The 113,092-nt window shown below is 66.9% G+C and carries 106 protein-coding genes and 1 pseudogene (2 of these 107 running past the window's edge); 35 read left to right on the top strand and 72 right to left on the bottom strand.

The window, feature by feature from the left end; genetic code table 11:
• A protein-coding gene (locus AL755_RS07755) for a DNA-3-methyladenine glycosylase family protein (RefSeq protein WP_054010514.1) crosses the window boundary here: on the top strand, positions 1-214 show its final stretch. It extends 662 nt beyond the left edge of the window; only the last 214 of its 876 coding nucleotides appear in the window; its start codon lies off the left edge, out of view; its stop codon occupies positions 212-214.
• A gap of 28 nt (positions 215-242) precedes the next feature.
• On the opposite strand, the gene AL755_RS07750 is transcribed toward AL755_RS07755, so the two are convergent.
• Positions 243-734 carry a winged helix-turn-helix transcriptional regulator gene (locus tag AL755_RS07750; protein ID WP_054010513.1) on the bottom strand — a complete coding sequence of 164 codons (492 nt, stop codon included), beginning with the start codon at positions 732-734 and terminating at the stop codon, positions 243-245.
• Between the two features lie 87 nt (positions 735-821).
• On the opposite strand from AL755_RS07750, the gene AL755_RS07745 reads away from it, so the two are divergent.
• Positions 822-1,724: a DMT family transporter gene (locus AL755_RS07745; RefSeq protein WP_054010512.1), complete on the top strand. Its 903-nt coding sequence runs from the start codon at positions 822-824 to the stop codon at positions 1,722-1,724.
• A complete protein-coding gene (locus AL755_RS07740; protein ID WP_054010511.1) occupies positions 1,721-5,044 on the top strand; it encodes an ATP-binding protein in 3,324 nt (1,107 codons plus the stop codon). Before AL755_RS07745 ends, AL755_RS07740 begins: the two co-directional genes overlap by 4 nt.
• On the opposite strand, the gene AL755_RS07735 is transcribed toward AL755_RS07740, so the two are convergent.
• From AL755_RS07735 to argC, 11 genes are all read right to left on the bottom strand, one after another.
• Positions 5,041-5,859: an ABC transporter permease gene (locus tag AL755_RS07735; protein ID WP_082369005.1), complete on the bottom strand. Its 819-nt coding sequence runs from the start codon at positions 5,857-5,859 to the stop codon at positions 5,041-5,043. The two genes, AL755_RS07740 and AL755_RS07735, sit on opposite strands and share 4 nt — an antisense overlap.
• Entirely contained in the window at positions 5,856-6,860 is a 1,005-nt protein-coding gene (locus AL755_RS07730) for an ATP-binding cassette domain-containing protein (protein ID WP_054010509.1), read from the bottom strand. Before AL755_RS07730 ends, AL755_RS07735 begins: the two co-directional genes overlap by 4 nt.
• A 181-nt stretch (positions 6,861-7,041) precedes the next feature.
• Positions 7,042-7,773 carry a maleylpyruvate isomerase family mycothiol-dependent enzyme gene (locus AL755_RS07725; protein WP_054010508.1) on the bottom strand — a complete coding sequence of 244 codons (732 nt, stop codon included), beginning with the start codon at positions 7,771-7,773 and terminating at the stop codon, positions 7,042-7,044.
• Between the two features lie 89 nt (positions 7,774-7,862).
• Complete coding sequence (argH, locus tag AL755_RS07720; RefSeq protein ID WP_054010507.1) at positions 7,863-9,278, bottom strand: argininosuccinate lyase; 1,416 nt, start codon at positions 9,276-9,278, stop codon at positions 7,863-7,865.
• 2 nt (positions 9,279-9,280) lie between these two features.
• The gene (locus AL755_RS07715; protein ID WP_054010506.1) at positions 9,281-10,486 is read right to left on the bottom strand and encodes an argininosuccinate synthase; all 1,206 of its coding nucleotides are present in this window, start codon (positions 10,484-10,486) and stop codon (positions 9,281-9,283) included.
• Positions 10,487-10,607: 121 nt separating this feature from the next.
• Positions 10,608-11,144, bottom strand: coding sequence for an arginine repressor (locus AL755_RS07710; RefSeq protein WP_054010505.1), 537 nt, complete (start codon positions 11,142-11,144; stop codon positions 10,608-10,610).
• Entirely contained in the window at positions 11,141-12,112 is a 972-nt protein-coding gene (gene argF, locus AL755_RS07705) for an ornithine carbamoyltransferase (protein WP_054010504.1), read from the bottom strand. The genes AL755_RS07710 and argF overlap by 4 nt, the downstream gene beginning before the upstream one ends.
• The gene (locus AL755_RS07700) at positions 12,112-13,431 is read right to left on the bottom strand and encodes an acetylornithine transaminase (protein ID WP_082369004.1); all 1,320 of its coding nucleotides are present in this window, start codon (positions 13,429-13,431) and stop codon (positions 12,112-12,114) included. The genes argF and AL755_RS07700 overlap by 1 nt, the downstream gene beginning before the upstream one ends.
• The gene (argB, locus tag AL755_RS07695) at positions 13,428-14,327 is read right to left on the bottom strand and encodes an acetylglutamate kinase (RefSeq protein ID WP_054012933.1); all 900 of its coding nucleotides are present in this window, start codon (positions 14,325-14,327) and stop codon (positions 13,428-13,430) included. The genes AL755_RS07700 and argB overlap by 4 nt, the downstream gene beginning before the upstream one ends.
• Positions 14,328-14,658: 331 nt before the next feature.
• Positions 14,659-15,828, bottom strand: coding sequence for a bifunctional glutamate N-acetyltransferase/amino-acid acetyltransferase ArgJ (gene argJ / locus AL755_RS07690; RefSeq protein ID WP_054010503.1), 1,170 nt, complete (start codon positions 15,826-15,828; stop codon positions 14,659-14,661).
• A complete protein-coding gene (gene argC, locus AL755_RS07685; protein WP_054010502.1) occupies positions 15,825-16,871 on the bottom strand; it encodes an N-acetyl-gamma-glutamyl-phosphate reductase in 1,047 nt (348 codons plus the stop codon). Before argC ends, argJ begins: the two co-directional genes overlap by 4 nt.
• Positions 16,872-17,024: 153 nt before the next feature.
• Between argC and AL755_RS07680 the strand changes: the two genes are divergently transcribed.
• The 3 genes from AL755_RS07680 (at position 17,025) to AL755_RS07670 (ending at position 23,435) form a co-directional block, all read left to right on the top strand.
• Positions 17,025-17,999 (top strand): quinone oxidoreductase family protein, encoded by a 975-nt coding sequence (locus AL755_RS07680; protein WP_054010501.1) that lies wholly within the window; start codon positions 17,025-17,027, stop codon positions 17,997-17,999.
• Between the two features lie 77 nt (positions 18,000-18,076).
• Positions 18,077-22,009, top strand: coding sequence for a Pls/PosA family non-ribosomal peptide synthetase (locus tag AL755_RS07675; RefSeq protein WP_054010500.1), 3,933 nt, complete (start codon positions 18,077-18,079; stop codon positions 22,007-22,009).
• A 28-nt stretch (positions 22,010-22,037) separates the two neighbouring features.
• Positions 22,038-23,435, top strand: a complete 1,398-nt coding sequence (locus AL755_RS07670) for a M1 family metallopeptidase (RefSeq protein WP_082369003.1) — start codon at positions 22,038-22,040, stop codon at positions 23,433-23,435.
• Here AL755_RS07670 and AL755_RS07665 read toward each other — a convergent pair.
• On the bottom strand, positions 23,386-24,129 hold the full coding sequence (locus AL755_RS07665) for a 4'-phosphopantetheinyl transferase family protein (protein WP_107503823.1): 744 nt from the start codon (positions 24,127-24,129) through the stop codon (positions 23,386-23,388). The two genes, AL755_RS07670 and AL755_RS07665, sit on opposite strands and share 50 nt — an antisense overlap.
• A 41-nt stretch (positions 24,130-24,170) precedes the next feature.
• On the opposite strand from AL755_RS07665, the gene ppk2 reads away from it, so the two are divergent.
• Together ppk2 and AL755_RS07655 are read left to right on the top strand one after the other, a co-directional pair.
• Complete coding sequence (gene ppk2 / locus AL755_RS07660; protein ID WP_082369002.1) at positions 24,171-25,055, top strand: polyphosphate kinase 2; 885 nt, start codon at positions 24,171-24,173, stop codon at positions 25,053-25,055.
• A gap of 33 nt (positions 25,056-25,088) precedes the next feature.
• On the top strand, positions 25,089-25,709 hold the full coding sequence (locus tag AL755_RS07655) for an MBL fold metallo-hydrolase (protein WP_054010497.1): 621 nt from the start codon (positions 25,089-25,091) through the stop codon (positions 25,707-25,709).
• Positions 25,710-25,851: 142 nt separating this feature from the next.
• On the opposite strand, the gene pheT is transcribed toward AL755_RS07655, so the two are convergent.
• A complete protein-coding gene (gene pheT, locus AL755_RS07650; protein ID WP_054010496.1) occupies positions 25,852-28,395 on the bottom strand; it encodes a phenylalanine--tRNA ligase subunit beta in 2,544 nt (847 codons plus the stop codon).
• 4 nt (positions 28,396-28,399) lie between these two features.
• The gene (gene pheS, locus AL755_RS07645) at positions 28,400-29,494 is read right to left on the bottom strand and encodes a phenylalanine--tRNA ligase subunit alpha (protein WP_054010495.1); all 1,095 of its coding nucleotides are present in this window, start codon (positions 29,492-29,494) and stop codon (positions 28,400-28,402) included.
• A gap of 183 nt (positions 29,495-29,677) precedes the next feature.
• Here pheS and AL755_RS07640 point away from each other — a divergent pair, with 183 nt between their 5' ends.
• From AL755_RS07640 to AL755_RS07620, 5 genes are read left to right on the top strand one after another with little or no spacing between them, the layout of a single operon-like run.
• The gene (locus AL755_RS07640; protein ID WP_150117068.1) at positions 29,678-30,313 is read left to right on the top strand and encodes a hypothetical protein; all 636 of its coding nucleotides are present in this window, start codon (positions 29,678-29,680) and stop codon (positions 30,311-30,313) included.
• 59 nt (positions 30,314-30,372) lie between these two features.
• Positions 30,373-30,828 (top strand): hypothetical protein, encoded by a 456-nt coding sequence (locus AL755_RS07635; RefSeq protein ID WP_150117067.1) that lies wholly within the window; start codon positions 30,373-30,375, stop codon positions 30,826-30,828.
• A 32-nt stretch (positions 30,829-30,860) separates the two neighbouring features.
• The gene (locus AL755_RS07630) at positions 30,861-31,469 is read left to right on the top strand and encodes a hypothetical protein (protein WP_054010492.1); all 609 of its coding nucleotides are present in this window, start codon (positions 30,861-30,863) and stop codon (positions 31,467-31,469) included.
• Positions 31,466-31,966, top strand: coding sequence for a hypothetical protein (locus tag AL755_RS07625; protein WP_237762627.1), 501 nt, complete (start codon positions 31,466-31,468; stop codon positions 31,964-31,966). Before AL755_RS07630 ends, AL755_RS07625 begins: the two co-directional genes overlap by 4 nt.
• Positions 31,963-32,610 (top strand): SIMPL domain-containing protein, encoded by a 648-nt coding sequence (locus AL755_RS07620; RefSeq protein WP_054010491.1) that lies wholly within the window; start codon positions 31,963-31,965, stop codon positions 32,608-32,610. The genes AL755_RS07625 and AL755_RS07620 overlap by 4 nt, the downstream gene beginning before the upstream one ends.
• A 44-nt stretch (positions 32,611-32,654) precedes the next feature.
• Here AL755_RS07620 and AL755_RS07615 read toward each other — a convergent pair whose 3' ends face one another.
• On the bottom strand, positions 32,655-34,151 hold the full coding sequence (locus AL755_RS07615; protein ID WP_054010490.1) for a long-chain-fatty-acid--CoA ligase: 1,497 nt from the start codon (positions 34,149-34,151) through the stop codon (positions 32,655-32,657).
• 155 nt (positions 34,152-34,306) lie between these two features.
• On the opposite strand from AL755_RS07615, the gene AL755_RS07610 reads away from it, so the two are divergent.
• Positions 34,307-35,437: an Rv2578c family radical SAM protein gene (locus tag AL755_RS07610; protein WP_054010489.1), complete on the top strand. Its 1,131-nt coding sequence runs from the start codon at positions 34,307-34,309 to the stop codon at positions 35,435-35,437.
• A gap of 17 nt (positions 35,438-35,454) precedes the next feature.
• Here the strand turns inward: AL755_RS07610 and AL755_RS07605 are convergent, their stop codons facing one another.
• Both AL755_RS07605 and AL755_RS07600 read right to left on the bottom strand, forming a co-directional pair.
• Entirely contained in the window at positions 35,455-35,658 is a 204-nt protein-coding gene (locus tag AL755_RS07605) for a DUF5302 domain-containing protein (RefSeq protein ID WP_054010488.1), read from the bottom strand.
• Positions 35,659-35,713: 55 nt separating this feature from the next.
• Positions 35,714-36,151, bottom strand: coding sequence for a (deoxy)nucleoside triphosphate pyrophosphohydrolase (locus AL755_RS07600; RefSeq protein WP_054012931.1), 438 nt, complete (start codon positions 36,149-36,151; stop codon positions 35,714-35,716).
• A 152-nt stretch (positions 36,152-36,303) separates the two neighbouring features.
• On the opposite strand from AL755_RS07600, the gene AL755_RS07595 reads away from it, so the two are divergent.
• The 5 genes from AL755_RS07595 (at position 36,304) to AL755_RS07575 (ending at position 42,001) form a co-directional block, all read left to right on the top strand.
• Positions 36,304-37,518 (top strand): MFS transporter, encoded by a 1,215-nt coding sequence (locus tag AL755_RS07595; protein ID WP_054010487.1) that lies wholly within the window; start codon positions 36,304-36,306, stop codon positions 37,516-37,518.
• Positions 37,519-37,726: 208 nt separating this feature from the next.
• On the top strand, positions 37,727-39,145 hold the full coding sequence (locus AL755_RS07590; RefSeq protein ID WP_054010486.1) for an MFS transporter: 1,419 nt from the start codon (positions 37,727-37,729) through the stop codon (positions 39,143-39,145).
• Positions 39,146-39,216: 71 nt separating this feature from the next.
• Entirely contained in the window at positions 39,217-40,215 is a 999-nt protein-coding gene (locus AL755_RS07585) for a nucleoside hydrolase (protein WP_054010485.1), read from the top strand.
• Positions 40,216-40,290: 75 nt separating this feature from the next.
• Positions 40,291-41,106 carry a GntR family transcriptional regulator gene (locus tag AL755_RS07580; protein ID WP_054010484.1) on the top strand — a complete coding sequence of 272 codons (816 nt, stop codon included), beginning with the start codon at positions 40,291-40,293 and terminating at the stop codon, positions 41,104-41,106.
• A 25-nt stretch (positions 41,107-41,131) separates the two neighbouring features.
• A complete protein-coding gene (locus AL755_RS07575) occupies positions 41,132-42,001 on the top strand; it encodes a ribokinase (protein ID WP_054010483.1) in 870 nt (289 codons plus the stop codon).
• A 10-nt stretch (positions 42,002-42,011) separates the two neighbouring features.
• Here AL755_RS07575 and AL755_RS07570 read toward each other — a convergent pair whose 3' ends face one another.
• Positions 42,012-42,758 (bottom strand): helix-turn-helix transcriptional regulator, encoded by a 747-nt coding sequence (locus AL755_RS07570; RefSeq protein ID WP_054010482.1) that lies wholly within the window; start codon positions 42,756-42,758, stop codon positions 42,012-42,014.
• Positions 42,759-42,798: 40 nt separating this feature from the next.
• On the bottom strand, positions 42,799-44,028 hold the full coding sequence (locus AL755_RS07565; protein WP_054010481.1) for a metal-dependent hydrolase family protein: 1,230 nt from the start codon (positions 44,026-44,028) through the stop codon (positions 42,799-42,801).
• 324 nt (positions 44,029-44,352) lie between these two features.
• Here AL755_RS07565 and AL755_RS07560 point away from each other — a divergent pair, with 324 nt between their 5' ends.
• The 3 genes from AL755_RS07560 (at position 44,353) to AL755_RS07550 (ending at position 47,266) form a co-directional block, all read left to right on the top strand.
• Positions 44,353-45,660 carry an MFS transporter gene (locus AL755_RS07560; protein WP_054010480.1) on the top strand — a complete coding sequence of 436 codons (1,308 nt, stop codon included), beginning with the start codon at positions 44,353-44,355 and terminating at the stop codon, positions 45,658-45,660.
• 65 nt (positions 45,661-45,725) lie between these two features.
• On the top strand, positions 45,726-46,898 hold the full coding sequence (locus tag AL755_RS07555; protein WP_054010479.1) for a MalY/PatB family protein: 1,173 nt from the start codon (positions 45,726-45,728) through the stop codon (positions 46,896-46,898).
• A 14-nt stretch (positions 46,899-46,912) separates the two neighbouring features.
• Positions 46,913-47,266, top strand: coding sequence for a carboxymuconolactone decarboxylase family protein (locus AL755_RS07550; RefSeq protein WP_054010478.1), 354 nt, complete (start codon positions 46,913-46,915; stop codon positions 47,264-47,266).
• Between the two features lie 131 nt (positions 47,267-47,397).
• Here AL755_RS07550 and AL755_RS07545 read toward each other — a convergent pair whose 3' ends face one another.
• The 5 genes from AL755_RS07545 to infC form a co-directional block, all read right to left on the bottom strand.
• The gene (locus tag AL755_RS07545) at positions 47,398-48,330 is read right to left on the bottom strand and encodes a cation diffusion facilitator family transporter (protein ID WP_054010477.1); all 933 of its coding nucleotides are present in this window, start codon (positions 48,328-48,330) and stop codon (positions 47,398-47,400) included.
• 96 nt (positions 48,331-48,426) lie between these two features.
• Complete coding sequence (locus AL755_RS07540; RefSeq protein WP_054010476.1) at positions 48,427-49,338, bottom strand: TrmH family RNA methyltransferase; 912 nt, start codon at positions 49,336-49,338, stop codon at positions 48,427-48,429.
• 62 nt (positions 49,339-49,400) lie between these two features.
• Positions 49,401-49,784 carry a 50S ribosomal protein L20 gene (gene rplT / locus AL755_RS07535; RefSeq protein ID WP_054010475.1) on the bottom strand — a complete coding sequence of 128 codons (384 nt, stop codon included), beginning with the start codon at positions 49,782-49,784 and terminating at the stop codon, positions 49,401-49,403.
• A gap of 108 nt (positions 49,785-49,892) precedes the next feature.
• Positions 49,893-50,087 (bottom strand): 50S ribosomal protein L35, encoded by a 195-nt coding sequence (gene rpmI, locus AL755_RS07530; RefSeq protein ID WP_054010474.1) that lies wholly within the window; start codon positions 50,085-50,087, stop codon positions 49,893-49,895.
• 108 nt (positions 50,088-50,195) lie between these two features.
• On the bottom strand, positions 50,196-51,269 hold the full coding sequence (gene infC, locus AL755_RS07525) for a translation initiation factor IF-3 (RefSeq protein ID WP_054010473.1): 1,074 nt from the start codon (positions 51,267-51,269) through the stop codon (positions 50,196-50,198).
• A 328-nt stretch (positions 51,270-51,597) separates the two neighbouring features.
• On the opposite strand from infC, the gene AL755_RS07520 reads away from it, so the two are divergent.
• Positions 51,598-52,005, top strand: a complete 408-nt coding sequence (locus AL755_RS07520) for a DUF1844 domain-containing protein (RefSeq protein WP_054010472.1) — start codon at positions 51,598-51,600, stop codon at positions 52,003-52,005.
• Positions 52,006-52,107: 102 nt separating this feature from the next.
• Here the strand turns inward: AL755_RS07520 and AL755_RS07515 are convergent, their stop codons facing one another.
• The 8 genes from AL755_RS07515 to AL755_RS07485 form a co-directional block, all read right to left on the bottom strand.
• Complete coding sequence (locus tag AL755_RS07515) at positions 52,108-53,424, bottom strand: MFS transporter (RefSeq protein ID WP_054010471.1); 1,317 nt, start codon at positions 53,422-53,424, stop codon at positions 52,108-52,110.
• A gap of 59 nt (positions 53,425-53,483) precedes the next feature.
• On the bottom strand, positions 53,484-54,374 hold the full coding sequence (locus tag AL755_RS07510) for an SseB family protein (protein WP_054010470.1): 891 nt from the start codon (positions 54,372-54,374) through the stop codon (positions 53,484-53,486).
• Positions 54,375-54,379: 5 nt separating this feature from the next.
• The gene (priA, locus tag AL755_RS07505) at positions 54,380-55,120 is read right to left on the bottom strand and encodes a bifunctional 1-(5-phosphoribosyl)-5-((5-phosphoribosylamino)methylideneamino)imidazole-4-carboxamide isomerase/phosphoribosylanthranilate isomerase PriA (protein WP_054010469.1); all 741 of its coding nucleotides are present in this window, start codon (positions 55,118-55,120) and stop codon (positions 54,380-54,382) included.
• 46 nt (positions 55,121-55,166) lie between these two features.
• A complete protein-coding gene (locus AL755_RS23595) occupies positions 55,167-55,322 on the bottom strand; it encodes a hypothetical protein (RefSeq protein ID WP_192841657.1) in 156 nt (51 codons plus the stop codon).
• Entirely contained in the window at positions 55,323-56,003 is a 681-nt protein-coding gene (gene hisH, locus AL755_RS07500; protein ID WP_054010468.1) for an imidazole glycerol phosphate synthase subunit HisH, read from the bottom strand.
• Positions 56,000-56,626 (bottom strand): imidazoleglycerol-phosphate dehydratase HisB, encoded by a 627-nt coding sequence (hisB, locus tag AL755_RS07495; protein WP_054010467.1) that lies wholly within the window; start codon positions 56,624-56,626, stop codon positions 56,000-56,002. Before hisB ends, hisH begins: the two co-directional genes overlap by 4 nt.
• A gap of 146 nt (positions 56,627-56,772) precedes the next feature.
• Complete coding sequence (locus AL755_RS07490; RefSeq protein WP_054010466.1) at positions 56,773-57,870, bottom strand: histidinol-phosphate transaminase; 1,098 nt, start codon at positions 57,868-57,870, stop codon at positions 56,773-56,775.
• 76 nt (positions 57,871-57,946) lie between these two features.
• Positions 57,947-58,363 (bottom strand): LysM peptidoglycan-binding domain-containing protein, encoded by a 417-nt coding sequence (locus tag AL755_RS07485; protein WP_082368999.1) that lies wholly within the window; start codon positions 58,361-58,363, stop codon positions 57,947-57,949.
• A gap of 306 nt (positions 58,364-58,669) precedes the next feature.
• On the opposite strand from AL755_RS07485, the gene lexA reads away from it, so the two are divergent.
• Complete coding sequence (gene lexA / locus AL755_RS07480; RefSeq protein WP_054010465.1) at positions 58,670-59,413, top strand: transcriptional repressor LexA; 744 nt, start codon at positions 58,670-58,672, stop codon at positions 59,411-59,413.
• 110 nt (positions 59,414-59,523) lie between these two features.
• Here the strand turns inward: lexA and AL755_RS07475 are convergent, their stop codons facing one another.
• Together AL755_RS07475 and hflX are read right to left on the bottom strand one after the other, a co-directional pair.
• Positions 59,524-61,581 (bottom strand): ATP-dependent DNA helicase, encoded by a 2,058-nt coding sequence (locus tag AL755_RS07475; RefSeq protein WP_054010464.1) that lies wholly within the window; start codon positions 61,579-61,581, stop codon positions 59,524-59,526.
• Positions 61,574-63,217: a GTPase HflX gene (gene hflX, locus AL755_RS07470; RefSeq protein WP_054010463.1), complete on the bottom strand. Its 1,644-nt coding sequence runs from the start codon at positions 63,215-63,217 to the stop codon at positions 61,574-61,576. The genes AL755_RS07475 and hflX overlap by 8 nt, the downstream gene beginning before the upstream one ends.
• 153 nt (positions 63,218-63,370) lie before the next feature.
• Between hflX and AL755_RS07465 the strand changes: the two genes are divergently transcribed.
• A complete protein-coding gene (locus AL755_RS07465; protein ID WP_054010462.1) occupies positions 63,371-64,000 on the top strand; it encodes a class I SAM-dependent methyltransferase in 630 nt (209 codons plus the stop codon).
• Positions 64,001-64,088: 88 nt separating this feature from the next.
• Here the strand turns inward: AL755_RS07465 and dapF are convergent, their stop codons facing one another.
• The 7 genes from dapF to AL755_RS07430 all read right to left on the bottom strand — a co-directional run bounded on the left by dapF (position 64,089) and on the right by AL755_RS07430 (position 71,386).
• Complete coding sequence (dapF, locus tag AL755_RS07460; RefSeq protein ID WP_054010461.1) at positions 64,089-65,024, bottom strand: diaminopimelate epimerase; 936 nt, start codon at positions 65,022-65,024, stop codon at positions 64,089-64,091.
• Positions 65,025-65,033: 9 nt separating this feature from the next.
• A complete protein-coding gene (gene miaA, locus AL755_RS07455) occupies positions 65,034-65,981 on the bottom strand; it encodes a tRNA (adenosine(37)-N6)-dimethylallyltransferase MiaA (protein WP_054010460.1) in 948 nt (315 codons plus the stop codon).
• Positions 65,978-67,555: a tRNA (N6-isopentenyl adenosine(37)-C2)-methylthiotransferase MiaB gene (gene miaB, locus AL755_RS07450; protein ID WP_054010459.1), complete on the bottom strand. Its 1,578-nt coding sequence runs from the start codon at positions 67,553-67,555 to the stop codon at positions 65,978-65,980. Before miaB ends, miaA begins: the two co-directional genes overlap by 4 nt.
• Positions 67,556-67,821: 266 nt before the next feature.
• Positions 67,822-69,129, bottom strand: coding sequence for a coiled-coil domain-containing protein (locus AL755_RS07445; protein ID WP_054010458.1), 1,308 nt, complete (start codon positions 69,127-69,129; stop codon positions 67,822-67,824).
• 27 nt (positions 69,130-69,156) lie between these two features.
• A complete protein-coding gene (locus AL755_RS07440; RefSeq protein ID WP_054010457.1) occupies positions 69,157-69,696 on the bottom strand; it encodes a regulatory protein RecX in 540 nt (179 codons plus the stop codon).
• Positions 69,697-69,795: 99 nt separating this feature from the next.
• On the bottom strand, positions 69,796-70,848 hold the full coding sequence (recA, locus tag AL755_RS07435; protein ID WP_054010456.1) for a recombinase RecA: 1,053 nt from the start codon (positions 70,846-70,848) through the stop codon (positions 69,796-69,798).
• Positions 70,849-71,164: 316 nt separating this feature from the next.
• Positions 71,165-71,386: a DUF3046 domain-containing protein gene (locus tag AL755_RS07430; protein ID WP_054010455.1), complete on the bottom strand. Its 222-nt coding sequence runs from the start codon at positions 71,384-71,386 to the stop codon at positions 71,165-71,167.
• A gap of 59 nt (positions 71,387-71,445) precedes the next feature.
• Between AL755_RS07430 and AL755_RS07425 the strand changes: the two genes are divergently transcribed.
• Positions 71,446-71,946 (top strand): MarR family winged helix-turn-helix transcriptional regulator, encoded by a 501-nt coding sequence (locus AL755_RS07425; RefSeq protein ID WP_054010454.1) that lies wholly within the window; start codon positions 71,446-71,448, stop codon positions 71,944-71,946.
• A gap of 143 nt (positions 71,947-72,089) precedes the next feature.
• On the opposite strand, the gene AL755_RS07420 is transcribed toward AL755_RS07425, so the two are convergent.
• The 6 genes from AL755_RS07420 to dapA all read right to left on the bottom strand — a co-directional run bounded on the left by AL755_RS07420 (position 72,090) and on the right by dapA (position 79,457).
• Entirely contained in the window at positions 72,090-72,530 is a 441-nt protein-coding gene (locus AL755_RS07420; protein ID WP_054012929.1) for a helix-turn-helix domain-containing protein, read from the bottom strand.
• A 206-nt stretch (positions 72,531-72,736) separates the two neighbouring features.
• A complete protein-coding gene (locus tag AL755_RS07415; RefSeq protein ID WP_337589575.1) occupies positions 72,737-73,156 on the bottom strand; it encodes a CinA family protein in 420 nt (139 codons plus the stop codon).
• A 12-nt stretch (positions 73,157-73,168) separates the two neighbouring features.
• Positions 73,169-73,780 (bottom strand): CDP-diacylglycerol--glycerol-3-phosphate 3-phosphatidyltransferase, encoded by a 612-nt coding sequence (pgsA, locus tag AL755_RS07410; protein WP_054010453.1) that lies wholly within the window; start codon positions 73,778-73,780, stop codon positions 73,169-73,171.
• Positions 73,781-73,823: 43 nt separating this feature from the next.
• Entirely contained in the window at positions 73,824-76,694 is a 2,871-nt protein-coding gene (locus tag AL755_RS07405; RefSeq protein ID WP_054010452.1) for an FtsK/SpoIIIE family DNA translocase, read from the bottom strand.
• A gap of 163 nt (positions 76,695-76,857) precedes the next feature.
• Positions 76,858-78,549, bottom strand: a complete 1,692-nt coding sequence (locus AL755_RS07400; protein ID WP_054010451.1) for a ribonuclease J — start codon at positions 78,547-78,549, stop codon at positions 76,858-76,860.
• A gap of 2 nt (positions 78,550-78,551) precedes the next feature.
• Positions 78,552-79,457, bottom strand: coding sequence for a 4-hydroxy-tetrahydrodipicolinate synthase (dapA, locus tag AL755_RS07395; protein WP_054010450.1), 906 nt, complete (start codon positions 79,455-79,457; stop codon positions 78,552-78,554).
• Between the two features lie 83 nt (positions 79,458-79,540).
• Here dapA and AL755_RS07390 point away from each other — a divergent pair, with 83 nt between their 5' ends.
• On the top strand, positions 79,541-80,419 hold the full coding sequence (locus AL755_RS07390; protein WP_054010449.1) for an SGNH/GDSL hydrolase family protein: 879 nt from the start codon (positions 79,541-79,543) through the stop codon (positions 80,417-80,419).
• Between the two features lie 18 nt (positions 80,420-80,437).
• On the opposite strand, the gene AL755_RS07385 is transcribed toward AL755_RS07390, so the two are convergent.
• The 8 genes from AL755_RS07385 to AL755_RS07350 form a co-directional block, all read right to left on the bottom strand.
• Positions 80,438-81,241, bottom strand: a complete 804-nt coding sequence (locus AL755_RS07385) for an alpha/beta fold hydrolase (RefSeq protein ID WP_054010448.1) — start codon at positions 81,239-81,241, stop codon at positions 80,438-80,440.
• Positions 81,242-81,336: 95 nt separating this feature from the next.
• Positions 81,337-81,783, bottom strand: a complete 447-nt coding sequence (locus AL755_RS07380) for a hypothetical protein (protein WP_054010447.1) — start codon at positions 81,781-81,783, stop codon at positions 81,337-81,339.
• A 3-nt stretch (positions 81,784-81,786) separates the two neighbouring features.
• Positions 81,787-82,545, bottom strand: coding sequence for a 4-hydroxy-tetrahydrodipicolinate reductase (gene dapB / locus AL755_RS07375; RefSeq protein WP_054010446.1), 759 nt, complete (start codon positions 82,543-82,545; stop codon positions 81,787-81,789).
• Positions 82,546-82,564: 19 nt separating this feature from the next.
• Positions 82,565-83,020 (bottom strand): molybdenum cofactor biosynthesis protein MoaE, encoded by a 456-nt coding sequence (locus AL755_RS07370; protein ID WP_054010445.1) that lies wholly within the window; start codon positions 83,018-83,020, stop codon positions 82,565-82,567.
• Positions 83,010-83,510, bottom strand: a complete 501-nt coding sequence (locus AL755_RS07365) for a MogA/MoaB family molybdenum cofactor biosynthesis protein (RefSeq protein WP_054010444.1) — start codon at positions 83,508-83,510, stop codon at positions 83,010-83,012. The genes AL755_RS07370 and AL755_RS07365 overlap by 11 nt, the downstream gene beginning before the upstream one ends.
• Positions 83,507-84,034 carry a cyclic pyranopterin monophosphate synthase MoaC gene (gene moaC, locus AL755_RS07360; RefSeq protein WP_054010443.1) on the bottom strand — a complete coding sequence of 176 codons (528 nt, stop codon included), beginning with the start codon at positions 84,032-84,034 and terminating at the stop codon, positions 83,507-83,509. Before moaC ends, AL755_RS07365 begins: the two co-directional genes overlap by 4 nt.
• A complete protein-coding gene (locus AL755_RS07355; RefSeq protein ID WP_054010442.1) occupies positions 84,022-85,317 on the bottom strand; it encodes a molybdopterin molybdotransferase MoeA in 1,296 nt (431 codons plus the stop codon). Before AL755_RS07355 ends, moaC begins: the two co-directional genes overlap by 13 nt.
• A 111-nt stretch (positions 85,318-85,428) precedes the next feature.
• On the bottom strand, positions 85,429-87,009 hold the full coding sequence (locus AL755_RS07350; protein WP_107503822.1) for a molybdopterin-dependent oxidoreductase: 1,581 nt from the start codon (positions 87,007-87,009) through the stop codon (positions 85,429-85,431).
• A gap of 117 nt (positions 87,010-87,126) precedes the next feature.
• On the opposite strand from AL755_RS07350, the gene moaA reads away from it, so the two are divergent.
• Both moaA and AL755_RS07340 read left to right on the top strand, forming a co-directional pair.
• Positions 87,127-88,212 carry a GTP 3',8-cyclase MoaA gene (moaA, locus tag AL755_RS07345; protein ID WP_054010440.1) on the top strand — a complete coding sequence of 362 codons (1,086 nt, stop codon included), beginning with the start codon at positions 87,127-87,129 and terminating at the stop codon, positions 88,210-88,212.
• A gap of 3 nt (positions 88,213-88,215) precedes the next feature.
• Positions 88,216-88,488 carry a MoaD/ThiS family protein gene (locus tag AL755_RS07340; protein ID WP_054010439.1) on the top strand — a complete coding sequence of 91 codons (273 nt, stop codon included), beginning with the start codon at positions 88,216-88,218 and terminating at the stop codon, positions 88,486-88,488.
• Positions 88,489-88,790: 302 nt separating this feature from the next.
• Here AL755_RS07340 and AL755_RS07335 read toward each other — a convergent pair whose 3' ends face one another.
• The 8 genes and pseudogenes from AL755_RS07335 to truB form a co-directional block, all read right to left on the bottom strand.
• Positions 88,791-90,149 (bottom strand): M16 family metallopeptidase, encoded by a 1,359-nt coding sequence (locus AL755_RS07335; RefSeq protein WP_082368998.1) that lies wholly within the window; start codon positions 90,147-90,149, stop codon positions 88,791-88,793.
• Positions 90,150-90,152: 3 nt separating this feature from the next.
• Positions 90,153-92,390, bottom strand: coding sequence for a polyribonucleotide nucleotidyltransferase (locus tag AL755_RS07330; protein ID WP_054010437.1), 2,238 nt, complete (start codon positions 92,388-92,390; stop codon positions 90,153-90,155).
• A gap of 299 nt (positions 92,391-92,689) precedes the next feature.
• Positions 92,690-92,959, bottom strand: a complete 270-nt coding sequence (gene rpsO, locus AL755_RS07325) for a 30S ribosomal protein S15 (RefSeq protein ID WP_054010436.1) — start codon at positions 92,957-92,959, stop codon at positions 92,690-92,692.
• A gap of 127 nt (positions 92,960-93,086) precedes the next feature.
• The gene (locus tag AL755_RS07320; RefSeq protein ID WP_054010435.1) at positions 93,087-94,064 is read right to left on the bottom strand and encodes a bifunctional riboflavin kinase/FAD synthetase; all 978 of its coding nucleotides are present in this window, start codon (positions 94,062-94,064) and stop codon (positions 93,087-93,089) included.
• A gap of 56 nt (positions 94,065-94,120) precedes the next feature.
• Positions 94,121-95,359, bottom strand: coding sequence for a GNAT family N-acetyltransferase (locus AL755_RS22370; protein ID WP_150117066.1), 1,239 nt, complete (start codon positions 95,357-95,359; stop codon positions 94,121-94,123).
• A gap of 5 nt (positions 95,360-95,364) precedes the next feature.
• Positions 95,365-95,802: a hypothetical protein gene (locus tag AL755_RS23205; RefSeq protein ID WP_054010434.1), complete on the bottom strand. Its 438-nt coding sequence runs from the start codon at positions 95,800-95,802 to the stop codon at positions 95,365-95,367.
• Positions 95,799-96,206 carry a hypothetical protein gene (locus tag AL755_RS07305; RefSeq protein ID WP_107503821.1) on the bottom strand — a complete coding sequence of 136 codons (408 nt, stop codon included), beginning with the start codon at positions 96,204-96,206 and terminating at the stop codon, positions 95,799-95,801. The genes AL755_RS23205 and AL755_RS07305 overlap by 4 nt, the downstream gene beginning before the upstream one ends.
• Positions 96,203-97,161, bottom strand: a pseudogene (gene truB, locus AL755_RS22365) (tRNA pseudouridine(55) synthase TruB). The gene AL755_RS07305 and the pseudogene truB overlap by 4 nt, the downstream one beginning before the upstream one ends.
• Positions 97,162-97,547: 386 nt before the next feature.
• Between truB and AL755_RS07300 the strand changes: the two are divergent.
• Positions 97,548-97,940: a hypothetical protein gene (locus tag AL755_RS07300; RefSeq protein ID WP_150117065.1), complete on the top strand. Its 393-nt coding sequence runs from the start codon at positions 97,548-97,550 to the stop codon at positions 97,938-97,940.
• A gap of 142 nt (positions 97,941-98,082) precedes the next feature.
• On the opposite strand, the gene rbfA is transcribed toward AL755_RS07300, so the two are convergent.
• The 5 genes from rbfA to rimP form a co-directional block, all read right to left on the bottom strand.
• Complete coding sequence (rbfA, locus tag AL755_RS07295) at positions 98,083-98,514, bottom strand: 30S ribosome-binding factor RbfA (RefSeq protein ID WP_054010431.1); 432 nt, start codon at positions 98,512-98,514, stop codon at positions 98,083-98,085.
• 244 nt (positions 98,515-98,758) lie between these two features.
• Positions 98,759-101,674 (bottom strand): translation initiation factor IF-2, encoded by a 2,916-nt coding sequence (infB, locus tag AL755_RS07290; RefSeq protein WP_054010430.1) that lies wholly within the window; start codon positions 101,672-101,674, stop codon positions 98,759-98,761.
• Between the two features lie 160 nt (positions 101,675-101,834).
• Positions 101,835-102,077, bottom strand: a complete 243-nt coding sequence (locus AL755_RS22360) for a YlxR family protein (RefSeq protein ID WP_237762697.1) — start codon at positions 102,075-102,077, stop codon at positions 101,835-101,837.
• Positions 102,078-102,262: 185 nt separating this feature from the next.
• Positions 102,263-103,234 carry a transcription termination factor NusA gene (gene nusA / locus AL755_RS07285; RefSeq protein ID WP_054010429.1) on the bottom strand — a complete coding sequence of 324 codons (972 nt, stop codon included), beginning with the start codon at positions 103,232-103,234 and terminating at the stop codon, positions 102,263-102,265.
• Between the two features lie 2 nt (positions 103,235-103,236).
• Positions 103,237-103,866: a ribosome maturation factor RimP gene (rimP, locus tag AL755_RS07280; protein ID WP_054010428.1), complete on the bottom strand. Its 630-nt coding sequence runs from the start codon at positions 103,864-103,866 to the stop codon at positions 103,237-103,239.
• 168 nt (positions 103,867-104,034) lie between these two features.
• Between rimP and AL755_RS07275 the strand changes: the two genes are divergently transcribed.
• From AL755_RS07275 to AL755_RS07265, 3 genes are all read left to right on the top strand, one after another.
• A complete protein-coding gene (locus AL755_RS07275; RefSeq protein ID WP_054010427.1) occupies positions 104,035-106,326 on the top strand; it encodes a DUF4439 domain-containing protein in 2,292 nt (763 codons plus the stop codon).
• 78 nt (positions 106,327-106,404) lie between these two features.
• Complete coding sequence (locus tag AL755_RS07270; protein WP_054010426.1) at positions 106,405-107,136, top strand: VIT1/CCC1 transporter family protein; 732 nt, start codon at positions 106,405-106,407, stop codon at positions 107,134-107,136.
• A 16-nt stretch (positions 107,137-107,152) separates the two neighbouring features.
• Positions 107,153-108,145, top strand: a complete 993-nt coding sequence (locus tag AL755_RS07265) for an aminoglycoside phosphotransferase family protein (protein WP_054012927.1) — start codon at positions 107,153-107,155, stop codon at positions 108,143-108,145.
• Between the two features lie 42 nt (positions 108,146-108,187).
• Here AL755_RS07265 and AL755_RS07260 read toward each other — a convergent pair whose 3' ends face one another.
• From AL755_RS07260 to AL755_RS07250, 3 genes are all read right to left on the bottom strand, one after another.
• A complete protein-coding gene (locus AL755_RS07260) occupies positions 108,188-108,988 on the bottom strand; it encodes a sulfite exporter TauE/SafE family protein (protein WP_054010425.1) in 801 nt (266 codons plus the stop codon).
• A gap of 160 nt (positions 108,989-109,148) precedes the next feature.
• Positions 109,149-110,942 carry a proline--tRNA ligase gene (locus AL755_RS07255; RefSeq protein ID WP_054012926.1) on the bottom strand — a complete coding sequence of 598 codons (1,794 nt, stop codon included), beginning with the start codon at positions 110,940-110,942 and terminating at the stop codon, positions 109,149-109,151.
• Between the two features lie 248 nt (positions 110,943-111,190).
• Positions 111,191-111,403 carry a hypothetical protein gene (locus tag AL755_RS07250; RefSeq protein WP_237762624.1) on the bottom strand — a complete coding sequence of 71 codons (213 nt, stop codon included), beginning with the start codon at positions 111,401-111,403 and terminating at the stop codon, positions 111,191-111,193.
• A gap of 230 nt (positions 111,404-111,633) precedes the next feature.
• On the opposite strand from AL755_RS07250, the gene AL755_RS07245 reads away from it, so the two are divergent.
• Positions 111,634-112,467: an ABC transporter ATP-binding protein gene (locus tag AL755_RS07245; RefSeq protein WP_237762623.1), complete on the top strand. Its 834-nt coding sequence runs from the start codon at positions 111,634-111,636 to the stop codon at positions 112,465-112,467.
• Positions 112,464-113,092, top strand: partial view of an ABC transporter permease gene (locus AL755_RS07240; protein ID WP_192841656.1) — the 5' portion only. 127 nt of this gene lie beyond the right edge of the window; 629 of the gene's 756 nt are visible here — the first part of the coding sequence; the start codon lies at positions 112,464-112,466; its stop codon lies beyond the right edge, outside the window. The genes AL755_RS07245 and AL755_RS07240 overlap by 4 nt, the downstream gene beginning before the upstream one ends.

Genomic DNA, 113,092 nt, shown 5'->3' with positions numbered 1-113,092 from the left:
CGTGGGGTACGTGTGCATGCGCGTCCTGGGCAGCCCGGACGTGTTCCTGCCCACCGACGCCGCCGTCCGCAACGGCTATGGAAAGCTGCGCGGCGATTCACCGGCCGAGGCGCGCACCATCAAGGCCCCGGAGCTGGCCAGGATGGCCGAACCGCTGCGGCCCTGGCGTTCCTACGCCACCTTGCACTTTTGGCGTGTGGCCGGCGAGAAATAGTTCCGATGTGCCGCCCCGGGCGCCTTCCCTAGCGTGCCAGCTCGCCCAGCTCAAGCAGGGTTTCCGGGGCACGCGACCGGCGCCAACCCGTGGTCCGCGCCGTGAGCGGGCGGGCACAGTCCACGCACCAGTCGGCCTGCACCGATTCGTTGCCGCACACCAGGCAGTAAATGCGCAGGGTGGGCCCCTCCACAGGCGGCGCCGTGTGGTTGCGGCCCCACACTCCCAGGGCGTGGAGCACGGGCAGGGTGTCCAGCCCCTTCTCCGTCATCACATACTCCATGCGCGGGCGGGCCGTGCCGGCATAGGGCCTCTTGGTGAGCAGTCCGTGCTCCACCAGGGCAGCCAGGCGGGTGCTGAGCACCGTGTCGGCGATCCCCAGCTCCTGCTTCAACGGTTCAAAGCGCCGGTTGCCCGCGAACACCTCGCGCAGGATCAACACGACCCACGGGTCCCCCAGCACATCAAGGCTGCGCGCAATGGGGCAGGCCAGTCCCGTCCAGTCCGATCTCAGTGCCACGCTGGTCCCTTCGCGTCGATTCCTGCTGACCGTTCACCCACAATGTTACTATCTTCAAGATAGCTATTCGACGTTGAAGGAGTTCCCGTGGCAACAAACACCGGTTCCGCGGCACCCCTGCTCAGCGGATTGGCCGTCGTGGCACTCTGGGCCAGCGCCTTCCCGGCCATCCGGGTCGCCTCCCCCGAACTGGGCGTCATCGGCTTGTCCTTTGTGCGCCTGGTGGTTGCCGCGCTTGCCTTGCTGGCGCTGGCTCCCCTGATGAAGGTCCGGCTCCCGCAAGCCCGCGACCTCCCGCTCATCCTTGTCTGCGCGTTCTTTGGCATGACGGCCTACCAGCTGCTCCTGAACTGGGGTGAACTGTATGTGCCGGCCGGAACGTCGAGCATCATCGTGGCGTCGGCCCCGCTGGTCAGCGCCGGCATCGCCGCCTACTTCTTCAAGGAACGCCTCACGAGGGCCAAGGTGGCCGGCAGCGTCCTGGCCGTTGCCGGCGTCGCACTTGTCTGCCTGGCCAGGAGCGGGCTGAGCATGAGCGCCGCCGTCTGGATCGTCGTGGCGGCCATGGTGGTCCAGGGCATCTACCATCCGCTGACCAAGCCGCTGCTGCGCAAGTACACCGGCATGGAGGTGGCCACGTACGGCATGGTCTTCGGCACCGTCATGACGTTGCCGTTTGTCCCGTTTGGGGTGGACACGGTTTTTGCGGCCGACGCTCCGGCCTGGCTTGCGGCCATCTACCTTGGCTTGTTCCCGTCGGCTCTGGGGTTTGTGCTGTGGGGCTTTACCGTGGGCCGGCTGAGCGTCTCCGCGTCGACGTCCCTGCTCTACCTGGTTCCTCCCGTGGCCGTGTTGATCTCCTTTTTCTGGCTCGGCGAGATTCCCGTCATCAGCGAATTGGCCGGCGGTTGCGTGGTGGTTGCCGGCGTGGTCCTGATCAGCCAAGGCGACCGGTTCCGGGCCCGCCGGCGGGTAGCATCAATGGAGTGAATTCCGTTTGTGCACCCGAGCCCGGCCTGCGCCTTTTTGGCGGCGTGACGCTCGGACGCAATGCCCTCCCCGGGCCCCGCGCGAGGGCTTTGATCCTGGCACTGGCCCTGGCCCACGGGCGGCCCGTCAGCTCCGGCACCCTCATCGAGGAGGTGTGGGGCCTGGATGCGCCAGCCAGCGCCGCCACCGCCCTGCACACCATGATTTCGCGGATCCGCACGAGCCAGTGGCACGGCCTGATCATGTCCACGGATACTGGCTACGCCCTGGGCATTGAGCCGGCGGAGATCGATTTTTGGGCCGTTGACGCCCTCCTTGACGAGGCCCGCGCCGAATTGTCCACACCGGCCCGGGCCCTGGCGCTGCTGGCCACTGCCGGCGAGCTGAGCGCCGGCGATCCGGCCGCAGGGACGGCGGACTCGCCGGCCCTGGCGGACTTCCTGCAACGCGCCGGCCACCAACGCACCGCACTGAACCGCTTGCACGCCCAGGCCCTGGCCGGCACCGGCGACCATGCGGCGGCCGCCGAGCTGCTGGGGCGCCTGGCCGAGGCGACGCCGCTGGATGAACCGCTGCAGGTGGAGTATCTGGAGGCGTTGCGTGCAGGCGGCCAATCCAACGCAGCGTTGCTGGCATTCGACACCCTCCGCCGCAGGCTCCGGCGGGAGCTTGGCACCGATCCCTCCCCCGCCCTGGCCCAGCTCCACGCCCGCTTGTTGAAGGCCACCGACGACGCCGGATCCCCGGTCGCCGCCCACGCAACGGCGGCTTCCCCTCGCAACCCGTCGCCGTACTCCTTTGGCCTGCGCGCCGCACCCAACGAGCTCCTTGGCCGTGCGGGCGACATCGCCGGCGTCGAGGCGCTCATGGGCACCGGCCGGCTCACTACCATTCTGGGCGTTGGCGGTCTGGGCAAGACGCGCATGGCCCTTGAGCTGGCAAACCGGAAAGCCGGGGGTTCCCTGGCGTCCGTCATCGTGGTGGAGTTGGCGGGCATCCGCACCCCCGAGGACATGTGGCTGGCCCTGGCCGAGGGCGCAGGCATCCGGGAGGCCCGTACCATCCGGAACCTCCAGGGCACCCTGCAGATGCACGATCTGCGCGCCCGCACCCTGAACCGGCTCGCCGAATCGCCCGCATTGCTCGTCATGGACAATTGCGAGCACCTCGTGGAGCAGGCCGCGGCCGTCATCACCGAGATCCTCGGCGCCTGCGCCGTCGTTGACGTGCTGACCACCAGCCGGGCCCCGCTGAACATTGCCGGTGAACGCATTTTCCAGCTCCAGCCGCTGGCCACCGACGGCGAGGCATCGGCGGAACTGCCGGCCGCCGTCGCCCTTTTCCGGGAGAGGGCGCTCGCTGCTCGCGGCAGCGTCCATCTTGACGACGCCGTGGTGCGCCGGCTGTGCCGTCACCTGGACGGCTTGCCGCTGGCCCTGGAACTGGCCGCCGCAAAGGTGCGGCTCATGAGCGTTGAGGAGATTGAGCGCCGGCTCGCCAGCCGTTTTGACCTGCTGGTGAACACCGACAGGTCGGCGCCGGACAGGCACCGCACGCTGACGGCCGTGATCGAGTGGAGCTGGAACCTGCTGGCCGCCGACGAGCAGGCCGTCATGCGCCGGCTCTCCCGTTTCCCCAGCGGATTCTCCCTCGCCGCTGCACGGGACACGGCCGGGGCCATTCCCGGCGCCGATGGCGGCACGTTGTCCGCCGCGGCCGTCGAGGCGGCCGTGGAGGCGCTGATCAACCAGTCGCTGGTCCTGGCCGAGGACGATCCCGCCACGGGGTTTGTGCGTTTCCGGATGTTGGAGACGGTGCGTGAGTTCGCCGCGCTTCGGCTCGCGGCGGCGGACGAGGAAGCCGCCGTTGAACGGGCCATGACGGCCTGGGCGGTGGAATTTTCGCTGTGGGCGCTGGCGCACAATGCCGGGCCCACGCAGCTGGAGACGATCCGGATGATCACGGCCGAACAGGAAAACCTGCTCCACGTGCTGCGCCTCGCGATGGCCGTGGAGGGTGGTGGCCCGTCGAGCGCAGGAACGGTGTACGCGATCTTCGGTTCGCTCTCCAGCTACTGGTCCCAACGCGGCATGCATGGGGAGGTTTTCACCCTGGCCGAGCAGATCATTGCCGCCACCGCGGAGTACGAGCCCGAGCCGCGCACAATTGACGCCGCCGTGTTCTCGCTGGCCGTCATCGGTGTGACCACCATGATCTTCAACCTCCGCAAGGGCGCCGTCTCCCGCGCCCGCCTGCGCCGGATCCAACGCTCCGGGCTTGCGCTCTCCCCGCGGCTGGACGTCATGCTCCGGCTGATCCTCGTGGCCGGCAACGAACCGAAGGTCATGGCGCTGCTGGCGCAGCTGCGCCGGGATCCGGACGAGGAGGTGGCGGCCCTGGCCATGCTGTTCAGCGGGCTGTGGGCCGAGAACAGCGGCGAGCCGCTGCTGGCCATCGGCTTCGCCGAAAGCTCGTACGTGCTGTCCGAAAAATTGCAGGATACCTGGGCTGCGGGCTCGGCCGCCGACAACGCCGCGCAGCTGCACAGTCAGAGCGGGCATCCCGAAGCCGCCCTGCTCTGGGCGCAGCGGGCCATCGACCGCCTCGTGATGGTGGGCGCCGATCCCGACGTTCGCACCGCCACCCTGACGCTGGCACTGAACCACGCCACCCTGGGACAGGTGGCGCAGGCCCGGGCCGCCCTGGACGCCGTCAAGACCATGCCGCCCGTGGCCGAATTCCAGTCCGATCTGCTCATGATGGAAACCGCCGCCCTTGCCGAAACGGCCTTCGCCGCGGGCGACGCCGGCGAGGGGCTGCGGGTGTACCGTTCCCTCGGAAAGCCGACGCAAAGCCGCCTCAACGAAGGCCCCATGGGACTGATCGCCGCGGCCGCACAGATTTGTGCCGAGCTGTTGTTCAGCCCCGGGGCGCCCGCGGATGCCGGAGTGGCACGGGCCGCCAAACGGCTGCGCCACTCCGGCATCACCACCGTACGGATGGCGCCGACCATCGTGGACCGGCCCGTCCTGGGCACCTGCGCCCTGGCTGTCGGTGCGTGGCACACGCAGTTGGCCGGGCCCGGGACCCGGCGCGCCGTCGTCGGACTTGAACTTCTCGCGATGTCCGGAGTCCTGGCGAGCCGCCAGGACGAGGGCGTGCTGCTCCGACGCCGGCACGAGGACGCCGCCGCGGAACTCCACGGGGCAAACGCCCTGGCGGACGCAAAAAGTTCGGTGGCCGGCCTTGTCAGGGACAAGGCGCAAGCCACCGAACGATTGTTGATGCTCTTGAGCGACCCGGCGCTGCGGGGCCTTTAGGCCTTGCGCATGTAGGCGCGGACTGTCAGCGGGGCGAAGATGGCCACGATGACCACGGCGCCGACTACGGCCCAGACCGCCGCCATGCCGATCTGGCCGTTGTTGGCGAGGTCGCGCACGGCCGTCACCACGTGGGAGACGGGGTTGACGTTGGAGAAGGCGCGCAGCCAGGACGGCAGGCTGTCGGCCGGGACGAACGCGTTGGACAGGAACGTCAGCGGGAACAAGATGATCATGCTCATGCCCTGGACGCTGGAGGCGCTGCGGGCGATGACGCCGAAGAACGCCCAGATCCAGCTGACCGACCAGGCACAGAACATGACGAGCAGTCCGGCCAGGACCACGTTGCCGAAGCCGCCGGCAGGGTGGTAGCCCATGATCCAGCCGGTGGTGAAAGTCAGGGTGATCGCGATGGCGTAGCGGAGGGTGTCCGTTAGCAGGGCCCCGGCCAATGGGGCGATCCGGGCGATCGGCAGGGACTTGAACCTGTCGAAGACGCCCTTGTCCATGTCCTCGCGCAGCTGCACGCCGGTCACCATGGAGGTGGTGATGACGGTCTGGACCAGGATGCCCGGGATCATGAGCGGCAGGTATTGCGCGACGTTGCCGGAGATGGCGCCGCCGAAGATGTAGGCGAACATGAGCGTGAACAAGATGGGCTGGACGGTGACGTCGATGAGTTGTTCGGGGGTGCGCTTGATTTTCAGCAGGCCGCGCCACGCCATGGTGAGCGTGTTTTCGATGATCTGCCGGGGCCCCACGTAGTTGCGCAGGGAGCCGGTGTTGTTCAAGAGGGCTGGGGTTACTGTGCTCATCGCGCGGTCTCCAATTCGGGTGTGGCGGCATCGTTTTCGGCCGCACCGGTGTCGTGGCCGGTCAGGGTCAGGAACACCTCATCAAGGGTGGGTTGCTGGACGGAGATTTCCTGGACGGCAATCCCGTCGCGGCGCAGGGCCACGAGCAGGTCCGTGACGAGATCCGCGTGTTGCATGGGGGCGGTCAGCCGGGCGGCTTCGGGCGTGACTGCGGATTCCACGCCGAGCGTGGTCCGGATGAGTTCGCGGGCCGCCGGGATATCGGCGCCGTTGACGAGCCGCAGCTGCAGGGCGGCGGTGCCCACCGAGGACTTCAGCTCGTCGCTGGTGCCTTCGGCCACGACGCGGCCTTTGTCGATGACGGCCACGCGGTCCGCGAGCTGGTCCGCCTCGTCCAGGTACTGGGTGGTGAGCAGGACCGTTGAGCCGCCGGACACCAGGCGCCGGATGGTGTCCCACATCTGGCCGCGGGTGCGCGGATCCAGGCCCGTGGTGGGTTCGTCCAGGAAGATCAGCGGCGGCTGGGCGATCAGGCTCGCGGCCAGGTCCAGCCGCCGGCGCATGCCGCCGGAGAAGTTCTTCAATGGCCGCTTGGCAGCCTCCGTCAGGCCGAATTCCTCGAGGAGTTCGGCGGCCTTGCGCTTCGGTGCCGAGCCCTTCAAGCCCAACAGCTTCGAGAACAGCACAAGGTTTTCGGTGGCGCTCAGGTTTTCATCCACCGATGCGTACTGGCCGGTGACGCCGATGAGCTGGCGGACGATCTGCGCCTCGGAGCGGACGTCGAAGCCAAAGATCCTCGCGTCCCCGGCGTCCGGGCGCAGCAGGGTTGCCAGCATGGAGATTGTGGTGGTCTTGCCGGCGCCGTTGGGCCCCAGCACGCCGTAGACGGTGCCGGTCTTGACGGCGAGGTCAACGCCGTCGACGGCACGGTTGGTGCCAAAGAGTTTGACCAGACCGTGGGCCTCGATGGCCAGCTCGGTGGGTCGGGATGTCGATACCATGATCGGTTCCTTTGCTATACAAGGTTTCCGTGCTTCTTGGTATCAAGTCTTCCCGGCGCCGCTTACACCCGGCTTACACACGTCTTACGTGCGCTTACCTGTTGATCGAACGTACAGGAAGTGCGGTGGTCGAGCTTGTCGAGACCCCGCGCGGGTCTCGACAAGCTCGACCACCGGCGGACTATTTCGCCATGGCGGAGGGCCACGGCAGCAGGGTGGGCAGCGCCACCGAATCGGCGGCGGCCTCGGCCCGCAGGCTGCCCATGGTCGGTGTGCGACCGGCCAGCCAGGCGGCAATGTCGGTCAGCATGCCGGAGATCGACACGGCATTTTCGCCACCACCGACGGTCATGGGCGGCAGGGCCAGCGGCAGCAGCTTCAGCCGCGTGTTCGCCGGCACCCTGGCAGTCAGGAAGTCGATCAGGTAGAAGCAGAATTCCTTGGACCAGGTCTCCGGCCCGCGCCCCAGGTTCAAATCGGCCAGGTGGATGACCAGTTCACGCCACAGCGCCAGCGCACCGTCGCGCACCACGCCGTCGCGGTAGGAGATGGGCAGTTGCCACTGCTCCGCGGTCAGTCCGGAGAGGACCGTCAGCACGCGCGAAAGGGCGGCGTCGAGGTCTGCCCGGTGCTCGGCGGCGGAGTGGCCGGCGGCCATCTCGATCGCCTGGGTGCGCCCGCCCATGCCGCCGTCGTAGAACTCGACGGTTTCCCCGCGCAGGGTGTATTCAATCTGCCGGCCCATGGCATTGCAGACGTTGGTGACGTGCGCCAGCACGTGCCCGCGGGTCCAGCCCGGCAGTTCGGTGGCGGCGCGGACGTCGTCGTCGCTCAGGCCGGCAATCTTGTTGCTGAGCACGTCGGCGGCGGTGCCGAGGTTCTTCATCAGCGCCTCGTTGGTGATATCAGTCATGCACTCACAGTAGCCGCCCCGTAAACGCCGAGGGAACCAAAATGCCCACATCCGGGGAGGATGTGGGCATTTTGCCAGGCTCGACGGCGTCAGGGCCGGAAACCGCGAACCTGCTCGAGCTGCGTTTCAAGCGCTGCCAGCTGGGCCAGGACCGCGGACGGCGCGGTGCCGCCCTGGGCGTTGCGGCTGTTCAGCGAGCCGTTGGTGCTCAGCACGCTGCGGACCTCGGGGGTGAGGTGCGCGGAAATGCCCGCATACTCGGCATCCGTGAGGTCCCACAGCTCCACGCCGCGGGCCTCGGCCACCTTGACGGCGGCACCGGAGAGCTCGTGGGCGTCGCGGAACGGCACGCCCTGGCGGACCAGCCATTCGGCGATGTCCGTGGCCAGTGCGAAGCCCTGCGGGGCCAGCGCCTCCATGCGCTCGGTGTTGAAGACCAGCGTGGCCATCATGCCGGACACGGCCGGGAGCAGCAGTTCGAGGGTGTCGGCCGCGTCAAAGACGGGTTCCTTGTCCTCCTGCAGGTCACGGTTGTATGCCAGCGGCAGGCCCTTGAGCGTGGCCAGCAAACCGGTCAGGTCACCAATGAGGCGCCCGGCCTTGCCGCGGGCCAGCTCCGCCACGTCGGGGTTCTTCTTCTGCGGCATGATGGAGGAGCCCGTGGAGTAGGAATCGTGCAGGGTAACGAAGGAGAATTCCTTCGTGGCCCACAGGATGACCTCTTCGGAAATGCGGGACAGGTCCACGCCGATCATGGCCGAAACCCAGGCGAACTCGGCAAAGACATCGCGGGAGGCGGTGCCGTCGATCGAGTTCCACGCTGCCGAGTCGAAGCCGAGATCGGCGGCGACGGCGTTCGGGTCAAGGCCCAGCGAGGAACCCGCCAGGGCGCCGGAACCGTACGGCGAAACCGCCGCGCGCTTGTCCCAGTCGACCAGGCGCTGCACGTCGCGCAGCAACGCCCAGGCATGGGCCAGCAGGTGGTGGCTGAGCAGCACCGGCTGCGCATGCTGGAGGTGCGTGCGTCCCGGCATGGCCACGCCGTGGTGTGCCTTCGCCTGGGCCACGAGGGCGTCGACCACGGAGAGGACTCCGCCGGCGATGATCCGGGCGTGGTCGCGCAGATACATCCGGCCCAGGGTGGCGATCTGGTCGTTGCGGGACCGTCCGGCCCGCAGCTTGCCGCCCAGGGCGGTGCCGGCGCGCTCGATCAGGCCGCGCTCCAGCGAACCGTGCACGTCCTCGTCGGACTCGGCCGGGCCGTACGCGCCCGACTTCACGTCCGCCTCCAGCTCGTCCAGGGCCGCCAGCATGCCGGTGAGCTCGGCGGCGTCGAGCAGGCCGGCCGTGTTCAGCACGCGGGCGTGCGCCTTGGAACCGGCAATGTCGTACAGGGCCAGGCGCCAGTCAAAGTGCGTGGACTTGCTCAAGGCGGCCAGGGCGTCGGCGGGACCGCCCTGGAAACGGCCGCCCCAGAGCGCGCCCTCGTTGGTACCGTGCGTCATGGTTAGTTGCCTGCGGCGCGCTGGTCGCGGGTGGAGGCCACCTTGGAGGACATGCCCCACAGCTCGATGAAGCCCTTGGCCTGCGACTGGTCGAAGGTGTCGCCGGTGTCGTAGGTGGCGAGATCGAAGTCGTAGAGGGACGTCTCGGAGCGGCGGCCGTTGACGATGGCCGCACCACCGTGCAGGGTCATGCGGATGTCGCCGGAGACGTACTTCTGGGTGTCCTCGATGAACGCGTCGAGTGAACGCTTCAGCGGGGAGAACCACTGTCCGTCGTAGACCAGCTCGGCCCAGCGCTGGCTGACCGTGGCCTTGAAGCGGGCCTGCTCGCGCTCGACCGTGATGTCCTCGAGGTGCTTGTGGGCGGTAATCAGGGCCATGGCGCCCGGGGCTTCGTAGATTTCGCGGCTCTTGATGCCCACGAGGCGGTCCTCGACGACGTCGATCCGGCCCACGCCCTGCGCGCCGGCGCGGCGGTTCAGTTCCTGGATGGCCTGCAGCGGGGAAACCTTGACGCCGTCGATCGCGACGGGGACGCCCTGGTGGAAGGAGATGATGACCTCGTCCGGTGCCGGCGGGAATTCCGGGGTGGCCGTGTAGTCGTAGATGTCCTTGGTGGGGGCGTTCCAGATGTCTTCGAGGTAGCCGGTTTCCACGGCGCGGCCCCAGACGTTCTGGTCGATCGAGTACGGGTTCTTCTTGGTGGTCTCGATGGGCAGGCCCTTGGCCTCGGCGAAGGCGATGGCCTTGTCGCGGGTCAGTGCCAGGTCGCGGACCGGGGCGATGCACTTCAGGTCCGGGCCGAGGGTCTGGATGCCGACCTCGAAGCGGACCTGGTCGTTGCCCTTGCCGGTGCAGCCGTGGGCCACGGTGGTGGCGCCGAATTCGCGGGCGGCCTTCACCAGGTGCTTGACGATCACGGGGCGGGAGATGGCCGATACCAGCGGGTAGTGGCCCTGGTACAGCGCGTTGGCTTTCAGCGTGGGCATGGCGTATTCGTTGGCGAACTCGTCGCGGGCGTCGGCCACGTAGGCCTCGACGGCGCCGCAGGCGAGGGCGCGCTGGCGGATGTCCTCGAGGGACTCCCCGCCCTGTCCGACGTCGACGGCGACGGCGATCACTTCGGCACCGGTGGCTTCACCGATCCAGCCGATGGCGACGGAGGTGTCAAGGCCTCCGGAGTAGGCCAATACAATGCGTTCAGTCACGTTATTCTCCCTATTTTCACAGAACTCTTGTCGAGTGTCGTCCACGTTACTTCAAAGCATAATGCATGTTTATGCATTATTGCTAAATAATATTCACAACGCCCCGTGGGGGCGTTTTTACTCAGCCGGCCGAGCTCGACTCCGCTGCGAACTGCAGGAACCGTTCGGCCACCTCGGCACCGCCCAGGGGGTCCCGGGTGATGATCATGACGGTGTCGTCCCCGGCGATCGTACCCAGGATGCTGGGCATGACCGAGTGGTCAATTGCCAGGGCCAGGAAATTCGCCGCACCCGGCGGGGTCCGCAGCACCGCAATGTTCGCGGACGCCTCGGCCGTGACCAGCAGTTCCCCGCACAGGCGCACCAGCCGGGTGTCGAGCAATTCCTGCGACGACGGCGAGTGGACGCCGCGTTCGCCGCCCTCGCGCGGCACGGCGTAGATCAGGCCGCCGTCCTCGCCGCGCACCCGGAAGGCGCGCAGTTCCACCAGGTCGCGGGACAGCGTGGCCTGGCCCACCACGAGGCCGTCGTCGGCCAGCAGGGTGGCCAGCTCGGCCTGGGAACGGACGGCGCGGCTGGTCAGCAGCGCCGTCACGCGGGCCTGGCGGGCGGTCTTGGTGGTGGGCATGCCCGCCCCTGACCCGGTTGCCTTGCTCATGATCGGGCGCCGGCCGCTTCTGCGTTTTCCGAGAGCGACTTTTCCACGAGCCACACCATGAGCGCCTTCTGGGCGTGCAGGCGGTTCTCGGCCTCGTCCCAGACCACTGACTGCGGCCCGTCGATCACGGAGGCGGCAATCTCGTAGCCGCGGTAGGCCGGCAGGCAGTGCAGGACGATGGCGCCGTCGTCGGCCTTGGCCAGGGCGGCGTCGTCGAGGGCGTAGTCCTTGAACAGTTCCATGCGGGCGGCTTTCTCGTCCTCCTGGCCCATGGACACCCAGGTGTCGGTGACCAGCACGTCCGCGCCGGCAACCGCGGCGTCGGCGTCGGTGGTGACCAGCACGGATCCGCCCGTGAGCGCGGCACGTTCCTCGGCGGCGGCCACGACGGCGGCGGCCGGCAGGTAGCCCTCGGGGCCGGTGATGCGCACGTGCATGCCGGCCGTGACACCGGCCAGAAGGTAGGAGTTGGCCATATTGTTGGCCGAATCCCCCATGTAGGTCATGGTCAGCCCGGCCAGTTCACCCTTGTGCTCCTTGATGGTGAGCAGGTCCGCCAACAACTGGCACGGGTGGTAATCGTCGGAAAGCGCGTTGATGACGGGCACCGAAGAATTCGCGGCCATTTCCTCAAGCCCGGCCTGCCCGTAGGTGCGCCAGACAATCGTGGCGACCATGCGCTCCAGGACCTTGGCGGTGTCCGCCACGGATTCCTTGTGGCCGATCTGCGCCTCGCCGGGGTTGATGATCAGCGGGTTGCCGCCAAGATCGGCCACACCGGCGGCAAAGGAGACCCTGGTCCGGGTGGAGGTCTTGTCGAAGATGACGGCCACGGTTTTGCGGCCCGCACCGTCGCCGGCGAAGGTTGCCCTGGAGTAGGGCGCCTTTTTCAGTTCGGCGGCGAGGTCAAGCACCTCGGCCTGTTCGGCGGGGCTCAGGTCGGTGTCTACCAGGAAATGCCGGGTCATCAGGATGCTCCTTCTGCGGTGTGGGCGGCAACGGCCGTCGCGATGAGTGCCGGCAGGGCCGCCAGGAAGGTGGCGGCTTGTTCGGCCGTCAGGTTCAGCGGCGGGGCCAGGCGGATGGTGTTGGGGCGCGGGGCGTTGACGATGAATCCTGCTTCGAGGCCGGCGTTGACCACGCCGGCGGCCACGGGCTGGGCCAGGTCGAAGCCGATCAGCAGGCCGTGGGCGCGAACCTCGGTGACGCCCTCGGTCGCGGCAAGACCCTCGGCCAGGAAGGCACTGACGGCACGGACGTTGGCGAGCACGTCCTGGGCCTGAAGCACGTGCAGGGTGGCCAGTGCGGCGGCCGTGGCGACGGGGTTGCCGCCAAAGGTGGTGCCGTGCTGGCCCGCGGAGAGGAGCTGCGAGGGCCCCTCGCCAAAGGTGACCATGGCGCCGATGGGGAATCCGCCGCCCAGGCCCTTGGCCAGCGTCATGGCGTCCGGGGTGATGCCGGCAGCCGTACCGGCGAACCAGTCTCCCGTGCGGCCCACTCCCGTCTGGACCTCGTCCAGGATCAGCAGCGCCCCGGCCTGGGTGGCGAGCTCGCGGGCGGCCTTCAGGTATTCGGCGGAGAGCGGGCGGACGCCGGCCTCGCCCTGGATGGGTTCGATGACCAGGGCGGCAACGGTGTCGTCCATGGCGTCGCGGAGGGCATCGATGTCGTTGAACGGCAGGTGGCGCACGCCGGCGGGCATGGGCTCGAACGGTTCGCGGTAGGCCTGCTTGGCGGTCAGGGCCAGGGCTCCCATGGTGCGGCCATGGAAGGCGCCTTCGAGGGCCAGGATGGTGGTGCGGGCCCGGCCGCCGGTGCCGGGGTTGGCCTTGCCGTGGGCGCGGGCCAGCTTGAACGCGGCCTCGTTGGCTTCCGTGCCGGAGTTGGCGAAGAACACCTTGGAGCCGGCGGGTGCCTGGCTCAGTTCCAGCAGCTTTTCCGCCAAGGCAATCTGGGTGGGGCTCGTGAAGAAGTTGGAGACGTGGCCCAGGGTGGCCAGCTGGCTGGCGATCACTGAGGTGACGAACGGGTGGGCGTGGCCCAGTGCGTTGACGGCGATGCCGCCGAGCAGGTCAAGGTATTCCTTGCCGTCGGCGTCCCACACGAGTGCCCCGGCGCCGCGCACCAGGACGCGCTGCGGGTTGCCGAAGACGCCCATGAGGGAATCGCTGTAGCGTTCCAGCCACTGTGCGCCCGTGCCGGTGCCGGTGACGGCGGCCGCGTTGGCGTGTGCCAGGTCCGTGGAGTTGGCGGTTTCCGGGGTCTGCCCGGGAGTGTCAGTGCTCATGAGGCGTCCTCTTCGTCAGGGAAAATTTGGGTGCCGTTGCCGGCGGTGGTCATCAGTTCCAGCAATACCGAGTGTGCGCTGCGGCCGTCGACGACGGCGGCCCGGGCCACGCCGCCGTCGACCGCGGCCAGGCAGGCGCCCATCTTCGGGATCATGCCCGATTCCAGGGACGGGAGCATGGCGCGCAGCTGGCCGGCGCCCAGTTCGGTGAGCAGCGATGACTTGTCGGGCCAGTTGGCGTACAGGCCCTCGACGTCGGTCAGGATGACCAGGCGGGAGGCCTCCAGCGCGATGGCCAGCGCGGCGGCGGCGGTGTCGGCGTTGACGTTCAGGACCGTTGAGGCGTCCCCGACTTCGGGGGCCACGGTGGAGATGACGGGGATCCGGCCGGCCTCGAGCAGGTCGAGGATGGCGCCGGGGTTCACGCCGACAACCTCGCCCACCAGGCCGAGGTCCACGGGCAGGCCGTCCACGATGGTGCCGGTGCGTTCGGCCTGCAACAGGGCGCCGTCCTCGCCGGACAGGCCCACGGCGTAGGCTCCGTGGGAGTTGATCAGGCCCACGAGTTCACGCCCCACCTGGCCGGTCAGGACCATCCGGACCACGTCCATGGCCTCCGGCGTGGTGACGCGCAGCCCGCCCTTGAACTCGCTCTGGATGTCCAGGCGCTTGAGCATCGAGTTGATCTGCGGCCCGCCGCCGTGCACCACAACGGGCTTGATGCCCACATGGTGCATGAACACGATGTCCTCGGCGAAGGCGCGGCGCAGCTCGTCGTTGATCATGGCGTTGCCGCCGTATTTGACCACCACCACGGTGCCGGCAAATTGCTGGATCCACGGCAACGCCTCAATCAGCGACGCGGCCTTGTCCTGCGCGGTTTCCACCGAATTCATCATGTCTTCCTTCAGTTCGATTCTCGTTCGTGCTGGTGTCGCCTCCCGGCTGCGGACCGGGATTCCCTCGGCCGCTTTCCGGCCAATCGGCCGCGGGCGGCCTCGGCCTCCCTGACGCGGCCTACGGAAACCCCGGATCCTCCGCCGTCCGGCTCACCGAGGGAGGCGGCGGGGCCGGCATTTTTAGTAGTCGACGTAAAGGAGACGCCTAAGGCCGCCCGCGGCCGTGGCGTCGGATAGTCGACGGAAAAATGCCGGACCGGCGCCGGAGGTGAGCCGGCCACCTGGGTCTCGACAGGCTCGACCACCGGAGACAGGCTCGACCACCGCATTACGAGGAGTAGGCGCTGTTTTCTTCGACGTACGCGTGGGTGAGGTCGTTGGTCCAGATCGTCGCGGAGGCGTCGCCGGCGCGGAGGTCGATCTCGACGGTGACTTCGCGGCCCGTGAGGTCCACGAGGTCGCGGGAGTCGCCGATTCCGCCCTTGCGGCAGATCTGGACGCCGTTGATGCTGACGTTGATCTCGTTGGGGTCGAAAACGGCGTCGGTGGTGCCCACGGAGGAGAGCACCCGGCCCCAGTTGGGGTCGTTGCCGAAGATGGCGCACTTGAACAGGTTGGAGCGGGCCACGGAGCGGGAGACGATTTCGGCGTCGCGCTCACTGTCCGCGTTGACGGTGGTGATGGCGATGTCGTGGTTGGCACCTTCGGCGTCGGCGATCAGGCCGCGGGCCAGGGTTGCACAGACCTCGGTCAGTCCGGCAATGAACTCGTCCATGTCCGGGAACACGGAGGAGGCGCCGGAGGCGAGCAGCAGCACGGTGTCGTTGGTGGACATGCAACCGTCGGAGTCGGCCCGGTTGAAGGTGACCCGCACGGCGTCGCGCAGGGCGGCGTCGAGGCCTTCGGCTTCCACCTCGGCGTCGGTCGTGATGACCACCAGCATGGTGGCGAGCCCGGGGGCGAGCATGCCGGCACCCTTGGCCATGCCGCCGATCGTGTAAGTCGCGCCGTCGTTGTTGGGCGCCGACGTCCAGGACGCCTGCTTGGCGACGGTGTCGGTGGTCATGATGGCGGTAGCCGCACCAGCCCCGCCGTCGTGCGCCAAGGCTGCCGCGGCCGCCTCGATGCCGGGCAGGATCTTCTCCATGGGGAGCTGCTCACCGATCAGCCCGGTGGAGCAGACGGCGACGTCGGTGGCGGAGATCCCCAGGACGTCGGCCACCTTCTCGGCCGTGGTGTGCGTGTTTTGGAAGCCCTCGGGGCCCGTGCAGGCGTTGGCGCCGCCGGAGTTCAGGACGACGGCGTCGACCCGGCCGTCGCTGAGGACCTGGCGGGACCAGTGAACGGGGGCCGCGGCAACCCGGTTGCTGGTGAAAACGGCGGCGGCGCTGCGTTGCGGGCCGTCGTTGATGACCAGGGCCAGGTCCGGGTTGCCGGAGGCCTTCAACCCGGCGGTTACGCCGGAGGCCCGGAAGCCTTGTGCGGATGTCACGCTCATGGTGCTACTCCTTGGAAGGTCAGGCCTGCGGTTTCGGGCAGGCCCAGGGCGATGTTCATGGATTGGACGGCGCCGCCGGCGGTGCCTTTGGTGAGGTTGTCGATGGCCGCGCATACGATCACGCGGTTGACGTTGGGGTCGTACGCCAGTTGCAGGGCCGCATAGTTGGAGCCCACCACGGATTTGGTGGTCGGCCACTGACCCTCGGGGAGCACGTGGACAAACGGTTCATCCGCGTAGGCATCCACCCAGATCTGGCGCAGGGCCGCGCCGGGATCGGCCAGCGCGGCAATCTCCGCCGACACCTTGGCCGTGGCCGTGGCGAGGATGCCCCGGCTCATGGGGGCCAGCGTGGGCGTGAATGAGACACGCACGTCCAGGCCGGAGGCGTTGGAGAGCCCCTGCTGGATTTCGGGTGTGTGGCGGTGCCCGCCGCCCACCCCGTACGGGTTCATGGAGCCCATGACCTCGGAGCCGATCAGGTTGACCTTGGCGGCCTTGCCCGCCCCGGAGGTGCCGGACGCCGCGACGATGACGACGTCGTCGGGCAGCAGGGCACCGGCGCTGAAGCCGGGCTGCAGGGCCAGCAGCGAGCTGGTCGGGTAGCAGCCGGGCACGGCGATCCGCTTGGCGCCCTTCAACAGGGCACGCGCGCCGGGAAGTTCGGGCAGCCCGTAAGGCCAGGTGCCGGCGTGGGGTGAGCCGTAGAACTTTTCCCACGCGGCGGAGTCCTCCAGCCGGTGGTCGGCGCCGGCGTCGATCACGAGGGTGTCCGCCGGCAGCTGGGCGGCGATCTCGGCCGAGGCGCCGTGCGGCAGGGCCAGGAACACGACGTCGTGTCCGGCCAGGTTTTCCACCGTGGTCTCCTCGAGGATCCGGTCCGCCAACGCATGCAGGTGCGGCTGGAGGTCTCCCAGGCGGGAGCCGGCATTGCTGTGGGCCGTGATGGCCCCAATCGTCACATCCGGGTGGCTGGCCAGCAGGCGCAGCACCTCTCCCCCGGCATATCCACTGGCACCGGAGACGGCTACAGAAATTGTCATAGCACGACTATACAGCAGAAATATTCATTGTCACCGATATTTATTCAGACACCCTGTTTTCCCTATTATCCGGCCCTATGATGGAGGCAGACTCGGGCCGTTCCCAGCCCGGCGCCTGCGAACGTACGCATCGATCGAGAAGTGGAGAACACCATGAGCGAGCCAAGCCGAGCCATCGTCGCCGTTGCCCCCGGCGGGCCCGAGGTACTGGTGTTGCGCGAGGTTGAGCGGCCCGTTGCAGGGCGTGGTGAGCTGCTGGTCAAGGTGGCCGCCGTGGGCGTGAACTTCATTGAAACCTACCAGCGGGACGGCACGTACAAGGTCCCCTTCCCGTTCACGCCCGGCTCCGAGGCTGCGGGCACCGTGGTGGAGGTCGGCCCCGGAGTGCACGGCTTTGCCGTGGGAGACCAGGTTGCCACGGCCGAGGGTTCGGGTGCCTACGCCGAATACACGCTGATCCGGGCGGAGGTGGCGCTGCCGGTGCCGGCCGCCGTGCCGCTGGACATTGCCGCGGCGCTGCCGTTGCAGGGCATGACGGCCCATTACCTGATGAATTCGGCCTATCACGTGGAGCCCGGGCAAAACGTGCTGGTGCATGCGGGCGCCGGCGGCGTGGGCCTGCTGCTCACGCAAATGCTCAAGGATCGCGGCGCCCGGGTCATCACCACGGTGTCCACGGACGAGAAGGAAGAGCTGTCCCGCGTGGCCGGCGCGCATGACGTGCTGCGTTATGACGGCTTTGCCGACGCTGTCCGGGAGCTCACCGACGGCGACGGCGTGGATGTGGTGTTCGACGGCGTCGGGAAGGACACCTTTGACGGCTCCCTGGCGTCGCTGCGCATCCGGGGCACCCTGGTGCTCTTTGGCGGGGCGTCGGGACAGGTGCCGCCACTGGACCTGCAGCGCCTGAATTCCGGCGGTTCGCTGTTTGTCACCCGGCCCACCCTGGGCCACTACCTGCTCAACGCCAAGGAGCGCCGCTGGCGCTCGGCGGAGGTGTTCAACGCGGTGGCCGAGGGAAGGCTGGCCGCGCGCATCGGGGAGCGGTATTCGCTGGCCGACGCCGGGCAGGCCCACGCGGACCTGCAGGCTCGCAAAACCACCGGCAAGGTCATCCTGCTGCCGTAACGGCACGTAATTGTTTCACCACCGGACACCCATTGTTCATGTTGTACGGGAACAATCGTCCAGTGAGCCAACATTCAATGCACCACCCTGACTCAGTCGGCGCCGCACTGGCCACCTACTCCGCTCAATTGCCCGGCAGCGAGCTGGCTTCGCCACCGCGCACCCTGTGGGACATCGTCACGGCCACCGCGGAGCTCTTTCCGCAGGCCTCGGCCCTGGACGACGGCGTGCAATCCCTCAGCTATGAGGAGCTGTTGCGCGCAGTGAAGGGCAAGGCCCGCGAGCTGACCCTTGCCGGCCTGGGTGCCGGGGACAGGATCGGGGTGCGCATCCCGTCCGGCACCGCGGAACTCTACATTTCCATCCTGGCCATCCTCGCGATTGGCGCGGCATACGTGCCGGTCGACGCCGACGACCCAGCCGAACGGGCCGAGCTCGTCTTCGGTGAAGCGAAAGTTGCCGCGGTCCTCGGCGACCCCGCCGCCGGCAATGCCCTGCACCTCAGCGGCGACCGGCCGGTTCCGTTTCCGGCACCCCGCAATCCCGGACCGGGGGACGATGCCTGGGTCATCTTCACCTCCGGCTCCACCGGAACCCCCAAGGGCGTGGCCGTCAGCCACCGCTCGGCGGCGGCATTCGTGGACGCCGAGGCAAGGATCTTCCTGCAGGCAGAACCCATCGGAGCCGACGACAGGGTGCTGGCCGGACTGTCCGTGGCCTTCGACGCGTCGTGCGAGGAAATGTGGCTGGCATGGCGTCACGGCGCGGCCCTTGTTCCGGCGCCACGGTCCCTGGTCCGCTCCGGCATGGACCTGGGCCCCTGGCTGATCTCCCACGGCATCACGGTGGTCTCCACCGTGCCCACCCTGGCCGCCCTGTGGCCCGCGGACGCCCTCGCCTCGGTGCGGTTGCTGATCTTTGGCGGCGAGGCCTGCCCGCCGGAACTGGCAGCCCGGCTGGCGGTTCCGGGACGCGAAGTCTGGAACACTTATGGCCCCACCGAGGCGACCGTCGTGGCGTGTGCCGCACCCCTCGGCGGGCCCGGCCCCGTCCGGATCGGGCTGCCGCTGGATGGCTGGGATCTTGCCGTGGTCGATTCCGAGGGCGGTCCCGTTGCCGACGGCGAGGTTGGGGAGCTGATCATCGCCGGCGTTGGGCTGGCCCGCTACCTGGACCCGACCAAGGACGCGGAAAAGTATGCGCCCATGCCCGCATTTGGCTGGGAGCGGGCGTACCGCAGCGGTGACCTGGTGCGCCTGGAACGCGAGGGCCTGATCTTCATGGGCCGCGCCGACGACCAGGTGAAACTGGGCGGGCGTCGCATTGAGTTGGGCGAGGTCGACGCGGCGCTCCAGCTCCTGCCCGGAATCGTTGGTGCCGCGGCAGCCGTCCAGCCCACGGCCAACGGCGGCCAACTGTTGGTGGGGTACTTGGTTCCTGCGGCCGGGACGCAGCCGGATGCGGGCGCCTTGCGCACCCAGCTCGCCAAATCGCTGCCCGCCCCGCTGATTCCCATGCTGACCTTTACCGATTCGCTGCCCACCAAAACCAGCGGCAAGGTGGACCGCGCCGCCCTTCCCTGGCCACTGGACCAGGCAACTGCCGGCGCCGAGTCGTTTGCCGGCTCCCTGGACCCCGAGGCCGAATGGGTCCTCACGCAATGGAACGCGGTCCTGGGCGGCACGGCCTCTTCCCTTGACGCGGATTTCTTCGCCAGCGGCGGCGGCAGCCTGGCCGCCGCGCAACTCGTCTCGGCGCTGCGCCAGCGTTATCCGCGCATCACCGTGGCCGACGTCTACTCCCAGCCCCGGGTGGGCGCCCTGCTGGAACTGGCGTTGGGATCGGTCCCCAAGGGCGGCCCGACGGAGACCGTCCACCGCACGGTGGGCCGGACCCGGCAAAGCTCGCAGATCTTCCAGACCCTCATGGGCGTGCCGCTGCATGTGCTCGTGGGCATGCGCTGGCTGACCTACCTCATGGCCGTGAACAACGTTGCCGTCGGACTCGGGGCGCTCCCGGGCTCCCCCACCATTTCCTGGTGGTGGGTGCTGGCCTGCTGGGCGGTCTTCGTCTCGCCCTGGGGGCGGATGGCCATCTCGGTGGCGGCCGCCCGCCTGCTGCTCAACGGGGTCAGGCCGGGCAGCTACCCGCGCTCCGGCGGCGTCCACCTGCGGCTCTGGCTGGCCGAACAGATCGCCGACATGGCGGCGGCAGTCAGCCTGGCCAGCGCGCCCTGGGTCCCCTACTACGCACGGGCGCTCGGGGTGAAGATGGGCCGCAACGTGGACCTGCACTCGGTGCCGCCCGTCACCGGCTTCCTGCGGCTCGCCGAGGGCTGCTCGATCGAGCCCGAGGTGGACCTGTCCGGGTGGTGGATTGACGGCGACTGGATCCACATTGGCGAGATCTCCGTCGGCGCCGGGGCCGTCGTCGGCTCCCGCAGCACCCTGATGCCGGGCGCCCGCATCGGCGCCGGCGCCCACGTGGCGCCCGGCTCGGCGGTCCGCGGCAAGGTCAGGCCCGGCGTGACGGTCGCCGGCTCGCCCGCCGAGCGCATTGGCAAGGCCAAGCAGTCCTGGCCCGGGCAGCGTGCCGTCACCAGCTGGCGGCTGGAGTTGTTGTTCTCGGGCGCCTCCGCCGTCTTGTCGCTGCTGCCCTTCGCATCGGCCGCGGCGGCAGTCGCCGTGGTGCTCGCCACCCTCCGGGGGCAGGCGTCGCTGTCCGCGGCGGCGCCAACACTCCTGTGGGCCGTGCCCGTTGCCGCGCTGGTCTGGTTCGTGACCACTGTGCTGCTGGTTCTGGGCACCGTGCGCCTGCTGGGCCTGGGCCTGCGGGAGGGCCACTACCCGGTCCGCAGCCGGATCGGGTGGCAGGTGTGGGCCACCGAACGGGTCCTGGACCTTGCCCGGGACCTGCTGTTCCCGCTCTACGCCAGCCTGTTCACGCCCGTCTGGTTACGCCTGCTCGGCGCCAAGGTGGGTAAGAACGTTGAGGCGTCCACGGTGCTGCTGGTGCCCAAGATGACGACCATTGCCTCGGGAGCGTTCCTGGCCGATGACACCATGATCGCCTCCTACGAACTGGGCGGCGGCTACCTCCACATTGCCCCGGCCAAGGTGGGCAAGCGCTCCTTCCTGGGCAATTCGGGAATGACGGCGGCCGGCCGGACCATGCCGCGCAACTCCCTCGTCGCGGTGCTGTCGGCCACGCCGGCCAAGGCGAAGGCGGGCATGTCGTGGCTGGGCAGCCCCCCGGTCCGCCTGCGCCGCACCCACATGGACACCGACGAATCGCTCACGTTCGCCCCGTCGCGGCGCCTAAAGATTGCCCGCGGGCTCTGGGAAACCTGCCGGCTGGTGCCGATGGTCCTGACGGTGGCCGTGGCGGCCGGAGTCCTGGCCGTCCTGGACGCCGTAGCGCTCGCGTGGGGCTTCCTGCCGGCCGCCCTGCTCAGCGGAGTGGTCATGATGGCGGCCGGTGCGGTCGCCGCGGGCAGCGCGGTAGCTGCAAAGTGGCTGCTGGTGGGCCGCATCAAGCCCGGCGAGCACCCCCTGTGGAGCTCCTTCATCTGGCGCAACGAGGTGGTGGACTCGTTCATCGAACTCGTCAGCGCCCCCTGGTTTGCCCGGGCCGCGGTGGGCACACCCGCCATGGTGTGGTGGCTGCGCGCCCTGGGCGCAAAGATCGGCCACGGGACGTGGTGCGAAAGCTACTGGCTGCCAGAAGCCGACCTCGTCACGCTGGGCGAAAGTTCCACCGTCAACCGGGGCACCGTCATCCAGACCCACCTGTTCCATGACCGGGTCATGTCCATCGATACGGTTACGCTGGAGGCGGGGGCCACCATGGGTCCGCACGGGGTGATCCTGCCGGCGGCACGGATTGGCCGCAGCGGCACCGTGGGCCCGGCCTCCCTGGTGATGCGCGGGGAAACCGTGCCGGCCAGCAGCTACTGGATGGGCAACCCGGTGAGCCCGTGGAAGGGCCCCGAATTCTCCGACCGCGCCTGAGACCTACGAATCGGATGACACAAACCGCATGAAGTTCCTGCACCGCACCCGCCCCGAAGCCGCAGACACCCCATCCGTGGAGTCCGCGGAGTCCTGGGTACGTCCGGATCCCGCACCGTACATTCCGGGGCACGGCAGCCCGGACTACTCCGTGTCCCACTATGACCTGACGCTTGCCGTCCGGCTCGCCGGGAACCTGCTGGAGGGCCGGGCCGTCATCACCGCCCGGGCGCTGGTGCCGCTCACCGCCGTGGAACTTGACCTGACCGGGCTGGGCCTGGACAAGGCCGCCGTCGACGGCGTTCGGGCCGTCAAATACTCCCAACGTCCCGGGAAATTGACCCTGCAATTGCCCACCCCGCTCGACGCCGGCCGGGAGTTCACGCTCGATCTGCGGTACAGCGGGCTCCCGGAACCGGACGCGGGCGATTGGGGCGAGGTGGGGTGGGAGGAACTGGCCGACGGCGTGTTGGTGGCCGGGCAGCCCACGGGCGCCCCCACCTGGTTCCCCTGCAACGACCGCCCGGACGACAAGGCCTCGTATCGCTTCACGGTCACCACGGATGCCGGGTATACGGCCGTCTGCAACGGCCTGCCGGTCGCCCACAGCAGGAAGTCCAGCCGCGAAACCTGGGTGTATGAGCAGTTGGCCCCCATGGCCTCCTACCTGGCCACCCTGCAGATCGGCCGGTACAAGGTCCTGGCACTGCCATCTGGGCGCGGCGGCTCGCAGGTCCCCATCAACGTTGCCGTGCCCAAGGTCCTCCAACCCCAGGCGGCCGTGGCGCTGGCCCGGCAGCGGGAGATGATGGACGTCTTCACGGAGCGGTTTGGCCCCTACCCTTTCCCGGCTTACACCGTGGTGGTGACCGGCGACGAACTGGAAATTCCGCTGGAATCCCAATCCTTGTCCATCCTGGGCAGAAACCACCTCACCACGGCGTGGGAGGCCCAGCGGCTGATTGCCCATGAGCTGTCCCACCAGTGGTTCGGCAACTCGCTCACGCTTGCGGACTGGCACGACATTTGGCTGCACGAAGGATTCGCCTGCTACGCCGAGTGGCTGTGGTCCGAGGAGAGCGGCTCGCAGACCGTGGCCGAGAGGGCCGCGGCGGCGCACGCCATGCTCCGGACGGAAGCGGCCGACATCGTCATTGGCGACCCCGGTCCGCAGCGGATGTTCGACGACAGAGTCTACAAACGCGGCGCCTTGGCCCTGGAGGCCCTGCGGGCGGCCGTGGGCGATTCCGCCTTCTTTGGCCTGTTGCGCGAATGGGCGGCCCGGAACCGCCACGGCTCCGTCTCGACGGAGTGCTTCGTCCGGCTGGTCGATGAGCTCTGCGGAGGAGTTTCCGGTTTCTCCGCGATCGAGGTGCTCACCCCGTGGCTGTATCGGGAACCGCTCCCGCCACTCCCCCGGCGCTGACCGCCACGGCGGCCGCAAAGCCGCCCGGCAACGGCAGCTGCGAGGCCCGAACGTCCCACACCCCGACGCCGGATTCCGGCGCGGGGAAGGCCTCGATGTCCGCCGGTTCGGTTCGCAGCCCCCGGCCCGAGACCTTGGCCAGCGCCTCTTTCCGGGCCCACACGGACGCCCGCCAGGATGTCCGTTCCTGGGGCGGCACCCCCGCCAAGAGGACCTTTTCCGCCCGACTCAGCGCCACGTCGTCGAACCCGGCAAAGGCGACGTCGGCGGTGCGCTGCAGGTCTATGCCGAGCCGGACCCCGGCCGACGGCGTCATGGCGAGCAACACCCAGCCGCCGCTGCGCGAGAGGCTCATGGCCAGCGCCACGGGTTCGCCATCCGCGAGGTAGCCGGGGCGGCCGTGGGACGGCACGGGCGCCACACCGCAGTCGGGGCACCAATATTGCGCTTGCAGGGCTTCCGGCCGTCTTCCCAAAAGCTCCGCCGCCATCAAGCGCTGTGCCACGCGCCCGGCCACGAACTCGCGGCGGGCCGTCGCGCTGGCAAAAGCGTCGGCACGGGCACGTTCGGCCGGGTCCAGGAGGGAGTGCAGCGACTGGTCAACGGCGGCCAGCTCCACCAGGCGCAAGGTGGGCACGGGAACGCCGCGTGGAATCTGTTGGAGCGGTGCCGAGTTCACCTGGGCTTCACCCACCGTCCACCTCCGCTCTGCCGTGCACCAATAGTCTTTCGCTCATGACTGACTTGAACTCCGACTTTACCGGCTTCTCCGTGGTTGACACCGACGACGACGATCCGGTCCTGTTGGATGCCGACGGCACCCCGGTCGATACCTGGCGGGAAGGGTACCCCTACGATTCGCGGCTGGACCGGGAGATTTATGAACTCCAGAAACGGCTGCTGCAGATTGAGCTGCTGAAGCTCCAGCAATGGATCAAGGCCACGGGCCGCCGGGTGGTGATCCTCTTCGAGGGCCGGGACGCGGCGGGCAAGGGCGGCACCATCAAGCGGTTCACCGAGCACCTGAATCCGCGCGGCGCCCGGGTGGTGGCGTTGGAGAAGCCCAGCGAACGCGAATCCAGCCAATGGTACTTCCAGCGTTATGTGGCGCACCTGCCCAGTTCCGGTGAGATGGTCCTGTTCGACAGGTCCTGGTACAACCGGACCGGGGTGGAGCGCGTCATGGGTTTTTGCACGCAGGCACAGTACGAGGAGTTCGTGCGGCAGGCCCCCGTCTTTGAAAAGATGCTCGTCAACGACGGCATCACGGTCATCAAGTTCTGGTTTTCGGTTACCCAGGCCGAACAGCGGACCCGGTTCGTGATCCGGCAGGTGGATCCGGTCCGGCAGTGGAAGCTTTCGCCCATGGACCTGGCCTCCCTGGACAAGTGGGATGCGTACACCTCGGCGAAGGAGCGCATGTTCAAGCGCACCGACACCCGGCATGCGCCCTGGACCGTGGTGAAGTCCAATGACAAGAAGCGGGCCCGGCTGGCGGCAATGCGGCATGTATTGAGCTTGTTCGACTACACCGGCAAGGACCACGGGCTGGTGGGCGTGCCGGATTCCCTCGTGGTAGGCCCGGCCTCCGCCGTGGTGGGCGAAGGCGAGGAATTCTAAGCCGAGCCCGCGGCAGGGACGTAGGATGCGAGCATGCAGAAACTCTCGAACGGCGCATTCCAGCTCTCCAAGTCCCGCGGCGCGAACGGTTACGTGATCCCCCTCGGCGAGACGTACGCCGTGATCGATCCGGGCATGAAGTCCGGAGCGCAGGCGGTCATCGCCGAACTGACCGGGGCCGGCATGCTCGGCACGGTGAGCCACATCCTGCTGACGCACTACGACATCGACCATGCCGGCGCGGCCCTGGCGCTCGCCACTGAAACCGGCGCGCAGCTGTGGATCGGCCGGGCCGACGCCGACATCCTGACCGGCCGCAGGCCCGCCGGAACGTTTTCCCGGCGCATCACCTCATCCATCGGCCGGCCCAAGCTGCCCGAAACCGTTTACTACCTGGGTGAATCCCCCGGTTTTCCGGCGGACATCACGGCCCTGCCAACCCCGGGACACACGCCGGGGCACCATGCGTTTGTCTGGGGCAGCTCCGTTTTCTCCGGCGACGCCGTCATGGTGAACCCGGACGGGACACTCAAGCAGTTTCCGCGCCTGCTGATCACGGACAAGGCCCAGGCATTGGATTCCACAGCCGTCTTGGAGGCGCTGGACGTCCGCTGGGTCTGCCCGGGCCACGGAAAGGTCACCGCGCGCCGTTAACGCACAAGGGTCTCGTCCCCACGCCCTCCCAAATGGCGGCTCGCAAGCGAGCCGCCATTTGGGTCCCTCGGGCGCGTGGGCCCAGGCTCGACCACCGGTGGTCGAGCTTGCAGAGACCCTTGCTTTTGGGCGGGCGTGGGGATTAGCGCTGGGTGGCGCCGAACCGTTCCGCCGCAAGTGCCACGGCGTCGGCGCGGGCGGCCGATGCCTCGTCCGAGGTCAGCGTGCGGTCGGCTGCACGGAAGCGCAGGCCGAACGCGAGTGACTTGCTGCCCTCGGGGATGCCGGTGCCCTGGTACTCGTCGAACAGGGCGACGTCCTCGAGCAGCTCGCCGGCGCCTTCACGGAGGGTTTCCAGCACTGCCTGGGCGGGAATCTCCACCGGAACCACCAGGGCCACGTCCTGCGTGGCGACCGGGAACGTGGAGATCGGCTTGGCCACGATGACGTCGGCGGCGGCCTCAAACACCTTCTCGGCGTTGATTTCCATGGCGACGGTGCGGGCCGGCAGGTTGTGCTCGGCCAACAGCTTGGGGTGCAGTTCGCCGGCGTAGCCCACGATCTCCCCGGTGCGCAGCGAAAGCGCGGCGGCGCGGCCCGGGTGGAAGGCCTGGTGCGAGCCCTGCTCCACGACGAGTTCGACGCCGACCACGTCGGCCACGAGGCGGGCGGCGTCAATGGCGTCGGCCCAGTCCCAGTGGCGCGGCGTGTGCCCGGGGGCCGCCGGGCTGTCCTTGCCCGTGAAGATGGCGCCCAGGGTGAGCGGCTGGTACGGGATGCCGTCGTACAGGGCGTCCAGGACGTCGTCGGAGGGCTTGACGCCCAACGGCGGGATGGACGCGGTGCCCAGCGAATCCGACGGCAGGAACACGAGCCCGGATTCGAACAGCGCCAGGTCGTTGAAGCCGCGCGAGAGGTTGCGCTTGGCCGTGTCGATGAGCCCCGGCAGCATGGATGTACGCAGGTAGCCGAACTCCTCGCTCAACGGGTTGGCGAGCTTCACGGCGGGGCGTGCGGCACCGGCGTCGGCCACGCCAAAGGTGTCATTGGCCGCCTTGGAGACGAACGGGTAGGCCAGGATTTCGGTCAGGCCGGAGTCGGCCAGGGCCTGGACCGTGCGGCGGCGCTGCTGCTGGGCGCGCGAGTAGCCGCGTCCGGGAGGCGCCGTGGGGAGGGTCGACGGGATCAGGTCATAGCCCACCAGGCGGGCCACCTCCTCCGTCAGGTCCTCGGGGGTGAGAAGGTCATTGCGCCAACTCGGGGCCATGACGGAGTAGCCGGCGTCGACCGTCTCCACCGTGGCACCCAGGTCAACCAGCGAACCGGTGATCTGCCCGGGCGTGAAGTCGATGCCTATCCGGGCGGAGGCAAAGCCCGCGGGCAGGAACACGGTGACCGGGGCGGGGGCGTCCCCGACATCGGTGCCCGTGGTGTCCGCCGTGCCGCCGGCCAGTTCCACCAGCAGGTCCACGGCACGCTGGGCGGCCTTGTCTGCAACGTTCCAGTCGACGCCACGCTCGAAGCGCTTGGACGCCTCGGACGGCAGCTTGTGGCGGCGGCGGGAGCGGGCGATCGAGACTTCCTCGAAGTGCGCGGCCTCGATGAGGACGCTGACGGTGCCGTCGGTGACCTCGGTGGAGGCACCGCCCATGACACCGGCAACGCCGATGGGGCCGGAACCATCCGTGATCAGGAGGTCTTCGACGTCGAGCTTGCGCACCTTGCCGTCGAGGGTTTCCAGGGTCTCCCCCGCGGCGGCGCGGCGCACCACGATGTCGCCGCTGAGCTTGTCTGCGTCGTAGAAGTGCAGCGGCTGGCCCAGCTCGAGCATGACGTAGTTGGAGATGTCCACGGGCAGCGAAATGGAGCGGATGCCGGCCAGCCGGAGACGCGAGGACATCCACGTCGGTGTTGGCGCGGCCGGGTTAATTCCGCGCACGGTGCGGGCCACGAAGCGGTCGCAGCCGGGCAGGCCGTAGATCGGCGCGCCGTCCTCGAGGCGGACGGGGTATCCCGGGCCCGTTGCCGGGGCAACCGTGACCAGGGCGGCGGGGTCCGTGAAGGAGGTACCCGTGGCGTGGGCGTATTCGCGGGCCACACCACGGATGCTGAACGCGTAGCCGCGGTCCGGGGTGACGTTGATTTCGGCGGCTTCGTCGCGCAGGCCCAGGAGCTCCAGCGCGTCGGTGCCCAGCTCGGGGTCGAGCCCCAGGGTGGAGAGCACCAGGATGCCGTCGTGGTCGTCGCCAATGCCCAGTTCACGCACGGAGGCGATCATGCCGGCGGAGACGTGGCCGTAGGTTTTCCGCGGGGTGATGCGGAAGTCGCCGGGCAGCACGGCGCCGGGCAGGGTGACAACCACCTTGTCGCCCACCACGAAGTTGTGGGCGCCACAGACGATGCCCTGCACGCCGGAGGGGTCGATGCCGTCGATGTCCAGCGTCTGCGGCTGCCCCTCGGGGACCACGCGCACGGTGCACCAGTTGATGGTCTTGCCGTTGCTTTGCGGTTCCTTCTCCAGTGAGAGGACCTGGCCCACCACGATGGGGCCGCTGATTTGATCCAGCGGGCGGTGGACATCTTCTTCTTCAAAACCGACCTTGACAAGCTCGGTCATGACGTCTTCGGCAGTTGCTCCTGCCGGTACCTGCGCATACTCGCGCAGCCAAGTCAGTGGAATACGCACTTACTTAGATCTCCATCCCAAAGTGTTCGCTGAATCGTACGTCGCCCTCGATCATGTCGTGCATGTCGGCCACCTCATTGCGGAACATGAGGGTCCGCTCGATGCCCATGCCGAAGGCAAATCCCGAGTATTCGTCCGGGTCGATCCCGGCCGCGCGGAGCACGTTCGGGTTGACCATGCCGCAACCGCCCCACTCGATCCAGCCCGGGCCGCCCTTGGCACCGGGGTGCCAGATGTCCAGCTCGGCGGACGGTTCGGTGAACGGGAAGTAGTTCGGGCGCAGGCGGATGCTGGCTTCGTCGCCGAACATCTGCCGGGCAAAGTGCTCAAGGGTGCCGCGCAGGTCGGCCATGGACAGACCCTTGTCGATGGCCAGGCCCTCGAACTGGTGGAACACCGGAGTGTGCGTGGCGTCGAGCTCGTCGGTGCGGAACACCTTGCCGGGGCACAGCACGTAGACGGGCAGTTCGCGTTCCAGCAGAGACCGCACCTGGACGGGCGAGGTGTGGGTGCGCATGAGCAGGTGGGCCTCGGGCGGCTCCACGAAGAACGTGTCCTGCATTTCGCGGGCCGGGTGGTCCGGCTTGAAGTTCAGGGCATCGAAGTTGAACCACTCCGATTCCAGCTCCGGGCCCTCGGCAATTTCCCAGCCCATGCCCACGAAGATGTCACAGACGCGGTCCTGCAGGGTGGAGAGCGGGTGCCGGGCACCGGCACGACGGCGGCGCGGAGCGGCCGTGACGTCGACGGTTTCCTCGACCAGGATGCGGGCGGCGTCCTCGGCCTCGAGCACCTCGGTGCGGGCTGCGAGCGCCTTGGCAACGCGGCCGCGGGAGGCTCCCATGAGCTTGCCGGCGGCGGCCTTGAACTCCTTGGACAGCCCGCCGATTTCACGGTTGGCCAGGCTCAGCGGCGACTTTTCGCCGGTGTGTGCCAGGCGGGCGGTCTTCAGCTCATCGAGCGTGGACGCGGCGGCGATGGCTGCGAGCGCGGCCTCGACGGCGGAGCCAATGGCGGCCTCGTCCAAGGGGTCCGGGACTGCTGCGGGTTCGGTGGAAGATTGCGGCGCGACGGCCGTCTTCTGGGGAATGTCAGACATCTACAGTTTTTACCTAAGCTCGTGTGCGAGTAAGCGGCGGCGTAGCTCGGGCCGCCATAGACAGTCTAGTTGACGGTGCCGGGCAGTCTTGAACTGGCGGGACCCGGGTTTGGCGTCCCAATTGATGCCTCTTCTTTACCTGTTGGAGACCCAAACCGTTGTGCCCGTTGTTACGCTCGGGGCATGGTTGCTTCCCAACGCCCGAAATTGTCCGTTGGCCGCCTTCGAATGCGCACGACGCCGGCCGCCGGGATCGCCGCGCTGGCTGCCCTTGCGCTGGGGCTGGCGGGGTGCACGGCGTCCCCGTCTCCGGATCCCACCCCGACCGTCGGCGCCTCTTCGGATGCACTCACTCACTTCACGCCCGCACCGGCCGCCCTGCAGGATTCTGCCAATTGTCTGGCGAATGCGCCCTGGCTCTTGCATGGCGAGCAGCCCGCGGCCGCGGTGAAAGCCGGGATGGGTAGCGTGCCGAAGGGCTTTATCCCTGCCAGCGTGGTGCGCTGCACCTCGGGTGTGGTTGTGCCCCCGGCGAGCGCCGCCCCGGTGCAGCCTTCCATCCTGGAGGAACACCTCGCCGGTGATTACGGTCCCCTGCTGGCGGCCCTGGCCGAACCAAGCGACAGGCAGGACGGCGTGAATTGCACCTTGCAGCTGGAACTCACCCCGGATTTGTGGCTCGTCAACGCGGCCGGCAAGGCCATTCATGTGATGTGGCCCAAGGATGTTTGCGGTTTCTCCAAACCGGAGACCGCCAAGGCGTTGGAGGGGCTGACGGTTGCGTCCACGAAGCACGTGGCAGTTCCGGCGACACCATGAGGGGCGCGCGGGTGGCGTTCATGGCGTGTGCGGCGTTGTTCCTGTCCGGGTGTAACGGGGTGACACACTACTCCCCGGCCCCGGCCGCCCTGCAGGAGAAGGTGGACTGCCGTGCCGGCACCTTCGAACCCTCCCCCTTGGTCACACCTCCCCCGAGCGTCGTGGACGCAATGGGCAGCGTCCCGCAAGGCTTTGTCCCGGTGGACGTGGTCAAATGCGAACCCGGTGGCTCCGGAATCATCCCGCCCGGAACGAAGGTCGTTGAACGCCACCTCTCCGGGAGCTACGGACCCCTGTTGGCTGCGCTGGCCGAGACAAGCGACCACCAGGACGGCGGAGTCTGCCCGGCCATGGGGGTCTTGATTCCGGATTTGTGGCTGGTCAATGCTGACGGCAAGGCCATCCATGTCCGGTGGCCCACGGACTACTGCGGTTTCCCCAAGCCGGGAGTCGAAAAAGCCTTGGACGCATTGACGGTCTCCTCGACGAGGACCCTCACGGCGGTGGCACCGTGAAAATCCCAACTTTCAGAATAGGACCCTACCCAATGCGCCAAATCACAACATGGCTGGCCGTCGTGGCTTGCGTGGGCACGGCAGCGTTGAGCGGCTGCTCCAACGTTCCCCAAGCCGGTCCTGCGCAGGGACCCGTGTCCACTTACCTTCCCGCGCCGGCTGGCATCCTGACGGCGGTTGACTGCATGACGACGGCGCACTGGTACGACGTCAACGGCCTTGCGGACTCTTCCGCAGCCAGCATGGGCAGCATCCCGGCCGGCTTTGTTCCGGTTTCGGCCGTCGAGTGCATGGCCTTCGGCAACAACGTCACGGATTCCACGGGCGAGTGGCGGACCATCACCCAAAGGCAATTCTCCGGCGACCTCGGTCCCCTGGTAAAAGCGTTGAACGGTGCGAGCGACAAAGCCGACGGAGACTACATCTGCACGGCCGACCTGGAGATCATTCCGGATCTCTGGTTGGTGAATTCCGCGGGCAAGGCCGTCCATGTCCAGTGGCCGCAGACTGCCTGCCACAAGTCCAAGCCGGGCACCAAGGAAACCCTGGCATTGCTTACGCTCGAGAAGACAACCGTGCTCAAGGCGGTCCGGCAACAGCCGCCGGCGTCAAAATCCATCTCGACGACGGCGGCCCCATGAGGGCGGCCGCCCGCGTCCGTCAGGTGGCCAACGCGCTCAACGCCTCAACCGCCGTCGGGCTTCTGCTGGCGGCCCTGAGCCGCACGGCCGTTGAACCCGGACCCGAGGGTCTGCTCCTGGGCACCAATTACCGGCCCAAGCTGCCGCTGGCCGGCGCCTTCACGGTGGGCAACGTGATCTTCTACCGGGCGGAGCGGGACTTCATCGACTCCCGCCCGGACCTGCTCCGGCACGAGGCCGCCCACTCCACTCAATATGCCTGGTGCCTGGGCCTGCCGTTCCTGCCGCTCTACGCAGGGTGTGCAGTATTCTCACTGTGGCGCACGGGCGACCCCGGCAGCAGGAATTTCTTTGAACGCAACGCCGGGTTGGCCGACGGCGGCTACCGGGAACTTCCCACCATCGCCAGGCTGCCCGCGCTGCGGAACTTTTTGCGACACCTCACGTTATCCAAGGCAACAGGCACCACTCCCTTCGAAGGAAAGGTCCACCCATGAGTGAAATCACCGGCACCGCGAACACGATCACCGTCAGCGGCCACGGCACCGTCCAGGCCGCCCCTGACTTCTTCCACATCAACATCGGCATCGAAGCACAACGGGCCACCGTCAGGGAAGCCTATGCCGCCGCCGGCACGGCCATGAACGCCGTCCAGGCGCAGTTGCTGGCCCGCAACGTGGCCCGCGATGCCATCAGCTCGACAGCCCTGGATGTGCGGGTGGAATCCCGCTGGCAGGACGGCGTCGGGTCCATCGTCACCGGCTACACGGTCTCCAGCAACCTCAACGTGATGCTGCGCTATGACGAGGACGCCCAGGACACGATTGCCGCCGTCGTCGACACGGGCAACGACTCCGTGCGGTTGAACGGGCTCACACCCGCCATGTCCGATCCGGCCGCGGCCCAGGATGCGGCCCGGGCACTGGCCTGGGCCAACGCCCGCAGCGCCGCGGACCTCTATGCGCAGCTGGCCGGGAAAACGGTGGGTTCGGTTGTCAGCATCTCCGAGGGCCACGCCGCTACCCCCGGCCCGGCACCCATCATGGCCCGGGCCATGATGGCCACCGAGGCGTCGATGGCGATCGAGCCCGGACAAAGCGGTGTGAGCGCGGCCGTGACGGTGACCTGGACGCTGGTGTAACGCGACGCCGTCCGCGAGGGTACGGCTCGCGGACGGCAGCCCGGCTAGATGGTGATCTCGCGCTTGAGGATCTTGCCGGTGGGTCCCTTGGGCAGCGAATCCATGATGACCACGCGGCGCGGGAACTTGTAAGCTGCCACGCGTTCCTTGACGAACTCCACGATGCTGGCGGCGAGCGCCTCGGGATCGTCGGCGCCGTCGGCGCCGGGCTTGAGCGAAACCGCCGCGTACACCTCCTCGCCGTGGACGTCGTCGGGCCGGCCCACCACGGCGGCCTCGGCCACGGCCGGGTGCTCGTACAGGACCTCCTCCACCTCGCGCGGATAGACGTTGTAGCCGCCGCGCAGGATCATGTCCTTCTTGCGGTCCACGATGAAGAAGACGTCGTCCTCGTCCTTGCGGCCCAGGTCGCCCGTGCGAAACCAGCCGTCGGGGATCGCGGCGGCAGTGGCCTCAGGATTCTTCCAGTAGCCCTTCATGACGAAGGGGCCCGCCACGGCGATCTCCCCCACGGCGCCGGGTTCGACGTCGTTGCCTGCGTCATCGACCACCCGCAGTTGCGCCCCGGCCACCGCGGTGCCGACGGAGCCGGGCTTGCGGATTGCGTCCAACTGGTTGAAGGTGATCACCGGCGATGTCTCCGACAGTCCATAGCCTTCGAGCATGGTGGCGCCAAAGGTGTTCTCAAATTCGTGCAGGACCTCCAGGGGCAGCGGCGAGCCGCCGGATGCGGCAAGCCGCAGGCTGGACACGTCATAGTTTTCGCGCCCCGGAGCCCGCAGCAGGGCAATGTACATGGTGGGCACGCCCTCAAAGATCGTCACCTTGTCCCGTTGGATGATCTCCAACGCCTTGACGGGATCGAACTTGGGCAGGATGGTCACGGTTGCCCCCGCCATGACGGCCGAGTTCAACGCACAGGTTTGCCCGAACACATGGAAGAACGGCAGTCCGCCAAAGATCACGTCCCCGTGCTGGCTGTCGAACAGGCTGACGGAGACTTCGGCGTTGCTGCGCAGGTTTTCGTGCGTCAGCTCCGCACCCTTGGGCTTGCCCGTGGTGCCGGAGGTGTAAAGGATGACGGCGGTGTCGTCCTTCGCCGCCGCGGCCACCTCGGCTTGCGGTTCAAGCGGGGCCAGCAGCGCCATGAAGCCGGCGTTGATGGGGATGATGGTGGTGCCGGTGTCCGCGGCGCCCGCCTCGACCTCAGCCATGACCCCCTCCCAGGCAAAGGCCAGCTCGGCACCGGAATCCCGCAGGTGGTACTCCACCTCGCGGGCCTTCAGGAGCGGGTTCAGCGGAACCACCACGGCCCCGAAGCGCAGGATGCCATAGTAGATGGCCGGCATCTGGGGCAGGTTGGGCGAGATCAGGGCCACCCGGTCCCCGGGTTTGGTGCCGCGGGCGGCCAGCAGCGCGGCCACCTTGGCGCTGAGTACGTCGAGGGCGCCAAATGAAATTTCAAGGTCATCCATCTTGATGGCGATTGCACCCGGGTTGCGCGCCGCCGATGCGGTGACGATCGTGGCCAAATTGGTCATTGCCAGCTCCTTTGCTTCGCAGATGGGACCCTGACGCCCATGGCACCAGCCTAACGTGCCAGAACGTGATCTGGGGCACATTTTTACCGGCGGGTAACCCACCCGGGCAATGCCCGCCCTTTGCTTATAAATAGAATATATGTTCGAATTGACGCATGCGGTGGACCACCCAACAACTTGACCAGCCCCTCTTCCCCGAGCAGGGCGCCGCCGGCCCCGCCGCCACGGTGCCGTTGCTGCCCCTGGCCGGACTCGTCAAAAGCGTGCAAACCCCGGATTTTGCCGGCATCACCTTCCACGAAGTCCTTTCAAAGAGCGCCCTGAACAAGGTTCCGGCCACCTCCACCATGCCGTTTGAGTGGACGGTGAATCCCTACCGGGGCTGCTCCCACGCTTGCGTGTACTGTTTTGCCCGCAAGAGCCACACCTACCTGGATTTTGATTCCGGCGTCGACTTTGATTCGCAGGTGGTCGTGAAGATCAACGTGGCGAACGTGCTACGCAAGGAGTTGTTCAAGCCGTCCTGGCATCGTCCGCATGTGGCATTGGGCACCAACACCGATCCGTACCAACGCGCCGAGGGCCGGTACAAGCTCATGCCCGGCATCATTTCCGCCCTGGCCGATTCCGGCACCCCGTTTTCAATCCTGACCAAGGGAACGCTGCTGGCCCGGGACATCCCGCTGTTGCGCGAAGCGGGACGCCAGGTCAGTGTTGGCATGGGCATTTCCTTGGCCCTGCTGGACGAGGATCTGGCCGCGGCCATTGAACCGGGCACCCCGGCGCCCAGGGCCCGGCTTGCGCTGATCGGAAAACTGCGCGACGCCGGGCTGCCGTGCGGCGTGATGGCCATGCCCATCCTGCCGTGGCTCACCGATTCCGAAGAGGCCCTGGACGCCTTGTTTGGCGCACTGGCCGGTGCCGGTGCCACGGGGGTCAGCGCCGGCGCACTGTACCTGCGCCCGGGCACCCGCGAATGGTTCATGCAGTGGCTGGCACGGGAGTATCCGGCGTTGGTGGAGCGCTATCAGGGGCTCTATGGCCAGGGCGCCTACGCGTCCAAGGAGTACCGCCAATGGCTGGCCGCCCGCGTGAATGCGGCCAAGCGCCGCCACGGTTTTGCCGGCACGGACGGGTTCATCCACGACGCCCGCAAGGAGGAGGCGAACTATCCCGCGGGCAGCCTGCCGCTTGGGGAGTCCGGACACCGGCCCGCCGCACGCGAAAGGGCAGGGGCCGCCTTGCATGCCCCTGCCCTTGCCGAATCGACCCCCACCCTTTTCTAGGCGGGGGGATACATCAGTTATCCGCTCTTGCGGCGGAATTCACGCTTGTGCGATGCTGCCCCGTGTTGCGCATTGATCTTGGCCCCATTGGCAGCTTCCACGGTTCCGTGGTGCTGGTTCTTCTTGTTTTCCAGTGCCTGGCGAAACTTTTCCTTGGTTTCATCACTTGCACCGCCGGCTGCCGCCGGGGTTCCTTCGTTGTGGTTCTCGGACGATGTCACTGCACAACCTCCTAGGCTCTTTGGTAACCCCAGTGTGGCACAGGGCAAGGCAAATTCAACACCCTGCCCCGGGCGAGTCCAGTGCGGCCAGCGCCTTGACGATCGGCAGGTCCGCCGGAATCCACGGCAAGGAGAACAACTCGGCCCCGGCCAGGTCCACCCAGCGCAACTCGTCGTGGTCCTCCAACGGTTCCGGGCTGCCCTGTGTCACCTGGGCCAGCCACACGCGCATGGCGGCCGTCCCGTTCAGGGGCCAGCCCTGCGGCGTCGGACCCGGAACTTCCGCACCCAGGCGAACCTGCACCCCCAGTTCCTCCGCCAGCTCGCGGCGCAGGGCCTCAGGGCAGCCCTCACCGGGCTCAACCTTGCCGCCGGGAAATTCCCACATGCCGGCAAATTCGGGCGGCGCGGTCCGCCGGGCCGCCAGCAGCCGGGTGGGGCTGGCCAGGGAATCCACGAGGGCGCCGCCAACTATCTGCTTAACGTTAGTCACGTGCCAAGTGTAGGGCGGCATAGACTTGATGGGGACAGCGCCGTCATGTCCACCCTTTTCCACGGCCTGAATTTGCGCCGCCGACCCGCCAGCAACCTCGGCCTTGCCGAAGCTGCAGCGCTGGCCGGAATAGACCAGTGAGAGCATCCGCCATGACCACGTCCCAAACACTGCCCGCCGTCAAGCGCTTATCCCCCAACACCGCCGCCTGGGCCATTTTCGCGCTGGCCGTGGGCGGCTTCGGCATCGGCACCACGGAATTTGCCATGATGGGGCTGTTGCCCAACGTTGCCGCCGGACTGGGCGTATCCATTCCGGACGCCGGGCACGTCATCTCCGCCTACGCGCTCGGGGTGGTGATCGGCGCCCCCTTGCTGGTGGCCATCAGCGCCAAGTGGCCGCGCAAGGCATTGGCCCTGGCCCTGATGGGCCTGTTCACGCTGGGAAACCTCTCCTCCTTTTTTGCCCAGGACTACAGCACTCTGCTGGTGACCCGGTTTGTCGCCGGCCTGCCGCATGGCGCCTACTTTGGCGTGGCGGCCGTCCTTGCCGCGTCGATGGTGGCCCCCACCAAGCGCGGGCGGGCCATTGCCATGGTCATGATGGGACTGTCGGTGGCCAACGTGCTGGGCGTGCCGCTGGCGACCCTGGTGGGGCAGCAATTTGGCTGGCGCCTGATGTTCATCATGGTGGCGATCATCGGCATGGTGACCATGGCCGCGATCGCCAAGTTCATCCCCGCACAAAAGGCGCACCCCGACGCCAGCCTGCGCCGTGAGCTCAGCGCCCTGCGCCGCGGCCAGGTCTGGCTGACCCTGCTGGTGGGCGTGGTGGGCTTTGGCGGATTCTTCGCCGTCTACACGTACGTGGCCAACACCATGACCGACGTTGCCGGCTTCGCGGCGGACTTCCTGCCGGTGATCGTGGGCCTCTACGGCCTGGGCATGGTGGCCGGCGGCTTCGTGGGCGGCAAGCTGGCCGACTGGTCAGTCATGGGCAGCATCTACGCCGTCATGTCGTTCATCGCGGTCACGCTGGTCATCTACGCCTTGGGCGTCCACATCCAGTGGCTCGCGCTGGTCATGATCTTCATCATCGGCGCCTCCGGCTCAATGCTGGTCCCATCGCTGCAAACCAGACTGCTCGACGTCTCCCCCGGTGCACCCACCCTGGCGTCTTCGCTGAACCACTCGGCCCTGAACATGGCCAACGCCCTTGGCGCCTTCGTGGGCGGGCTGGTCATCACCTGGGGATGGGGCTTCACGGCACCGGCCCTGGTGGGCGCCGTGCTGGCAGTACTGGGCCTGCTCATCGCCCTGGGCAGCGGCCTGCTGGACAAGCGGAAGGCCGCCGCCGGCATCCAGTAACCGGGCGCCGCCGGCATTCGGCAACGGGGCGCTGCCTGCCCAGGCAGCCCCCTGTCGGACAGTACTCACCCGGACTCCTTCTTCTGCAGGCTCGCAACGCTACGTGTTGGCAATCACACGGACTAGGTATAACATCTTACTTCTAGGTACAACATCAGTCGTTGTTGATATTCCGTAGCCGCCAAGTTTCACAGACAAAGGAGTCCACGTGTCCCATTCCCCAGCGCAGGTGCAAGCCCCAAGACCAGCGGAGGAAACTCCTCTTCTCTCGGGCAAGCGCGCCGCCTCACTGGTTGCCGTCCTGGTGGTGGCCGTGCTGTCCTACCAGCTCAACGCCACCATGATCTCACCGGCCCTGCCGGATATTGCCAAGTCGCTGGGGGTATCCTCGGCCGCCGCATCCCAGGTTTCCTCACTGTTCTTCCTGGCCGGCGCCATCCTCGGCATCGCACTGGGCCGGTGGAGCGACTTCATTGGGCGCCGCCGCGTGCTGCTCATCGTCCTCACGGTCCTGGCGGTGGGAACGCTGTTGTGCATGTTCGCCCCCAATCTGGGCTTCCTCCTGGTCGGGCGGGTCCTGCAGGGCTCATCCAGCGCCGCTTTCCAACTTGCCTACATTGTGTTGAGCGAAACGCTCCCGGCCAAGCTTTTCGGCACCACCTTAGGCATCATCACGGCCGTCAACGGCGGTGTTGGCGGCGTCGACGGGTACATCGGCGGGCTGCTGACCGAGCACTTCGGATTCCGTTCCATCTTTGTGGTGGTCTTCGCCGTGGGCTTGATCGGTTTGGCCGGAGTCGCCCTGGTGGTCCCCAAGGGGAAACCGGCGTCGACCACGGGAAAGATGGACTGGGCAGGTGCCGCGACCCTGTCGATCGCGTTGATCTGCCTCACCTATTTTGTCTCACAAGGCTCCGAATCCGGCTGGCTTGCCCCGGTCACGCTCCTCTTCGCGCTGGGCGCCGTCGTCGCCTTCCTGGTCTTCGTCTGGGTGGAGAAGCACAACGCCACCCCGCTGATCGCTCTCCACCACCTGCGTTCACGCCAGGTGTGGCCCGTCCTGGCCACCACGGTGTTGACCCTGACCGGCGTCTTCGCAGTCATCAACTTCACGGTGGTCCTGCTCAGCCAGGGTGACAAGCCAGGATTTGGCATGAGTGCCTCCACCTCGGCGCTGCTCTTCCTCATGCCGGCCGCCTTGATCGGTGTTGGCGCCGCACCGCTCGCCGGATGGCTTGCCGGCAAGCACGGCTGGCTGCGGATCCTGCGCACCGGGCTGGTCCTGAGCATTCTCGCCCTGGCCGCCGTCGTCGTCTTCGCCTTCAACATCTGGGCCGTCGCCGCACTCATCGCATTCCTGGGCTTCGCCTACAACGGCCTGGTCCTGACCACGGTCAACGGGCTCGGCGTACTCCTCTCGCCCCGGGATGCCCCTGCGGCGCTGCCCGGACTCAACGGGGCATCCTTCGGCATCGGCGCCAGCCTGGGAATCGGCATCGTCGCCCCATTTGTCAGCCTCGGCACCTCCGAAGGGTATGTGACCGCGTTGTGGATCTCCGGCGCCATCACCTTGCTGGCACTGATCACCAGCATGTTCATCGCTCCCCGCGAGGGCCAGAGCATCTAGCCGCAGTCACTTGCATCATCGGGGTGCGGCTGCCTCCTGGCCGCACCCCGCATCTCGAAAAAAGGAATCACATGTCACCCCATGCCACCCAACCGCTCTACTTCGACTGCGACACCGGAGTCGACGATTCCCTGGCCTTGGGCCACCTCCTGGCATCGACCGCCATCGAGCTGGTGGGCGTGGGAACCGTCAGCGGAAACGTCGCTGCGGCACAGGGCGCCCGAAACACCCTTGACCTGCTCGCACTGGCCGGGGCCGACAACGTCCCGGTCGCCATTGGCGCGAACGATCCCCTGGCCAGGGCCTACCACGGCGGGGTTCCGCACATCCACGGAGCCAACGGGGTCGGTAACATTGACCTGCCACGCTCCCCCAAAAATCCCGTGGCTTCCAGCGCCTCGGAACTGCTCATCTCGCTCTCCCTGGAATACCCCGGCGAGCTGTCCATCCTGGCGGTCGGCCCCCTGACCAACCTTGCGCTTGCGCTGCGCTTGGACCCAAGCCTGCCCTCGCGAATCCGGGACGTGACCATCATGGGCGGCGCCGCCCTGGTTCCCGGCAACGTCAGCGCCGTGGCCGAGGCGAACATCGGCAACGATCCCGAAGCCGCCGCGGAGGTGCTCGCCGCCGGCTGGAACATCACCCTGGTCCCGCTGGACGTGACGCATGAGAACATCCTGGAGGAGTCGCAGCGGCAGGCACTGGAGGATGCGCCCCACCCCCTGGTGCACAACCTGGGCCGGATCCTTGATTTCTACTTCGACTTCCAGGACGGCTTCTACGGGCGCCGCGCCTCCTCGCTCCACGATCCGCTGGCCGCCGCCATCGCCACCGGAAGCATCACCCCCACCCTGGCACCGCGGGTGAACATCACCGTCGACACCACCGGCGGGCCCGGCCGCGGCCAGACCATCTGCGATCTGCGCGGGCAACGGCTGGGCCCCGTGGACCAGCCCGGCGCCAATACCCGCGTGGTCCTGGCCACCGACACCCCGCTGGGACCGGTGCTCGTGCAGCAGCTCCTGGCATTTCCCTCAGCTGCCGTCGCCACCGGGCAGCGTCAGCACTAATTTGGCCACCGCCAAGCACTAGGCTGAAAAGGCGCCCACCCGGCGCCTCAGCCGTTCGTCCCAGGAAGGACAATCATGTCCAGCGCAGCAGGGGATTTCTTGTCCCAACCCATCGTGGCACCGGCCGGCCAGCCGCTCCGGGTCGCCGTGTACTCACGTTTGGCGGACGGAATCCGCTCAACGATCCTGCCCCTAGGCTCGCTCCTGCCCAAGGAAGTGGACCTCGGCGTCCAGATGGGCGTGAGCCGCACGGTGGTCAGGGAAGCCCTGATGCTCCTGGAGGAGGACGGCCTGATCGTCACCAAGAGGGGCGTGGGGCGTTCGGTCACGGACGCGCTGCCGAACGTGGGACTGGAAGGTTTGCGCCCCTTCGAGGACATCTTGTCCACGGCGGGCAAGGCGGTGCGCGTCGGCACCAACATCTTCGACCTGCAACCCACCACCGACTTCATCTCCAAAGGGATCGAGGTGGACAGCACGGCCAACACCTGGTTCCGCGAATCCATCGCCTACCGCGGCGATGAACCCGTGGCGATCATCCAGGAACACATCCCCGCGGGCAAGTACCTCAGCGACATCAACCCGGACATCGCCCGGCTGGTTGACGAGCTCAGGGACGGATTCAAAAACCACGGCAACAACCGCGACGGGACCCTGTTGTCGCTGATCTACGCAAAATTCGGCCCCATCCTGGGCTCGGGGGAATGCGAGATCGCCCCCGGCATCGCCGGACCGAGCAACCGCGCACGCCTGCTCGGCCTGCGCTCCGCTGACCCCGTCCTCATCCTGACCCAACGCGCAAAATACGCCGGCACCCCGCTGTACCTGGCCAAATGCGTCATCTCCCCCAGCGCCGGACACCTCACCGTCGTCCAGTCATCACCGTCCTAGCGGCGGCCAACAAAGGAAAACACACATGCCCACCACCGCACTGCCCGCCCTCGTTGTCCTTGGCAGCATCAACCACGACATCATCGCCACCACGGCGCGGCTTCCCGAGCCCGGCGAGACAATCGGCGACGGCACACTCAGTGACTACCCGGGCGGCAAGGGGGCCAACCAGGCGGCCGCTGCGGCGCGGTTGGGTGCCCGGGTGGGGTTGGTGGGCGCCGTGGGCGACGACGACGCCGGCCGCCGCATTTGCCGGGACCTCCGCCTGGCGGGCGTGTCCACCGACTTGGTGAGCGTGGCCGCGGCCCCCACCGGAACCGCACTCATCGTGGTCGACGCCCACGGTGAAAACCAGATCGCCGTCTGCCCTGGCGCCAATGCGCACATCGACGTCGAATCCGCAGCCGCCGAACTTGCCGCCGCCGACGTCGTCCTGGCCCAGCTCGAGATCCCGCTGGCCGCAGTGCTCACGGCCGCCCGGACGGCCAAGGGATACTTCGCCGTGAATGCGGCCCCGGCACAGCCGCTCCCGGCGGAGCTGATCGAGCGCTGCGATCTGATCATTGTCAACGAGACCGAGTATGCCGAAATGCCCGAGCTGGCCGAGGCGAAACTGGTGGCCGTGACCTACGGTGGCGACGGCGCGGCCCTGCGCGAACACGGCAGGGAGACCCATCGCGTCCCTGCTGTGAAGGCCACCGTGGTCAACAGCGTGGGCGCCGGGGACTCCTTCTGCGCCGCGCTGGTCCTTGGCTTGGCCGCAAACATCCCGCCCCTGACGGCGTTGCGCGTCGCCGCCGCGGTTGGCGCCGACGCGGTGTCCCATGCAGCCTCCCAGCCGCCGCTTCTGCCGTGGTCCGCGTACGAGACCGCAACGCAGGAAAGCGTCAGCTAAGAGGGACATCCTAGCCCGACTTTTCGGCTCCCTCGTTGACTTCATTGAGGTAGTTGTAAATGGTGAAGCGGGAGACCTGCAATGCCGCCGCAATCGTCTCGATCGCGTCCTTGATCAGGAAGTAGCCCTTGGCTTCAAGGTCCTCCACGACCTGGACCTTGTGCTCTTTGCGCATCAATTCGACCGGCACGCCGACGTCGGCGACGGCCCGGTGAATCAGGAACCCTGCCAGCTCCTCGACATTGTGCGGGAAGTACTCGGTGGACCGGGGATCCTCCGACTCGGCGTTGGCTGCTTCGGTTACGAGCACCGACGCCGGCGTTGTGCCGAGCATGAACCCGTCGATGAAGGATCGGGCCGTCATCCACGCCGACACGTCCGAATTCAGGCACAGTGCTGCCGCGGGCAGGCCCCGGGAGTCCCTGAAGACGATCGTTGAACAGCGCAGCTGGCGCCCGTCCGGCAGATGGGATGCGTAGCCGATGTCGTTGTCCAGCGTGCCGTCGGCCAGCCGCTCCAGGAGGAAGTCCGTGGGCGGGTGGCCCACCTGGCGGCCCGTGACGTTGCCGGCAATGGCCCTGACCGTGTTGGGAACCCTGCGAAGATCGTGCAGCACCACCTCGGTGGGTTGCGTCATTGCGGACTGCAACGGAGCCACCAACAGTTCCAGGATCGAGTTGATTGTTTCGGCGTCATGCCCACTCAAGGCACCGGGCAGTGCGGCGAGATTCTTCAGGTCTTTAGACGAGGATTTCATCGTCTCTCCTAAGGTTCGAGCTCGTGGATGGTGTAAATCGTCAGGACATGGCTGCGGCGAGGTCCCGGGCCCAAGCCTGTTGTGGAACAAATTCCGGAACATAGGCGACTCCCCTGGCCAGAACCGTTCGGAGTTCTCTAAGGCTACCCAAATCTGCCAGCGGATCACCGTTCACCACCAGGAGATCGACGTCTTTTCCCGCTTCAAGGGTGCCCGTGACGTCGCCGAGCCCCAACGATTCGGCGGCCAGTGCGGTTGCGGAGTTGATGACCTCGGCGTTGGACATTCCATAGGCGGCCAGCCCCTCGAGCCCTACGACGTATTCAACGTGTGGCACGTTGTCGATGCCGGAGTCGGTCCCGGCAACCACCCGCAGGCCGTGGTCGAGCATATTGCGGATCATGGATTCCGGGACCCCGCCGTCTGGATTGGCGATCAGTCCCGCCCAAGCCAGGGTCAGGGTCTTGCACACATAGATACCCTTTTCCGCAGCCGCCGCGAAGAGGTCTTGTTCCTCGCGCAATAGACCGTCGGAGCCGGAGAAGCTGAAGTGCTCCAGGCTGTCGACGCCGGCGATGATGGAGCGCCGGATTCCTTCCACGCCGTGGGCATGGGAGGCGACCTTCATGCCGTATTTGTGTGCCTCGATGACGATGGCATTGAGCTCTTCCTGGCTGAACTGCGGTTCGGAGGGGCGCGTGCCTGCCGTCATGTTCCCGCCGGTCGACATGACCTTAATGGAATCGGCTCCGTTCTTGCGGGCTTTGCGCACTTCCCTCCGCACGTCCTCAACGCCGTCGCATTCGGCGCCGAAGAACCAGCAGTGTCCTCCCGTCACCGTCAAGGGTGCGTTGACGGTCACCATGCGCGGGCCGCGGGCCAACCCGTCATTGATCGCCTCCTTGACCACGATGTCCAGCAGGGCGGGCGCCCCCAAGTCGCGGGCTGTGGTGACCCCTGCACTGAGTAGTTCCCGGGCACTGCGGAACATGATTGCCAGTTGCCGCGCAGTGCTGCTTGAGCGAACCACGTCCACCGGGTTCGGGCCACCGTCAAAGACCAGGTGGACGTGCGTATCGATCAGGCCGGGGAGGATGGTGGCGTCCGGGCCGAAGTCCTTCCGCGTAGCAAGCGTTGCGGCCTCATGACTCTCAAAGTCCGCCGCCGGCCCCACCCAGAGGATCGTGTTGCCTTCGAAAAGGACACCCGAGTCCCTCAACGTTGTTCCGTCCCCGATGACGACCTGGCCGGCCGTGTAGAAGTCGCTCACTGAATTGCCTTTCGAGTACGAGCCCGAGAAGTCGGGCAATGACGTGAGCTGGCTCACATCCAAGCTTTGTTGAAATGACAGTACTCGCGGAACAATCTCAAGGTCAACAGATCATTGAAGGTTGACAAATCATGTAGAGCGATCAAAATTCGCAAAAACCCCGCAATTACCTGAAAAAATCAGCAATCTTGGCCGCGACTATCGATCACATGCTCGCCAAACTATGACGTGCGCCACAAAATGTTTACAAAAAACGTTGACACCCTCACATTCCGCTGCCAGCATTTAGAAATCGTGTTAGCAACATCTACAAGGAGTTGAAATATGGAAGCGAATGGTTCACTTCTGGCACCTGAGCAGTCCGCTCTTGCCCCAGCCGCCACCAAGGGCACCCTTCCCGTCCGCCAGCTCGTTGCGGCCGGCTTTGGAAACCTCATCGAATGGTTTGATTGGAACGCCTACGCGTTCCTCTCGGTCTTCTTTGCCGTGCAGTTCTTTCCCAAGGAGGCCTCCCCCACGGTGGCCCTGTTGGGGACGTTCGGCATCCTCGCGATCGGTTTCCTCGTCAGGCCCTTGGCCAGTTTGTTCCTTGGCAAGATTTCCGACGTCGTCGGCCGGCGCTTCACGATGTTGCTCACGGTTTACGGCATGGGCGCCTCAAGCCTTCTGATAGCACTCTCGCCAACCTATGTGCAGGTGGGGGTCCTGGCGCCCATCCTGTTGCTGCTGGCACGGGTAATCCAAGGCATCTGCATCGGTGGAGAATACGGAGCGATGGCGGCGTTCGCCATGGAAGTGGCCCCCGAGGGCAAACGCGGCAAGATGGCGGGCCTTATCTACGCGGGCGCAGTGGTCGGCCAATTGGTGGTGGTACTGCTGGTCCTTGGCGCCACCTGGCTCCTGCCGGACGCTGACATGCGTGCCTGGGGCTGGCGGATCATCTTCGGCATCGGCGCCCTGCTCTCGATCGCCGGCATCTGGATCCGACGCGGCATGGTGGAAACCGCCAAGTCCAATGACGGCACGAAAACCTCACTCTTCGCCGCATTCAAGCTCTTCCCGCGACAGGCCGTTCAGGTCATTGGCCTGACCATCGGCTTCACCGTCATGGTGTACGTCTGGAGCAGCTACCTGCCCACCTACGCCTACACCTACGGCGGCATCAACCCCAAGTACAGCCTCATCGCCACGGCACTGAGCCTGGTGGCCTCGCTGCTCGGTGCTCTAATCGCCGGGCCGTTGTCCGACAAGTACGGACGCAAAAAGACCATGCTGTTTGCCGGCGTCGTGCTGGCCGTCGGAACCATTCCCTCCATGGCCCTGCTGACCCAGTCCCTACTGGCCCTTATCATCATCCAGTGCGCGGCAATGATGGTGATCGCGATGCTGCAGGCGAGCTCCATGCCCCTGTACTCCGAGATGTTTCCCCGCAAGGTCCGCGCCTCGGGGATCGGCTTCCCGTACTCACTGACGGTGGCCCTGGCCGGCGGTACGGCACCCTTGATCGGCACGCAGATGGCATCGGCAAACATCGGCCACCTTTTCCCCTGGTACGTGGCCGGGCTCATGGTCATCTCGGTGATCTTCTACGCCACCATGAAGGAAACGGCTTTCAAGCCGCTTCCGGAGTAGGACAGCCTGCCGGAAAGGGACAAATCCAGAGACCAGTTTGAGCTCAACAAGAAGAGGCAAATGCAGTGACTAACAACAACTTTGACAGCCTGGACGTGGCGACCCTGCGTGCACGCAACACCCTGAAATGGAACTGGTATGGCGAAGACGTGTTGGCCATGTGGGTGGCCGAGATGGACTTCCCCACGGCGCCCGCCGTCATGGAAGGCGTTCGCGACTCGGTGACCGCCGAATCATTTGGTTATCCCATCTTTGACCACCCGGCACTTGGTGTTGCAACGGCTGCCTGGAGTGCCGAACACTACGGCTGGACCGTCAATCCGATGGCCGTGCATGCCATTGCCGACGTCCTCAAGGGCATTGAACTCGGCATTGACGAGTTCACCGCACCGGGCAGCCCCGTCGTCCTGCCCACCCCCGCCTACCCGCCCTTCTTCGACGTCATCAAGCTCTCCGGACGCAAAGTCGTTGAGTCGCCCCTGGTCCTCCGGGACGGCAAGTATGTCCTGGACCTCCAGTCCATCGACACGGCGTTCGCCAAGGGAGCCGGCTCCCTGATCCTGTGCAACCCCTACAACCCGGTGGGCCGCGCCTTTGACCGGGAGGAACTGCTCGCCTTGTCGGAGGTCGTGTCCAAGCACGGCGGACGGGTCATCTCCGATGAAATCCACGCGCCCCTGGTGTTCGGCCGCTCCCACATCCCGTATGCGTCCCTGACGGAGGAAACGGCAGGCCACACGCTCACGATCACGGCCGCATCCAAGGCGTGGAACCTTGCCGGGCTCAAGTGCGCCCAGGTCATCACGAGCAACAACGCCGACGAGGCCACCTGGCGCTCACTGAACCTGCTGCAAACCCTGGGAGCCTCGACCGTCGGCATTGCCGCATCCATTGCTGCCTATGAGCACGGCGGGCAGTGGCTCGAGGACGTCATGGAGTATCTGGAAGGGAACAGGGAACTGCTGCGCAGCGAGCTGGAGCGCCAGATCCCGGGCGCTCGGCTGATCTTCCCGGAGGCCACCTACATGGCATGGATCGATTTCAGTGCCCTGGAGCTGCCCGCCGAGCCTTACGAATTCTTCCTTGAACACGCGAAGGTGGCGCTCAAGCCCGGTCTGGAGTTCGGACTCGAGGGCAAGGGCCACGCCCGCATCAATTTCGCCACGACCAGAAAAATCTTGACCGAATCCGTTTCGGCCATGTCCTCGGCACTGGTGCCGGCAACCACAACCCGCTAGAAAGGTCTCCACCCATGGGCTACCAAGATCCCTCAGACAAGTCATACCTGCGCAATATCCGACAGGGCGCACCCGATGCCTTTGCCGCATTTGCGGCCTTCGACGAAGCGGCGCTGCGCTCCCCCAACAAGGTCATTCCGCGCAAGTACACGGAACTTATGGCCATCGCCGTCGCGCTGACCACCCAGTGTTCGTACTGCATTGACGCGCACGTGGCCTCCGCAAAATCCGAAGGTGCCACCGAGGCCGAGCTGGCCGAGGTGGTCATGACGGCCGCAGCGTTGCGCGCCGGGGCCGGCCTGGCTCACGGTTTCCTTGCCATGAAGCTGTACGACGACGATGCAAAGGTCCCGGTCCACAGCCACTAGGAACCGTCACGGCGCGCCGGTGGCCTTAGCCGCCGTCGTGCTTTAAACATCAGGCCCGCACCAGTGGTTGGAGAATCCGGGATATTCCGGTTCTCCAGCCACCAGTGCGGGCCGGTTGTGCGTTGGGGAGGTCAGGCTTGGGGCGCCTTCGCGGCCGAGTAGATGTCCGGCTCCAGATAGATGACCTTGGCAATCGGCACCGCACTGCGCACCCGCTTCTCGGCGGCGTCGATGGCCGCGGCAATTTGTGCGCCGGTCTCGGCCTCCTCGACGGCGATCTTGGCCGCGACCAGCAACTCCTCCGGCCCCAGGTGCAAGGTCTTCAGGTGGATGATCCGGCTGACGCCGGGGCCCACCAGGGCGGCCTCGATGGCGCGGACATCCTCCAGGGTGGCCGCTTCACCCAGAAGCAGCGACTTCGTCTCCAGCGCGAGCACAATGGCCACACAGACCAACAGGATACCGATGAGTCCGGTACCCAAGGCATCCCAGAGCCCGTTGCCGGTAATGATGGTCATGGACACGCCGAACAGCGCAAAGATCAGGCCGAGCAGCGCCGCGGAATCCTCCAGCAGGATCACGGGAAGTTCGGGGGCCTTGGCGGTCTTCACGAACTGGCCCCAGCTCTTGGAGCCGCGGGTCACGTTGGATTCCTTGATGGCCACGAAGAATGAGCGCCCCTCCATGATGATGGCGCCGACCAGGACCACCAGCGGCACCCATGCCCATTCCGGTTCCAAGCCGTGCGGGTGCTGCCACTTGGAGTATGCCTCGTAGAGGGCAAAGACGCCGCCCACGCTGAACAGGATGATCGAGACCAGGAACGCATACACATAGCGTTCGCGCCCGTAGCCAAAGGGGTGCTCGGGGCTGGCCTGGCGCTTGGAACGCTTGCCACCCACCAGCAGCAACAGCTGGTTGCCCGAGTCCGCCAGCGAGTGAATGGACTCGGCAAGCATCGACGACGACATCGTCAACAGGTAGGCCAGGAACTTCATGACCGCAATGGACAGGTTTGCTACCAGCGCGGCGATGATCGCCCTGCTGCCGCCTTCGTGAGACACGGTGGTTTCCCCTCAAGAATTGCGCGCCCGAAGGCCCGCGACATGGACAACTTGTCCTTCGAGAAGATAGTACCGTTCCGCGACGCCGGGACCGCCCTAGTTCGCGCGGCGCTGCGCCCTGGCGCTGGCATACAGGCACACCGTGGCGGCCGTGCCGAGGTTCAGGGATTCCGCCGAGCCATAGACGGGGACGGCCACTCGGTAGTCGGCCAATGCCTTTTCCTCGTGGTCGAGCCCGGCCGCCTCGTTGCCGAACAGCCACACGGTGGGCTCCTCCAGGGCGTACTGGGAATCGGGGATCTCCTGCTCGAAGGCGCGCGCGGCGCTTTCGTCCTGGAGCAGGTCAAGGTTGAGCTGGCCGTAGCCGTCCGCGGCCAGGACACCCAGCCCCGCTGCTTTGGCGGCAGCGACGACGTCGGCCGGCTCCACCCCGCGCACCACGGGCAGGTGGAACAGCGAACCCGCCGTGGAACGGACAGCCTTGGGGTTGTAGATGTCCACGCTGGAATTGGAGAAGATCACGGCGTCCGCACCGGCGGCGTCGGCGGCACGCAGCACTGTGCCGGCATTGCCGGGGTCCCGGACCTGGCACAGCATCGCAATGAGCTTGGGCTTGGCGGCGAGGACCTCCTCCAGGGGGACGTCCACGAAGTTGCACACGGCCACGATGCCTTGCGGCGTCACGGTGTCCGTCATGGCCGAGAGCACCATGTCGCTGGCCACCCGAATCTGGAGCCGGGAGGCGCGGTGCGAGGCCAGTTCAAGCATCTCCGGGTACCGCTTGAGGCATTCGACGGTGGCGTAGACGGACTCCACCACGGCGGTTCCGCCGGCGTCCATGCACTCCTTGTGGGCGGTCAGCGCCTCCCGGACCGCCTGGGGGCCCTCAACGAAGAACTGCCGGCGCTTTAAACGGCCCGAGCGCCCGGCCAGCTTCGCAACATCCCTCACTCGATCGGCTCGAGGATTGGTCATTGCATCTGCTGGCGGGCGCCCGGGTTCATTCATGCTTAGGACTTTAGCAGTCCGCCACCATGAACAAGGAACCAGTGGTTCCTCTCAAACTGGTGCTACTTGGCTACCGGTGCGGAGGTGTCCGCGGGCAGTGCAGCCTTGGCGATCTTCACCAGTGCGGCGAAGGCACCGGCGTCGTTGACGGCCAGGTCGGCCAGCATGCGACGGTCAACCTCGATCTCAGCGGCCTTCAGGCCCTGGATCAGACGGTTGTAGGTCAGGCCGTTGGCGCGGGATGCAGCGTTGATGCGCTGGATCCAGAGGCGACGGAAGTCACCCTTGCGCTTGCGGCGGTCACCGTAGCTGTACACAAACGAGTGCAGCAGCTGCTCTTTGGCCTTGCGGTACAGGCGCGAACGCTGTCCGCGGTAACCCTTTGCGCGCTCAAGAACAACCCGACGCTTCTTGTGGGCGTTTACCGCCCGCTTCACACGTGCCACGTGCGTACTCCTTCAAGTTTAAAGATCCCAAGCCAATCATGCCTGAGAAGGCTTTGATGAAATGGTCTTAGTCCCGGAACGGGAACGAAAACCGATTGACTTGCGAAATTAGATGCCGAGCATCTTTTTGATGTTGCGGACATCTGCCTTGGCAACCGTGAGGTCACCCTTCAGGCGGCGCTTCAAGCTGGAAGGCTTGTGCTCCAGGTAGTGGCGGCGGTTGGCCTGCTGGCGACGCAGCTTACCGGAACCGGTCAGCTTGAATCGCTTCTTTGCACCACTGTGTGTCTTCATTTTAGGCATGAGGACCTGTCTCCTTACGTATCCACCGGCGCTGCCTGTGGTTCTCTTGCAGCGACTGGTTGGGTCACTGTGGGGGTGTATATTCACCGCTGAAGAAGGAAGAATTCCTTATTCAGCTGAGTCTGTGGAATCGGCTGCGGGCGCGCTCTTTGCAGAGGCTGCCTTCACGGCCGGCTTCGGTGCTGCCTTGGCTGCAGGCTTGGGCGCGGGCTTTGCAACCGGCTTGGCCATGGGCTTGGGCATCGGGATCGGCTTGGCGGCAACCGGCTTGGGAGCAGCAACCGGCTTCGCGGCCACCACGGGCTTGGCTGCAGCGACCGGAGCCGCCTTGACGACGGGCTTTGCCGCGGCCGGAGCCTTGGCGGCGGCTGCCTTGGCCGGAGCCTTGACAGCTGCTTCCTTCACTACGGGCGCTGCAACCGGGGCCGGCGTGGCCTCCACGGCGGCCGGGGCTTCTACTGCCTCAACCGCTGCGGCCGGGGCCTCAACGACCTCGACGGCGGGAGCGGCCGGGGCTTCAACAACCTCGGCCGGAGCGGCGTCGTCGCTGGTCAGCTGCAGGCCGGCCGGAAGCAGGTCCGCCAGGGACTGCGTCATGGGGGCCTTGTTGTCGCGGTCCACGTCGACGCGGGCGGTGCCATTGGCAACGGCCTCGTTGTGGGCCTTGGCGTCGGCGCGCTGCTGCTGGCGGCGGGCCTCCGCCTTGGCTTCGGCCTTGTTCTTCAACGGGCCGATCACCATGACCATGTTGCGACCGTCGATGCGCGGGCTGGACTCGATCAGGCCAACCTCCGCGACATCCTCGGCGAACTTCTGGAGCAGGCGGATGCCCATCTCGGGACGCTGCTGCTCACGGCCGCGGAACTGGATCATGGCCTTGACCTTGTCACCGGCACCGAGGAAGCGCAGGGCGTGGCCGCGCTTGGTCTCGTAGTCATGCTTGTCAATCTTCAGGCGGAAGCGGATTTCCTTCAGAACAGTGTTCGTCTGGTTCTTCCGGGCTTCACGCGCCTTGACGGCGGCCTCGTACTTGTACTTACCGAAGTCCATCAGTTTGCACACCGGCGGCTTGGCCGTCGGCGCTACCTCAACCAGATCCAAGTCCGACTCAGCGGCAAGACGAAGGGCATCCTCAATGCGGACGATCCCAACTTGTTCGCCTGCTGGCCCAACCAACCGCACCTCGGGGACGCGGATACGATCATTGATGCGTGGCTCGCTAATGTGTAACTCCTGTTGACATGAGAAATGTGAACACCATCAGCAAATGAAGAAGGCCTCCCATTGCTGATGCAATCGGAGGCCTCAAAGGATTGGCGCCATCATGTCCCGTCAACGGGACCGCGGCCAGCCTTCACATGAAAGGCTCCAACCTGGACCAGACAACGCCATTGCTGGGTCGAAAGGTGGGAGAGGACTCCACTTGCAAACTGAACGCGTGCCTTCTTCACGGGGTTTTGGCCCCGGATGAAATAACAGCATCCAGTCGGTCTGTGACAAGCTTAGCAGTATGAGTACCTCAGATAATAATCCGGACACCCGCCACAGTTTTAGCAACGCCCCCGAGGAGGCACTCGGAGACGCCGAGGCCGCGTCCGTAGTTCGCGACATTGCCGAAGTTCCCGCCATCGAGGTCATCACCACGGCCGCCGTCCACCTCATGAGCGCCGCCGCCGTCAAGTGCGGCCTGGCCGCCGGCCCCGACGCCGAAGAGCTCAAGGACCTGGATGAGGCCCGCAAGCTGATCACCGCACTGGCAGGATTCGTCACCGCGGCCGCCCCCGAGATCGGCAGCCAGCACGCCGGACCGTTGCGCGACGGACTCCGCTCCCTGCAGCTCGCCTTCCGCGAAGCCTCCACCATCCCGGACGCCCCGGGCAAGGGCCCGGGCGAGAAGTACACCGGCGCCGTCAACTGATCCCCGCTTGCCGGCTCCTCCCTAAAATCGGGAATTGAGCTTAGAAAACGTTGAGGGGCAGACCACCCATTGGGTGATCTGCCCCTCTTTGCATTTTCGGGACTAAACCGGGTCCGGATCGCCAAGCAGGTCATCGAAGTCCGCGGCCACACCGGACGCCTTCCTCCTGCGGATGGCCCGCTGGGCCAGCAACCCGGCAATGGCCAGCACGCCGGCGATGACGCCAATGATCACGAAGCCCGCCCAGGGGCCGATCCGGTCAATCATGGCGCCGGCAAACGGTGCACCCATGGCGCTACCGATCGTCATGGAGGAGCCGTACCAGCCCATGGCCTCGCCGCGCCGGCGTTCCTCCACAAGGTCGGCGATGTGTTCGGCGCTCGAGGTCAGCACCGGCGCACAGAGCAGGCCCGGCAGGATGGAGAGCAAACCCAGGGTCCAGGCGTTGGTGGCAAATCCCATGGGGATGGTCAGCACGGCCATCGCACCCAGGAGCCACAGCGGGTTGATGGAGCGCTTGAGCGAACCGTAGATCAGCCCGCCCAGCAGCGAGGCGCCGCACCAGAAGAAGAACACGATGCCCAGTTCGCCCACCTGGTCGTTGAAGCGAAGCACCGCCACCATGCCAACATCGGTGCCCGAAAGCACCAGCCCGGCACCCAGGGAAGCGCCAAGGACGGCAAGCACGGCCAGGTTCACCCAGGAGAGGTTGTTGCGGGTACGTCCCCAGAAGCGGCCCAGCCGTCCGGCCGACGCGTGGGTGGCCCCGGAGCTGATCTTCAGCGTCGAAGTCTCGGCGGTTAGGCTCTCCGCCGTGAGGACGTAGGCGCCCTTTTGCCCGGTCCGGGTGGGCGGGTTGGTCAACATCAGCAGCAGGCCCGCCAACGCGGAGGATACGCCGATGATGATCAGGCCCACATAGGTGTGGATGGTGGTGGCGAGCATGACGCCGGCCGCCGGGCCGATCATGAACGTGATCTCGGCGCCCATTGAATCCAGGGCGTAGGCGGTGCGGCGTTGTTCCGCGGGAACCATGACGCCAAGCGCCTGGCGCACCACCGAGAAGATCGGCACGGCGAACAGGCCGCCGATGACGGCTGCAACGACCAGCAGCTGGTAGTTCAGGAACGGGGCCACCGACCACACGGTCACCTCGGCAATAACCGAGGGGATCAGGGCACGGCGCAAGCCGTGGATGTCGACCTGCCGCCCACGCCAGGGCGCGCCGACGGCCATGCCGATGGTGATGGCCGCGGCGACGCCGCCGGCTGCCGTATAAGACAGCTTCAGGGTCTGCACCACGTGCAATGTCAGCAGCACTCCTGCCGCGGCGTGCGGAATCCGGGCAATCATGGCGATGATGAGGAGCCGGCGCACGGGTGCGAGCGAGAGCAGTTGCCGATAGCTGGCAAAGTTCACGAAAGGACTTCCTTCTTGTGATCCATCACAAAAAGGCGGCTCGGCGACTTTGGGATGGGTTAGGGCGAGGGGCTTGGGTGACGCAGACGTATCTGAACGGAATCAACGGACTCGGCGAAGTGTTCATTCCCGGCCCAGTAGTTTTGCAAGGCGTGAAGCACACCTTCCACCGTGGCTTGGTCAAGCCCGGGTCGCAAGGTGATGGTGACGGTCAATTCGGGTCCGGCACCGCCGCCGGGCACTAACCGTCCAGACGGTTCAGTTTTTTGGTCCCACAGGGATTCTATGCCCTGACCGGCGGTTGCGGAAATACCCAAAATCGCCGGGTTGGCCGTTTCCGCCACGGAATCCTCCAACACGCGGGCCACCGCAGGGTCGAGGTAGCTGGGCAACCACTCCCGTTGCTGCGCCAGCGCCCACATGGCGGGCCGGCGCACCACGAACGGCCGCTGCGAGCCGGGGTCCAGGACCAGCATCTGGGCCTCCTCGGCAACCGCCGACAGGGCCGCCCGGGCCGCATACACAGCCACCGGCCTGGCCTCCGGGTGCCAACTGCCCAATGCCTCCGAGCTGGTAAAGACAGGCAGGGCGCGCCGGCCGTCCGGGGCCTGGACCGTCACCAGCGCCATGTCCGACTCCTTGTCGGACACCAGGCCGTTCTCCCCCACGGTCTGTTCGGCCAGCTGGGCCACGATGGGAATGAACACCCGGGCCTGCGCCAGCGACGCGACGACTTCTGCCTCCGAGCCGCTGCCGTCAAGCAGCCGCCCAAGCGCCGCGGCATAGCGGGCGTCGGTGGCGCCGTCGTCGGTGTCGAAGTTGTGGTATTTCTCCTCGGCGGGCAGGCTGCGCCCCTCCCACGGCTGCCCGGCCGAGTCCGTGGGTCCGCCGGCGCCGGCCAGGGCCGCGGCGATGTGTCCGGGCAACTGCTTCCTGGGCATCTCAGTCATGGTCTTTAGCGGCGTCCAGCCACGTCGAGGGCCTCGGGCAGGGTGAACTTGCCGGCGTAGAGGGCCTTGCCGACAATGGCGCCTTCGACGCCGTCTCCCACCAGCTCGCGCAGCACGCGCAGGTCCTCGAGGCTGGAAATTCCGCCGGAGGCCACCACGGGCTTGGCCGTGCGGGAGCACATTTCACGCAGCAGTTCCACGTTCGGTCCGCGCAGGGTGCCGTCCTTGGTGACGTCGGTGACCACGTAGCGGGCGCAGCCGGCGTCCTCCAGGCGGGCCAGCACCTCCCAGAGGTCCCCGCCTTCCTTGGTCCAGCCGCGGCCGGCAAGCGTGGTGCCACGCACGTCGAGGCCGACGGCGATCCTCTCGCCGAAGCGGTCGATGACCTTCGCGGTCCATTCCGGGTTCTCGAGGGCGGCCGTGCCGAGGTTCACCCGGGCTGCACCGAGTTCCAGGGCTGCTTCGAGCGAGGCGTCGTCGCGGATGCCGCCAGAGAGCTCCACCTTGACGTCCAGCGTGGAAACAAGCTCGCGCAGGAGCGCCTTGTTGTCACCCCGATCAAAGGCTGCGTCGAGGTCCACCAGGTGAACCCATTCGGCGCCGTCGTTCTGCCATTTCATGGCGGCGTCAAGCGGGGTGCCGTAGCTTGTTTCGGAACCGGCCTCGCCTTGGACGAGACGCACGGCCTGGCCGTTGACGATGTCAACGGCGGGCAGCAGTTCCAGAATGGGGGCGGTGGTGGTCATCGGGTCCTCAACATCTTTGATTGGTACATGGGGGCTGGGTGGCGATTTAGCCGGACAGCGTGAACAAGTAGGCCGCCAGTAGGGACACGACGGCCAGGAACGCGAAACTGATCGGGATCCAGCGGGGCGCTTTTTGCTGGTAGAACGTGTAGCAGCCGCCGATCAACAGACCGGCCAGGGCCATCAGGAGCAGTGACCACATTTAGGCGGCACCCTTGCGCAGCGAGTTGACCCAGTTGCGCAGCAGCCGGGCACCGGCGTCGCCGGACTTTTCCGGGTGGAACTGGGTGGCGCACAGCGGCCCGTTTTCGACGGCGGCGATGAACGGGGCGCCGTGCTCGGACCAGGTCACCATGGGCGGCTTCATCTTGGGCTGGATCACGTCGAAGTCCCAGCTTTGGACGCCATAGGAGTGCACGAAGTAGAAGCGCTCGTCGGAAACACCTTCGAACAGGACGGAATCGGCCGGGGCCTTGACCGTGTTCCAGCCCATGTGCGGGACGACCTCGGCGGGCAGCAGCTCCACCGTGCCGGGCCACTCCCCCATGCCGTTGGCGCGGACGCCGTGTTCCACGCCGGCGTCGAACAAGACCTGCAGTCCAACGCAGATGCCGAGCACGGGCCGGCCACCTGCCACGCGGCGGCCGATCATCCGGATGGCGTCAACACTCTTCAGCTCCGCCATGACGGAACCGAACGCGCCGACACCGGGAACCACCAGGCCGTCGGCGCCCAGGACGTCGTCGGGCTTGGCACTGAGCGTGACGGTTGCTCCGGCGCGCTCCAGGGCGCGGACGGCAGAGCGGATGTTGCCCGAGCCGTAGTCAAGGACGGTGACCGTGGGCTGGGCTTCCCCGGCAGGTGCCGGAATTTCCGCACTCACAGCAGGCCCTTGGTGGAGGGGATGCCGGTGACGCGCGGGTCCGGTTCCACGGCGGAGCGCAGCGCCCGGGCGAAGGCCTTGAACTGGGCCTCGACGATGTGGTGGGGGTCGCGGCCGGCAATCACGGTCATGTGCAGGCAGATCTGGGCGTGCAAGGTGATGGCTTCAAAAACGTGCCGGGTCAGCGAACCGGTGAAGTGGCCGCCGATGAGGTGGTATTCCTGCCCGGCGGGCTCGCCGCCGTGCACCAGGTAGGGGCGTCCGGAGACGTCGACCACGGCATTGGCAAGCGCCTCGTCGAGGGGCACGGTGGCCTCGCCGAAGCGGCGGATGCCCGCCTTGTTCCCGAGCGCCACCTTGAGCACCTCGCCGAGGGAGATGGCCACGTCCTCCACCGTGTGGTGGGCGTCGATGTGGGTGTCGCCGGTGGCCTTGATCGTCATGTCGATCAGGGAGTGCTTGGACAGCGCCGTGAGCATGTGGTCGTAGAACGGGACGGAGGTGTCGATGTTGGACACTCCGGTGCCGTCGAGGTTGATTTCGACGAGCACGCTGGATTCGCTGGTGGCGCGTTCGAGGCGCGCGGTCCGTCCCGGGCCTGCGGCCTGGCTGTTCTCGGTCATCTCAATTGATCCTTCACTGCAGGGGTGGCGCGCCGGGGCACGTGGCCGCGCAGGCGTGTGCGCGGCGGAGTTTGCATTTGATACCAGTTTAGAAGACAGGACTCGCTTCTTGCCAAAGCGGTCCGCGGCCCCGTGGTGGCGCTGTGCTAGCCGTTGAGGAAACGCCGCAGCCCGTCGAGGAACGCGGTGGTCTCCGCTTCGGTGCCTGCGGTGACTCGCAGGTGGCCGGGGATGCCGACGTCGCGGATGAGCACGCCGTCGGCCAGCAGGGCTTCCCACAGTGCATGGGGGTCGGCCACCCCGCCGAAGAACACGTAGTTCGAATCCGACGGCGCCGGGGCAAGCCCCATGGCGGAAAGCTCCGTGACGATGCGGTCGCGCTGGACCTTGATGGCCTCAACGTTGGCGAGCAGGGAATCGGAATTCCGCAGGGCCGCAACGGCCGTGGCCTGGGTGATGGCCGACAGGTGGTAGGGCAGGCGGACCAGCCGGATGGCGTCGGCGACCTCGGGCGCGGATGCCAGGTATCCGAGCCGGGCACCGGCCAGTGCGAACGCCTTGCTCATGGTGCGGGACACCACCAGCCGCGGGCGGCCCGGGAGCAGGGTCAGCGCACTCGACGTGCCGGTGTGGGCGAACTCCACGTAGGCCTCGTCCACGATCACGATCGCCTGGGACGCCTCGCCTGCTTCATAGACGGCCTCGACGACGTCAAGGCCGAGTGCCGTGCCCGTGGGGTTGTTCGGGGAGCAGAGGAAGATCACGTTGGGCGCGGATTCGCGCACCTGGGCGGCCGCCGATTCCGCGGTAAGGCTGTAGTCGTCCCCGCGGACACCGGGCACGTAAGCGGTGCCGGTGCCGCTGGCGAGCAGCGGGTACATCGAGTATGTGGGCGGGAAGCCCATGGCGCGTCGTCCCGGTCCGCCAAAGGCCTGCAGCAATTGCTGGAGGACCTCATTGGAGCCGTTGGCGGCCCAGATGTTCTCCTCCGTGAGACCGTGTCCCAGGTAGGCGGCCAGTGCCCGGCGGAGTTCGGTGAACTCCCTGTCGGGGTAGCGGTTCAAGCCATCAAGCTCATCGGCCACGGCCTTGAGGATGGCCTCCTTGGCGTCCAGTGGAACACCAAAGGTATTTTCATTGACGTTTAGCAGGATGGGAACGTCCAGTTGCGGTGCCCCGTAGGGATGCTGTCCGCGCAGATCGTCGCGGAGCGGTAACTGGTTGAGACGTTCAAACTGATCCATGGAATCAGCTTAAGTGGTGTTCGTGCCGGAACAGAACTTGTGACCGGCAATGTCCCACCATGTGATCTCCGTGGGCCTACTTCGGCAGGGGTACGTACAACTGCTGGCCGGCCTGCAACACCGAGGTGCCCAGGTCATTGAGGGCCACGATCTCGGCCACGACGTCGCGGACGTCGCGGTTGGGATCGCTCTTCGCCGCGATCGACCACAGGCTTTGCCCCTGGAGCACCGTCACGGAGGCCGCATAGTCCGTCATGTTGACGGGGGTGTACTTAGTGGCGGCGTTGGCCGGGCTGGCGACGACGCCCAACAGCACGGCCACTACGGACAGCATCAACACGGCCGCGACGACAAGGGCCGGAATTCCCAGGAAAACCATGCGGCCCCGCCGCGTCAATCGCAGGGGTCCGGCCGGGGTGGCACGGACAGTGCCGAACTTGCTTCCGGAGTACTGGACCGCCGGGCCTGCTGTGGAAATCACCAATGCGCTCATGAATTCATTCCTTTCACTCCGTGGAGGCCTGACCGCATGGGCCGAACCGGGCGAAACCCGGGACATTCAGCAGGATCAAACTTCCATACACAATATGTTCGATAGAACGTATGTTCTAACGCTGGTACTACAGTTTTAGCATCTATAGACGACTCTTGCCAAGACTCGATAGAACAAATGTTTGAAATTCGCTCTTTTCTGGCTTAATCTTGGAGGTAAGGATTCGCCGCTAAAAGCAGTCCACCAGAAGGCACTGACACTCTTGATTAACACTCTTGACGGCCTCCACGAAAGGACCGAAGGACCATGGCGCTACCAGAACCTCCGCACCGCATCCCGCAGGCCCCCAGCAGGGCCGGCATGAAGGGGCTGACGGTCCGGCAGAAGAAGATTCTCGAATGCATCCAGCGCTCCATTGCCGACAAAGGCTACCCGCCGTCGATGCGTGAGATCGGGGACGTGGTGGGCCTGGCCAGTCTCTCCAGCGTCACGCACCAGCTGACCCAGCTTGAGCGCCACGGCTACCTGCGCCGCGATCCGAAGCGGCCCCGCGCCATGGAGGTCCTCATTCCGCTGGTCCTGGACAACGGCGTAGTGGAGATTGAGGGCGTCAGCTCGCCCGACCAGGTGCGCAGTTCGAACGGCTTGAACTTCGCCCAACTGAGCAGCGCCTCCGACACCGCATTCGTGCCGCTGGTGGGCCGGATCGCCGCCGGCGGTCCCATCCTGGCCGACCAGGTGGTGGATGACATCATGCCGCTGCCGCGCCAGATCGTGGGCAACGGTGAATTGTTCATGCTGAAGGTCGCCGGGGATTCCATGATCGACGCCGCGATCTGCGACGGCGACTGGGTGGTGGTGCGCCGGCAGAACACGGCCAACAATGGCGAGATCGTTGCGGCCCTGCTCGAGGACGAGGCCACCGTGAAGACGTTCCGCCAGCGCGACGGTCACACGTGGCTGCTGCCGCAGAACACCCGTTATGAGCCCATCCTCGGTGACAGCGCCACCGTCATGGGCAAGGTCGTCTCGGTCCTGCGCAGCCTGTAGGCAAAACGAATGGAAGCGCCCCCGGTCTCCCGACCGGGGGCGCTTCCATGTTTCCAGACCAGGGCCCCGGATCCCGACAGGCTCGATCACCGGGCGGCTGCGCACCTGGGCTATTTGCCGGAGAGCCTTTGCAATGCCGCGAGGGCCACGTTCCGGTCCTTGGTGGACCAGAACGGCGGAAGGGCTGCACGCAGGAAGCCGCCGTAGCCGGCATTCGCCAGCCGGGAGTCCAGGACGGCCACCACTCCCCTGTCACTGCTCGAGCGGATAAGCCGCCCCACACCCTGCGCCAGCCTGATGGCGGCGTGGGTTGCCGAGATCGCGATGAATCCGTCGCCGCCGCTCTGCGCAACGGCGCGGGCGCGCGCCGTCACGAGGGGGTCGTCCGGGCGTGGGAACGGAATCCTGTCAATGACCACGAGCCGGCACGATGCACCCTGGACGTCCACCCCCTGCCAGAGGGACATGGTGCCGAACAGGCAGGTGTCGGGTTCGTCGGAGAACTCTTTGATGAGGCCCGCCATGGAGGACTCCCCCTGGCACAGGATCTTCACCGACAGCTTCTTGCGGAGCTTTTCCGCGGCGTCCTCGGCAGCCCTGCGGGAGGAGAACAACGCCAGTGTTCCGCCCCCGGCAGCCGTGATGAGTGCCTCAAGCTCCGCCAATTGCTCCGGCGAGTTGCCGAAACCCGGCTTTTGCAGGTGCGCGGCCACATACAGCATGCCCTGCTTGGGGTAGTCGAACGGGGATCCGACGTCGGCCCCGGTCCACGCCGGCGCGTTGGCGCCCAGCAGGCCCAAGCCCCCGGCCGTGGCCTGGAACGACTCGCCGATGGCCAGCGTTGCGGAGGTCAGCACCACCGTGTGGTCGGCAAAGAGCCCCTCCCGCAGTTTTCCGGCAACGCTGAGCGGGGCGATGTTGATGACGGGTGGTTCGCTGTCGTCGGCCTTTTGGTAGCCCTGCCCGGGCGTGAACGTGCCGGTGCGGGACGCCCAGACCACTTCGCGGGCGTCGGCGGCGGTGAGCAACCGTTCGCAGAGGTCGAAGATCAGGTTCAGCCGGGACCGTGCGATCGAGCGTCCGCCGTCGGCCGAAGCATTGCCGTCGGGCTTTGAATCGGACAGGGCCACCCGGACGGCGTCACGCAGTTGTTCAATGGCCGCCGACTGTTCCTCGTTCAAGCCGTTGGGCAGCAGCCCGGACGGTGTTCCGGCGAACGCCAGGTCCAGGGCCGTCGCGGCCCCGTGCAGGGCGTCGACCGATACGCCCGTGTGCTTGCGGGTGCTGGAGGCGGCCGCCTGGACCATTTGGACCGAGAGCTGGCCCGTGACGGCGCCGGTGACCCTGTCCTGGAGCTCGTGCGCCTCATCGACCACGACGACGTCGTAGTCGGGAAGGACGGCGATGCCCTCGAAGGCGCTGATGGCGAGCATGGCGTGGTTGGTGACCACGATGTCGGCCTCGGCACCCTTGGCCCGGGCCAGCTCGGAGAAGCAGGTCTCGGCCAGCGGGCATTTTTGCGCGCCCAGGCACTCCATGGACGTGACGGACACTTGGCGCCAGGCCTTGTCGGTGACGCCGGGGACAAGTTCGTCACGGTCACCGGTTTCGGTGTCCTCGGCCCATTCGCGCAGGCGCACCACTTCACGCCCCAGCGGTGAGGTGGGGCCGGTCTTGGCGCCGGGCAGGTGGACCACGCTGGAATCTTCACCGAGGCTAAACAGCGCACCCTCGGCGGAGTCCTCCGAGGGAAAACCCCCACCGAGCTTGTGCCGGCAAACGTAGTTGCTGCGGCCCTTGACGAGTGCGACGTCGATGGGCCGGGGCAGCAGCGGTTCCAGGGCGGCCAGCAACCGCGGCACGTCCCGTCCCACGATCTGGGCCTGCAGCGCCAAGGTGGCCGTCGCCACCACGGACGGTTTGTCGCTGCTGAGCGCGTGGACGATCAACGGGATCAGGTAGGCCAACGACTTTCCAGTCCCGGTACCGGCCTGCACCAGCAGGTGGTCGCCGGTCTCGATGGCCTCCACGACACGGCGGACCATGTCGTGCTGGCCGTCGCGGCGCTGGCCGCCCATCGCCTCGACGGCCGCGTCGAGCAGCTCAATGGCCTGCTCGCTCAGTTCACTCGCGCCATCCTTGCGGGCCACGGATGCTGTTTCACTCATGCTGGACAAACGGCTCCACCTCGGCGGCAAGGTCCCCGCGTACGCGGACCTTGGCGATGGTGCCGTGTTCGCCGTGCTCAATGCTGATGATCTCGGCGTCGCTGCGGTGCAGCCTGTTCAGGACGTCGCCGCGGTCATAGGGAATCAACAGGTCCAGGGCGATGCTGGGCCGCGGGATGGCCTCGCTGATGGCGGCAAGGAGCTCATCGATGCCGGCGCCCGTGCGGGCCGAAACCACCACGGTGCGCGGCTCGCGCTGGCGCAGGCGTTCCACCACGAACGGGTCGGCAATGTCGGCCTTGTTCAAGATGATGATCTCGGGGATCTTCAGCGCATCGACCTCGGAGAGCACGGTGCGGACGGCCGCGATTTGGCCTTCGGGGTCCGGGTGTGAGGCGTCCACGATGTGCAGGATGAGGTCGGCGTCGGCCACTTCCTCCAGGGTGGAGCGGAAGGCCTCAACGAGCTGGGTGGGCAGGGAGCGGACGAATCCGACCGTGTCCACCAGGGTGTAGCCGAGGCCGTCGGCGGTTTCGGTCTTGCGGACCGTGGGATCCAGGGTGGCGAACAGGGCGTTCTCCACCAGCACGCCGGCATCCGTGAGCCGGTTCAGCAGCGAGGACTTGCCGGCGTTGGTGTAGCCGGCAATGGCCACCGAGGGCACCGAGTTGCGTTTGCGGTTGGCCCGTTTGGTTTCCCGGGCCGGCTTCATGGCCGCAATCTCGCGGCGCAGCTTCGCCATGCGGGTGCGGATCTTGCGCCGGTCCAGTTCCATCTTCGTTTCACCGGGACCACGGGAGCCGATGCCGCCACCGGCGGCGCCCACCCGGCCACCGGCCTGGCGGGACATGGACTCGCCCCAACCACGCAGGCGCGGCAGCAGGTATTCCATCTGGGCCAGTTCCACCTGGGCCCGGCCTTCGCGGGACTGGGCGTGCTGGGCAAAGATGTCCAGGATCAGAGCGGTCCTGTCGATGACCTTGACCTTGACCACTTCCTCCAAGGTGCGGCGCTGGGAGGGTGCAAGGTCGCCGTCGATGATGACGGTGTCGGCACCCGTGGCGTGCACGATGTCCTTCAGCTCCTGGGCCTTGCCCTGGCCCAGGTAAGTGGCGGGGTCCGGTTTGGCCCGGCGCTGCACCAGCCCGTCCAGCACCTCCGAGCCGGCCGTCTCGGCCAAGGCGGCCAATTCGCGCAGCGAGTTTTCGGCGTCGGCCATGGTGCCGTTGCTCCAGAGCCCGGCCAGGACCACCCGTTCCAGCCGGAGCTGGCGGTATTCGACCTCGGTGACGTCTTCAAGTTCGGTGGACAGCCCGGCGGTGCGGCGCAAGGCGTTGCGCTCGGCGAGTTCGCTTTGGTCGCCGTCGAAGCGGCTGTGTTCCTGGGCCAGGTTCGAGAGGGCCTGGGCGCGGCCGATGATGGGGTGGCTCGCGGCGCTCTTGGACTGGGGGTCGGCGGCGTCGAGCTTGGCATCCTCACGGACTGCACGGGTCGCCGCGGCGTCCTTGGCCAGAATACGGTCAATCACGGCCTCAATCTCGGCCACTGACAGGTCCTGGCCGGCGTCCCCGCCGGCGGGAACTTCTGCGGGGCCGTGCGAGTCGGCGGAACCGTGGGGTGCGGATGGGTTGGACATGTTCTCCTTATTGGCTGTTACCTCAATCGTAGTCCCGGGCACGGACACGCACACCTTTGTGTGATCACGCCTGTGGAGAACATGCGGACGAATCGCACCCGCAGGCGGGCCCAGATTCCGATTGCGCCCAATTCGCACTAATCTGGCAGGACTATGGATGCAGATCATTACTTCAGTTCACAACCGTCAACGCCGCTGAAACGGCGGCCACTGCAGGTGGTGTTGGCCGGGGAGCGGCGGACCCTGCAAACCGGCGGCGGCATTTTCAGCCCCGACGGCGTGGACAAGGGCACCGCGATCCTGCTGGCCGACGCCCCGGCGCCGTCCCCCACGGGAAATTTGCTGGACATCGGCTGTGGCTGGGGTCCGATCGCCCTGACGCTTGCCCTGCGCTCCCCCGAAGCCACCGTCTACGCCGTGGACGTCAACGAACGCTCGATCGAGCTGACCGGCGACAATGCCAAGGCCCTGGGCCTTGGCAACGTGCGGGTTTCAATGCCCGACGACGTCGACCCCGAGGTGCGCTTCACCACCATCTGGTCCAACCCGCCCATCCGGGTCGGCAAGGCCGAACTCCACGCGATCCTGCTGACCTGGCTCCCCCGCCTGGCCGAAGGCGGCAACGCCTACCTGGTGGTGCAGAAGAACCTGGGCTCGGATTCGCTCCAGCGGTGGCTGGGCGTGGAACTTGCCGAGCGCTTCCCGGAGGCCGGTTTCGAGGTGTCCCGCGACTCCACGTCCAAGGCGTTCCGGATCCTGCGCGTCACCCGCACCAAACCGTAAGAGTTCACCCTTCGCGAATAGTTGGGCCCACGCGCCCGAGGGCCCCTGATTTGGCTCGCTCGCGAGCCAAATCAGGGAGGGCGTGGGGTCAGGCGAGGACGCCGTCGGCCACGATGACGGCGGGGCCGCTGAGTTCAACGTGCTCGCGTCCGTCGGGGCCGGGGAAGAAGCGTACGCGGACGGTGCCGCCGGGTACGTCCACGGCCCACACATCGGGGGCGTCGTCGCCGGCCCAGAAGCGGGTGGCGACGGCTGCCGCGCAGGCTCCCGTGCCGCAGGAGAGGGTCTCCCCCACGCCGCGTTCGTGCACGCGCATCGTGATGTACCCCACCCCGTCGCTGACCAGGGGTTCGGCGGGCACCGCGAACTCGACGTTGGTGCCGTGCGGGGGCAGCGGCGCCACTTCGGGTGCCGTGGTCAGGTTGGCGGCGGCCAGCTCGTCGAGGGTGGGCAGCGCCACGACGGTGTGCGGGTTGCCCATGCTGACGGACAGGCCGGGCCGGGCCACGTCGACGCCGGAGGTTTCGACGATCGAATCCATGCCGCGTTCGGCCGCCTGCTCGGGGAAGATGAACTCCCAGGGGCCCATGTCCACCATGTAGCCGTTGTCGGTGCGGGCCACGACCTTGACGCCGCCGCGGGTGCCGATGGTCAGTGAGTGCCCCGGGTGCAGGACCACCAGGCCCTGCTCGATCAGGAAGTGGACAAAGACGCGCACTCCGTTGCCGCACATTTCGGACAGGGAACCGTCACCGTTGCGGTAGTCCATGAACCATTCGGCGTCCGGGTGGTCCGCGAGCAGGGCGAGGCCCTCGGGCACATGCTGGGAGCGGACGGCGCGGATGAGGCCGTCGCCGCCGATGCCGCGATGGCGGTCGCACAGTCCGGCCACCTGCTCCGGGGTGATGATGTGGGCGCCGTCGGGATCGGCCACCAACACGAAGTCGTTGCCCGTGCCGTGGCCCTTGGAAAAGCGCAGTCCGGTCAGGGGCGTGCCGGCGGCAGGCAGGTGTGCATCAGTCATGGTTCAAGACTAAGGCAATCCGGGCGCCCGGTTTGCAGCCTCCATGGCGTCATGAACCAAACCGCCGGCGGCGTCGTAAAGGTCCGGCTGCGCCCAGTCGAGCCAGTGCACGCGCGGGTCGGCACGGAACCAGGTGATCTGGCGGCGGGCGAACTGCCTGGTGGCGGTGATGGTTTCCTCCGACGCAGCCGCCACGGTCGATTCGCCGTCAAGGACGCGCAGGAACTGTTGGTAGCCCAACGCCTTTTGGGCCGTGCGCCCCTCGCGGAGCCCCTCCGGGATGAGGGCGGCAACCTCCTCCTGCAGGCCGGATTCGACCATCCGGTGCACGCGGCCGGCCAGCCGCTCATGCAATTGTGCCCGGTCGCCGTTGAGGCCAATCTGCACGGTGGGCTGGACGTAGTCGCGCTCCGGCATGAAGGAGCTGAACGGCCGGCCCGTCAGTTCGTGCACCTCAAGGGCACGGACCACGCGTTTGCCGTCGTTGATGCGGGCGGCGGAAACCGGGTCCACCCGGGCAAGCCGGGCGGCCAGCGGTGTCAGGCCGCCGGCGTCGAGCTCGGCCTCAAGGCGGGAGCGGATGGCCGGGTCGGTGCCGGGGAATTCCAGCACGTCCACGGCGGCGCGGACATAGAGGCCGGAGCCACCCACCAGGATGGGCAGCTTGCCGCGGGCCTGGATGTCGGCGATGGCGGACCGTGCCAGCGCCTGGAACTGCGCCACCGTGGTGTCCTCGCGGACGCTGAGGAAGTCCATCAGGTGGTGCGGAATCCCGCGGCGTTCGGCCATGCTGAGCTTTGCCGTGCCGATGTCCATGCCATGGTAGAACTGCATCGAGTCGGCGTTGACCGCCTCTCCGCCGAACCGTTCAGCCAGGTGTAGGGCCAGTTCCGATTTCCCGGACCCCGTGGGTCCGACGACGGCGACAACGGGAAGCACCGGAGCGCCTGGGCTCATGCCGTGCGAACCGGCAGGGCCGGCATGCCCAGGGAAACGGCTTTCTTTTCCCCGGAGGCGGTGCCCACGCCGGGTGCCGGTACGCCGCACGATGCGGCCTGTGCCAGGTCCCAGGCGTCGCCCGCGCGGGAGCGGCGCAACTGGTAGTCGGCCGCAGTGGCGGGGTCGGCCACGAGGTGGAACGCTGCGGCCTCGGTGATGGTGACCGTGACCAGGTCGCCGGGGCGCGGGGTTTCGGCACCCTCGGGGACGCTGAAGTGGACCAGGCGCTGGTCCCGCGACCGGCCGGACAACCGGTGCGTTTCGGCGGCCTTGCGCCCGGACTGGGCGGTGGCCATGACCTCCACCGTGCGGCCCAGCTGCTTGGCGTTTTCCTCGGCCGCGATCCTGTCCTGCAGCGCGGTCAGGCGCAGGAAGCGTTCCTGGACCACTTCCTTGGGCAGCTGGTCCGGCAGGTCGGCGGCCGGCGTGCCGGGCCGCTTGGAGTATTGGAAGGTGAAGGCGGTGGCAAAGCGCGACTTCTCCACGACGTCGAGCGTGGCCTGGAAGTCCTCCTCGGTCTCCCCCGGGAAGCCGACAATCAGGTCGGTGGAGATGGCCGCGTCCGGCATGGCCTCGCGGACCTTGTCCAGGATGCCCAGGAACTTGCTGGACCGGTAGGAACGGCGCATGTCCTTGAGGACCTTGTCGGAGCCGGACTGGAGCGGCATGTGCAGCTGCGGCATGACGTTAGGGGTTTCGGCCATGGCGGCGATGACATCGTCCGTGAACGCGGCCGGGTGCGGGCTGGTGAAGCGCACCCGCTCCAACCCCTTGATTTCGCCACAGGCGCGCAGCAGCTTGCCGAACGCGAGCCGGTCGCCGAACTCGACGCCGTAGGAGTTCACGTTTTGGCCCAGCAGGGTCACCTCGATGGCGCCGTCGTCGACGAGGGCCTGGATTTCGGCCAGGATTTCCCCGGGGCGCCGGTCGCGTTCCTTGCCGCGCAGGGACGGCACGATGCAGAAGGTGCAGGTGTTGTTGCAGCCCACGGAGATGCTGACCCAGCCCGAGTAGACGGCGTCGCGGCGGGTGGGCAGGGTGGACGGGAAGACGTCCAGGGATTCGAGGATTTCCATTTGGGCGTCGGCGTTGTGCCGAGCGCGTTCGAGCAGCACCGGCAGGGCGCCCACGTTGTGCGTGCCAAACACCACGTCGACCCAGGGGGCGCGCTTTTGGATCGTGTCCCGGTCCTTTTGGGCCAGGCAGCCGCCCACGGCAATTTGCATGCCCGGGTTGGTTTCCTTGATGTGGGCCAGCATGCCGAGGTTGCCGTAGAGCTTGTTGTCCGCGTTCTCGCGGACCGCGCAGGTGTTGAAGACGACGACGTCGGGCACGGGTTCGCCGTTGGCGTCCAGGACGGGTGCCGGGCCGGCTTCCTCGACGGCGACCATGCCGGCGGATTCCAGCAGTCCGGCCATGCGCTCGGAGTCGTGGACGTTCATTTGGCAGCCGTACGTGCGCACCTGGTAGGTGCGGGGGCGGCTGGAAAGTGCGGGGGCGGAATTTTCAACGCCGTCTAGGGTCAGGCTCACCCCTTCAGCTTAAGACCTGCGCCGAATTTCGACTAAACCGGGACGGCTGCCTGAATCCTCGTGTGGCGCGGGGGTCTTAGTGGTCATGAGAGGCCGCTTCGGACCGATTCGGCCGGCGCGGGGGCTGTTGTGGTGATCCGCCCACGGCCCGCCGCGGTCGGATCACCACAACAGCCCCCGCGAGGATCATGGCCATTTTCACCCGGAATTGGACTCACCCGGCCGAGGGGTCCGGCCGAGGAACGAGGTTGGGGAGGCCGCGGGGCCTAGTACCAGTTGTTGGAGACTTCGTGGCTCCAGGCGCCGCAAGGCGAGCCGTAGCGGTTGCTGATGTAGCCCAGGCCCCAGTCGATTTGGGTCCGGTAGTTGGTGAGCCAGTCGCCGCCGGTATCGGAATATTTGCCGGGCGGCAGGGCCTGGGCGATCCCGTAGGCTCCGCTGCTTTGGTTGGTGGCGTTGGTCTGCCAACCCGATTCCTGTGTCCACAGCTGGAGCAGGCACTGGAACTGGCTTTGTGCCCAACCGTAGGAGCCCAGCCGGCTTGATGCGTAGGCCTGTGCTCCGCCGGGGTCGTTGACGGCGTTGCCGGGAATGTTCGGCAGGAGCACCTCGACCGGGATGAATCCGTCACCGGGGCTGGGGTTCGCGGGCGGGGCCGGGATGGCGGCCACAGGTCCCGGTGCGTTTGCCGCCGCCTGCGCTGCAGCTTGTGCGGCGGCTTGGGCCGCGGCCTCGGCTGCCGCTTGCTGGCGGGCGGCCTCGGCGGCCGCAGCTGCGCGTTTCGCAGCCTGTGCGGCCTCGTAGGCGGCCATCGCCTCCTGCCCCTGGCGGTACTTTGCCTCTACGGCAACCGTGGTGTTGTTCAGTGACGCGAGCTGAGCGGTGAGGGTGGCGCTTTGCTTCTTCTTGACGGCAAGCTGGTTGATCACGGCCTGTTGCGCAGCGACGGCGGCGTCAAGCTCGCTCTTGGCCTGGTCCGCAAGTTTGGCGCGCTCGGCCTCGGCGACTTGTTGTGCCTTGGCCAGTGATGCGGCAACACTTTGGGCGTCCTTGGCCTTGGTTTGTTGCATGGCCGCCTGCTCACCCACCAGGTGGAGCAGGTCGAGATTTTGGAGGCCGTCGGTGGAGTCAAGTGCGGAGAGGGTTCCGAAGATTCCCAGATTGGCCCCGCCGGACTTGTAGCTTTGGACGGCCGCGGCAGTGACGTCCTTTTGGTATTTGGCGGCGTCCTTGCCGGCACGGCTGGACTGGGCCTGGAGGACATTGACCTGCGCGGTGACGGTTTCCAGCTGGGATTGGGTGGTGGCATAGCTGATGCCCGCTTGCACGGCGGCGGTGCCCAGGGCATCGGATTCCGCGCTCAGCCCGTCCAGCAGGGAGTTGATCTTGCCAATTTCCGTTTGCGTGGCGGCCGCGTTTCCCTTGGCATTTTGCACGTCGGACCAGCTCGGATACCCGCTGGGCGGTGCGTCGTCGGCCACCACCGGACCGGCAGCGACCCCGGAAACCACCAAGCACCCGGCGGCGACTGTAGCGGCCAGGGTGCGAAGGGCACTTCGGGAAAAACTGCTCATAGTGAGGCCAGCCTAGCCGCTGGCCGGCTAGTCGCCGGGAGGCTCGCCCTCGAGCGATTCGTCGATGACCTGCCCCACAACGTGGAAAGCGGCCGAGGGGTTGTAGCCTTTCCGGGCCAGCATGGCGACCCAGCGCCGCGTGTATTTGTCGCGTTCGGCACGGTCGGCCAGGTTCATGGAACCGCGCAGCTTGCGCCGTACCAGGGTTTCGGCACTGCCGTGCTCGTCGTCGTCGGTGACCTGGGCCAGCGCCTCCTCGGCCAGTTCCGGCGCGATGCCCTTCTCGGCAAGTTCGCGTTTGAGTGCGCCGCGGGCCATCGACCTGTTGGCGGCCCGGCTGCGCACCCAAAGTTGGGCGAATTCGGCGTCGTCAATGAGTTTGACCTCTTCGAAGCGGTCCAACACGGCCTCGGCGACGTCCTCCGGGACGTTTCGCTCGGCAAGCTTCTGCGCCAGTTGGTGCCGGCTTTTGGGCGAGTTGGTCAGCTGCCGCAAGATGATGCCCCTGGCCACCGCTGCGGGATTGGCATCCGGGTCCAGCTCGGGTGCCGGTTTCCTGCCATTCATGAGTTCTCCTTCCCGCCACGGCATCCGTGGGCGCGGCGTCGCACGGGTGCGCCCAGGCGGTACCGGCCCGCCAAGGCAGGCCGGCACCGTGGGTGGCGACTAGAAGCCGTCGACTGCCTTGAGCTTGGGGGCCTTTTCTTCCTCGACCTCGGGCGCGGCGCCCACACCAAGCTTGATCTTGATGAGGCGTTCGAGTTCCTCGGCCAGCTCGGGGTTGTCCTTAAGGAAGCGGCGGGAGTTCTCCATGCCCTGTCCCAGCTGGTCACCGTCGTAGGTGTACCAGGAACCGGACTTCTTGATGATGCCGTGCTCCACGCCCATGTCGATGATTCCGCCTTCACGCGAAATGCCCTGGCCGTAGATGATGTCGAACTCGGCGATCTTGAACGGCGGCGCCATCTTGTTCTTGACGACCTTCGCCTTGGTGCGGTTTCCGACGGCGTCGGAGCCTTCCTTCAAGGTCTGGATCCGGCGGACATCGATGCGGATGGACGCATAGAACTTCAGCGCCTTACCACCGGTGGTGGTTTCGGGGCTGCCGAAGAAGACACCGATCTTTTCACGCAACTGGTTGATGAAGATGGCGGTGGTCTTGGTCTGGCTCAACCGGCCGGTGATCTTTCGCAGGGCCTGGCTCATGAGGCGGGCCTGCAGGCCGACGTGGCTGTCGCCCATGTCGCCCTCAATTTCGGCGCGCGGCACCAGGGCGGCGACGGAGTCGATGACGATGACGTCCAGCGAACCGGAGCCAATGAGCATGTCCATGATTTCCAGGGCCTGCTCACCGGTGTCCGGCTGGGAGACCAGCAGCGCATCCACGTCCACGCCCAGCTTGGCCGCGTAGTCCGGGTCGAGGGCGTGCTCGGCGTCGATGAACGCGGCAATGCCGCCACCCTTTTGGGCGTTGGCGACGGCGTGCAGGGCCACGGTGGTCTTACCGGAGGATTCCGGTCCGTAGATCTCCACGACGCGGCCGCGGGGCAGCCCGCCAATGCCCAGGGCAACGTCCAGGGCGATCGAACCGGTGGGGATCACTTCAATGGGCGCCCGGACGTCGTCGCCCAGGCGCATCACGGAGCCCTTGCCAAATTGCTTGTCAATCTGGGCAAGTGCTGCGGCTAGCGCCTTTTCACGGTCTGCGGGAGCGGCCATGGTTCACCTCGGTCTTTCATATGTGCCGTTATCCGGCCCCGTCCAGGAACACCGTTTTGCGTTGTGGACGGTTGGTGGTCTGTTGCATGTGCATACGTGGTGCGTTACTTCAATTTCTTTCCGGTGTGGCCCGGGGGCTTCTTCCGATACTTAAAACGCTAGTTCAAGGCTCCGACATTGTCTGTCCTGGTACGGCTCCGGGGCCAAAATTGTGGAGAACTTTTTGCACTCGCTTTAGGTGCCCTACGATTCAATGATAGATCGTTTCGAATAGGTATTCGAACCCGATTGCGGCGTGTCGTGCAAATCGCGGGCGCTACTGCTTCGGCGCAACGTCCCGGCCCAGGCGGCGCGACGGCGGAACGTCCTGGGCCTGGCACACCTCCAGCCAGATTTCGCGCGGGTCAAAGCCGGCGCGCAACGCAACGGCCGCCGTCGTCCCGCCTACACCGGCCAGGACCAGGTCCCGGGCCAGCACACGGGAATACGCCGGGCTGAATTCGTCATCCATCAATCGCCAAAACTCGCTCACTCGCACCTTCCCATTGTCGCATGGACGGATACGCGGGCCCGGCCGCTGCGCCATAGACTTATCCCATGAGCAGAGCAGCAACACCGGCGGGCGGCACTGCGCCGACCGCACCCCAGGACACGTCGGCGGCCATCGAGTCGCTGGAGATGCAGTTGAGCCTGCTGTGGCGCCGAACCCGGGCCATGAACCACTCGATGACGCGCAGTGTCCACCAGGATTTGGAACCCGCCGCGTATGGGCTGCTGTCCGTGCTCCTGCACCAGGGCGGAATGCGGTTGACCGAGCTGGCCAAATGCATTGGTGTGGGAAAGCCGTCGGTCAGCCGGCAAATCAGCTTCCTGGAAGGCGTGGGGCTGGTCCACAAAGAGGCCGATCCGAGCGACGGCCGCGCCCAGCTCATCGAATTGACGCCGGAGGGGCTGGCCAGGATGCGTACCGTGCACGCCGGCCGGCAGGAGGCGTTCCACAAATTGCTGGAGCACTGGGACACCGAGGAACTTATCACCCTGGCGACGCTGATTGCCAAGTTGAACAATGACGACCTCAGCAACTACGACGCCGGATAGGCGCACCAAAGTTCTCGTAACAAAAAGTGGATCCCCGCCATGAAGGCGGGGATCCACTGACCCGGTGCCACACACCGTGGCGGTCCGGGGAAGATCTTGGGCCGGAGCCGGCGTCGACCGGTCAGGCGAAAGGGAGCAACGGACTAGAAGGCGTTGGACATCAGGCCCTTGCTGAGTTCATCGGAGAGTTCCTCGTTCAAGTCACGGCCGTAACGCGCCGCAAATTCCTGGGGAACAGTGTCCGGGACAGCCACGCCTTCGGCAATGGCCAAACGATCGCTCACTTCGCGGAGCATGAGTGACAAGGGCACATCGAGAGCGGAACAAATCGAGGAAAGCAGCTCGGAAGAGGCTTCCTTTTGTCCACGCTCCACTTCACTCAAGTAGCCAAGCGAGACGCGTGCATTGTGTGAGACTTCGCGGAGTGTGCGGCCCTGACGTTGACGTACATCTCGCAGGACATCTCCAATTTCGTGGCGTAATACCACCATCTTGCGCTCCTTTGCCGGATGTTTAGCCTCGTCTGCCAAACCCACATCCCGCCAGCGAACTACGCCGTTTACGGATACGGGTTGTTTCACCATCGGTATCGCCTTACTCCTCATTCGATCGGTACTTCCTTTTCAGCGGCTCCGAAAAGGCTACGCCTGGTTGGTGTTCTCATACTAGGACGGATCACCGACCATTTGCGTTCACTATGACTAACTATCCGGTTACAACTTTTGTTCCCGGGTGGCCTTGACAACTTGTTGGAGCAGGGCCAGCGCCTCGTCGGCCGCTTGTTGGCGGATCATGGCACGGTCCCCGCCAAAGTGATATTCGTAGGCTTGGACCGCCCCGTCGAAGGCAACCCAATATACACCTGCCCCACGGGCTTTCCCTGATGGGGTTCCGGACCGGCAACGCCCGTTGTGGAAAGCCCCACCCGTGCCCCGGTGAGGCGGCAAGCGCCCAGGGCCATGGCGCAGGCGACGTCGGCGTCGACGGCTCCGCGCTCCTCTAGCAGTTCCGCGGAGACGCCCAGCGCCCGGACCTTGACCTCGTTCTGGTACGCGACGACGCCGCCGAACAGCATGCCCGACGCCCCCGGCACGTCCACGATGGTGGCCGCCAGCATGCCGCCGGTGAGCGATTCGGCCGTCGAGACGCTCAGGCCCGAGGCCACGGCGTCGGCCACGAGGGCCGCCAAGTCCATTCCGGGAACCGTCACTTGCTCCCCCGCCTACGCAGTTCCGGCGCGTCGGCCCGAGTTGCGCAGCGCTACGGCCTTGACCACATAGTCGACGCCGGTCACCACGGTGACGGCCAACGCGGCCAACATAACTATCAGTGCAACGACCGACAGCCACGGAGTAGCCGGGGTGACGGGCAGCAGGTAGACGAAGATCGCCACCGTCTGGAGCACGGTCTTGAGCTTTCCGCCCTTGGAGGCGGCCATGACGCCGTAGCGGATCACCACGAAGCGGAGCCCCGTAATGCCCAGTTCGCGCACCAGCATCACAATGGTGACCCACCACCACAGCTCATGCACGGCCGACAGCATGATCAGGGCCGAACCGATCAGCAGCTTGTCGGCGATGGGGTCCGCGATCTTGCCGAAGCTGGTGATCAGGCCCCGCGCCCGGGCGATGTCGCCGTCGAGCTTGTCGGTGTAGATGGCGACCACGAAGGCCAGGACGGCGGCCCAGCGCCACCAGCCGTAATGGCCGGAGTCGGCAAGGAAGAACCAGATGAAGAACGGCACCAGCACAATCCGCAGCATGGTCAGCGCGTTGGGCAGGTTCCAGTTGGAGGGCCCGGGCGTTGCGGGGCTTGTTGCTGCGGTATCAGTCACAGTGCAAGGCTATCGTCATTGGGCGCCGTCGGGTTAGCGGAGGCTACCGTCCCGTCAGTGACCATGCGTCCTCGCCGCCGTCCTCGTCGTCGTTGCCGTCGGCACCGTCGTAGTAGTTCACGGACTCGGTCCGGTTGGCCAGGTCCTCGGCCACGAGGTCCCCGCCCCAGCCGTGATTGGCGTTGGCGTTATCGGCCAGCGCCGCGGCCAGGGGGTCCTCCGCGGGAGCGGCGGCACCGTCCTCAACGGACACGGGACCGTCGCCGCGGATCGCGGCAAGGGTCGCGGCAAGGTCATCGGGCTTGACCAGGACGTCGCGCGCCTTGGAACCCTCGGAGGGGCCCACGACGCCGCGGGATTCGAGCAGGTCCATCAGGCGACCCGCCTTGGCGAAGCCCACGCGCAGCTTGCGCTGGAGCATGGAGGTGGAACCGAACTGCGTGGTGACCACCAGCTCGGTGGCCTGCAACAGCAGATCAAGGTCGTCTCCGATGTCGTCCTCGATCTGCTTCTTGGGCGCCTCGACGGCCACGTCTTCGCGGTAGGTGGCCTTCAGCTGGCCCTTGACGTGCTCCACGACACGCTTGATTTCCGCCTCGGTGACCCAGGCGCCCTGGACACGGATGGGCTTGGACTTGCCCATGGGCAGGAACAGTGCGTCACCCTGGCCCAGCAGCTTCTCGGCGCCGGGCTGATCGAGGACCACGCGGGAGTCGGTGACGGAGGAGGTGGCGAACGCCATGCGGGAGGGCACGTTGGCCTTGATCAGGCCCGTCACCACGTCCACGGACGGGCGCTGGGTGGCCAGCACCAGGTGGATGCCGGCGGCACGGGCCAGCTGGGTGATGCGCACGATGGAATCCTCCACATCGCGCGGGGCCACCATCATCAGGTCCGCGAGCTCGTCCACGATCACGAGCAGGTAGGGGTAGGCGCGCACGACCCGCTTGGAGCCCTCGGGCGGGTGCACCTTGCCGGCCTTGACGGCCTTGTTGAACTCGTCGATGTGCTTGAAGCCGTAGTTGGCGAGGTCGTCGTAGCGCTGATCCATCTCCCGCACCACCCACTGGAGTGCCTCGGCGGCCTTCTTCGGGTTGGTGATGATGGGGGTGATCAGGTGCGGCACGCCTTCGTACGCGGTCAGTTCCACGCGTTTGGGGTCCACCATGACCATGCGCACCTCATCGGGGGTGGAGCGCATCAGGATCGAGACGATCATGGAGTTCACGAACGAGGACTTGCCGGCACCCGTGGCACCGGCCACCAACAGGTGCGGCATCTTGGCCAGGTTCGCGACGACGAAGCCGCCCTCGACGTCCTTGCCGACGCCCATGACCATGGGGTGGTCGGTGCGGCGTGCGTTGGCGGAGCGCAGCACGTCGCCGAGCACCACGATTTCCTTGTCCGCGTTCGGGATTTCGATGCCGATGGCGCTCTTGCCCGGGATGGGGCTGAGGATGCGTACATCCGAGGAGGCCACGGCGTAGGAGATGTTCTTGCTCAATGCGGTGACGCGTTCGACCTTGGTGCCGGGCGCCAGTTCGATCTCGTACCGGGTCACGGTGGGGCCGCGGCTGAAGCCGGTCACCGCTGCGTCGACATTGAACTGGTTCAGGGTGTCGGTGAGGGCGGCGACGACGGCGTCGTTCGCCTCGGTGGCTTCCTTCGCGGGCGGGCCGGAGGGCAGGAAGTCGGATTCCGGCAGCGTGTAGGTGACGTCGCCGGACAGCTGCAGCTGCTCCGAGCGGGCCGGGATGGGGGCCGGCGCGGCCTGCGGCGGGGCGGGTATCGCGCGGGTGGCGGTGTCGTCACGGTTTCCCGTCGCGATCTGGTTGGCCGTGACGATCCCGATCGCCTCGGTGACGGGGGCGTCGTCGTCGGCGTCATAGAAGCTCTGTGAGGTGGGCAGCCCCTGGCGGGCCTTGATCTTGTCGGCGGCCAGCTCGTCACGGGTAGGGCGGCGCACGCCCGGCGGCAGCGACGGGGCGGCGGGTTCGACGTCGTCCTTGGGCTCCACGAGCGCGGTCTCGAAGGCGGTGTCGCCGTCATATTCAATATCGGCGGCGGCGTCCGCGGCTGCCTTCTTGCGCCCGCGCAGGCTGCGGGGCTTCTTTGGCTCGATGGCCACCCCGTCACGGTCGTACAGGTAGCTCTGGTCGTGGCCGTCGCCGGCGGGCTCCTGCGGCTGCGGGCCGGCCCCGACGAGCTGTTCGTACAGCCCCCGCAACCGGGCCGGGATGTGGCGGATGGGGGTGGCCGTGAGGATCAGGATGCTGAAGAAGGCCAGGATGGCGAAGACCGCCACGGCCAGCACGGGGCTGGCGGCGGCCACGAGGCCCCCGGCGATGAGGCCGACCATGCCGCCGGCCGCGCTGATCCCGGCAAAGCTGCCCGTGGCGCTGGGCATGCCGCCGGCCACGTGGGCCAGGGCGCAGCCGGAAAGGATCATGAGGCAAAAGCCGATTGCGACCCGGTTGTTGCTGCGGATGTTGGTGGGTTGGCGGAACACCAGGATCGAGAAGATCAGGAGCATGGGCGGGAGCATGGCGGCGAACCAGCCGAACGTGCCCTGGAAGACGCCGTGGACGGCGTTGGCCACCGGGCCGCTCAGGCCCCACCACTCGAAGGTGGCGATGACGGTGGCCAGGAGGATGAAGAACAGCCCGCTGCCGTCGCGGCGGTCCTCGGCCGGGAGGTCGCTGACGTCGGCGCCCATGCGCCGAATGGCGCCGCCCACCAGGTGCGCCAGGCCCTGCCAGAAGCCGACGGCCATGCGTACGGGCCAGATGAGCTGCTGGACGGGTTCGGGTTGTTTGCTGCGTGTGCTCGGCATTTTGGCGGTCTTCGCTGGGCGCGCCGAAGCGCCGCCTTGCTTGCCGGCGGACGCGCGAGCGGGGGAAGAACGAGTCGCCATACCCGTAACGGTACCCGCTTTGTCCCGGTTTTCCGCGAATTTGGGCTCGAGGGGACGGTTGGTGGCGCACGTCCGGCCCGCCGAAAAAACGAACGGGCAGTAGTGGTGGGTGTCGAACGCCGACACCCACCACTACTACCCGTTCGAACTGCTAAGGGAGCGGCTACGCCTCCAGGACCACCGGGATGATCATGGGGCGGCGGCGCAGCTTGCGGTTGACCCAGGTGCCGATCACCCGGCGCACCACCTGCTGGAGCTGGTGGGTGGTGTGGTCGGTGCTGGCCATGACCGCTTCCTCGAGCGCTGCGGCGATCTTGGGTTTGATCTCGTCAAAGACGGCGTCGTCCTCGGCCACGCCGCGGGCGTGGATGTCCGGTCCGGAGACGATCTTGCCCGTGGCCCGGTTGACCACCGTGATGATGGAGATGAAGCCCTCGTCGCCCAGCGTGCGGCGGTCCTTCAGATCGGCGTCGGTGATTTCGCCGACGCTCTGGCCGTCAACGTAGACAAAGCCGCACTCGACCTGGCCGACGATCCTGGCCACGCCGTTGGCGAGGTCGATGACGGAGCCGTCGTCGGTGAGCAGGATGTTCTCCGCCGCGATGCCCGAGGACTGGGCGATCTTGGCGTTCGCAATCAGGTGGCGGGTCTCCCCGTGCACCGGCATCACGTTCTTGGGCGTGAGGATGTTGTAGCAGTACAGCAGTTCGCCGGCGGCGGCGTGTCCGGAGACGTGGACCTTGGCGGTGCCCTTGTGGATGACGTCGGCGCCACGCTTCAAGAGCCCGTTGATGATGCGGAAGACGGCGTTTTCGTTGCCGGGGATCAGGGAGGACGCCAGGATCACGGTGTCGCCCTTGCCGACGGCGATCTTGTGGTCACCATTGGCCATCCGGGACAGGGCCGCCATGGGCTCACCCTGGGAACCGGTGGACATCAGGACCACCTTGTTGTCCGGCAGGGTTCCCACGTTCTTCAGATCGACCAGCACGTTGTCCGGGACGTTCAGGTAGCCCAGCTTGGCGGCAATGGCCATGTTGCGCACCATTGAGCGGCCCACGAACGCGACCTTGCGGTTGTGCAGCACGGCGGCGTTGAGCACCTGCTGGACGCGGTGGACGTGGGAGGAGAAGCTGGCCACGATGATGCGCTTGTCGGCCTTGCCGAACAAGGACTCCAGCGTGGGCCCGATCTCGGCCTCACTCGTGGTGAAGCCGGGGACGTCGGCGTTGGTGGAGTCCACCAGGAACAAATCCACGCCTTCCTCGCCCAGGCGGGCAAAGTGGCGCAGGTCGGTGGTGCGCCCGTCCAGCGGCAGCTGGTCCATCTTGAAGTCACCGGTGTGGAGCACGTTGCCGCCCGCGGTGCGGATGAAAACGGCCAGTGCGTCCGGGATGGAGTGGTTGACGGCGACGAATTCGCATTCGAACGGGCCGAACTTCTCGACCTGTTCCTCCTTGACCGTCAGCGTCCAGGGCTTGATGCGGTGTTCGGCCAGCTTGGCCTCGATGAACGCCAGCGTCAGCTGCGAGCCGATCAGCGGGATGTCGTTGCGCAACCGCAAAAGGTAGGGCACGGCGCCAATGTGGTCCTCGTGGCCGTGCGTGAGCACCACGCCCACCACGTCCTCGAGCCGGTCCTCGATGTAGGAGAAGTCGGGCAGGATCAAGTCAACGCCCGGCTGGTCCTCCTCGGGGAAGAGCACGCCGCAGTCCACAATGAGCAGCTTGCCGTCCATTTCAAAGACGGTCATGTTGCGCCCGATTTCACCAATGCCGCCCAGCGGCACGATCCGCAGCGTGTCCTTGGCCAGTTTCGGCGGGGTGCGCAGGCCGGGTTCAGTCATTTGGGTCATGGTTACACTTCCATTCCAGCTTCCGCAAGGTCAGCCTTGATCATGGCGATCTCGGCCTCGCCCGGTTCCACCAAGGGAAGCCGGACCACCGAGTTGGACAGGATTCCCTGCCACTTAAGAATTTGTTTGACGGCCACCGCGCCCTGCACGTGGCCCATGGCGGCCCGGATGACCGGATCCAGCTCGAAGTGGATGCGGCGGGCCGTGGCGAAGTCGCCGGCCGCGGCCGCGTCAATGAGTGCGCGGAACGCCTTGGTTGCCACATGCGCGGTGACGCTGACGAGTCCGACGGCGCCGGCGGCCATCAGCGGCAGCGTCAGTCCGTCGTCGCCCGAGTACACGTCGAGGTCGGTGTTGGCCAGCACGCGCGTTGTGGCGGAGAAGTCGGCCTTGGCGTCCTTGAGCGCAAGGATCCGCGGGTGGTCGGCCAGCTTGATGATGGTTTCGGTAGTGATGGGGACTCCGGCACGGCCGGGAATGTCGTACACCATGACGGGCAGCTCGGTGGAGTCGGCAATCGCCTCGAAGTGGGCCTGGATGCCGGCCTGGCTGGGCTTGTTGTAGTACGGGGTGACGATCAGCAGGCCGTGGACGCCCAGGGCGGCGGCACGCTTGGAGAGGCTGATGGAGTGGCGGGTGTCGTTGGTGCCGGTGCCGGCGATGACCCGGGCCCGGTCGCCCACGGCGTCCAGGACCGCGGCGAACATGCCAAGGTTTTCCTCGTCCGTCAGGGTGGAGGTTTCACCCGTGGTGCCGGTAACGACGAGGCCGTCGCAGCCATCGTCGACCAGCTTGTTGGCCAGTGCGGCCGCCTGCTTGTAGTCCACTTCGCCGTCGGCGGTGAAGGGGGTGACCATTGCAGGCACCAGAGTTCCGAAGGGGCGGTTGCTAGACACAGAGGCAGACATGGGTAAAACGTTACCTGCTCCGCCTTGATTTCGTTCAACGCCGGCCACGGGGCGGACAGGGCGGCGCAGCCTATACTTCCAGCATGGACCTCTCTTCGCTGCGCCGGGCCGGACTTGCCGGTGCCATCGTGGCCGGCAGCGTGGCGGCAACCGTGGGCGGAATCGCCCTGCTGTTCCGCACCGAGGGGCGCATGGCGGCGCAAACCGTGGGGCACCGCCTTGGTGATCGCGGCCCTGACGCGGACCGCGTGTACCGCCCCGCCTGGGGAAACCCGCTGCTGCTGGTGGTGGCCGGGGACTCCGTGGCGGACAGCCTGGGGGCGGCGACGGCGTCCGCGACCCTGGGCGCCAACCTGGCCGTGGCGCTCTCCGACCACGCACACCGGGCGGTGGAGTTGCGCACCGTGGCCGCGGTGGGGGCCCGCACCTCGACCCTTGACCACCAGATCGACACCCTGCCGGAGGGGAAAGTGCCGGACATTACCGTCATCGTGGTGGGCGGCAACGATCTGACGAACCACGTGCCGCTCGCCGATTCCGTCAAGGCGCTCGGCGCGGTGATCGGCAGGCTGCGGCTCGCGGGCGGCGAGGTGGTGGTGGGCACCTGCCCGGACTTTGACACGCTGCCGTCGCTGCCCTCCCCCCTGCGCGAATTTGGCGGCCAGATGTCCCGGCGGCTGGCCGCGGCCCAGTTCAAGGCGGCCCGGGCGGCCGGCGCGCACCCCGTGCTGCTGGGGCGGGCCGTGCGGCAGATCTTCCTGGAGGAGCCCCGCGACATGTTTTCCATTGACGGTTTCCACCCCTCGAGCCTGGGCTACCGGCGGGCCTCCGCCGCGATGATCCCCGCCGTGCTGGCCGCCTACGACGCCGGCCGGCCGGGTTCCGCCGGACCGGCCGCCGGCGGTCATGTTTCCGACGGGCCGGCGTCGGCGGTGCCGCCGCTGCGGCCCGGCAACGACTGAACGTTCAGGCGCCGCGTCTTAGCTGCTTGCGCCGACTCCGGCCAGGAACGGCAGCCATTCGTCGAGGATCGGCTGGGCGGGCACCAGTGTGCTGCCGTGGTTGCGGCCGGGGAGCTCAACGACGCGGGCGTTGGGCATGAGCTCGGCGGCGCGCCGCGAATCGACCAGTCGGTCCCGGTCGGCCGTGCCGGCCATCAACAGGGCCGGCAGCGCAATGGCGGCAATGGCGGATTCGGCGATGGCGGACTCGGCCTCGGTTTGCCGGAAGTAGGACCGCAGCGCCGTGGCGTCGTTGGCCAGGAACGCGGCCCTGGTCTGCGCGTCGAGGGGACCGCCGATCCGCCGTTCCCAGCCTTCCACAAAGCCGGGCATGCCGGCATTGCCGAGGGCGGCGTCGTAATCGGGGAAGAACAGCTTGCCCACGCTGCCGGGCTGGATTCGGAACGTCCCGCCAAGCGTGGTCAGCGAGAGAAGGCGCTCCGGCGCGGCAACCGCCAGGGAGAATCCGATCCGGGAGCCCACGGAGTAGCCGCCAAAGTGGGCCCGCGGGGCGCCGGCGGCGTCCAGCACGGCCAGCGCGTCGGAGACCAGCAGCTCCATGGCGTAGTCGGCCTGTCCGGTTGGCTTGCCGCTGCGCCCGTGGCCGCGCAGGTCCATGGTGATGACCTGGTGGTTTTCCCGCAGCGCCTTGGTGTAGCCGAATCCGCGCCAGATGGCACGGCTCAGCGCGCTGCCGTGGAGCAGCAGGATCGGTGCGCCCTCCCCCACCACGTCATAGGAAAGTTCGACGCCGTCAATCGGGTTGAGTGTGCTGCTTGCCATGGTCTTGCCTCTCGTGGATCTATGTTGCGGTTGTTTCACGCAATTCGACGGGATATCGCTTTCCACGTCCAACAAGTGCAACACAGACGGCAGTGTCAGCCGGCGCGGAACATCGTGATGGCGTCGCGCATGGACTTGCGGGCGCGCTTGCGGTCGCCGGCGGCGTCGTAGGCGCAGGAAAGCCGGAACCAGGACCGCCAGTCGTCGGGCGCAGATTCGGCCTCGGCCTTGTACTTTTCAAACTCGGCGTCGGCGGCGGCACGGACAATCCGGCCGGCCGGGGTGCGCGGCAGCGTGTCCTCGGGCAGGCCGCCCTCGGTCTCGAGGATCTTGGCCAGCTTTTCCGTGCGGGCGCCAAAGAGCACCTCGCTGATCAGCGCCCAGGCCGCGACGAACGGCACCAGGAAGTAGGCGGCGCCCAGGAGCTTGGCCTGCCATTCGGGCGAAACGAACATCAGCGTGAAGGATCGCTGCACCATGACCACCAGGTAGAACACCAGCAGCAGGCAAATGGCGCCAACCCATAGTTTTGTCTTTGACATGGCTCAGCCTTCCAGGTCCAGGTAGCCGTCGAGGCCCACCGTCAGCCCGGGGCGGGTTCCCACGGTGCGCACGCCGAGCAGCACGCCGGGCATGAACGAGGCGTGGTTGAAGGAGTCGTGGCGGATGGTCAGCTGCTCCCCGGCGCTGCCCAGCAGCACTTCCTGGTGGGCCACCAGGCCGGCCAGCCGGACGCTGTGCACGGGGATGCCCTCGATCGAGGCTCCGCGGGCGCCGTCGGGATCGGTTTCGGTGGCGTCGGGGGCGTCGGCGACGCCGGCTTCGGCGCGGGCGGCCGCGATGAGCTGCGCCGTACGCAGGGCCGTGCCGGAGGGCGCATCGACCTTGCGGGGGTGGTGGAGTTCGATGATCTCCACCGACTCAAAGTATTTGGCGGCCTGCGCGGCAAAGCGGGTGGCCAGCACGGAGCCCAGGGCGAAGTTCGGGGCGATCAGCACGCCGGTGTCCGGGTGCGCGGCGAGCAGTGCTTCCAGCGAGGCCAGCCGCTCGGCATTCCAGCCGGTGGTGCCGACCACGGCGTGGATGCCGTGTTCGACGGCGAAGCGGATGTTGGCTTCGGTGGAGTCAGGGACGGTCAAATCCACGATCACGTCGGCGCCGGCGTCGAGCAGGACGTCCAGGGAGTCGTTGCGGCCCAGGGCTGCCACCAGCTCCATGTCCGCGGCCCCGTCGATGGCCGCAACGGCGGCCGTTCCCATTCGTCCCTTGGCACCGAGCACGGCCACCTTCAGCAATTCACTCATGCGTTTAAGACTACTGGTTTTACGCAGCTCCTCCGGCGCCCACCCATTCGACCGTCCCGTCGGTGAAGAACTGTTCCTTCCAGATGGGCACCTCGGCCTTGATCCGCTCCACGAGGGCCGAGCACAGCTCAAAGGCCTCGGCCCGGTGCGAGGAGGCGACGGCGCACACGAGGGCCGGTTCGCCGATCTCCAGGGGTCCCACCCGGTGGGCCACCCAGACCCGCACGGGGTGGCCGTCGGGGTCCGCGGCGCCGGCCGCGACGGAGGTGACGACGTCGTCGAGGACCGTCTTGGCGAGCGGGTGGGCGCTGTAGCTCAGCCGGGCGACTTGTTTGCCGCCGTCGTGGTTGCGCACCACCCCGCTGAAGCTGACAACTGCCCCGGCGGCGTCGGATTCGACGGCGGCAATGGCGGCGTCGACGGAGATTGGCTGGTCGCTGAGCGAGGCGGCCACGACTTCGACGTTAGTGGCCATGGCCGCCGCCCACCTGCTCGCAGATGTGCCCGATGATGGGGTCCAGCACGGCCAAACCGTCCATGACGCCCGACGGCGAGCCGGGCAGGTTGACGATCAGCGTGCGCCCGGCCGTGCCCGCGTGTCCGCGGCTGAGCGCGGCCATGGGCGTCTTGGCCAGGCCGGCGGCCCGGATGGCCTCCATGATGCCCGGAATTTCGCGTTCCAGCACGGGCAGCGTCATTTCCGGGGTTTCGTCGGTGGGGCTCAGGCCCGTGCCGCCGCTGGTCAGGATCACGGCGGGTTGTTTTGTCAGCAGGGCCCGCAATGCCGCGCCCACGGCGGGGCCGTCCGGGACCACGATCACGGGGATGGTGTCGAAACCGTGCTCGGTGAGCCAGTCGGCGATGATGGGGCCGGTCTTGTCCTCGTAGACGCCGGTTGCGGCGCGGGTCGAGGCGATGACGACGCCGGCCGGGCCCAGGGAGGTGCCGGGTTCACAAGCGCTCATGGGGTTGCTTCCTTCTCCGCGGATTCGCTGCCGATTTTCCAGTCGCCGCTTTTGCCGCCGCTCTTGGCCAGGACCTGGATGCCGGAGATGACGGCATGCTTGTCCACGGCCTTGATCATGTCATAGACGCTCAGGGCGGCCACGGACACGGCGGTCAGCGCCTCCATCTCCACGCCCGTGACGCCGCGGGTTTTCACGAGGGCCTGGATGCGCACGCTTCCGGACCCGAGGTCAAAGTCGACCGTGACCTTGGAGATGGGCAGCGGGTGGCACAGCGGGATAAGTTCGGGGGTTTTCTTGGCGGCCATGATCCCGGCCACCCGGGCCACGGCCAGGGCGTCGCCCTTGGGCAGTTCGCCGGCGCCGAGCAAGGCCATGACCTCGGGGGTTGTGGTCACGGTGGCCGTGGCGGTGGCTTCGCGCACCGTGACGGCCTTGGCGGACACGTCGACCATCTGGGCGGTGCCGTCGTGGCGCAGGTGGGTTAATTCGGGGGCGGTGTTGGGATCAGTCACAACAGCCATACTTCCACTTTTGCCCCGGCCTGCAATTCCGTCACGCCGGCCGGGATGTGGATCAGGGCGTTGGCTTGTGCCAGCGCACCCAAAAGGTGCGACGACGGTCCGCCCACCTCCCGCACGGACGCGGCGGATTCGAAGGCGGGCCCCTCGTAGACGCCGCGTCGCACCTGGTGCTTTCCGGCCGGGGACGTCATGGGGTGGGCCAGGGTTGCCAAGGCCCGGTGGCGCGGCGCGGGTCCGCCCAGGAGTGCGGTCATGGCCGGGCGCAGGAACAGCTCAAAGGACACCACGCCGCTGACCGGGTTGCCCGGGAAGCCGATGAACGGCACACCCTTGTACGTGCCCAGCGCCTGCGGCCCGCCCGGCTGCAGCCCCACGGAGACAAAGTCCACGTCAAGTTCGGCCAGTGCCTGTTTGACCACTTCGAACGCGCCGGCGCTGATCCCGCCGGTGGACAGGATCAAATCGACCGCGGCGGCGCCGTCCGAGCCTGCACCGTCCACGAAGGAGTCAAGGGCCGCCAACAGCGCCCGCGGCTCATCCGAGACAACCGGCGCCAGCACCACCTCGGCACCGGCGTCGAGCAGGTTCGCGCGGAGCAACGCCATGTTGGCGTCGAAGATCTTCCCCTCGGGCAGGCCGTCGGCCGCACGAGGATCGCCGGGCAGCAACACCTCGTCCCCCGTGGTCACCAGCAGCACCCGCACGCGCCGGCGCACCACCAGGCCCGTGCAGCCAAGCGCGGAGGCCAACCCGACGTGGGCCGGGTTGAGCAGGGTGCCGGCGGCTATCGCAATACTGCCCCGCGGCAGGTCGCTGCCCCGGTCCCGGACAAAGATGCCGGGGGCCGTGCCCGGCAGGGTGACCGATTCACCCTCATCCGGAAAGTGTGCGGGCTGGGCGGCCTCGACGGGTACCACGGCGTTGGCCCCCTCGGGCAGCATGGCTCCCGTCATGATGGGGGCGGCCGTCCCGGCCACAAGAGGCGGGGCGAGGATTCCGGCCGGAATCGTGGCGCCGACCAGATAAGTGGTTGATTCGGCCAAATCAACCACTTTGGGCTGATTCTCCGGAACCTGGATGGCAAAGCCGTCCATTTGCGAGTTGGCAAACGGTGGCAGGTCGACGGGGGCCGCCAGATCGGCGGCCAGCACCCGTCCCGGGGCCTCGGTCAGCGGAATCCGCACTCCCGCGGTGTTGCGCACGGCGGCGCCGCCCGGGGCGTACCACGCCCTGGCCAGCACCTCGCGGACGGCAAGCTGGTGTTCCGCGACAGTTCTACGCATTTTGGTCCCTCCCGGCACGACGCCACGCGGCGTCCTGGCTGACCTCCATCCTAGGGCAGCCGCCGGGTGGGCCGGCGGCAGCCCGCCGGGCGGCAACCAAAACGCGAAGGGTCATCTCGTGGAGAAGTTCACGGTGTCGTAGCCGGTGGCGCCGTTGGGCTCCGGCGGTGCCGCGACTCCCGTCTGCACGGCACCCGTGCCGTCAATGGCCCGGACCTTCAGCTCGTGGTTTCCGCTGCTGAGGACCAGTGGCGCCTCCCACTGCACCCAGGTGTCCTTGTTCAACGCCACGGCGAGGGTGGCATTTTGCCAGCTGCCGCCGTCGAGCTGGACCTGCACCCCGGATATGCCGCGCTCGGGTGACCAGGCGAGGCCGGCCGCGGTGAACTTTCCGGCGGCGGTCTTTGCGCCGGCGCCGGGCACGTCGATGCGCGACGCCGTCTTGATGGGTCCCAGCGCGTCCCATCCCAGGGGCGTCCAATAGCCCTGGTCGGCCGCGAAGGTGGTGACCTTTAGTTCCTTGAGCCATTTGGTGCCGGAGACGTAGCCGTACAGGCCGGGCACGATCAGCCGCGCCGGGAAGCCGTGGACCAGGGGCAGCGGCTCGCCGTTCATGCCGACGGCGATGATGGCGTCCCGGGCGTCCGTCATGGCTTCCAGCGGGGTGCCCGCCGTGAAGCCGTCGGTGCTCGTGGACAGCACCATGTCCGCACCGGCCTTGACGCCTGCCTCGGCGAGCAGTTCCCGCACCGGCCAGCCCAGCCAGAGCGCGTTGCCCACCAGGTTTCCGCCCACCTCGTTGGAGACGCAGCCGATCGTCACGAACGTTTCGACCATGGGTTTGGCCAGCAGCTCGGCGAAATTCAAGCTCACTTCCCGCTCCACCATGCCCGTCACGCTCAGCGTCCAGGTGTCGGAGTTGACCGCCGGCACCACCAGGGCCGTGTCGATCCGGTAGAACGAGTCGGCGCTGGTGACCAGCGGCGTCAGCCCGTCGATGGGCAGTTCCGCGCCGGCCGGCACCGTGGGCGCGGCCTTGAGGGGCCGGGGCAGCTTGATCTTGGCGCGCAGGTCCGCCACCACCACTGCGGCCCGGCGCACCATGACCGCCGCGCCGCCTGCAATGACCGCCACGGCCGCGCCGGCGCCCATGTACGCCAGGAAGGTCCGCCGCGAGGTGTTCCCGGCGACCACGGCGGCCGGTTCCTCGCTGTGGGTGCCGTGGCCGGCGTCGAACTCGGCCTTAAGCTGGCGCCCCAGTGCCGGGCGCAGGAAGCGGTTCGCGACCCAGGCCAGCAGCGACATGCCCACCACGACGGCCGCGACGGGGGCGACGAAGGCGACGGCGGTGGTGTCGGCCAGGGAGGCGACGGCGAGGATTCCCACCACGCCGAAAGCCGCGATCAGGGCTTGGCCCAGCCCGCGGCGCCTGCGCTCAAGCACGCCCACCAGGCCCGCGAACACGGCCATGATGACGACCATCGAGTCGAGGAGGACGGTTTTGTCGTTGGTGCCAAAGAGGTGGATGGCCCATTCCTTCATGCCGCCCGGAAGCAGGCTGATGACGCTTTGGCCGACGGCGCTGACGGGCGACGCGGACGGGCTGATGAAGGCCGCGAGCAGTTCGCCGGCGGCAACTCCCACGCCAACACAGACCACTCCGGCCAGAATCCAATAGCGACGAGCTTCCATGGCGCCCTTCCGGCTCATTCGGCACGGCATCGATTTGCCTGGACCCAAGTCTAGTGACGAAGCCTGTGCAAAGACCCGGCCGATCCTCAAGCGGCCTGAATGGCGTAGCGTGGTGCCATGGACTTTGAACGGGTGGGACTTGGCATGCCGACGGTGGCCTCCGCCGCGCCCGGGGCCGGGCTGCGGGACCAGTTTGGCCGGGTTGCCACCGACATGCGCCTGTCCCTGACCGACAAGTGCAATCTTCGCTGCACCTATTGCATGCCGGAGGCCGGGCTTGACTGGTTGAAGAAGGACAAGCTGCTCACGGCCGCAGAAATCGTGCGCCTGGTGGGCCTGGGCGTCCGCAACCTAGGTGTCCGTGAATTGCGGCTGACCGGCGGCGAACCCCTGGTCCGGGCCGATCTGGTGGACATTGTGGCCGCGCTGCGCCGCAACCACCCCGAGCTGCCCATCTCCCTGACCACCAATGGCGTGGGACTCGCCAAGAAGGCGCGCGCCCTGGCCGACGCCGGCCTGACCCGCCTCAACGTCTCCATGGACACCCTGCACCATGATGCATTCCTGCAGCTGACCCGCAGGCCGTTCCTCGACCAGGTACTGGCCGGCATCGAGGCCGCCGACGCCGCCGGGCTCCGGCCCATCAAGATCAACGCGGTGCTGTTGCGCGGCGTCAACGAGGACCACGCCGCCGAGCTGTTGGCGTGGTGCCTGGACCGCGGCCACGAACTTCGTTTCATTGAGCAGATGCCGCTCGACGCCGACCATGGCTGGACGCGCGAGGGCATGGTGACGGCGGCGGAGATCCGTGCACTCCTGTCCACCGACTTTGCCCTGACCACGGATCCGCGCGCCCGCGACGGCGCCCCGGCCGAACGTTTTGAGGTGCGCCGGCACGGCTCCGAGCAGCTGCTGGGCACCGTGGGCATCATCGCCTCCGTCACCGAGCCGTTCTGCGCCGACTGCAGGCGCACCCGGATCACGGCCGAGGGCAAGGTCATGAGCTGCCTGTTCTCCCGCACCGAGGTGGATTTGTTGGAGCTATTGCGTGCCGGTGACTCCCCCGCCGATGACGACGCCGTGGCCGCGCGCTGGCAGGACGCCATGTGGGCCAAGCCCAAGGCGCACGGCATGGGGCATCCAGGGCTTGGCGACGCCGACTTCGTGCAGCCGGATCGCAGCATGAGCGCGATTGGTGGTTAAGGGATGAAGGTACGGTTCTTTGCAGCGGCCGCCGCCGCCACGGGCGTTGAGGAGCAGCAGCTGGATTTGGGTGCCACGGCGGTGTTCACCTTGGCGGAGCTGTCCGGTCTGCTGGCGGATTCGTTCCCGGCGTCCGCCTCATCGAGCACTCCCCCGCTGTCCGAGTTGCTCACGCGGTGCAGTTTCCTCATCAACGAGGTTGCCGCCCGTGATTTGGGTGCCGCGCTGGCGCCGGACGACGTCGTCGACGTCCTTCCGCCGTTCGCCGGCGGGTAGGAACCGCGACTTCTGCGCCGAGTTTGCCCTGAACTCGGCGCCACTTTCACAGTGGCGCCGAGTTCAGGGACAATTCCACGCAGGATTCACGGCGAATCGTGCGCATGAAAGGACCGGCGCAAAACCGAACCCGGGTTCTGCGCACAACGATGCAAGTCGCGCACGCGAAGCCCGGCACAAGGCGGCGGGCCGGCGTTTTTTGTAGGCGACGTAAAGGAGATGCCTAAGGCCGCCCGCGGCCGTGGCGTCGGATAGTCGCCGGAAAAATGCCGGCCCGTCGCCGACCACCGGGCGCCGAACCGCTACAGACCGAAGGTCTCGGTTTCCTCGAAGGGGCCGACGACGGTGATGGTGCGGGGCGCTGCGGCCAGTTCGCGGGCCAGTTCCTGTACCTGCTCCACCGTGACCGCGCGGATGCGGCTCAGGGTCTCGTCGATGTCCAGGAATTCGCCCGACACCAGTTCCGAGCGGCCCAGGCGGGACATCCGGGAGCCGGTGTCCTCCAGGGCCAGGACAATGCCGCCGGACATCTGTCCCAGGGATTTGGCCAGTTCGGCCTCGGTGATGCCGTGCTCGGCCAGTTTCTCCAGCTCGGCGGTCAGCAGGCCGATGACCTGGCCCACCTTTTGCGGGGAGCAGCCGGCGTACATGCCAAAGTAGCCCGCATCCGCATAGGAAGACGCGAAGGAGTACGTGGAGTAGACGAGGCCGCGTTTTTCGCGGATCTCCTGGAACAGGCGTGAGGACATGCCCCCGCCCAGGACGGAGTTCAGCACGCTCATCACGTAGCGGCGGCTGTCGGTGGCCGTCAGGGACGGGCAGCCCAGGATGATGTTGGCTTGTTCGACCTTGCGGTTGATCACGTGCAGCCCGGCGGTTCCGGTGATGGACACGGGGGCCGAGTCGCGGCGCGCCACCGGTGCGACACCGTCGTCCAGGGACCAGCCGGCGGTGCGCAACGCGTCAAGGACCTGCCCGCACACGGTGTCGTGGTCAAGTCCGCCCGCGGCCGTAATGACAAGGGTTTCGGGGCGGTAGTGCTTTTGGTAGTGCGCCCAGACGGATTCGCGCGGCACGGCCTTGATGGCCTCCGGCGTTCCGCCGATGGGACGCCCCAGGGGGTGGTCACCGAGGACGGCGGCCACAAAATGTTCGTGGGCGACGTCGGTGGGGTCGTCGCCGTCCATGGCGATTTCCTCCAGGATGACGTCGCGTTCCTGCTCCAGCTCGGCCGGATCAAGCACGGCGGAGGTGACCATGTCGGCGATGACGTCGATGGCCATGGGCAGGTCGGTATCCAGCACGCGTGCGTAGTAGCAGGTGCTTTCCTTCGCCGTCGCCGCGTTGGATTCGCCGCCCACCTCGTCAAAGGAGGATGCGATTTCCAGCGCGGTGCGGCGCCGGGTGCCCTTGAACAGCAGGTGTTCGAGGAAGTGGGTCGAGCCGTGTTGGCCCTCGGATTCATCCCGAGAGCCAACACCGACCCAAAAACCAATTGTCGCGCTTCGCTGCCCCGGCATGGACTCGGTCAGGACCCGCACTCCCCCGGGCAGGACCGAACGGCGCACTGCGGCGCCCCCGGCCTTGCCCGAGATGAGTGAGGAATCGGCGTCGGCCAGTCCGTCGGCAGCGGAGGTCAGCGGCAAAATGGTTATAGCCATGAATTACTCAGCAGCGCCTTCGGCAACCGCTTCTTCAGCGTTCTCTTCGTCGGCAACGACGGGCGAGAGAGACAGCTTGCCGCGGTCATCGATCTTGGTGATTTCCACCTGGATCTTCTGGCCGACGGATACGACGTCGTCAACGTTGTCAACACGCTTGCCACCGGAGAGCTTGCGCAGCTCCGAGATGTGCAGCAGGCCATCCTTGCCGGGCGTGAGCGAAATGAACGCGCCAAACGTGGTGGTCTTGACAACGGTTCCCAGGTAACGCTCACCGATTTCCGGAACCTGCGGGTTCGCGATGGCGTTGATCGCTGAACGAGCGGCGTCGGCAGACGGTCCGTTCGTTGCACCGATGTACACGGTTCCGTCATCTTCAATGGAGATGTCGGCGCCGGTGTCTTCCTGGATCTGGTTGATCATCTTGCCCTTCGGCCCAATGACCTCGCCGATCTTGTCAACGGGGATCTTGACCGCGATGACGCGGGGCGCGAACTCGGAGAGCTCGTCCGGCACGTCGATGGCGGCGTTCAGGACGCTCAGGATGTGCAGGCGGGCTTCGCGGGCCTGCTTCAGGGCGGCGGCCAGGACGGAGGCCGGGATGCCGTCGAGCTTCGTGTCCAGCTGGATGGCCGTGACGAACTCGGAGGTACCGGCAACCTTGAAGTCCATGTCGCCGAAGGCATCTTCGGCGCCGAGGATGTCGGTCAGCGCGGCGTAGCGGGTCTGGCCGTCAACCTGGTCGGAGACCAGGCCCATGGCGATACCGGCAACGGGTGCCTTCAACGGGACACCGGCGTTGAGCAGCGACAGGGTCGATGCGCAAACGGAACCCATGGACGTTGAGCCGTTGGAGCTCAGTGCCTCGGATACCTGGCGGATGGCGTAGGGGAATTCCTCGCGCGACGGCAGAACCGGCACCAGGGCGCGCTCTGCAAGGGCACCGTGGCCGATTTCGCGGCGCTTGGGCGAGCCCACGCGGCCGGTCTCACCGGTGGAGTACGGCGGGAAGTTGTAGTTGTGCATGTAGCGCTTGCGCGTTACCGGGCTCAACGAGTCGATCTGCTGTTCCATCTTGAGCATGTTCAGCGTGGTGACACCCATGATCTGGGTCTCGCCGCGTTCGAAGATGGCCGAACCGTGAACGCGCGGCAGGACCTCGACCTCGGCGGTGAGCTGGCGGATGTCCGTCAGGCCACGGCCGTCGATGCGGATCTGCTCGGTGAGGATGCGCTGGCGGATGACCTGCTTGGTGACCGAGCGGAATGCTGCGGACAGCTCCTTCTCGCGGCCCTCAAAGCCGGCTGCCAAGGCGGCGATCGTCTCGTCCTTCAAGGCATCCGAAGCGGCGTCGCGCTCCTGCTTGTCGGCGATCGAGAACACTGCGGCGAGCTTGGTGGCTGCTGCTGCGTTGACGGCCTCGAATGCGTCATCCTCGTAGTCCAGGAATACGGGGAATTCGACCGTGGGCTTGGCGGCGCGGGAGGCCAGGTCGGCCTGGGCCTCGCACAGGGCCTTGATGAACGGCTTGGCCGCTTCCAGACCCTCGGCGACAACCTCTTCGGTGGGGGCCTGGTGGCCCTGTTCCTTGATGAGGTTCCAGGAGTTGTCCGTGGCTTCAGCTTCGACCATCATGATGGCGACGTCGTCACCGGCAATGCGGCCGGCAACCACCATGTTGAACACGGCGTTTTCCAGTTCGGAGTGCTTCGGGAAGGCGATCCACTGAGGACCCTTGCCGTCGTCGACCAGGGCAACGCGAACGCCACCGATGGGGCCGGAGAACGGCAGGCCGGAGAGCTGCGTGGACATGGAGGAGGCGTTGATGGCCACCACGTCGTACAGGACGTCGGGGTTGATTGCCAGAACCGTGACAACGATCTGCACTTCGTTGCGCAGGCCCTTCACGAAGGCGGGGCGCAGCGGGCGGTCCATGAGGCGGCACGCCAGGATGGCTTCCGTCGACGGGCGGCCTTCGCGGCGGAAGAAGCTGCCCGGGATGCGGCCGGCGGCGTACATGCGCTCTTCCACATCAACGGTCAGCGGGAAGAAGTCGAAGCCTTCACGCGGGTGCTTGCCGGCCGTGGTGGCGGACAGCAGCGCGGTGTCTTCGTCGATGTAGACCATCGCGGCGCCGGCTGCCTGCTGGGCAAGGCGTCCGGTTTCAAAGCGGATGACGCGCTTGCCGTAGCGGCCGTTGTCAATGACGGCTTCTGCGTACTGAATCTCGGGACCCTCCATAGAGAGTCACCTCCATTTCTGTGTAGGTGTTGTTAACACTTTCGCCCAGAAACCTTCCGGCACCATCCCAGACACTCCACCGAGTCAAGCTGTGGAGGGCTGTACAACACCCGGTCTTCGATCGAGGCCCACGGGCGGGAAGCGTCAAAGCGCTTCTTCCCGGAGGCCACTACCGAGGACCGCGAATGCGCGGCGTCCGGTTGGTTTCCTTGCGTAAGTTTCGTGCGGACCGCGAATACGGCCAACACTGTGAAAGGCGGCCCTCCCCTCATACGGGAAAGGCCGCCTTACGCCAGTTGCTAGCGACGCAGGCCGAGGCGCTCGATGAGCGTACGGTAGCGTGCAATGTCGGTGTCCTTGAGGTAGCCAAGCAGGCGACGACGGCGACCAACCAGGCCCATGAGGCCGCGGCGGGTGTGGTGGTCGTGCTTGTGCATCTTCAGGTGCTCGGTCAGGTCCGAGATGCGTCGTGAGAGCATCGCGATCTGAACCTCAGGCGAACCAGTGTCACCTTCGCTGGTTGCAAATGCCTGCATGATTTCTTGCTTTACAGCGGCTTCAAGTGCCACAAGTAACTCCTTGTATGTGCCGTGAACGTGGTGTCACCATGGGCGGGGGTTACCCCAAACACGGCGGAATCCAGCCACCACGGACTGCAGCCGGACTCAATCCCCAAGTTTACGGCAGAAGGGAGCGTTAAGTCGAAGCGGGTGACGCAGGCCTCACCGGCGGTTGCTGCAAAATTTCGCGGCTTTCGTCCACGTCGCAGTGCATCTGCTCGATCAACGCCTCGGGCCCCGTGTAGGCCACCATGCCGCGAAGCCTCTTGACGAATTCCACCACCACATGCTGGCCGTAGAGGTCGAAGGCCTCAACGGGTTCCTCGGGACGATCGATCACGAAGGCCTCCACCTGCCGGCTCACGCCGACAAAGGTGGGGTTGGATCCGACGGAGATCGCCGAGGGCCAGCGGTGGCCGTGGTCGTCGGTGAGCCAGCCGGCGTAGATCCCGTCGGCCGGGATGATCCCGCACGCGTCGGGCGAGAGGTTCGCGGTGGGGAATCCGAGGTCGCGGCCGCGGGCGGCGCCGTGCACCACTTCCCCGCTCATGCTGTGCCAGCGGCCCAAGACCTGGGCGGCCGTGTCGACGTCGCCGCTGGTGAGGGCCTCACGCACCCAGGTGGAGGACCAGCGGCGGTCGTGGCCCTCGTCGTCAACCACGACGACGTCGAACCCTAGCGTGGTGCCGAGCTCCACCATGGTGGCCAGGTCCCCCGTGTTGCCCTTGCCAAACCTGACGTCGTGGCCCACCACGACGGTGCAGGCGTGCAGGGTGTCGACAAAGACGTTGCGGACAAACTCCTCCGGCGTCTGCTGTGCAAACTCCAGGGTGTAGGGCACCACCAGGACACCGTCCAGGCCAAGCTTTTCCATGACGGCCAGCTTGTCGGCCAGGCCCATGATCTGGCCGGGCGCCGACTCGGGACGGTGCACGAAGGCCGGGTGCGGGTCGAAGGTCAACGCCACGGCCAGGGCCCCGCGGCGGCCGGCCTCGACGCGGACCTGACCCAGGACCTCCTGGTGCCCGCGGTGCATCCCGTCGAAGTTTCCCAGGGTGACCACGCAGGGGCCAAACTCGGCGGGAACCTGGTCCAAGGAGCTCCAAATGTGCACTGCTTTACCTCACCAATCCGTACGTGCACGATGCCTGTGAAAGGACTTTTCCAAGGTTACCGCTTCAGCGGGGCGGGACCGGTCCAGGGTCCCTGCGGAGTACGTGCGTCACCGGCGGCCAGCGACAAGATCCACCGGTCGGCCGGCGTGCCGCGGTCGTTGTAGTCGCCGCGGATTTCGCCGTGGAAGGTGAAGCCAAGTTTCCATGCGAGCTTCCGGCTCCCCCAGTTCGGCGCCAGCGCGTGCCAGTGCAGGAAGCTGAGGTTCAGTTCGTTGAACGCGTAGTCGGCCACGAGCCGCACGGCCTTCTCCGCGGCTCCCGTGCCCCTGGCATGGGTGCCGAAGTTGATGCCGATGGAGGCAGCCCCCGGGTGCTTGCACTGCAAATCCACCGTGCCCAGCAGGGTGTCCGTGGAGGAATCCGCCACGGCAAAGGTCAGGACTTCGCGATTGCGCCAGCCGTCCACCGTGAGGGTGTTGATGAAGTAGTCGGCGTGCTCCCGTGTGTAGCCGAGCGGCACGGTGGTCCAGCGGACGGCGTCCTCGTTGACGCAGTTGAGCACCAGCTGTTCGGCGTCGGCATGGCACAGTGCGCGCAGCACCACGTCGCCGTCGCTGAGCCGCGGCACCACGGCTTCAATGTCGAGCGTTTCCGCCGCTGCCGGGGCCACGGCCGCGGCGTCCGCACTCACTGCCTCCGGATAGGCGGAGTCACCGCGGGCCTGCCACGATGCAACACCTTGGCTGAACATCCAGCCGTCGGTGATGCGCCCGTCCACCTGGCCGAAGCCGGGGATTTCGGCGGCCAGGGCGAAGCCACACCGTTCGGCCAGTGCACGGCTGGCGGTGTTTCCCACCGTGGTGCGCCAGTGCAGCACCTCAAGGCCCAGGACACCGTACGCGTAGCCGCAGGCCAGTTCGACGGCCCGGGTGGCGCTGCCGCGGCCGCGCCCGGACGCCAGCATCTTGATCCCGACGGCGGCCGCGCCGCCGTGGTCCGTGCGGCGCACGTCCTGCAGGCTCAGGGTACCCACGACGTTTTCCGCACCGTCGCGACGCTCCACGACCGCGAAGCGCAGCAGGTCGCCGTTGCGCCACCCGTCGGCGATGGGGCCGGCAATCAAGGCGGCGGCCCGTTCCGGGGTCATGGCGGCATCGGCGGCGGTCCATTTCACGTTCAGGGGATCGTGGTGGATCGCGGCGAACGCGGCGGCGTCGTGGTCGGTGAGCCGGCGCAGGAGGACGGGGCCGTCGTCGAGGACCGGGTACGGAGCAGTGGTTTCCTGCTCGAGCACCGGATTCACGCCTTGGCCGCCGCACGGTGCCGGTAGAGCCACCAGAGACCGACCAGCGGCAGGATGAGCGGCACGTAGCCGTAGCCCTTGCCGAAGCCGCTCCAGACGGTGGCGTGCGGGAAGGCTGCGGAATCGGCCACGCTGAGTATGCCCACCACCAGTACGCCGAGCAGCTCGACGCAGATGGCGGCGGTGGCGGTCAGGGCCCACTTGCGGCCCGGGCGCGCCAGGGAGATCGTGGCCACAATGTAGACCACGGCGGCAAAGGCGGAGAGCAGGTAGGCCACGGGGGCCTCGTTGAACTGGGTGGCGATCTGGAAGCCGGCCCGCGCGGTGGCGGAGATGGCGAAGACGCCGTAGACGGTGATCAGGAGCCGTCCGGCTCCCGTGGTGCGCCCGGGGGTCGGGGCGTCCGTGACGGGGGTGGTGGAGGAGTTCTTCATTGTCCAATTCCAGGTTGTAAGTGTTGCACGGCGGTGGTGGTGCCGTACCAAATTTGTGCCATGCGGGCCAGCATCACCACCACGGTCACCCCGACGGCGCTCATGACGTAGTTGGACCAGAAAGTCCGCTCCATCATGGCCCAGTAGAAGCCCGCGACCGGCAGCATGGCGGCCGTGAACATGTAGCCCCAGAACTCCCAGCCCGCGCCGACCAGGTGTTCCCCGCCGCCCGTCAGGCGGATCAGGGACGCAACGGCGTACACGAGGATGAAAAGTTCGACGGCGGCCAGGGCCAACAGGGTGATGTCGTTGGGTTTTTTCTTCATCACGGCGGCAACGACGCACACGATGGTCGATGCCAGTCCCAGGATCGTTCCCGCGATGAACCATCCGTCCACTGTCATTGGCCGGGCTCCCCGGGTTCGGTTTCGGCCGGTGTTGGCGTAGCGGTTGCAGGTGCGGGATCCGGCGGGAAGACCAGCACGGGCTTGGCGTACTTGCCGGCGTCGGCCAGCAGGGCCACGAGGGTTCCGTCGGGGCAAACGCGGCGGCCGGCCGTTCGGCGGTGAAGCTGCGTCCGTCGCTGGCCGGGATTCGCCGGCCAAAGGACAATTCCACGGCCTCCTCGGCGCTGAGTTCGCGTACGGGCATCAGGGCCCGGGCGGCGTCGGCGATGTCGAGGATTTCCAGCTTCTCCGCGAGCTGTTCAAGGGTGCGGGCCTGTGCCAGGGAGTAGGGTCCGACGCCGGTGCGGCGCAGCGCCGTCAGGTGGCCGCCCACGTCCAACCCGGCACCGAGGTCGCGGGCCAGTGCCCTGATGTAGGTGCCGGAGGAGCATTCAACCGTGACGTCCACGTCGATGAATTCCTCGCCCGACTCGTGCCGGCCGCGGCGGATTGCGTGGACGTCGAAGGAATGGATGGTGACCGGTCGGGCGGCAAGCTTGACGTCCTCGCCGGACCGGACCCGGGCGTAGGCGCGCTCCCCGTTGACCTTGATGGCGCTGACGCTGCTGGGCACCTGGCTGATGGGTCCGGTGAGTGCGGCGATGCCTGCGCGGATGGCGTCCTCGGCGACGCCTTCGGTGGTGGCCGTGTGGGTAACCTCACCCTCGGCGTCGTCCGTAACGGTGGTGGCACCCAGGCGGATGGTGGCCTCGTAGATTTTGGAGGTGCCCACAATGTAGGTCAGCAGGCGGGTGGCCTTGTTGATGCCTACCACCAAAACGCCTGTGGCCATGGGGTCCAACGTGCCCGCATGGCCTACTTTTCGGGTCCCCGCAAGCCTTCGCATCCGGCCAACCACATCGTGGCTGGTCCATCCCTGCGGTTTGTCAACAATTACCAGTCCAGAAAGCACGCTTTGAAGTATATCCGGCCCGGCTGGACGTGGTTCCCACCGCGAACGGCCCTGCGCAGCTGCACGGAGCGCAATTTCAGACGACGTTCCGGCAGCCCGGCATAGCCGCCGGCGGCCGTTGCGGGGAAAGTTTTTGTTGACCCCGTCGCCGGGCCCGTCTTAGGCTGCCCGCCCGTTCCCTCATGGTCCCGCACCTTGGGAACGGGATCGTTCGATCCACCAGCCCGTCATCACCGGGCCCTCCCATTCCGGCAAACAGTACGGCCAGCACACCCCACCCCGGTCACCGTGGTGGCGTCTCCTACCGGAACGGCGCCACCAATTACTTCAACAACGACCAAGGCGATGGGCACGAACACGAGGCGGCGTTGTTGCCGGCCCGCCTGATGAGCCTTCACCAGCACGGCAGGACCCGCCAGCTGGCCGACTTGAGCGTCTTTGAAGGCCCGCACAACCCGGACGGCAAGACCGTCTACAGTGTCCGTGACGCGGCCGTGGTGGCGCTCGGCGCCGACATGGACATGACGATTCACCTCTGTATGCTCGGGCACAGGTACTACGCCCAGGCCGTCCGGACCGTCATCACTGTCAGCGGGGAGTGGCTGTACTACACCGTGCTGCACTACACCGTGCTGCCCGCCGCGATGGCCTCTGGCGTCGCGGTGAGCGGCCACACCCTGGCGGCGTTGACGAACGTCCTTGCGGACCCGGGCGGCAGCCTGGTGACGATGCGTTTACGCCAACTCGGATTCGCCGGCGTCGGGCCGGTGCTTTCGTAGGCTGGATAAAGGAGGCCCCCAAGACCGCCCGCGGCCGAGGAAATGCCGGGCCAACGCCGCATGGTCCGAGAAACGGCGCGGGCCGGTCACCTTTCCTGTGAAAGGTGACCGGCCGGCGTCGAACGTGCGTGAGGGGTTGTGCCTACTCGGCGTCTTCCTCGTCCTTCTTGTACGGATCTGCCTCACCGGCGAACTCGGCACCGGCGGACAGCTCGGCCAGCTTGGCGTCGCGTTCCTTGGCAACCCGCAACAATGCCTCAAGGTTGGAGGCGTTCTCGGGGATGACGTCCGCGACGAATTCGAGCGTGGGGGTCAGGCGGACGGTGATGTTCTTGCCGACCTCGGCACGCAGCACGCCCTTGGCACGCTCCAGGCCGATCTTTGCCTCGGACTGGGCGGTCTCATCGCCGAAGACGGTGTAGTAGACCGTGGCGTGCTGGAGGTCGTTGGTGACGCGGGCGTCGGTGACGGTGATGCCGTCGACGCGCGGGTCCTTGACCGTGCGGCGCAGGGCTTCGGCGACCACGACTTTGATGCGCTGTGCCAGCTTGGCGGCGCGGGCTGAATCAGCCATGAATAACTCCTAAAGAATAAAAGGGACCGTCGACGGCGGCCGCAGAGCAGCCGTCAAGACAGTTCCGATCCGCAAGACTACTGCGAGTCTATGACGGCGCGACTGCGCCGGAAAGATTTTTTGGGGGCGCCTTGGGTGTGGCTTCGGGCGCCTGCAGCGACACACCGACGAAGTCGTGTGTGGCGCTAAGCGGGCGGAGGCGCCCCCAAAAAAATCTTGGAGGCGCCTCTCGTTCGCGGACACGTTAGACGCGCGGCTTTTCGCGCATCTCGAACGTCTGGATGATGTCCTCGGCCTGCAGGTCGTTGAACGATCCCAAACCGATACCACACTCGAAGTCGGTGCGGACTTCGGTTGCGTCATCCTTGAAGCGCTTGAGCGAGTCAACGGTGAGGTTCTCACCGATGACCTTGCCGCCACGGAGCACGCGGGCCTTCGAGTTACGACGGATCGTGCCGGAGCGGACGATCGAGCCGGCGATGTTACCGAACTTGGAAGAGCGGAATACTTCGCGGATTTCCGCGGTACCCAGTTCAACTTCCTCGTACTCGGGCTTGAGCATGCCCTTGAGTGCGAGTTCGATGTCATCGATGGCGCCGTAGATGACCGAGTAGAAGCGCATGTCGACGCCTTCACGGTCGGCCAGTTCGGCAACACGCTCTGCCGGCTTGACGTTGAAGCCGATGATGATCGCGTTGTCCACGGTGGCCAGGTTGACGTCGTTCTGCGTGATGGCACCCACACCGCGGTGGATGACGCGCAGCTGAACGCTGTCGCCAACATCGATCTTGAGCAACGAGTCTTCCAGCGCTTCAACAGCACCGGAAACGTCACCCTTGAGGATGAGGTTAAGGTTGGCAACCTTGCCTTCGATGATGGCCTGGTCGAAGTCTTCCAGGCTGACGCGCTTGCGGCGCTTGGCGAGGGCGGCGTTGCGGTCGGCTGCCTCACGCTTTTCAGCGATCTGGCGGGCCGTACGCTCGTCACCGGTCACGAAGAAGGTGTCACCTGCACGCGGAACGTTGGACAGACCCAGCACCTGGACCGGACGCGACGGACCGGCCTCGGAGATGACCTCACCGTTCTCATCGAACATGGCACGTACACGGCCGTGGGCGGTACCGGCAACGATCGTGTCACCGACGTGCAAGGTACCGGATTGAACCAGAACGGTGGCCACGGAACCGCGCCCCTTGTCCAGGTTGGCTTCAATCGCGATGCCTCGGGCGTCCTTGTTCGGGTTGGCACGCATGTCCAGGGCGGCGTCGGCGGTCAGCAACACAGCTTCGAGGAGTTCCTCGATGTTGATGTTGTTGCGTGCCGAAACATCCACGAACATGGTGTCTCCACCGTATTCCTCGGGAACCAAACCGTATTCGGTGAGCTGGCCACGGATCTTCTCCGGGTTGGCGCCGTCCTTGTCGATCTTGTTCACGGCAACCACGATCGGCACGTTGGCCGCCTGTGCGTGGTTGAGCGCTTCCACCGTCTGCGGCATGACGCCGTCGTCGGCTGCGACCACCAGGATGGCGATGTCGGTGACCTTGGCACCACGGGCACGCATGGCGGTGAACGCCTCGTGGCCGGGGGTGTCAATGAAGGTGATCTGACGTTCGATGCCTTCGTGCTCGTGTTCGATCTGGTAGGCACCGATGTGCTGGGTGATGCCACCGTGCTCGCCGGCAACAACGTCCGACTTGCGGATGGCGTCCAGCAGGCGGGTCTTACCGTGATCAACGTGACCCATGACCGTGACGACCGGAGGACGAACCTCGAGGTCCTCGTCGCCTTCGGCCTCAAGCTCGGCGTCGAAGTCGATGTCGAAGCTGCTGAGCAGTTCACGCTCTTCATCCTCGGGGGAAACGACCTGGACCTTGTAGCCAAGCTCCTCACCCAACAGGGCAAAGGTGTCCTCGTCCAGGGACTGCGTGGCCGTAGCCATTTCGCCCAGGTGGAAGAGCACGGTTACCAGTGCTGCGGGGTTTGCCTCGATCTTGTCGGCAAAGTCCGTGATGGAGGAACCGCGGCGCAACCGGACAACGGTGCTGCCGTCGCCGCGGGGTACGCTCACGCCGCCCAGTGAAGGAGCACTCATCTGCTCCAGCTCTTGGCGCTTGGCACGCTTCGACTTGCGCTGCTTGCCGCGGCCTGCGCCGCCCTTGCCGAAGGCACCCTGGGTGCCACCGCGTCCGCGGCCACCCTTGCCGAAGCCGCCACCGGCGGGAGCTCCACCGGGAGCGCCGCCGGGCGTGGCGCCGGGAGCACCCGGACGGCCGCGACCCGGAGCACCGGGACGGTCGTTACCGCGGCCGGGGGCTGCGGGACGCTCGGTGCGGTTGGGCATCATGCCCGGGGTGGGGCGGGGTCCGCCGGGACGCGGTGCGCCCGGACGGGGTCCACCGGCACCTGCGGCACCTGCCGGACGCGGTGCGCCCGGACGGGGTGCGCCGGGGCGCGGGCCGCCGGGACGGGGTCCGCCGGTGCCGGCTTCGGCACTGCGCGGAGCACCCGGGCGGGGCATGCCCTGGGACGTTGCAAACGGGTTGTTACCGGGGCGGGGGCCGCCGGCGCCGGCACCTGCACCAGCGCCTGCGGGGCGCGGGGTGCGGGGGGCGTCGCCGCGGGATTCGGGCGCACGGTTGTCGTTGCGGGCTTCCCCACGGTCAGACCGGCCGGAGCGCGGCATGCCCTGCGAGGACGCAAACGGGTTGTTGCCCGGGCGGGGTCCGCCGGCAGCCGGGGCTGCCTTCGGAGCTGCCGCGGCCGGAGCCGCAGGTGCCGCCGGGGCGGGGGTTGCCACTACAGGGGCAGCCGGAGCGGCCTCTGCGGGCTTGGCCGGGGCTGCCGGAGCGGCAGCCTTCGGACCGGGCACGGCCGCCGGAGCAGCCGGGGCTGCCGGTGCGGGCGCTGCCGGAGCGGATTCCGCCGGCTTTGCGGCAGGCTTCACCGCGGCGGGTGTTGCCGGTGCCGCGGGGGCAGGCTTGGATTCGGCAGCCTTGGGGGCTGTCGGGAATGCGTCGCGAAGCTTCTTCACGACGGGGGCCTCAATGGTGGAGGACGCGGAGCGAACGAATTCGCCGAGCTCCTGCAGTTTGGTCACTGCTTCTTTTGAGGTGATGCCGAGCTCTTTTGCAAGCTCGTGGACGCGGGCCTTGGCCACATTACTCCTGTCTCGGCCCGCACCGGACAGGTACGAACCGCTTAATTCTTACTGCGCCATTCCATGTCGGAATGGGCGGCGTGAGAGCACATGTTGATGCTCATTGTTGGGCACTCATCGCTGGGTACTCATCGGGTTTCCATCGGTTTCTGACCCGCTTTCACAAAGGGACAATGTCGGTTCGTATTTTAGGTGCCTGCTCCAACACGGTTGCAAGCTGGTCCTGGACGCCGGCGACATTGGAAATGCCCGGAAGGGCCCTGCCAATGGCGCGGCGCTTGATGGCCAGTTGCAAACAGTTGGGGTCGGGGTGCAGCCATGCTCCCCGACCGGGCATACGACGTCGCAAGTCAACCAGCGCTTCCGGCTCACCGGAATCGCTGGCGTTTCTTACAAGTCGCACCAAATGCTCCCGGGCGTCGGTTTGCTTGCAACCAATGCAGGTGCGCACAGATCCGGTAATGGCAGGAGCATGGCTCCCCGCTTTAACGGCATTCTTTACCAACTGTGCAAAGCCTTACGAAAATTAGTCACGCGCAGCCCGTGGGCCCGGTCCCTTACATTCTACCGCGCCCGAACGCTGCTTTCCTATTCTGCGGCGGCGTCGGAGATGATGTCGATGCGCCATCCCGTCAGCTTGGCAGCCAGGCGGGCGTTCTGCCCTTCCTTGCCAATGGCCAAAGACAGCTGATAATCAGGCACGACGACGCGGGCGGAGCGCGCATCCTCGTCGACGATCGTGACCGAAATCACCTTCGACGGCGAGAGGGAGCTGGCGATGAAAGTGGCTGCATCCTCGCTGAAGTCGACGATGTCGATCTTTTCGTCGTTGAGTTCGGTCATGACGGCGCGCACACGCGTGCCCATTTCACCGATGCAGGCACCCTTGGGGTTGACGCCGGCCTTGTTGGCCTTGACGGCGATCTTGGTGCGGTGGCCGGCTTCGCGGGCCAGGGCGACGATCTCGACGGTGCCGTCGGCGATTTCCGGAACTTCCATTTCGAAGAGCTTCCGAACCAGGCCGGGGTGCGACCGGGACAGGGTGATGGAGGGGCCCTTCAGGCCGCGGTGCACGTCGACGACGAAGGCGCGGATGCGATTGCCGTGGCGGTAGTTTTCACCGGGGACCTGCTCGTTGGGGGGCAGGACGCCCTCCACTGCGCCAAGGTTGACCTGGATCATGTTCGGGTTGTTGCCCTGCTGGATCTGGCCGGACACCAGCTCGCCTTCCTTGCCGCGGAATTCACCGAGCACGTTGTCGTCCTCGACGTCGCGCAGGCGCTGGAGGATGATCTGGCGTGCCGTGCTGGCGGCAATGCGGCCAAAGCCGGCGGGGGTGTCATCGAATTCACCGATCCGTTCGCCGTCCTCGTCAATCTCGGCGGCCCAGATGGTCACGTGGCCGCTCTTGCGGTCAAGCTCGGCCCTGGCCTGCTCGATCGCGCCGGGGCTCTTGTGGTAAGCCATCAGCAGTGCCTGCTCAATGGTGGGGATCAGCAGATCCAGCGGGATCTCTCGTTCACGCTCCAGTATTCGCAGCGCGCTCATATCGATATCCATGGTCAGCTTTCCTCTCCATCGACCGCGTCGCCGTCGGTCGGATCAAATTCCAAATCAAGCTCGGCCTCGTCGAGGCGAGCAAACTCTATTTCCACTACGCCGCGGCGAATGGTTGAGAACAACACTTTTTCGGGCACGCCCTGTTTGGCTTTCATGCCTTTTTTGACCGGCAGCTCGGGCAGCATGTGCACGCCGTCGTCGTCCACTGCCAGGATTCGGCCCATGAAGTTCTCCCGGTCGGTCGCGTTGACCTTCACCATCCGGCCCAGTGCACGGCGCCAGTGCCGCGGCTCGGTCAGCGGCCGGGTGGCTCCGGGGGAGGAAATTTCCAGGTCGTAGGCACGGCCGTCGTCGCGGGGATCCGCATCCATGGTTTCGGACAGGGCCTTGGAAACGATCGAGATGGCGTCGAGTCCCACACCGCCGGATTCGGTCTCCGGCAGGTCAACCACTACCGAAACGGTTCTGTGGGTGCCGGCCATTTGGACCTTCACATCTTCGAGGTACAGTCCGGCCGCCTCGACGGTGGGTGTGAGCAGGGCCTTGAGCCGCTGCGCTTCTGCCACGGGATCGACGGCCGAGTGCAGGTGTCCCGGGCTTCGGGCCGACTTAGGCTTCTCCGGCTTGGTCATTGAACGCCCGCCTCCCTTAAATGATGTTGTAGGTATAAGAGTACCGAGTTTGTGCCCATGCCGCTGAACGTTTCCGCTGTGAGTAAGAACGCATTATGGCGCGGGGACCACCGAAATGGAAGGGTCCGGCGTGCATCAAAGTTGGCCATCATGAGATGATCAACAGTTGTGACCAATTCCCGTTCCGCCGCCGAGCCGCACACCGACACGCCCAGCGAAGCACCGTCGCCGTCCGGGCCTCCCCCGGCCAAGCCCCGACGAATCGGCCACCGCCGCGCCTCCGCACCCGCGGGTGCCCCGCAACAAGCCGCAAAGTCCGCCCTTCTGGTGGTTGGTTCCGACGGCATGATCGCCTCCTCCCCCGCGATTGACGACGCCGGGTCCCCGGCCGACGCTCTGTCCGCCCCCGCCCCAGAGACGGCCGCACAGGACGCTGTCGCCGCGGAGCCCGAGACCGCCGTTCCGGACCTGTCCGACGCCGAATCCCCCGCTGGCGAGGATGCCGCGGCTGGCGTCGCGCCCGAGGAGGCCCCCGCTGCCGGGAACGAACCGGAAGGCATTGAAGTCGAAAGTGCCAACGTTGCCGTCAGCTCGCCTGTGGACGACGAAGTGCCGGCGGGCACCACGCCCGACGCGGCCGACGCCTCCGATTCCACTGTCAAGGAGAACACCTCCGAAACGGACTCCGGCGCCAAGCCCGTTGTCGATGAGCCTGCAGTTGCCGGTTCTTCCAACGACGAAAGCGCCGTTGACGAAAGCGCGGCGGATCTGCCCCGCGATGCAGCGAAGAGCCCCGCCGATGCCGTTGAGCCCGAGGCCGCGAACAGCGATCCCGACGGCGCGCAGGACCCCGAGGCCACCCTGGCCGCCGAACCCGACGAGGCTCCCGCCAAGACTGCCGAGCCCAGCGACGCTGCGGATACCGCGGACGCCGAAGCCATCGAGGGCTCTGGCGCCCCCGCGGCTGAGGCACCCGGGGACGCTCCGGAGCCCGTCACCGCCGACGCCATCGAGGACTCTGACTCCCCGGCAGACACTTTGGACACTGACAGCCCGGAAGCCGGCACCGCCGAACCTGGCACCGAGCCGAACGCTTCAGCGGACACCGAGCCGGCCGTAGATTCCAAACGCTCGGAATCCGGCACGTCCACCGAAGAGTCAACCCCAACCGACTCCCCCGCAGCCCCGGCGCCCCAGTCGCGACGGGAACGCCGCCTGGCCGAACAAGCCCACCCGGAAGGGTCAAGCCCCACCGACGGCGCGTCCCCGGCTACCCAGGACCCGGAGTCCGTTGCGGACTCCGCAACCGACGCCAAGGCCTCCGGGGAATCCGGCACAGCCGCCACGGGCCGGGGCAAACGCTCCAACCCGGGCAAGGCCACCCGCTCCGGCAAACCGGCAAAAACCGCCCCACCCGCCAAGCGGAACAAACGCCGCAAGGCGTGGTCGCTGACCCGTGGGACGTTGCTGTTCCTGGTCATTGCCGCCGTCGTGCTTGCCGTGGGCACAGTGGTGACCGGGCAGGACGCTCCAACGGCCGGCCCGTCCGCCACCGAACTCAGCCGACAGGAGGCCTGGTCGCAATCGGCGGCATTGCTGGCCCAGGCGGAGAAGGCGCGCGGCCAGTCCACCGACGCGGCCGGCAAGACGCTGCTCGCCTCGACGGCGACGGCTTTGGATGCCCAGCTCGCGGCCTTGACCGACGGGCTACCGGCAGGCAGTGCGGCGCCCAAGTCCGCAAAGGCCACAGCCGCCCCGACCATGGCGTCGTTCGCGACCGCCCTGGCTGACAACGCGAATACCCTGTTGGCCCGTGCCGTGACCGCCGACGGCGCCATGGGACGGGTCCTTGCCGCCGCCGGCACCAGCCAGTTGCTGCAGTCATCGGCCATCAACGAGTTCCTCGGCAAGCCGACGGCCTCCTCACCCCTGCCGGCTCCGGTCCTTGCCACGGCGGTCGCATGCTCGTCCTCGCTGTCTCCCCAGCCCGGCGTCAGCGAAGATGCGGCGCTTCTGGCCGCCGCACAGGCCGAGCAAAAGGCCGTCTACGCCTACCAGGTGGCCGGCACCAGGCTGCCGGAGCAGGAGTTCAAGAAGGCCATGGAGCTCCTGGCCGATCACCAGGCCCGGCTGGAACTCCTCAACGGCGAACTGGCGCTGAAGTGCCTGCCGACCGCCCCTGCGGTGCCCGCCTATGTCCTGGACGCCGCCTTCACGAACGTCCCGGAGAAGGCCCTGTCCCAATTGGAAGGCGAGCTGGCCAACGCCTACGGCGACCTTGCGGCGCTGAGCCGTCCGGCAGCGGCAGTTCAGAAGACTGCAACGGGCCTGCGCCAGCTTTCGGTGTCGCTGCTGCTGGAATCAACCCTCAACCAGCAGTCGTGGGGCGGCACGGTGGCATCGCTGCCGGGCCTCAGCGAACCGGCTGCCGCAACTTCGACGGCGTCCGCCACCCCCTGATCCGGACCGTAGGGTAGCCTCTGCGAGGACATCCTCACCTTGCTAGCGGCGGATTTCCGGCGGTGCTTTGCTGGAACCATGAAGCGTGTTGAAGACCTTGTCAGACCCCGGGAACTGCCGCGGACAGCGGAGATCGCCCAACGCCTGAATTGGCTGCGTGCCGGCGTGCTCGGCGCCAATGACGGCATCGTCTCCGTGGCCGCCGTCGTCGTCGGTGTTGCCGGGGCCACAGGTGCCAGCGGACCCATCCTCATGGCCGGCATGGCCGCGGCCGTAGGCGGGGCCGTGTCCATGGCCCTGGGCGAGTATGTGTCCGTCAGCAGCCAGCGGGACAGCCAGCAGTCCATGATCGAGGAGAAGCGCGCGGACCTGGCGCAGGAGCCGGACCTCAATCTTGCCGGGCTCGCCCGGATCTACCAGGACAAGGGCCTCTCCCGCGACACCGCCGTCCTGGTGGCGCGGGAACTGACCGACCACGATGCCCTGGGCGCCCACCTTTCCGCCGAGCTGAATCTTGACGAGGACGACGTCGTCAGCCCGTGGCACGCCGCCTTCGCGTCCGCGATCGCCTTCACCCTGGGTGCGATCCTGCCCTTGCTGGCCATCTTGCTCCCGCCGGCCGGAGCCCGCGTGCCCGTCACCTTCGTGGTGGTGCTGGCCGCCCTGGGCATCACGGGATGGATCGGCGCCAGGATCGGTGGCGGATCCCGGAGCCGCGCCGCGATCCGTGTTGTGATCGGCGGTGCGCTGGCCTTGGCGGCCACGTTCGCGATCGGCCACCTGCTGGGTGCCAGTGGCCTGGTGGGCTGACGATAAACTGGGAAGCATGCCGGCTTCCGTTGAAATTCCCGAGGATTTGCGCCTGCGCCACCACCGCACCCCGGCGGGCCGGGCCTGGCTCGAGAAGCTTCCCGGTCTCGTGGAAGATGCGCTGCACCGCTGGAACCTCACGGTGGAACTGCTCCCCGGCGAGCCTCCCTGGCACGGCCACACCGCAATAGTCCTCCCCGTCCGCACGCGCACCGGCGCCGCGGCGGCACTCAAGGTCGCCTACCCCTTTGACGAAGCCGTGCTGGAACCGATCGCGCTGACGTTGTGGGACGGCCATGGCGTGGTGCGGATCCTTGAACAGGATCCCGCCAGCTGTTCCATGGTGATCGAGCGGCTGGACTCGCAAAAGTCGCTCATGGACGTGCCCATCGAGGAGGCCGTGGAGGTGTGGGGCGGGCTGGTCCGCCAATTGGGCATTGTGGCCGACGGCAGGCCCGGCTGGGCCGAGGTGCCGCACATTGCCGCCACGGCCGAGCGCTACTCCGATGAGCTGCCGGCACGGTGGATGGACCTGAACAGGCCGTTTCCGCAGTGGCTGCTGGAGGCGGCGTTGGAGGTGTGCCAGACCCGCGGGGCGGTTTCGCGGCGTCGGGCCAACGACGTCCTGGTGCACACCGACCTGCACTTCCAAAACATCCTGGCCTCGCTGGACGGCACCGGCTACCTGGCCATCGACCCGCAGGCGCAGATCGGGGATGCCGAGTTCGCGGTGGCGCCGTGCCTGTGGAACCGGTTGCGGGACCTGCCGCGGCGCAACGCCGAAGCCGGCCTCCGGCGTCGTTGTTCCGCCCTGGCCGGGGCCGCCGGGCTTGACGCGGACATCGCCGCCGAATGGGCCGTGCTGCGTGAGGTGGAAAACGCCCTCTGGTACCTGGAATCCCCCGGGCACGACGGCGACGCCCTGCGGTCCCTGTGGGTGGCCAGCACCATGGCGGGCCGGTCCATGCCGGGCCTGCCGGCCGCGCACGACCTCAAGATGCTTGACTGAAAACCCTCTGCGGGGCCCGGGCTTGGTCCCGGTACGACGGCGTCAAGGGCCGGCGAAGTTCTCGTTCCAGACGTCGAAGCCCAATTTGATGATCAACACAGTCACGACGGCCAGGAACACGATGCGAATGAACTTGTTGCCTTGCTTAACGGCGGTTCGGGCGCCCAGGTAGCCGCCGGCCATATTGGCCCCACCGAGCACCAGGCCCACGCCCCAGAGGAGTGCGCCGTGGGGTGCGAAGATCATCAGCGCGCCGGCGTTGGTGGCCAGGTTCACGATCTTGGCCTTGGCGCTGGCCTCCAGGAACGCGTACCCCATGAGGCTGACCAGGGCGATCACCAGGAAGGAGCCGGTGCCCGGGCCGATCAGGCCGTCGTAGAAGCCGATGACCCCGCCGATCAGCCCAGCCAGGATGTAGTGGCGGTGGCCCGAATGGCGCAACACCGTCAACTCCCCGATGTTCGGCTTCAAGGCGGTAAACAGGGCCACGGCCACCAGCGCCGCCACGATGATCGGTTTGAATACGGAGCCGGGCAGGCTCGACGCCACCACGGCCCCGCCCAGGCTCCCGAGCAGTGCCACGCCGGCCATGGGCAGCGCCGTCCGCAGATCCGGCTTCACCCGCCGGTAGTACGTGACGGCGCTGGTCGTGGTGCCAAAGATCGACCCCATCTTGTTCGTAGCCAGCGCCTGAACGGGCGTGATCCCCGGAATCATGAGCATCACGGGCAACTGCAACAGCCCGCCGCCGCCCACCACCGCATCGATCCAGCCGGCCGCGAATCCGGCCACGATGACCAAAAGGATCGTGGCAATGGTGATGTGTTCAAACCCCGAAATCATGCGGTCCTAGCGGTGGTCGTGCCCGTGGGCTGGACCGGCATTTCCTCGGCCGCTTTCCGGCCAATCGGCCGCGGGCGGCCTCGGCCTCCCTGACGCGGCCTACGGAAACACCAGCCCAGCCCACGCGGTTCGGCTCGGGCGAGCGTGGCGGCAAACTTCCCTACTGGTTGGCCAGGACGTACTGGACTGCTTCGGCCACCGGGACGTTCTCGGCCTCGCCCGTGGCGCGGTTCTTGATTTCGACGACGCCGTCCGCCAGTCCGCGGCCCACGGCCAGGATGGTGGGGACGCCGAGGAGTTCGGCGTCGCCGAACTTCACGCCGGGGGAAACCTTGGGGCGGTCGTCGTAGATGACTTCCAGCCCGGCGGCTTCCAGTTCCGCGGTGAGCTTGGCGGCGGTGTCGAAGATTTCCTCGCCGCGGCCCACGGCCACGACATGAACGTCGGCCGGGGCCACGTTGGCGGGCCAGATCAGGCCCTTGTCGTCGTGGTTGGACTCGGCCAGGGCGGCGACCGCGCGGGTGACGCCGATGCCGTAGGAGCCCATGGTGACGACGGCCAGCTTGCCGTTTTGGTCCAGCACCTTCAAATCGAGGGCTTCGCTGTACTTGCGTCCCAGGGCAAAGATGTGACCCATTTCGATGCCGCGGGCAGCCTCGAGCGGACCCGAACCGTCGGGTGCGGGATCGCCCGCGCGGACCTCAACGGCCTCGATGGTGCCGTCCCAGCCGAAGTCGCGGCCGGCCACCAGGCCGAACACGTGCTTGCCTTCTTCGTTCGCGCCGGTGATCCAGCTGGTGCCGGAGACCACGCGGGGGTCCACCAGGAACAGCAGTTTCGTTGCCGCTTCGGCACCAAGTACCGCTGCGTCCAGGGCCAGGCCCGGGCCGATGTAGCCCTTGATGAGTCCCGGGTGCTTCTTCAGGTCCGCTTCGCCGGCCGCCTCGACGCCGATTTCGCCGCCGACGCTCAGGTGGGCGGCAATGTTGGCTTCGATGCGCTTCAAGTCGACGGCACGGTCGCCGGGGACGCCGATGACCACGATCTGGCGTTCGCCCGTGGGCAGGCTCAGGGCCAGCACCACGTTCTTGAGCGTGTCGGCGGCGGTCCAGGCGCCGTCGGCCCGAGGGGCAAGGCTGTTGGCGGCGTCGACCAGCGTGTCGATCGTTGGGGTGTCGGGGGTGTCGCGGACAACGGCGGCAGGGGCGTTGCTGAAGTCGATGTCGTCCGGAACCACCGTGGTGACGGCCTCAACGTTGGCCGCATAGCCGCCGGCGGAGCGCACGAACGTGTCCTCGCCGATGGCAACGGGGTGCAGGAATTCCTCGCTGCGGGAGCCGCCCATGGCGCCGGCAGTGGCGGCGACGGGGACGATTTCCAGGCCCAGGCGTTCGAAGATGCGCAGGTAGGCGCCGCGGTGGGCCATGTAGCTGGCGTCCAGGCCGGCGTCGTCGATGTCGAAGGAGTAGGAGTCCTTCATGATGAACTCGCGGCCGCGCAGCAGGCCTGCCCGGGGGCGCGCTTCATCGCGGTACTTGTTCTGGATCTGGTACAGGCTCAGGGGCAGGTCCTTGTACGAGGAGTACAGGTCCTTGACCAGGAGCGTGAACATTTCCTCGTGCGTGGGGGCCAGCAGGTAGTCGGCGCCCTTGCGGTCCTGGAGGCGGAACAGGCCCTCGCCGTACTCGGTCCACCGGTTGGTGACCTCGTAGGGTTCGCGGGGCAGCAGGGCCGGGAAGTGGACTTCCTGGGCGCCGATCGCTTCCATTTCCTCGCGCACAATCGCCTCGACCTTGCGCAGCACGCGCAGGCCCAGCGGCAGCCACGTGTAGATGCCCGGGGCGGCGCGGCGGATGTAGCCGGCCCGCAGCAACAGCTTGTGGCTGTCCACCTCGGCGTCGACGGGATCCTCGCGCAGAGTGCGAAGGAAAAGTGTGGAGAGGCGAAGAGCCACGCGTTTGTTCCATTTCTTGAGCAGTTGGACGCCCGCCACCAAAAGACGGGCAAGTACCAATCTACCGGTTCGGGCAAATGTGCCGCACACTGGCGGGCTGATTTGCTCCTACTGTTGGGCCCACGCCGGCGAGGGGCCCCAAATGCGGCTCGCCCCGCGAGCCGCATTTGGGGAGCCGGTGGGTGGGCCCACGCTCGCCAGGTTCCGAGGAAATCGCGCCAGCGATTTGCTCGGCCGGCGAGTGGGGACTAGCCTTCTTTGCCCTCCAGGGCGACGAGGACGCCGGCGATGGCGAAGAACTTGTTGCTGCCAAGGTCGCGAATGGTCTTCACACCGAGGAGATCGTGCAGCGCCTTGGCCTTGGCCTCGGTGATGCCGGCCAGTGCGTCGGGAGAAGCGTCAAGAATTTCCTTCAGGGACTTGTCCTCAAAGTCCTTGTCGAGTGCTTTGGCCAAATTCACTGAAACTGCCATCGGTGAGTCCTCTCGTAGCGTTCCTTTGCTCCACAAATGTGGATCGTGCACCGCGTGGATGCAACAACCTCAAAGCTATGCGGCGTTCGGGCCGTACTTCAAGGCTTTTTGGGCACGGGTTTTGGACATATTGGGTCGGGTCCGCCTCTGGACAAGGAATCGATGGCGGGCTTAGTTTTAATTCATCAAGTGATGAAATTTCAAGGGTGGGAGCATAGATGTCACACAGAGCAGCCATGCCGGGCTCCGGCAACCATCCGTTCGCCCCCGTCCCGGCCGATCCCTCGGGCAGGGCTGCCGGGGACGTCAGCGTGGAGGTCGGCGGGTTGACGGTGCACCGCGGCAAGAGCGATGTCCTTCGGGAGCTGTCGTTCACCATCCCGGCCGGGCGGATCACCGGGCTGCTCGGCCCCTCCGGCAGCGGCAAGACCACCCTGATCCGGGCCCTCGTGGGCGTCCAGAGGATCACCGGCGGCACCGTGACCGTGCTGGGACGGCCCGCGGGCAACCCTCTGCTGCGGCACGACGTCGGCTACGTCACCCAGGCGGCCAGCGTCTACCGGGATCTAAGCGTGCTGGACAACGTGCGCTACTTCGGGGCCATGCACGGGTGCAGCCGCGGCGACGCGCTCGACGCCGTGGCCGCCGTCGGACTTTCAGACTTCCTCAAGCGCAAGGCGGGCGACCTTTCGGGCGGGCAGTTCAACCGGGTCTCGCTGGCCTGCGCGCTGGTGTCCAAGCCGCGGCTGCTGATCCTGGACGAACCCACGGTGGGCCTTGACCCTGTGCTGAGGGCGGACCTCTGGGCACAGTTTGCGGACATGGCCGCCGGCGGCACCACGCTGGTGGTCTCCAGCCACGTCATGGAGGAGGCCGGGCATTGCGATTCGCTGTTGCTGCTGCGCGACGGCCGGCTGCTGGCGCAGCTCACCCCGGAGGAACTGCGGCGGCGGGGAGAGACCGCCGATCTTGAGCTGGCGTTCCTGCGGCTGATCAGGGCCGACGAACAGGCCCAGCAGGCAAGCGAATCGGCGCAAGGGAGTGCCGCATGAACGTGAAGATGATGTGGGCCACCACGGTCCGCGTGCTCCAACAGCTCAAGGGCGATCCGCGCAGCATCGGGCTGATCATGGTGGTGCCCGCCGTGTTGCTGGCGCTGGTCTACTGGCTTTACGAGAATGAGGCGCTGCCACCGGGCATGCCCCGCACCTTTGACCGGGTGGGCCTGATGATGCTGGGCATCTTCCCGTTTGTGGTGATGTTCCTCGTCACCTCCATCACGATGCTCCGGGAACGCACCTCCGGGACGCTGGAGCGGCTGCTGACGACGCCCATCAACAAGGGCGACCTCCTGTTTGGCTATGCGCTGGCCTTCTCCATCATGGCCGCGTTGCAGGCCCTCGTGGCGAGCGGTGTTGCGTACTGGGTGTTCAAGATGACCATCGTGGGCAACGCCGGCTGGGTGGTGTTGATCTCCGTGCTGACGGCCGTGCTGGGCGTCGCGCTGGGCCTGCTGTGCTCCGCCTTTGCCACGACCGAGTTCCAGGCCGTCCAGTTCATGCCGGTGGTGGTGATCCCGCAGATCCTGTTGTGCGGACTGTTCGTGGTCCGGGACCAGATGAACGGCGTGCTGCAGGCGCTCTCCAACATCCTCCCGCTCAGCTACGCCGTTGACGG

This window comes from Arthrobacter sp. ERGS1:01 (assembly GCF_001281315.1).
Classification (GTDB): Bacteria; Actinomycetota; Actinomycetes; order Actinomycetales; family Micrococcaceae; genus Specibacter.
The sequence above is the reverse complement of the archived record's forward strand: the minus strand, read 5'-3'. Positions and strand labels throughout refer to the sequence as shown.

Bases quoted from the DNA above. Each gene is read 5' to 3' on its own strand.
- AL755_RS07735 (WP_082369005.1), bottom strand. From the start codon at position 5,859: ATGAGCACAGTAACCCCAGCCCTCTTGAACAACACCGGCTCCCTGCGC.
- AL755_RS07730 (WP_054010509.1), bottom strand. From the start codon at position 6,860: ATGGTATCGACATCCCGACCCACCGAGCTGGCCATCGAGGCCCACGGT.
- AL755_RS07725 (WP_054010508.1), bottom strand. From the start codon at position 7,773: ATGACTGATATCACCAACGAGGCGCTGATGAAGAACCTCGGCACCGCC.
- argH (WP_054010507.1), bottom strand. From the start codon at position 9,278: ATGACGCACGGTACCAACGAGGGCGCGCTCTGGGGCGGCCGTTTCCAG.
- AL755_RS07710 (WP_054010505.1), bottom strand. From the start codon at position 11,144: ATGAGCAAGGCAACCGGGTCAGGGGCGGGCATGCCCACCACCAAGACC.
- argF (WP_054010504.1), bottom strand. From the start codon at position 12,112: ATGACCCGGCATTTCCTGGTAGACACCGACCTGAGCCCCGCCGAACAG.
- AL755_RS07700 (WP_082369004.1), bottom strand. From the start codon at position 13,431: ATGAGCACTGACACTCCCGGGCAGACCCCGGAAACCGCCAACTCCACG.
- argB (WP_054012933.1), bottom strand. From the start codon at position 14,327: ATGAATTCGGTGGAAACCGCGCAGGACAAGGCCGCGTCGCTGATTGAG.
- argJ (WP_054010503.1), bottom strand. From the start codon at position 15,828: ATGAGCGTGACATCCGCACAAGGCTTCCGGGCCTCCGGCGTAACCGCC.
- argC (WP_054010502.1), bottom strand. From the start codon at position 16,871: ATGACAATTTCTGTAGCCGTCTCCGGTGCCAGTGGATATGCCGGGGGA.
- AL755_RS07680 (WP_054010501.1), top strand. From the start codon at position 17,025: ATGAGCGAGCCAAGCCGAGCCATCGTCGCCGTTGCCCCCGGCGGGCCC.
- AL755_RS07675 (WP_054010500.1), top strand. From the start codon at position 18,077: ATGCACCACCCTGACTCAGTCGGCGCCGCACTGGCCACCTACTCCGCT.
- AL755_RS07670 (WP_082369003.1), top strand. From the start codon at position 22,038: ATGAAGTTCCTGCACCGCACCCGCCCCGAAGCCGCAGACACCCCATCC.
- ppk2 (WP_082369002.1), top strand. From the start codon at position 24,171: ATGACTGACTTGAACTCCGACTTTACCGGCTTCTCCGTGGTTGACACC.
- AL755_RS07655 (WP_054010497.1), top strand. From the start codon at position 25,089: ATGCAGAAACTCTCGAACGGCGCATTCCAGCTCTCCAAGTCCCGCGGC.
- pheS (WP_054010495.1), bottom strand. From the start codon at position 29,494: ATGTCTGACATTCCCCAGAAGACGGCCGTCGCGCCGCAATCTTCCACC.
- AL755_RS07640 (WP_150117068.1), top strand. From the start codon at position 29,678: ATGGTTGCTTCCCAACGCCCGAAATTGTCCGTTGGCCGCCTTCGAATG.
- AL755_RS07630 (WP_054010492.1), top strand. From the start codon at position 30,861: ATGCGCCAAATCACAACATGGCTGGCCGTCGTGGCTTGCGTGGGCACG.
- AL755_RS07625 (WP_237762627.1), top strand. From the start codon at position 31,466: ATGAGGGCGGCCGCCCGCGTCCGTCAGGTGGCCAACGCGCTCAACGCC.
- AL755_RS07620 (WP_054010491.1), top strand. From the start codon at position 31,963: ATGAGTGAAATCACCGGCACCGCGAACACGATCACCGTCAGCGGCCAC.
- AL755_RS07615 (WP_054010490.1), bottom strand. From the start codon at position 34,151: ATGACCAATTTGGCCACGATCGTCACCGCATCGGCGGCGCGCAACCCG.
- AL755_RS07610 (WP_054010489.1), top strand. From the start codon at position 34,307: ATGCGGTGGACCACCCAACAACTTGACCAGCCCCTCTTCCCCGAGCAG.
- AL755_RS07595 (WP_054010487.1), top strand. From the start codon at position 36,304: ATGACCACGTCCCAAACACTGCCCGCCGTCAAGCGCTTATCCCCCAAC.
- AL755_RS07585 (WP_054010485.1), top strand. From the start codon at position 39,217: ATGTCACCCCATGCCACCCAACCGCTCTACTTCGACTGCGACACCGGA.
- AL755_RS07580 (WP_054010484.1), top strand. From the start codon at position 40,291: ATGTCCAGCGCAGCAGGGGATTTCTTGTCCCAACCCATCGTGGCACCG.
- AL755_RS07575 (WP_054010483.1), top strand. From the start codon at position 41,132: ATGCCCACCACCGCACTGCCCGCCCTCGTTGTCCTTGGCAGCATCAAC.
- AL755_RS07570 (WP_054010482.1), bottom strand. From the start codon at position 42,758: ATGAAATCCTCGTCTAAAGACCTGAAGAATCTCGCCGCACTGCCCGGT.
- AL755_RS07560 (WP_054010480.1), top strand. From the start codon at position 44,353: ATGGAAGCGAATGGTTCACTTCTGGCACCTGAGCAGTCCGCTCTTGCC.
- AL755_RS07550 (WP_054010478.1), top strand. From the start codon at position 46,913: ATGGGCTACCAAGATCCCTCAGACAAGTCATACCTGCGCAATATCCGA.
- AL755_RS07540 (WP_054010476.1), bottom strand. From the start codon at position 49,338: ATGAATGAACCCGGGCGCCCGCCAGCAGATGCAATGACCAATCCTCGA.
- rpmI (WP_054010474.1), bottom strand. From the start codon at position 50,087: ATGCCTAAAATGAAGACACACAGTGGTGCAAAGAAGCGATTCAAGCTG.
- AL755_RS07520 (WP_054010472.1), top strand. From the start codon at position 51,598: ATGAGTACCTCAGATAATAATCCGGACACCCGCCACAGTTTTAGCAAC.
- AL755_RS07510 (WP_054010470.1), bottom strand. From the start codon at position 54,374: ATGACTGAGATGCCCAGGAAGCAGTTGCCCGGACACATCGCCGCGGCC.
- priA (WP_054010469.1), bottom strand. From the start codon at position 55,120: ATGACCACCACCGCCCCCATTCTGGAACTGCTGCCCGCCGTTGACATC.
- AL755_RS23595 (WP_192841657.1), bottom strand. From the start codon at position 55,322: ATGTGGTCACTGCTCCTGATGGCCCTGGCCGGTCTGTTGATCGGCGGC.
- hisB (WP_054010467.1), bottom strand. From the start codon at position 56,626: ATGACCGAGAACAGCCAGGCCGCAGGCCCGGGACGGACCGCGCGCCTC.
- AL755_RS07490 (WP_054010466.1), bottom strand. From the start codon at position 57,870: ATGGATCAGTTTGAACGTCTCAACCAGTTACCGCTCCGCGACGATCTG.
- AL755_RS07485 (WP_082368999.1), bottom strand. From the start codon at position 58,363: ATGAGCGCATTGGTGATTTCCACAGCAGGCCCGGCGGTCCAGTACTCC.
- lexA (WP_054010465.1), top strand. From the start codon at position 58,670: ATGGCGCTACCAGAACCTCCGCACCGCATCCCGCAGGCCCCCAGCAGG.
- AL755_RS07475 (WP_054010464.1), bottom strand. From the start codon at position 61,581: ATGAGTGAAACAGCATCCGTGGCCCGCAAGGATGGCGCGAGTGAACTG.
- hflX (WP_054010463.1), bottom strand. From the start codon at position 63,217: ATGTCCAACCCATCCGCACCCCACGGTTCCGCCGACTCGCACGGCCCC.
- AL755_RS07465 (WP_054010462.1), top strand. From the start codon at position 63,371: ATGGATGCAGATCATTACTTCAGTTCACAACCGTCAACGCCGCTGAAA.
- dapF (WP_054010461.1), bottom strand. From the start codon at position 65,024: ATGACTGATGCACACCTGCCTGCCGCCGGCACGCCCCTGACCGGACTG.
- miaA (WP_054010460.1), bottom strand. From the start codon at position 65,981: ATGAGCCCAGGCGCTCCGGTGCTTCCCGTTGTCGCCGTCGTCGGACCC.
- AL755_RS07445 (WP_054010458.1), bottom strand. From the start codon at position 69,129: ATGAGCAGTTTTTCCCGAAGTGCCCTTCGCACCCTGGCCGCTACAGTC.
- AL755_RS07440 (WP_054010457.1), bottom strand. From the start codon at position 69,696: ATGAATGGCAGGAAACCGGCACCCGAGCTGGACCCGGATGCCAATCCC.
- recA (WP_054010456.1), bottom strand. From the start codon at position 70,848: ATGGCCGCTCCCGCAGACCGTGAAAAGGCGCTAGCCGCAGCACTTGCC.
- AL755_RS07425 (WP_054010454.1), top strand. From the start codon at position 71,446: ATGAGCAGAGCAGCAACACCGGCGGGCGGCACTGCGCCGACCGCACCC.
- AL755_RS07420 (WP_054012929.1), bottom strand. From the start codon at position 72,530: ATGGTGAAACAACCCGTATCCGTAAACGGCGTAGTTCGCTGGCGGGAT.
- AL755_RS07405 (WP_054010452.1), bottom strand. From the start codon at position 76,694: ATGGCGACTCGTTCTTCCCCCGCTCGCGCGTCCGCCGGCAAGCAAGGC.
- AL755_RS07400 (WP_054010451.1), bottom strand. From the start codon at position 78,549: ATGACCCAAATGACTGAACCCGGCCTGCGCACCCCGCCGAAACTGGCC.
- dapA (WP_054010450.1), bottom strand. From the start codon at position 79,457: ATGTCTGCCTCTGTGTCTAGCAACCGCCCCTTCGGAACTCTGGTGCCT.
- AL755_RS07390 (WP_054010449.1), top strand. From the start codon at position 79,541: ATGGACCTCTCTTCGCTGCGCCGGGCCGGACTTGCCGGTGCCATCGTG.
- AL755_RS07385 (WP_054010448.1), bottom strand. From the start codon at position 81,241: ATGGCAAGCAGCACACTCAACCCGATTGACGGCGTCGAACTTTCCTAT.
- AL755_RS07380 (WP_054010447.1), bottom strand. From the start codon at position 81,783: ATGTCAAAGACAAAACTATGGGTTGGCGCCATTTGCCTGCTGCTGGTG.
- dapB (WP_054010446.1), bottom strand. From the start codon at position 82,545: ATGAGTGAATTGCTGAAGGTGGCCGTGCTCGGTGCCAAGGGACGAATG.
- AL755_RS07370 (WP_054010445.1), bottom strand. From the start codon at position 83,020: ATGGCCACTAACGTCGAAGTCGTGGCCGCCTCGCTCAGCGACCAGCCA.
- AL755_RS07365 (WP_054010444.1), bottom strand. From the start codon at position 83,510: ATGAGCGCTTGTGAACCCGGCACCTCCCTGGGCCCGGCCGGCGTCGTC.
- moaC (WP_054010443.1), bottom strand. From the start codon at position 84,034: ATGGCTGTTGTGACTGATCCCAACACCGCCCCCGAATTAACCCACCTG.
- AL755_RS07355 (WP_054010442.1), bottom strand. From the start codon at position 85,317: ATGCGTAGAACTGTCGCGGAACACCAGCTTGCCGTCCGCGAGGTGCTG.
- AL755_RS07350 (WP_107503822.1), bottom strand. From the start codon at position 87,009: ATGGAAGCTCGTCGCTATTGGATTCTGGCCGGAGTGGTCTGTGTTGGC.
- moaA (WP_054010440.1), top strand. From the start codon at position 87,127: ATGGACTTTGAACGGGTGGGACTTGGCATGCCGACGGTGGCCTCCGCC.
- AL755_RS07340 (WP_054010439.1), top strand. From the start codon at position 88,216: ATGAAGGTACGGTTCTTTGCAGCGGCCGCCGCCGCCACGGGCGTTGAG.
- AL755_RS07335 (WP_082368998.1), bottom strand. From the start codon at position 90,149: ATGGCTATAACCATTTTGCCGCTGACCTCCGCTGCCGACGGACTGGCC.
- AL755_RS07330 (WP_054010437.1), bottom strand. From the start codon at position 92,390: ATGGAGGGTCCCGAGATTCAGTACGCAGAAGCCGTCATTGACAACGGC.
- AL755_RS23205 (WP_054010434.1), bottom strand. From the start codon at position 95,802: ATGAAGAACTCCTCCACCACCCCCGTCACGGACGCCCCGACCCCCGGG.
- AL755_RS07305 (WP_107503821.1), bottom strand. From the start codon at position 96,206: ATGACAGTGGACGGATGGTTCATCGCGGGAACGATCCTGGGACTGGCA.
- AL755_RS07300 (WP_150117065.1), top strand. From the start codon at position 97,548: ATGAGCCTTCACCAGCACGGCAGGACCCGCCAGCTGGCCGACTTGAGC.
- rbfA (WP_054010431.1), bottom strand. From the start codon at position 98,514: ATGGCTGATTCAGCCCGCGCCGCCAAGCTGGCACAGCGCATCAAAGTC.
- nusA (WP_054010429.1), bottom strand. From the start codon at position 103,234: ATGGATATCGATATGAGCGCGCTGCGAATACTGGAGCGTGAACGAGAG.
- rimP (WP_054010428.1), bottom strand. From the start codon at position 103,866: ATGACCAAGCCGGAGAAGCCTAAGTCGGCCCGAAGCCCGGGACACCTG.
- AL755_RS07270 (WP_054010426.1), top strand. From the start codon at position 106,405: ATGAAGCGTGTTGAAGACCTTGTCAGACCCCGGGAACTGCCGCGGACA.
- AL755_RS07265 (WP_054012927.1), top strand. From the start codon at position 107,153: ATGCCGGCTTCCGTTGAAATTCCCGAGGATTTGCGCCTGCGCCACCAC.
- AL755_RS07260 (WP_054010425.1), bottom strand. From the start codon at position 108,988: ATGATTTCGGGGTTTGAACACATCACCATTGCCACGATCCTTTTGGTC.
- AL755_RS07245 (WP_237762623.1), top strand. From the start codon at position 111,634: ATGTCACACAGAGCAGCCATGCCGGGCTCCGGCAACCATCCGTTCGCC.